This window comes from Achromobacter aegrifaciens, from assembly GCF_902859965.1.
Classification (GTDB): Bacteria; Pseudomonadota; Gammaproteobacteria; order Burkholderiales; family Burkholderiaceae_B; genus Achromobacter; species Achromobacter aegrifaciens.
The window spans coordinates 223,202-336,652 of sequence record NZ_CADIKO010000001.1; the positions used below are offsets into that span (position 1 = coordinate 223,202).

A 113,451-nucleotide genomic window follows, 5' to 3' on the forward strand; every position below is an offset into this window, starting at 1 on the left:
TGGTCAAGGGCGTCGTGGGGCTGGGACTGCCCACCATCTCCATGGCCATGCTGGCGCTGGTCATGGCTCCCGCCCAGGCCGCGGCATTGCTGATCGTGCCGTCCCTCATCACCAACCTCTGGCAGGCCCGGCCTTGGGTCACGCTGCCCCAGGTGCTGCGCCGCATTGGCGCGATGCAGGCCGGCGTCTGCGCGGGCACGATAGGCGGCGCGTTGTGGCTGGGTCCGCCTTCGGGACACTGGGCCAGCGTGTGCCTGGGGCTGGCCCTGGTGGCCTATGCCGCCTGGGGCCTGTTCGGCTCGCCGCCCAGGGCGCCGCAGCGCCATCAAGGGCTGGTGGGCGTATCGGTCGGCGCCATTACCGGGGTCATCACCGCGGCGACCGGCGTGTTCGTCATCCCCGCGGTGCCTTATCTGCAAGCCCTGAACCTGGGCAAGGACGGCTTGATCCAGGCCATGGGCATCTCGTTCACGGTGTCCACCGTGGCGTTGGCGATCGGCCTGGGCGTCACCGGCGGCTACACGCCCGAAGCCGCCGGCGCGTCCCTGCTGATGTTGCTGCCGGCGCTGGCCGGCATGGCGCTGGGCACATGGCTGCGCGGCAGGATGTCGGCGCAGGCCTTCAAGCGCTGCTTCATGGTGAGCCTGGCGCTGTTGGGCGCCTACCAGGCGGTGCAGGGCTGGACGGCCTGAGCCCGGCTCTCAGCCGGAGCGTCAGGCGGCCATCCGCCTTTCGTCCACGAAGCCGATGGACACGGACATCTCGCGCCAGCGCGCCAGTTCCTGCTGCACCGACTGGATCTTGGCGCGCGCCTGGTCGAAGGCGTCGCGCCCCAGGAACAGGTGCAGGGGCGCATATTGCGCCTGCGCCGCATTGATCAGCGTGCGCGCCATCTTGGCCGGATCGCCGTCCGCGTCGCGCGCCTGCGCATCGCGCGCCGCGAGTTCGGGCGCTTGCTCGCCGTCCGCCGTGCGCAGCGCGCCCGGGTAGACCAGCGACACCCGGATGCCGAACGGCGCCGCCTCGGCGGCCAGGGCTTCGGTCAGGCCGCTGACGGCGAACTTGGCGGCGCTATAGGCGCCCCAATCGGCCCTGCCACCATCGAAGCCCAGGATCGACGAGATGTTGAAGACGTGCCCGCTGCGCTGCGCGCGCATGCGCGGCAGGACCGCGCGGATCACGTTCAGCGTGGCAAACACATTGATGTCGAAGGTGCCTCTCAGGTCCTCGTCCGGCAGGCTATCCAGCGCGCCGCGCAGGCCATGGCCCGCGTTGTTCACCACCACGTCCAGGCCGCCGAAGGCGGCCACCGTGGCATCCACCGCGCGCTGCACCTTGCGCTCGTCGGCCAGGTCCACCGTCAGGGGCAGGAACTGCCCCTCCAGCTTGGCGCCCACCGCGTCCAGCAGCGCATCGCCGTCCTGCGAGGTCGCCGCAACCTTGTGGCCCAAGTCCAGCAGCATCTTCACCAGGACCAGGCCCAGCCCCGCGGATGCGTCCGTCACCAACCAGATTTTTTCGGTATTCATGCGATTCCCTTCCCTTGCGTGCGCTGCCGGCAATGCGCCCGGCAGCGTGGCAGAGCCAGCGCATCCGCAATGGACACGCCGTCTCGACCCTGGTAGAGATGGTAAGAATCGCGAGCCTGCGCGTACAGGCTCGTTCTTGCGTGAATCCTGCCTATTCCTGCAACGGTGTGTTCCGCTGGCGCTCAGCCCAGCGCGCTGCGGTAATGCTCGCTGTCGAATGCGGGCGCGCTTGCCGCCTGCGGCGCTGCTGACGGTTCCTGCGCCGCGCCAGGCGTCTCGACGCCGAAGAGAGAGAGTTCCGCGTTGACCAATGCCAGTATGAAATTTGCCATGATGACTCCTAGGATTTCGCGTCCGGACCGGCGCGGGCCGCGCAGGTCTTATAGAGGACATGGGTGTCATGGTGCGGGCCTGGCCGCGCGCCGTCCATTTGCTTTGTTCAATGGCGCCGATTGACGGCATGCAAGCCTGGAAGCGCCCGCAGCTGGAATGACGGATAATTCGGGTGTTTCCTGCGGCGCCGCGGGGAACGGCACAGTTTTTCCGGGCCACGTGCCCGCCCGCATTCGGAGTCAGTCATGCATCGCGGTATCGAGGCGATCGAAAAATTCATGGAATCCGTCGGCCTGGCCTGGCGCCCCGGCTCGACCGAGCGCGCCGAACTCAAAGTCAGCTACCGCATCGGCAATACCCGCCCGCTGGGCATAGACCGCACGCTGGTCGAGTTCCACTGCGATCCCAAGCGCGCCAAGGTCTGGGTGCCGGAATTCTCGCGCACCAGCTTTCACCAGTGGTTCGAGGTTCCGTACCAGGAATTCGAATTCACCCCCGGCGGCTCGATGCTGAAGATCAAGGCCCCGGCGCGCGGCAATGCCCCGCCTTACAGCGTGGGCATCAAGCCCCTGGGCTAAAGCCCTGCCGCTGCCGCCCGCGGCGGCAGCGTCCGCTACAGCTGCTTGTACATGATGGTGGTGCCGTCCAGCTTGGCGGCATCATGCGGATCGCGGCTGAATCCCGGTATCACTCCCACGGTCTGATAGCCCTGCGACGCGTACAGCGGCTCGGCGCTATCGCCCGTGCGCGTGTCCAGCGTGATCAGGCTGCGTCCCTGGCGCCGCGCCATGGCTTCCGCTTCGGCCAGCAAGGCGCGGGCCAGGCCGCGGCGGCGGAAGTCCGGATGCACCAGCAGCTTGCGCACCTCGGCGCGGTGCGGCTGATTGGGCGGCGTGTCCCAATCCAGCTGCACCGATCCCGCGACGCGTCCGTCCTGCCGCGCCACCCACAGCGCCGACTTGCCGCCGGCGACCGCCGGCAGCACCTTGGCCCGCCAGAACGCCTGCGCGTCGTCCGACGAATACGGCAGCACGAAGCTGACGCTGGCGCCGCCCTGCACGCAGGCGCGCAGCAGTTCGCCCAGCTCGGGCACGAGAGCGTCGGCGGCATCCGCTGACAGCAGGATCAATTCAGGATTCGGATGGGACATGGCAGGCTCAGACGATGAAGAGCAGATAACGGGCGCCGCAATGCGGCGGGGTTGAAAATTCGCTCGCGCCGAATAGCTGGTAGCGCAGGCAGTCGCCCTGGGAAAGGCGGTGCGCCTGCCCATCGACGGTGATGGCCAGCTCGCCGTCCAGCATCAGCAGGTGGTGTTCAAGCCCTGGCCGGGGCGACCGCTCGTAGGCGATGCGCGTACCAGGCTCCAGCTCGCACGCCAGCACCTCGCCCGCCAATTGCTGCGCGGGCGGGGACACCGAGCGGCGGCGGAATCCCGCGCTGCCGTCCACCCACACGGCCTGCGCCTGCTGCGGCACCAGCGGCACGAAGTCATCCTCGACCATCAGCATCAGGCGCGACATGGTCAGGCCATAGGCCGCGCACAACTTGCCCAGCGCGCTGGCGGTCGGGCTGACTTCGGCGTTTTCCAGGCGGGACAGGGTGGCGCGGCTGAGACCGGCGCGGGCGGCCAGCTCGTCCAGCGACCAGTTGCGCTCCTGGCGCAACGCCTTGAGCCGGGCGGCGATGCGGCCGTCCAGATCGGCCTCGGCGCTAATGTTGTTTTCCATATAAGAGAATTTCTCTCAAATACGGAAAACCGTCAAGCTTCCCAGAGAAAGGTGGCTGCCAGAACCGGCCCGCGCCGCGATTTCGGCACAATACGGGTCATGTACCTGGCCAAACCCTTGATGATGACTGCCCTTTGCCTGAGCCTGCTGAGCGGCTGCGGCTTGCCGCCGCTGGATAACCGCAGCGAATCCCATGCGCTGACGCCGGAAGCATCGCAGGACACCCCGCTGGGCCGGGCCATCGCGCCGCTTGCTGCCCAGCACCCGGGCAAGTCCGGCATCCACCCGCTGCCCGACGCCTATGACGCCTTCGCCGCCCGCATGCTGCTGGCGCGCGCCGCCGAACGCAGCCTGGATGTGCAGTACTACATCTGGCACAAGGACATGACGGGCACCATGCTGCTGGAGGCCCTGCACGAAGCCGCCGACCGCGGCGTGCGGGTGCGGCTGCTGCTGGACGACAACGGCACCTCGGGGTTGGACGAGGAGCTGTCCGCCCTGGACGCGCATCCCAACATCGAAGTGCGGCTGTACAACCCCTTCGTGCTGCGCTGGCCCAAGCCCCTGGGCTACCTGACGGACTTCAGCCGCCTGAACCGCCGCATGCACAACAAGTCCTTCACCGCCGACAACCAGGCCACCATCATCGGCGGGCGCAACGTCGGCGACGAGTACTTCGGCGCGGCCAGCGGCGTGCTCTTCACCGACCTGGACGTGCTGGCCATCGGCGCCGCGGTCAATGACGTGTCGACGGATTTCGACCGCTACTGGGCCAGCGACTCGGCCTACCCGGTCGACCGGCTGCTTAAGAAAACCGACCCCGGCGAACTGGACGAACTGGAACAGGCCGCCGCCCGGGTCGAGCGCTCTCCCGAAGCCGCCGCCTATGCCGACGCCATGCGCAAGCTGCCCTTCATCCAGCAGCTGCTGCGCGGCGAGCTGACGCTGGAATGGGCCGACACGCGCATGGTCAGCGACGATCCGCGCAAGACGCTGGGCACCGCGCCGCCCGAGGCAATGCTGCCGCATCAGCTGCATGAAATCATCGGCACCCCCACCACCGATCTCGAACTGGTGTCGCCCTATTTCGTGCCTACCGCCGTCGGCACCGAGTCCTTCGGACAAATGGCGCGCAGCGGCGTCAAGGTCAAGGTCCTCACCAATGCGCTCGAAGCCACGGACGTCGCCGTGGTGCATTCCGGCTACGCCAAGCGCCGCAAGGATCTGCTGGCCAGCGGCGTGGAACTTTACGAAATGAAGCGCATGGGCGCCGAAGTCGAGCGCAACAAGAGCATGGGCCCCTTCGGCAGCTCGGGCTCGAGCCTGCACGCCAAGACCTTCGCCGTCGACGGCAGGCGCATCTTCGTCGGCTCCTTCAACTTCGACCCGCGCTCGGCCAAGCTCAACACCGAGCTGGGCTTCGTCATAGACAGCCCCACGCTGGCGCGCCACATCGCCGACGCCTTCGACAAGGACATCCCCAAAGCCGCCTACCGCGTCTGCCTGGACGACAAGGGCCAGCTCTATTGGCTGGAACAGCGCAACGGCGACACCATCCGCCACGACACGGAGCCCGGCACGACCGTGTGGCAACGCCTGTCGGTCTGGTTCGTGTCGCTGCTGCCGCTGGAACCGCTGCTGTAGGCCGGCATGGCTACCAACCTGGACCTGTTTGGGGAGGACGGCGACGACGGCGCCGCGCAAGGCGGACGCGTCGCGCTCGGCCCGCAATCCGTGGTGCTGCGCGGTTTTGCCCTGCCGTTGGTGGACGCGCTCCTCGCGGGAGTCGATGCCGTGACCGCGCAGGCGCCCTTCCGGCACATGGAAACCCCCGGCGGCTACACCATGTCGGTGGCGCTGACCAATTGCGGACAGCTGGGCTGGACCAGCGATGCGCGCGGCTACCGCTATGCGCGCATCGATCCGCTCTCCGGCCAGCCCTGGCCCGCCATGCCCCAGGCCTTCATGCAGCTGGCGCAGGCCGCCGCGGCCGAAGCCGGCTTTCCCGGCTTCGAGCCAGACGCCTGCCTGGTCAACCGCTACGAGCCAGGCTCGCGGCTGTCGCTGCACCAGGACAGGAACGAACGCGACTACGGCGCGCCCATCGTCTCCGTATCGCTGGGCATGCCCGCCATGTTTCTCTTCGGCGGCGACCAGCGCGCGGACAAGGCCAGCCGCACGCCGCTGTTCCATGGCGACGTGGTCGTGTGGGGCGGGGTCGACCGGCTGCGCTACCACGGCATCATGCCCATCAAGGACCTGCCGCATCCGCGGCTGGGCAGCCAGCGCATCAACTTCACCATCCGCCGCGCCGGCTGAGCGCGGCATGAGGGTTCCCCGCGTCTGGCCGGGCGCAAGCGGCGGCTCTACTATTGCGCACCCCTCATGCTCCGCCTACCGGATTCCCATGCGCACACGCACCGCCCTGGCTTTGCTCTGCACCCTCGTATCGGCGCCTTCCTGGTCGGGTGAAGCGCCCACCCTGATCGAAAATTCGCTGGGCATGACCTTTGTCCGCGTGCCGGCCGGCAGCTTCCAGATGGGCAGCGACGAGACGCCCGAGGCGCTGGCGCGCGACTATCCGCTTTACCCGCCGGACCGCTACGCCCAGCTGTTCGATGAAGCGCCGGTGCATACGGTGCGCATCACCCGTCCGTTCTACCTGGAACGCACGGAAGTCACCGTGGGCCAGTTCCGCCGCTTCATCGAGGCGTCCGGCTACGTGCCGGAGTCGGAGGCCGACGGCACCGGCGGCTATGGCTACAACCCGCAGTACGACCCCGACAAATCCGAGCGCGGCGACGCTTTCGAAGGCCGCGACCGCCGCTATTCCTGGCGCAATCCAGGCTTCGCGCAAGGCGATGACCATCCCGTGGTCAACATCAGCTGGAACGACGCCACGGCGCTGGCCCGCTGGCTGACCCAGACCGAAGGCAAGGTCTACCGCCTGCCCACCGAAGCCGAATGGGAATACGCCTGCCGCGCCGGCGCGCGCACCCGCTACCAGAACGGCGACGATCCCGCCGCCATGCCCGACGTCGGCAACGGCTTCGACGCCGACGCCGCGCCGCTCTGGCCCAAATGGCAGGCGCATGCCTCCGCCCGCGCCGACGGCAACGCCTTCACCGCCCCGGTCGCCAGCTATGCGCCCAATGCCTTCGGCCTGTACGACATGCACGGCAACGCCTGGGAATGGGTCTCGGACTGGTATGGCGAGGACTACTACGCGCATTCACCCGTGGACGACCCGCAAGGCCCCGCCAGCGGCAACGTGCGCGTACGGCGCGGCGGCTCCTGGCATACCTGGGCGTTGTACACGCGCGCCTCCTACCGCAACTGGAACACGCAGGAAACGCGCTATCCTCTGGTGGGATTGAGGCTGCTGCGGGAGGCGGATTGAAACAAGACTGGATATTGCGAGCCGCGCCCTCGGGCCAGCTGGAGCGCATCGAAGCCTATTTCGGCGGTCCAGGCTACGGCATGCACCGCCACGACACCTACGCCATCGGCCGCACGCTGTCAGGCGTGCAGAGCTTCCACTACCGCCGCGGGCTGCGGCACAGCCTGCCCGGCGGCACCATCGTGCTGCATCCCGACGAAGTCCACGACGGCCAGGCCGGCACCGAAGCCGGTTTCCACTACCGCATGATCTACGTCGAGCCGGCGCTCATCCAGCAGATCCTGGGCGGACGGCCGCTGCCATTCATCCCGGGCGGCATCTCCGCCGATCCACGCCTGTACGCCGCCAGCGCCAGCCTGCTGCAGGACACGCATGATCCGATCGACCCGCTGCAGGAAGACGACGCGCTGTACGAGCTGAGCCATGCCCTGTGCGCCGCGGCTGGCGGCAAGCCCGGCCGCCGCAGCGCCGACTACGCCGCGGCCGAGCGCGCCCGCCAATACATCCACGCCTCGCTCGAACGGTCCATCACCCTGGAACAGCTGTCAGCGGCCGCGGGCAGGGACCGCTGGAGCCTGTCGCGCGACTTCCGCGCGCTGTTCGGCACCAGCCCCTACCGCTACGTAATGCTGCGCCGCCTGGACCAGGCCCGGCGCCTGATCGCCGCGGGCATGCCGCTGGCGCAAGCGGCCGCCGCGTCGGGCTTCACCGACCAGAGCCACCTGACGCGCCGCCACGTCCAGACCTACGGCATGGCGCCCGACCGCTGGCGGCGCATGCTGCGCCGCTGAACGCGGATTCGCGCAAAGCTGCTCGATCGTACAAGACGGCGTCGGCGCAGCCTTCTATGCTGGGGTTTGCTCAACCCTATGCGACAGTCCTCCCCATGCCCGAAATCCGCACCATCAACTTCGCCGACAAACTGGCGCTGATCTCCGAACACTGGATGCCCAAAGTCGTCGCCGAGATGAACGACTACCAGTTCAAGCTGGTGAAAATACAGGGCGAATTCGTGTGGCACAGCCATGCCGACACCGACGAGACCTTCATCGTCATCGAGGGCCGTCTGCGCATCCAGCTGCGCGACGGCCACATCGACCTGGGCCCTGGCGAAATGGCCGTGGTCCCCAAGGGCGTGGAGCACAAGCCCTGTGCGCCCGAGGAAGTCAAAATGCTGCTGATCGAGCCGCGCGGCGTGCGCAACACCGGCGACCAGGGCGGCGAGCGCAGCGCTCCCAACGACGTCTGGATCTGAGCCCGCCGCCATCTGCTAAGGTGTAATCCCATCAGGAGCAAGCCATGTCAAAGATCATGCTCGTCACCGGCGGCGGCCGCGGCATCGGCGCCGCCGTCGCCAGGCTGGCTGCCCGCCGCGGCTACGCGGTAGGCGTCAACTACCATTCCAATGCCGACGCCGCGCGCGCGGTGGTCGAGGAAATCGTGCGGGGCGGCGGCCGCGCCGTCGCGCTGCAGGCCGACGTCTCGCAAGAGGACCAGGTGCTGCGCATGTACGGCGAACTGGACCAGCAGCTGGGCCGCATCGACGCGCTGGTCAACAACGCCGGCATCCTGGAGCAGCAGATGCGCGTGGACCAGATGAGCGCCGACCGCCTGCTGCGCGTGCTGTCCACCAATGTGGTCGGCGCCTTCCTGTGCGCCCGCGAGGCAGTGCGCCGCATGTCGACGCGCCATGGCGGCCAGGGCGGCGCCATCGTCAACGTCTCGTCCGTGGCCGCCCGGCTGGGCTCGCCCAACGAGTATGTGGACTACGCCGCCTCCAAGGGCGCCATGGACACGATGACCATCGGCCTGTCCAAGGAAGTCGCGCCTGAAGGCATCCGCGTCAACGGCGTACGTCCCGGCACCATCTACACCGACATGCACGCCAGCGGCGGCGAACCCGGCCGCGTCGACCGCCTGAAGGGCGCGATTCCGCTGCGTCGCGGCGGCACGGCCGAAGAAGTCGCAGGCGCCGTGATGTGGCTGTTCTCGGATGAGGCCGGCTACACCAGCGGTTCGTTCATCGAGGTGTCCGGCGGCAATTGAAACGCCCTACGGCTTGGCGTCGGAAGCAATGACCTTGTGTTCGTGCCTGGCGGCGATGCGCGCCTCGACGCGCCGCAGCACTGCCAGCACGAACAGCGCCATCACGGTGCTGACCACGGCGGTGGCTTCGCGTCCCATGCCCGCCGCCACCCCGATCGCCGCTGTCATCCAGATGCCTGCCGACGTGGTCAGCCCGCGGATCTCGCGCTCGTCGCTCAGCTTGATGATGGCGCCCGCGCCCAGGAAGCCGATGCCGGCGATCACGCCCTGCAGCACGCGGCTCAGGTCGCCGACTTCCATGCCGCCTTGCAGCGGCACCAGCACGAAGATCGCCGCCCCCAGCGCCACCAGCATATGGGTGCGCAAGCCGGCGTCCTTGCCGCTGCGCTCCCGCTCATAACCCAACAGGCCGCCCAGCAGCATGGCCATGCCCAGGCGCAGCACGATGCGGGTCGCCTCGCCCACATCGGGGATGTCGGCGAATTCGCTGCGCACGGTGGACCAGATTTCCAGCCAGATTTCCGTCATCGCCGTCCCCTCATGGGAAATGGTCGGACCAGCATAGCAGGCGCCGCGCGACGGCTGCCATGCTGCGCACGCACTGGCACATGTGGGCACAACTGGTTTACAACCGACCTGGCGTCGCGCGGCATCGCGGACGGAAACGACCGGAGGGTTACATGGATTTGCAGCTAGACGGTAAACGCGTGCTCATCACGGGCGCATCCAAGGGCATAGGCCTGGCCTGCGCGCTGGCCTTCGCCCGCGAAGGCGCCGAACCGATACTGGTGGCGCGCGACGACGCGGCGCTGCGCACGGCGGCCGAGACCATACGCGATGCGACCGGGAAGCAGGCGCGGGCCGTCACGCTGGACCTGGCCCAATCCGGCGCGGCGCAACGCCTGAGCCAGGAAGCGGGCGATATCGACATCCTGGTGAACAACGCCGGCGCGGTGCCGGGCGGCGCGCTGGACCAGGTGCAGGACGAGCGCTGGCGCGCGGGCTGGGAACTGAAAGTCCACGGCTACATCGACCTGGCCCGCCACTACTACCCGCGCATGCGCGACGCCGGCGCGGGCGTCATCGCCAACATCATCGGCATGGCGGGCTCCGCGCCGCGCGCCGACTACATCTGCGGCGCGGCAGGCAATGCCTCGCTCATCGCCTTCACTCGCGCCCTGGGCGGGGATGCGCCGCGCCACGGCGTGCGCGTCTTCGGCGTGAATCCTTCGCGCACCCGCACCGACCGCGTGCTGACGCTGGCCAAGCAGCGCGCCCAGGCGCGCTGGGGCGACGAAAACCGCTGGCAGGAGACGCTGTCGGACCTGCCTTTCGGACGCCTGATGGAACCCGGTGAGGTGGCCGACATGATCGTCTTCGGCGCCTCGCCGCGCGCGGGCTACCTGAGCGGCACGGTGATAGACCTGGACGGCGGCGAGCAGTACGCGCGTTGAAGCCCGTCCCGCATGTCTGGCCCTAGGCGGCCTGGCGCCAGCCCGCCAGCAGACCGGGCAAGGCGGCCATGTCGGTGAACACGTGGGCCACGCCCACGCCGCGCAAGGCTTCGGCGCCGCTATGCCCATTGGCATCGGGGCTGTAGCCGAACACAGTAGCGCCGGCGGCCACCCCAGCCGTGGCGCCGGTCACCGTGTCTTCCACGATGGCGCAACGCCGAGGGTCCACGCCCAGCGCCTGCGCAGCGGCCAGGTACACGTCCGGATACGGCTTGCTGCGCGGCATTTCGTGGCCGCTGAAGACCCGCTCGCGAAAGCATTCGGCAATGCCGACCTTGGCCAGCTGCAGCTCCACCTTGCGGCGGTCCGCGCCCGAGGCCACGGCGATGCGGCCGTCCAAGGCCACGTGCAAGGCCCGCACCGCGTCCGGCGCGCCGGGGATCTCGACCAGGTCGCGGTCCAGCGCGGCATTGCGGCGCTGGCGGAACTGATCGAACCAATCCGGCGTGATCGTGGCGCCCGTGCGCGATTCGATCAGCGGCAGTTCGTCCCTGACGGCCTTGCCCGTGAAGATCTGCATGGTTTCCGCATGCGTGATGCCCCAGCCCAACTCATTGAGCATGTCGGTCAGCACGCGGCTGGTGATGGGTTCGGAATCGACCAGGACGCCGTCGCAGTCGAACAGCACGGCATCGAAGGGAAAATCAGTCATTGCAGCAACGTCGGGAATGTCCATGAAGCCGGTAAGCATACTGCAGGCCTCCTGCGCGACGCAGGAGGCTCGCCTGGCATCAAATTCCGACAGACCTGATCCGCAACGGCGGGCCATGATCCCGCCGGCGCCGAGCGCACTGGACGCCGTCATGCGCTGAGCCCGCGACGGACGGGCTCCAGGCGACTTCGGCGCGGACCTCGAGGCATCCGTCCCAGTTTTCTATAATTGCATTTTGACAATTCAATATGCAAAATGACGGTCATGCATATCCCTGCCGTCACGCCCCGCCACGCCGCCTTCACCCTCAATGGCGTCCTCCATACCTGCCTGGACCTGCCCGGCATGTACGGCGCCCAGTACTTCCGCCTGCCCGTAGTGCTGCGGCTGCTGCTGGAAAACGCGCTGCGCAACATGCACGACGCGGAGCGCGACGCGGCCGCCGCGGCGCTGTTTGGCTGGCTGGAGCACGGCACCAGCGAAGCCGAGATCGCCTTCCAGCCCGGGCGCGTGCTGATGCACGACACCACCAGCACCCCGGCCCTGGTCGACATCGCCGCGATGCGCGACGCGCTGGCCGAGGGCGGCGTGGATCCTTCCGCGCTGAATCCCGTGCTGCCCGTGGACGTGTCGGTAGACCATTCGCTGGCGGTGCAGTCCTATGCGCGCGCCGACGCCGCGGAATTGAATCTGGACCTGGAGCTGCGCCGCAACGCCGAGCGCTACCGCTTCCTGCGCTGGGCCTCCAAAGCCCTGTCGAATGTGCGCATCCATCCGCCAGGCACCGGCATCATGCACACCATCAACCTGGAACAGCTGGCGACCGTGGTTTGCGGGCAGGAAGATGCCGACGGCATCGCGCTGCATCCGGACATGATGATAGGTACCGACAGCCACACGCCCATGGTCAACGGCATCGGCGTGCTGGGCTGGGGCGTGGGCGGCCTGGAGGCGCAGACGGTGATGTTCGGCATGCCCACGCTGCTGCGCATTCCGGACGTGATCGGCGTGCGGCTGACCGGCGCGCTGAGCGCGGGAGTCAGCGCGACCGACCTGGCGCTGACCGTGACGCAGCGCCTGCGCGAGATCCAGGTGTCCGGCGAATTCGTGGAGTTCTTCGGACCCGGCGTGGCCACGCTGCCGGCCGGCAGCCGCTGCGTGGTGGCCAACATGGCGCCCGAGTACGGCGCCACCACGGGCTACTTTCCCATCGACAGGCAGACGCTGGCCTATCTGCGCCAGACGGGCCGGCCCGAGACGCTGATCGCGCAGGTACAGGCCTACGCCGAGCGCGCCGGCATCGCCTATGACCCCGCTGCCGCGCCGCGCTACACCCGCGTCGTCGACATCGCGCTGGACCGCGTGCAGATGCATGTGGCCGGCCCGCGTCGGCCGCAGGACCTGCATCCCTACGGACACACCAAGGCCATCCTGGCCGGCTTGGCGGACGCGCCGGCGGTCCCTGCGCGCGGCCTGCCCCGCTACGCCGTGGCGATCGCAGCCATCACCAGCTGCACCAATACCTCGGATCCACGGCTGCTGTCCGCAGCTGGCCTGCTGGCCCGCAAGGCGCGCCAGGCCGGCCTGCGCGTGCCCGCCTGGGTGAAAACCTCATTGGCTCCCGGCTCGCCCGCGGCGGCGGCGTATCTCGCGCGCGCCGGGCTGCTGGAAGATCTGGCCGCCGTGGGCTTCGACATCGTGGGCTACGGCTGCACCACCTGCATCGGCAATTCCGGCCCCCTCCCCGAGCCCGTGCGCGCGGCCATGGCGGCGGGCGCGGTCCATCCCGTGGCGGTGCTGTCCGGCAACCGCAATTTCGCTGGCCGCATCCATCCGGACCTGGACCTGGGCTTTCTCATGTCGCCGGCGCTGGTCATCGCCTACGCGTTGGCGGGCGACGCCGAACGCGACCTGAGCTGCGAACCCGTGCAGACCGCCCCCGACGGCCGCGCCATCCATCTGCGCGAGCTCTGGCCTGACGACGCGGAGATAGACGCCGCGCTGGCCGCCGGCCAGCAGCCCGCCGATTTCCGCCAGGCCTTCCGGATCGCCAGCGCCAACCCGGCATGGCATGCGCTGCAATCGCCGGACTCGGCGCGCTTTCCCTGGGACCCCGCCTCCACCGCGCTGCGCCGCCCGCCGTTCGCCAGCACCGAAGCGGCCGGCCAGCTGGGCCGCTACACCGCGCATCCCCTGCTGGTGCTGGGCGACGACGTGACCACCGATCACCTGTCGCCCGCCAGCGCCATTCCGCCGGACAGCCTGATCGCCGACTTCCTGGTCGAACGCGGCGACGACCGCAACGACCTGAACGTCTTCGCATCGCGCCGCGGCAACTGGCAGGTCATGCTGCGCGCCGCGTTCTACAGCAAGAGCCTCGTCAATCTGCTCATACCCGAAGCGCCAGTTGGCCACACCCTGCATGCGCCCAGCGGCCGGGTGGAGCCGATCTGGGAGGCCGCCGGCCGTTACGCCCGGGCCGGCCAGCCCGTGGTCCTGGTGGCAGGCGAACGCTATGGCACGGGTTCCTCGCGCGACTGGGCCGCCAAAGGACAGCGCCTGCTGGGCATCCGCTGCGTGCTGGCGGTCAGCTTCGAACGCATCCACCGCTCCAACCTGATCGGCATGGGCATCCTGCCCTTGCGCCTGCCCGCCGGCGTCACGCCGGCAACGCTGCGCATCCGGCCCGGCGACCGGATCGAGATCGATGCCCCGGCCGCCGCGCTGACGCCGCGCATGCCCGTGGCCGTGCGCCTCTTGCGCGCCGGCGGCACCGCCGAGACGCTACAGGCGACGGCGGCGGTCGAGACCCGGCTGGAAGTCAGGCTGCTGCGCATGGGCGGCGTCATTCCCGCTATCCTCTCGGACACCATCCATTCCGCCGTCCGCAACGCATGAGCGCCCAATCCAATACCGCCGCGAAAATCCTGGCGCTGATCCAGGCAGACCGCCTGCCCGCGGGCGCGCACCTGACCGCGCAGAAGATCGCCGACCGGCTGCGCCTGTCGCGCTCGCCGGTCAACGACGCGCTGGGCATCCTGGAGCAACGCGGCATCGTCTCGCGCAAGCCCAACCGCGGCTACTTCCTGGAACGGGATCACGCCGCGCTGGCGGACTTGCACGGGGACCTGGCACCGCCCTCCGTCGACGACATCGTCACGCACAGCTACTTCAAGCTGGCCGATGAACTGCTGCGCGGCGAACTGCCCATGCAATGCAGCGAAGCGCTGCTGCGCGCCCGCTATGGCCTGACGGCGGCGCAGACCCAAGCCCTGCTGGGCCGCATCGCGCAGGAAGGCTGGGCAGAGCGGCGGCCCGGCTATGGCTGGGAATTTTCATCCATGATGACCACCCCTGACAGCCTGCTGCAGTCCTACCGCCTGCGGCTGGCGCTGGAACCGGCCGCGCTGCTCGAACCGGGATTTCACATCGACAAACAGGTGCTGGCGCGTTGCCGCGCGGCCGAAAAGCACCTGCTGGACGGCGGCATCGCCACCGACACCGCCGACCAGCTGCACGAGCGCGGCGTACGCTTCCATGAATCTCTGGTGGAGGCCTCGGGCAATCCCTTCTTCATCGACGCGATCAAGCGGGTGAACCGCGTGCGCCGGCTGCTTTCGTACCGATCCATGCAAGACCGCAGCCGCTACAAGCAGCATTGCGAACAGCACCTGGCCATCCTGGACCTGCTGGAACACGAACGCAACGAAGAGGCCGCGGCGCAGCTGGCGGAGCACCTGCGCAGCACGCTGGACAACCTGGCCCGCATCAGCGGGCTGCTGGCGTCCTAGCGCCGGTCAGAAGTCCATCGACGCGGATAGCATCAACGTGCGCGGCACCCCTTGGGAGATCGTGCCATACGAGGCCACGCCCGACCAGTAAGCCTTGTTGAACACGTTCACCACGTTGGCCCGCAGCGTGAGGTCCTTGCCATAGACCTTGGTGGCATAGCGTGCGCCCAGATCGAAGGTGGTCCACGATGGCACCGACTGGGTATTGGCCTGATTGATGTATTCGCTGCCGGTGTGCATCACGCTGCCGGTCAGGGTCAGGCCCGCGACCCAAGGCGTATCCCATTCCGCGCCCAGGTTCACCGACACCTTGGGCACGCCCACCGGCCGGTTGCCGACCAAAGCACTATTGCCGGCGCGCGTCAGCTCCGCGTCCAGCCAGGTCACGCCGCCCAGCAGGCGCAGGCCGCGCCACGGTTCGCCGGCCAGGTTCAGTTCCAGGCCCCGATTGCGCTGCTCGCTGTCCGCGCCGTACACGCCGTTGGTCAACTGGCCGCTGGGCTTGGTGATCTCGAACGCGCTCAGGGTCAGCATGGCGCTGTCCAGGTCCACCTTCACGCCCACTTCCTTCTGCCGGGCCTTGTAGGGCTTGAACACCTGGCCGGCGTTGGAGGCGGTGGCCGGCGCCACGTCGCCCTTGCTCAGGCCTTCGATGTAGTTGGCATACAGCGAGACATTGCTCCAGGGCTTGATGACGATGCCCGCCAGCGGCGTGGTCGCGCTTTCGTCATAGCTGACGGTGCGCGCGCCGGTCGTGGCATTGAAATTGCGGGATTGGATGCGCTGCTGGCGCACGCCCAGCGTAAGCTGCGCGCGCTCGTCCAGGATGCTGAGCGTATCGGCCAGCGCCAGGCCGGAAAGATCGGACGAGGAAATCTTGGGCACGTTGGCCGGCGCCGGGATATCTTGCTGCGGCCGCGTGATCGGATGGTAGATGTTCGACGTGAGCGGCGTACCCGTCACGCTGGCCTGCGAATTCCGGTCGCTGTACAGGCTGCCCATGAAGCTGATGGCATGGCGCACCGGGCCTGTGTCCAGCTTGGCGCGCAGGCCTGCGTTGTAGGTGCTGCGGTTGACTTCGAACCTGAAGTTGTTCGGCGTGACCACCGTGTCCCCCGCCGCGTTGACGATGGTGGGCGTCTGGTCCGACAGGCGCGCCACGTTCGTGTCCGAGCCGCCCGCGTCGGCGAATACCGTCAAGCGGTCGCTGATGTCGTACTCGACCCGCAGCAGGGCCGATTGCCCGTCTGACTTCCACCAGCCCCAGGGCTGGGTGGCGTTGCGCCGTCCATCTGCCGCATGCGGCACGTCGATGCCGGCGGCCACCAGGAACGGCCGCGTGGGCGCGTCGATCTTTTCATTCTGCGTCAGCAGGTCCAGCGAGGCGCGCAGCCGCTCGCCCTGGTAGTCCAGCGACAGCGCGCCGATGTCGGTGCGCGAATACAGATTGTCCAGCGGCGTATCGCCCTGGCGGTGCATGCCGTTGACGCGCACGCCCCATTCCCCGTCCTTGCCGAAGCGACGGCTCAGGTCCGCGCGCGCGCCGAATTGCGAGTCGCCCACATAGTCGGCGGACACGCGGCTCAGGTCCTGCGGCAGCGCCCGCTTGGGCACCATGTTGATCACGCCGCCCACGCCGCTGTTGGGCGACATGCCGTACAGCAGCGCGGCCGGCCCTTTCAGCACTTCGACCCGCTCGATGTAGTCGGTGAAGACGTGATAGTTGGGCGCCACGCCATAAACCCCGTCAAAGGCGATTTCGCCCAAGTTGCCTTCGCCGATGGGAAAGCCCCGGATGTAGAACGAGTCGGTCACGCCGCCGATCTGTCCGGTGAAACGCACCGAGGGTTCAACGTTCAGCGCGTCGGCCAGCGTGACCGCCTGACGGTTCGCCAACAGGTCCGAGGTGTAGTTGGTGACGTTGAACGGCGTATCCATCACATCGCGGTTGCCCAGCAGGCCCAGGCGTCCGCCCCTGGCCACCTGGCCGCCCTCGTACTCCGCCGGCAGCGCGAAGGGAGCCGCAGCGGCGCCGGCGACGGTGACCGCGGGCAGCACGGTGGCCGACTCGTCGGACCCCGACGGCAGCTTGCGCAGCGAATAGGCGCCGCCGCCCTGCTCCGACAAGCCATAGCCCGACCCCGACAGCAAACGGGAAAAGCCTTCCTTCACGGTGTAGTCGCCGTCCAGTCCGTTGCTGTGCAGTCCCGCCACCATGGCCGGATCGAACGACAGCGGCACGCCCGCGACGGCGGCGAACCGGGCCAGCGCATCGCCCAGCGGGCCTGCCGGGATCGCGTAGGACTTGCGCGCCGCCGCGCTGACGGCGTCGGCGGCCAGCGCTGGCGGCGTGGTCCCCGCCCCAGCCAGCAGGGCCAAGCCCATGCCGGCGGCCCGCAGCAGCGCCGCCAGCGGCGGCAGGACAGCTGTTCCACGGGCCGGGCATGGCGGACGGGAGATTCGGGAAACCATGAAGCTATCCTTCGTAAGGGTCTGGGTGGCGCGCGATACGCGGCGGTTCACCCGGTACACCGGACGAAGCGGAAAAAAGGTTCAGCCCGACTGCGATTAATTTGTAACGCCGGCGCGGGCGGCAACCGTGGTCCAGTACGGCGTGATCCGGCTCACTCTCACGGGCAGGGTCTTTTCCAGCAACCGCAAGCTGGCATCGGTGTCGTTCAAGGGAAATGCCCCCGATACCCGCAGCCCTGCCACCGCCGGATCACAGCGCAACACGCCGCGGCGATACCGGCCCAGCTCATCCACCAGGTCCGCCAGGCGCCAGTCGCGCACGGCGAGCATGCCCTGCTCCCATGAGGCGGCCGTGGCGTCCACCGCCGCCTGGGGCCGCACCTCGCGCCCATTGAAGACGGTCTGCTGCCCGGCCGGCAGCACCGTGGCGCCGGCCCCCGCCGACTTGGGCCGGATCTCCACTGCGCCCTCGAACACCGCCACGCGCACGGCGTCGCCTTCGTCGCGCACCAGGAACCGCGTGCCCAGCGCGCGTATCGCGCCTTGCGCGGTCTGGACGACAAAGGGCCGCTGCAGCTGTGGCGAGTCGCGGCCCGTGGTCAACAGGATTTCGCCCGCCCGTAGCCACAACGTGCGCTGCCTGGCGGTGTATTCGATATCGACCGCGCTGGCCGTGTTGAGCACCAGCTGCGTGCCGTCGGTCAGGTTCATGCGGCGCTGTTCGCCCGTCGCAGTGCGCGCATCCGCGCTCCATTCGCGCCAGGGCAGCTCGCGTCCGGCCAGCCAGGCCGCCGGTCCCAGCACCAGCAGGCCAGCCAGCGCCCGCAGCGCCTGCCGGCGTCGCGGGCGATCCAGCCGCCGCAAGGTATCGGCGGCGACACGCGGCGGCACCTGGCCGAATCCGCGCAGCATTTCTTCGGCACGCTGCCAAGCCGCGGCGTGCGCGGCGCTACGGCCGCGCCAGCGGTCGAAGGACTCGCAGTCCGCCGGCGACAAGGTCTCGGATTGGAAGCGCACCAGCCAGCCGGCCGCTTCCTTCAGGATGGCGGGATCGATCACGCGTCGGCCTGGCTTGCGATCAGGCATGCGGCCAGCGCCGCCTGCACATGGCGCTTGACCGTGGACAGCGACACGCCCAGGCTTTGCGCGATCGCGTCGTAGCCCATGCCGTCGAACTGCGACATCAGGAAGATCTCGCGCGTTTTGGCGGACAGCGTCCGCAACGCCGTATCGATGGCGCGCAAGGTTTCCAAAATCAGGGCGCGCGCTTCGGGCGAAGGCGCCTGCTGCTCGGGCAATTGCGCCAGCGCGGCCAGATAGGCCTCTTCCAGCGCCCGCCGGCGCCAGTGGTCCACCACCAAGCCCTTCGCAATGTGGGTCAGCAACGCGCGCGGCTCGGCGCCCGCGTCCGTCCTGCGCCGCCCGGCCATCAGCCGCACGAAGGTATCGTGGGCCAGATCCGCCGCGTCGAAAGAATTGCCCAGCTTCCTGCGCAACCAGACCGACAGCCAGCCGTGGTGGTCACGATAGAGTTGCGCGACGGGATCGGCGGGCGGCGAGTCGGACGTAGGCAAGGCGCACCTGGCTATAGAATCTAAATAGGAACTATTTATATTCTAGCGTATCCCCGCGCCCGCCATGGACGCGCCCGCGGCTACAGCGGCATGCCAGGCGCCGCACGGGTAATGCTTGGTAGCGGACAGGCCTGCCTATCCCGTCAGTAATCCATGGGAACGTGGCTTTGCGCCTCTCGCAGTTCCTGGATGTGGCGCTCGGCTTCCTGTCTTTCGACGGCTGGCGGCAAAGGGCGCCAGCTCACCATGTTGCCGGGCGTTTTCACCGGCATCCAACCCAGCACGCTGTACAGCGTGATGGCCGTGCATCCTGTGTCGTATCGCGTTTCGTAGTACCCCTGCCGGTCCGGCTTGGTATCGCCGGACGTCCAATCCAACTGAGACATCCACGTCTCCTCTTTCTGAAGCTTGTAGTCCCGCCACCGGGCGAACGACGCTTGATCGTATAGCGTCCCCGTGTGCCTGTGCTGCCACCTTGCGCCCGCTTTGCAATTCTTGATAGAGGGGAATCCCTGACATTCTGTTAGGCGTCGATTGCTAAACCGGGAAAAGCGGGGCTAGGATGTAGCAAAATATTCTTACAAACACGGGAGCGGGGGGGTCTTCGCTTGCACGGACTATTGGGCGAACCGCCATGCCGAAACTGGCCCTGATGCGTTATCCAAAAGATCGGCTGGCTGCGCTGGCGGGCGCGAGCGCGTTGCGCGCCATACGCGAGGGCCTGCTCTGGACCCTGCCGTGCCTGCTGGTCACGGCGCTGTTCCTGGTGCTGTCCGTCGTCGCCCGGCAACTGGGCCTGCCAGCCACCGTTGTGGAACTGCTGACCGCCGTCCACGACAAGCTGACGAACCTCATGCCTATCCTGGCCGGCACATCCATCGGCTACATGCTGTCGTTCCGCCACCGGGTGCCGCATCTGCCCACCGCGTTCCTGTGCCTGTCCTACGTGATGATCGCCGACGGCCTGATGGCGCCCTACCCCCAGGCCGCCGCCACCCTGGTTCTGTTCATCGCCATCGTTTCGCCCTTGTTGACCGTGCCATTGATGGCGTGGCTGCACCGCCGCCGCTGGACCCAGCTGGCGCCCGACGGCGTTATCAGCGAAAACGTCCGCGACACGCTGAACATGGTCGTGCCGGGCCTGCTGACGGCCACCCTGGTCGTGCTGGCGTTGTCCGCCGCGCTGCAGATTCCCGCCGTGGCGCAATTCAACATCCCCTTGAGCCTGGCCTCGCTGGACAGCCCCTTCACCTCGGGCGCGCTGGTCGCCGGCCTGAATTCCCTGCTGTGGTTCTTCGGCATACACGGCTACCACGCGCTGGCTCCCCTGATGAGCGTCATGGACCAGGCGGTCATGCTGAATGCCGCCACCCAGTCCGCCGGCTACGAAGGCATGTATGCCTTGAACAGCACCCTCCTGGGCGCTTTCGTCTTCATCGGCGGATCGGGCGCGACGCTGTCGCTGGCGGTGGCCATGCTCGTGTTTGCGCGCGGCGAATCGCTGCGCCTGCTGGCGCTGGCCAGCCTGCCAGTGGCGCTGCTGAACGTGAATGAAATCCTGCTGTTCGGGCTGCCCCTGATCCTGAATCCGCGCCTGCTGGCGCCGTTCATCCTGGCGCCGGTGACCAACGCCATCCTCGCTTTGGCCGTCGTGCAGCTGGGCTGGCTGCCTTCCGCGACGACGACCCTGCCGCTGACCTCGCCGGTGCTGTTCAACGCCTACATCGCGGCCGGCGGCAGCCTGGGCGGCGTGGCGCTGCAGCTGGTGCTGGTGGCGCTGGGCGCGTGTTTGTACGCGCCCTTTGTCGTCGCGCTGGAGCGACAGCGCCAGGAAAGCGCCACCGTCTACTTCAAATCGCTGGACACGACCTTCACCCGGTTGCAAGAAGAATCGCTGCTGTACGCGCACGATCCCGTGGTGCAGACCTATGCCGACCGCGCGCGCCGCAACGCCGAAAACACCCGCATCCGCGCCATCAGCCAATACGACTTCCATCTGGAGTTCCAGCCGCAGGTGTCATTGCGCAGTGGCCTGTGCACGGGTTGCGAAGCGCTGCTGCGCGCCACCGGCCCCGACGGCGCGCGGCAAACGCCGGTGGAATTCCTGCGCTGGCTGGCGCAGGCCGACCTGATGCGGGAGGTGGACCTGTGGGTGGCCAGGCAGGCCGTGCAGCAATGCCTGCAATGGCGCAAGCGCGACTTCGCCTTGCCGATGACCATCAACGTCACGGCCGGCACGCTGACGTCCGGCGACTACCTGGAGAAACTGATCAAGGTGCTGGCGCAGGCTGGCGGCCAGGTCTCGGTCGAGCTGACCGAGGACGCGCTGGTGGAGGACACGCAGGCGCTGCACACCGCCTTCGACCGCCTGCACGCGATAGGCGCCCGTATCTACATCGATGATTTCGGCACCGGCTATTCCGCCCTGAGCTATCTGCACCAGTTCGAAATCGACGCGGTCAAGATCGACCGCAGCTTCGTCGTGGCGCAAGACAGCGCCCGCGGCGCGCTGGTCCTGAACGGCCTGCTGCGCTTTTGCGAAGCGCTGAACCTGCAGATCGTGGTGGAAGGCGTGGAAACGGACCAGCAGCTGATGGCGCTGGAATCCCCCGCCGAGATCGTCGTGCAGGGGTGGTACTACAGCAAGGCATTGTCGGGCGACAGCCTCATGGACTACGCGCGGCAGCGTCAGGCTGCACCGCCGCTGCGGGCGCAGCCTGCGCCCGCGGCGCCTACTTGATGCCGATGAACGGCAGGGCCGCGTTCGGCACCTGCGTGGTCGGCAGCACGCCGTCCCACTTCTCCACCGCGTTCAAGCTCACAAGATTGGTGTTGGCGGCCAGGGCCTCGGCCTTGGCGCGGATCGCGGCCGCTTCGGCGTCGCCGCGCATGCGGATGCCGTCGGCCTCGGCCGTGAACTGCTGGCGGCGCGCGTCGGCTTCCGCCTTGGCCTTCACCACCTGGATTTCGGCGTTGATCATCGCCGTTTCCTTCTGCTGGCGGGTCGTCTCGATCTGCACCTGCGCCAGCATGCGCTGTTCGATCGAATGCTCATAGGCCTGCGAGAAGCCGACTTCCTCGATCTGCACGCCCACCACCTGCACCGGCGCGCCTTCCATCGTCTTGAGCACGGCAGTGTTCACGTCCTGGCCCAGCTTCTGGCGTTCCTGGATGGCGCGCACCGCGGTGTACTGGCCGAACACGTTCTTCACCGAATCCGGCGTCTTGCGCTCCAGCACGCGCATCTGCAGATTGCTGATGGTGCCGTACTCCGAGTACAGCTCGGCCACGTGCTCGGGCGGCACGCGATAGGTCACCGACACGCGTAGCGTGGCCGGCTGTTGGTCATAGCTGTAGGCTTCCAGCTTTTCAAACACGAACGTGTGGTCGCGCACCGACACCGTCATCACGTTGTCGATGAACGGGGTCTTGAAGTCCAGGCCCGGCTCCGACACGCGCACCAGCTTGCCGTTGCGCAGCACCACGCCGCGCTCGCCCTGATCGACCTGGAACCAGGAATCGAAAGCCAGGAACAGGATCAGCAAAAACAACACCGCCGTGATCAACGCGATCTTGAAACTACGCGGCTTTACGGCACCAATCGTCTTGACCATCTGGATATCTGTCGGCTTCACTTCGAATCCCTTTCTGATTTTGAACGTTTACGGTCCGAGAGCACGGCGGCGATGCCGCGCGCCAGCAAATAAGCGACCACGGCCGCCCCAACCAAGATCAGGAAATACCTCATCGTGCGTTCCCCCCCGGAAAATAAGCAGGGGATTCTATCGCGAGTGGAACATCAAACGAATTGTGGCGATTGTTGCGATGGCGACGGCAACAGACAGTGGCGCGAGTCCAACGACAGCGCTACGCTAGGCACCTCTACACTGCAGGAGCCGCAACCATGCACCGCACACCCTCAATGATCATTGCCATCCTTGCCTGTGCCGCCGCGCTCGGCGCGCCAGCCCAGGCCGCGCCGCCCGAGGGCAAAGGCAAGCCGGATCACGCGGGCCAAGGCAATGGCAACGGTAACGGCAATGGCAATGGCAAGAACAAGGGCCAGCAGAGCCAGGACGGCGGGGTCAGCGTCACGCTCAGCACCGCGGGCATCACCGTTTCCACCGCGCGCGGCTATGCCGTGCAGGCCGGGGCGACGGGCTATGGCTCGCTGCCGCCGGGCATACGCAAGAACCTGGCGCGCGGCAAGCCCCTGCCTCCGGGCATCGCCAAGAAGATGGTGCCCGGCCCCATGCTGGCGCGCCTGCCCGTGCACCCGGGCTACGAATGGCGCGTCGCGGGCAGCGACCTGATCCTCGTGGCCATCGCCACCGCCGTCGTCGCGGACGTCCTCACGGGCGTGTTCAACTAGGCGCCGCGCGTCATGGACGCCGCCACGCGGCGTCCATAGTTCCTAGCATCAGGCCGCACACTGTTACGTCCCTGCCGCGGATCTATCTGCTACCGTTGAATCGCCTCGCGCCGCGGCCCTGGCCCGGCGCCCACGACGGAGACCGCGCATGCCACGTCCTTCCGAGTCCGCGCCGCTGATCGGCGTGATCCCCCCCTACATGCTCGATCGCCTGGCGCAACACGCCGACGCGCGGGTCAGCATGCCCGCGGTCAAGACGCTGATCATCGACCAGCAGCAGCGCAGCCTGCGCGAGATGGCGGTGCAGCCGCCGCGCGCCAAGCCAGCCCGCCCCAAGAAGGCGGCGCCCGCCGGCACACCCCAGCGCGCCGTGCACGACGCCGCCAACACCACCACGCTGCCTGGCAAGCTGGTGCGCGCCGAAGGCGCCCCCGCCAGCGGCGACGTGGCAGTGGACGAAGCCTATGAACATCTGGGCTCGACCTACAAGCTGTTCTGGGATGTCTACAAGCGCCACTCCATCGACGGCCTGGGCCTGCCGCTGGTGGGCACCGTGCATTACGGCGAAGACTACGACAACGCCTTCTGGAACGGCGCGCAGATGGTATTCGGCGATGGCGACGGCGAAGTGTTCAACCGCTTCACGGTGGCGGTGGACATCATCGGCCACGAGCTCACGCATGGCGTGATCGACGCCGAGGCCGCCCTGCTCTACCAGGGCCAGTCCGGCGCCCTGAACGAATCCCTGTGCGACGTCTTCGGCGCGCTGGTCAAGCAGCACACGCTGGGCCAGGACGCGCGCGACGCCGATTGGCTGGTGGGCGCCGGGCTGTTCAAGCCCAGGATCCGCGCTCGCGCGCTGCGCTCCATGGCGGAGCCCGGCAGCGCCTACGACGATCCCCTGCTGGGCAAGGATCCGCAGCCCGCGCACATGCGCGACTATGTGGACACGCCAAACGACAACGGCGGCGTGCACATCAATTCCGGCATTCCCAACCGCGCCTTCTATCTGGCGGCCACAGCGCTGGAAGGCCCCGCGTGGGCCGGCGCGGGCCGCGTCTGGTACGACGCGCTGTGCGACAAGCGCCTGCGCCACGACGCCGACTTCGTGCAGTTCGCGAAACTGACACTGGCCGTCGCGGCGGAACGCCATGAGGCCGCCGTGCGCGACGCCGTCGCCCGGGCGTGGGCCGGCGTGGGAGTCCAGACATGATCGAGCTGCCGTCCCTGGACCTTGCCATGCTGGTGCGCCTGACCCGCGAAGGCGGGCTGGCCTATGTGCCCGCATTGGCGCAGCCTCGCAGCATCGACCTCGTCACCTGCCCGCCGGACCTGCGGCAGGAGGTCTGCGACGCCCTGCAACGCGCCGCGCCGGTGGCCGTTCCGCGCTGCGCACCGGCGGGCGGCGACCAGCGCTACTTCCACGTCGAGGTCGTGTACGAAGGCGACGGCGTCGCGGACGTCAGCTTCGACGTGCCGGAGACCGACGCGCCCGAGCCGCTGGTGCGCTTGTGGAAAAGCCGGGCCGGACAGCCTTGAGCGCGGCGTCCCGGTATTGCCCGATCTGGATGGCGCGGCCCGCATAAAGACCGGTAGCCGCCATCGCCAGGCACAAGACCGCGCACAGGGCCAGCGCCAGGCTCCAGTCTCCCTGCGTGTCATGCAGCGTGCCCGCCAGCGCAGGACCGCTTGCCGCGAACAGATAGCCCACGCATTGCGCCATGCCCGACAGCGCCGCCGCCTGCTGCGCATGGCTGGCGCGCAGGCCCACGAATGCAAGGCCGAGGATGATGCCGCCGCCCGTGCCCAGTCCCATCAGGACGATCCATAGCGTCGCCCAGCCAGGCGCGACGATCAGACCGGCAAACGCGACAAACGAGGCCGCGGCCGAGCAGAACGCCGCGCCGCGCTGGTCCTTCAGGCGCCGCACCACCGGAGCCAGGAACAGGGCCGGGACGGCCGACATGAGCTGCAGCAGGCCATGCAGCGCGCCGGCGCGTTCCGCCGTGTAGCCGGCATCGCGCAAAATGGCCGGCAGCCAGCTTACGCCCACATAGAACACGAAGGAATTGATGCCCAGGAACAGCGTCACCTGCCACGCCAGCGCAGAACGCCACAGGCGGGGGCCGTGCGGCGCATGCGCCGTGGATGCCGCAGGCGCGGTGTGGTTGGCCAGTTGCGGCAGCCATAGCAAGGCGCTGAGCACGGGCACCACCAGCAGGCAGCCCGAGGAAAAGCGCCAGGTCGCGTCGGACAGGCCGGCCAGCGGGATGGCGATGGCGGACGCCAGCCCCGCGGCCAGGCTCATGGTCAGCACGTAGGCCGAGGTCAGGCCCGCGACCTGCTGCGGGAAATCGCGCTTCAAGAGGCTGGGCAACAGCACGTTGCCGATGGCGATGCCGGCGCCGATGACCACGGTGCCCAGGAACAGGCTCCAGGCCGGCCCCAGCGTGCGCACGACGATGCCCGCCGCGACCAGCAGCATGGCGGCAAACAAGCTGCGCTCCAGCCCGTGGCGGCGCGCCAGGCCCGCGGCGAACAGCGACACCACGGCAAAGGCCAGCAGGGGCAAGGTGATCAGCATGCCCGCGGCGGTGGCGCTCAGCCCCAACTGCTCGCGGATCATGCCGGTCAGCGGCGGCACGCCGGTAATGGGCGCGCGCAGCGCCATGGACATGCAAAGAATGCCGGCGATCAGCAACACGGGATGGCCGGCGGGACGTTTGGAAGTAAGGGGATGCGAATTCATGCCATCAGCTTAAGCATCGCCGCCTTCGCCGAATTTCGACATAATGACAAATTATCCCTAAATTCTGTCAAGGTGATATTCAATGCACCGCCTGGACGATCCCGCCCCGTTCTTCAACCCCGATATCGACTCGCAATGGACCTATGCCATGCGCGTGCACGCGGACGAGAACGATCAGGAATCCCCGCCGCACCGGCACGCAATGGGACAGCTGGTGCTGTCCTTGCAGGGCGGGGTGACCTGCTCCGTGCCGCAAGGCCTGTGGATGGTGCCGCCGCAATGCGGCGTCTGGATTCCTGGCGGCGTGCCGCACAGCAACCGCGTCACGCAGAACGGCCGGGTGTGTTTCCTGTTCGTACCGCCAGACGCCGCGGGCCTGCCTGGACAGTGCTGCACGTTGGCGATCTCGCCGCTGGTACGCGAACTGGTCGTCTACCTGGCCGACCTGGCTCCGCAGGACACCGCCACGCCTTCCAACCGGAAGCTGGCTGAAGTGCTGGTCGAGCAGTTGGCGCGCATGCCGGCCGAACAACTGCACCTGCCCATTTCGGAACACCCGCGCCTGCGTGAAATCGCCGATGCCCTGCACGCCGATCCCGCCGACCGCAGCACGGTGGCGCAATGGGGCAGGCGCATCGCCATGAGCGAACGCACGCTGGCGCGCCTGGTGCAGCAGGAGCTCGGCATGAGCTTCGGCCGCTGGCGCCAGCAGATGCACATCATCCAGGCCTTGCAGCGCCTGTCCGCGGGCATCTCGGTGCAGCGCACGGCGGAAGACCTGGGCTACGAGTCCGTCAGCGCCTTCATCACCATGTTCCGCAAGACGCTGGGCAAGACGCCTGCCCGCTACTTCGCGGACAAGGCCGACGGTATCAATTGACGGCGGGCGGATAGTCCAGTTCGCCCGATTTCATCTGGCCGCGCAGGCGCGCCTCGCGCAGTTCCGCGACCGTCTGGTCCCTGGTCTTGTCCGATTGCGACGGCAGCGCGGGCGGATAATCCTGTTCGCCATACGTGACCAGGCCGGCCGCGCGCGCGGCGTCGAGTTCTTCGCGCACCTGCTGGCGGGTCTTGGTGCTGACATGAGGCAGATCCACCGGGTATTGCTGTTCGCCATAAGTCACCAGGCCGGCGGCCTTGGCTTCCATCAGTTCTGCGCGCACCTGTTCACGGGTCTTGCCTTCGGCATGCGCGGCGGCGCCGACGAGCGCCATGCTCAGCGCCAGGACGGAGAGTCGAAATGTATTCATGAAATCCTCTGCGGTTAACGAGTGCTGCAATATTCGTTCGCCTGCCCGCCGGGATAAATCCCGCGCGGCGCAATCGAAGATTGCCCGCCGCGCAAGCCTCGCCGCACACCCGCGCAGCACCCCACGCACCCTTGCGTCGGGCGCAAGGGTGGGTTGATCCAGGGATGGTTTTTCCGCCCCCCGCATCTACCTAGACTGAATAGCTCCTGTTATCCAAGGACGCTATTCCATGTTGTCTTCCTCATCTCCGGGCAGGGGCGGCCCACGATCATGACGGCCGCCGCTCCCCCCACCCCGCCCGCTGCTGCGGCCTTCGGCTGGCGCATCCTGACCGGATTGCTCGGCGTGCTGCTGGCAGTGATCCTCGCTGGGCTCAACGAAAACGTGACCAAGATGGCGCTGCCCGACATCCGCGGCGCGCTGGGCATCAGCTACGACCAGGGCACCTGGTTCGTCGCCGTCTACGCGGCGGCGTCGGTATGCGCCATGGCGTTCGCGCCCTGGTGCTCGGTCACGTTTTCATTGCGCCGCTTCACGGTCACGGCGCTGGCCGCCTTCGCGCTGTTCGGCGCGCTCTGCCCGTTTGCGCCCAACCTGCCCGTGCTGCTGTTCCTGCGCACGCTGCAAGGCCTCGCGGGCGGCGCGCTGCCGCCCATGCTCATGACGGTGGCGCTGCGCTTCCTGCCGCCAGGCATCAAGCTCTACGGCTTGGGCGGCTACGCCCTCACGGCCACCTTCGCGCCCAGCCTGGGCATACCGCTGGCGGCCTTCTGCACCGAGGTGCTGGGTTGGCGCTGGGCCTTCTGGCTGATCGTCGCTCCCGCGGCGCTCGCCGCATGGGCCGTCTGGCGCGGACTGCCCCAGGATCCGCTCAAGCTCGAGCGCTTGCGCCTGTTCGACTGGCGCGGCCTGCTGCTGGGCGCCCCGGCGCTGTCCATGCTGGTCATCGGCCTGTTGCAGGGCGACCGGCTGGACTGGCTCAACTCGCCGCTGATCTCCGTGCTGCTGGGCGGCGGCGGCGTGCTGATGGTGCTGTTCATGGTCAACGAATGGTCGCATCCCCTGCCGTTCTTCAAGATCCAGCTCCTGCGCCACCGCAATCTCAGCCATGCCTTGCTGACGCTGGGCGGCGTGCTGATCGTGCTGCTGGGCGTGATCCTGATTCCCTCGTCGTTCCTAGCGCAATTGCGCGGCTACCGGCCGCTGGAAACGGCGCCGGTGCTGCTCACCATGGGCCTGCCGCAGCTGATCGCGCTGCCGCTGGTCGCGGCGCTGTGCAACCTGCGCCAGGTGGATTGCCGCTGGGTGCTGGCCTCGGGCCTCGGGCTGCTGGCCGTATCCTGCCTGCTGGGGTCGCAGCTGACGCCCGTCTGGTCGCGCGAGCAGTTCTATCTGCTCGAAGCCGTGCAGATCTTCGCCCAGCCCATGGCCGTGATCCCGCTGCTGATGCTGGCCACGGGCGGCCTGGCGCCGCAGGACGGCCCCTGGGCCTCATCGTGGTTCAACACCATCAAGGGTTTTGCCGCGGTGGCCGCCACCGGCCTGCTGGACGCGCTGACCACCTCGCGCCGCAATTACCACTCCAGCATGCTGGCCGACCAGCTGGGCAACTTTCCGCTGAGCACGGCCGGCGAAAACGCTGCGGCGCTGTCCCGCCGCATCCAGGAGCAGGCCGCCGTGCTGACCTCCGCCGACCTCTATCTGTGCATGGCCGGCGTGGCCGTGCTCCTCATCCTGCTCATCCCCTTCGTCGCGACCCGGATCTACCCTCCGCGCGCCGCGGCCTGAAATCGAGTCCATATCATGCCATTCCCTCTTTTGACTTCTCCCCTTCCCCGCGCCGGCGCCCTCGGCGCCCTGGTCCTCCTGGCCTATGCGGGCTGGTCATGGTCCGCCACCGGCGCCGCTGAATCCACCGACGACGCCACCGTCGTCGCCGATCACACCATCGTCGCGCCGCAGGTGTCCGGCTTCATCGACGCCGTGCTGGTCGAAGACAACCAGGCCGTCAAGCAGGGCCAACTGCTTGCCCGCATCGACGACCGCGACCATCAGGCCGCGCTGGCGGCCGCAAGCGCCGAGCTCGCGGTGGCGGCGGCGCGCCTCTCGGACGCGGCCGCCACCCTGGAACGCCAGCAGGCCGTGATCGAGCAGGCCGTCGCCGTCACGCGCGCCGACCTGGCGGACATCCGCTATGCCGAAAGCGAGGCCCAACGCCACCGCAGGCTGGCCAGCGAGGGCGCGGGCACCCAGCAAGCCTATGAACAGGCGCGCAGCCGGCTGGACATGGCGCAGGCTCGGCAAGCCGAACACACAGCTACCTTGCAAGCCGCTCGCAAGCAGCGCGACGTGCTGGAAGCCAACCGCGAGGCGGCACAGGCCGGGCTGCTGCGCGCGCAGGCCCTGAAGGACCGCGCGGAACTCAATCTGTCGCATACCCAGGTCGTCTCCCCTATCGATGGCATCGTCGGCCGGCGCTCGCTGCGCGTGGGCGCCTACGTCAGCCCGGGCACGCCCATCCTCGCAGTGGTGCCGCTGCAGCAAGCCTATGTGGTGGCCAACTTCCGCGAAAAGCAGTTGACCCGCATGCGTCCGGGCCAGCTCGCGACCATCACGGTCGACGCCTATCCGGATACGCCGCTGCGCGGCCGCGTCCAGAGCATCGCGCCAGCCACGGGCCTGAGCTTTTCACCGGTAGTCCCCAGCAATGCCACCGGTAACTTCACCAAGGTCGCGCAGCGCCTGCCCGTCAAGATCGTGCTGGATGCGCCGGCCGAAGGCGCGCCGCCGCTGCGCGCCGGCATGTCCGTCGAAGCCGTGGTCGATACCGGCGCCGCGGCAGAGGAGTCCACGCAATGATCCCGCGCCGCTTGCTCAATGCCATGCTGGCCTGCACACTTTCCGCCTTGGCAGGCTGCGCCGTGGGCCCCGACTTTCAGGCTCCCCAGGCGCAATTGCCCGCGCAGTGGCGAGTACCCGACGCCTCCGCCGCGGACAGCGTCCCCGTGCCGCAAGATGTGAACACGTCCTGGTGGGACAGCTTCGGCGATCCCACCCTGAGCGCCTTGATCGCCGAAGCGACCGAGGCCAACCTGGACATACGTATCGCCCACGAACGCCTGCTGCAAAGCCGCGCGGCCTTGCGCGTGACCGAAGCCGACGGCCTGCCCGCCGTCGGTGCGGGCGCAAGCTACAAGCGCGGCCAGAACAGCGAGGTCGGCCTGGCCGACCCTTCGGGCCACGGCGGCAAGTCCTCATTCAACCTGTGGCAAGCGGGCGTGGACGCCAGCTGGGAACTGGACCTGTGGGGCCGCGTGCGGCGCGAAGTCGAACAGGCCGGCGCCCAATCCCAGGCGGCGCTGGAGGCGCAGCGCGGCGTGGTCCTGGCCATCCGCGCCGAAACGGCGCGCAACTACATCCTGCTGCGCGGCACGCAGAACCAGCTGGACGTGCTGCGCCAAACGCTCGCCAATGCCGAACGCAACCTGGCGCTGACCCGCCTGCGCCAGCGCGAAGGCGTCGCCACCGAACTGGACGTTTCACAAGCCGATGCGCAGGCCGCCTCCATCGAAGCCGGCGTGCCGCCGCTCGTGCTGCGCATCGAACAGCTGATGAATGCGCTGGCGCTGCTGCTGGAGCAACCGCCCGGCGCGCTGCAACCGCGCCTGGCGGCGGTGGGCCCGATACCGGGCGGTCCGCTGCAAGTCCCCGTCGGGCTGCCGAGCGAACTGGCCGAACGCAGGCCCGACATCCGCCGCGCCCAGGCCAATCTGCATGCGGCCGTCGCAGCCATCGGCGTGGCCGAGGGCGATTTCTATCCGCGCATCACGCTATCGGGCAACCTCGGCCTGCAAGCCCTGCAGTTGCGAGACCTGGACTCCGACAATGCCGGCGTCTTCGGCGTCGGCCCCGCGTTGCAGATTCCCATTTTCCAGGGCGGCCGGCTGCGAGGCCGGCTGCGGCTGCGCGAATCGCAAGCTCAGGAAGCCGCGCTGCTGTACCAGAAGACCGTGTTGAATGCCTGGCATGAAGTCGACAACGCCATGACCGCCTACCAGGCGCAGCAACTGACCCGGGTGAGTCTGGAGCGCGCCTCCGAGAGCGCCCGCCAGGCGTTGCTCAACGCGCAACGCCAATATGCCGCGGGCGCGTCGGACTTCGTGAACGTGCTCAGCGCGCAGAACGCGGTGCTGGCCAGCGACCAGGCCCGCGTGTCGACCCAGGCCGCGGTGTCGCTGGTGCTGGTGGATCTGTACCGCTCGCTGGGCGGCGGCTGGGAACCGCCCGCTGCGGGTCTCAGCCCTGCTTCGGCCCCGCGATGATGAACAGCCGCGGGAACGGCAGCAGCACCGTGCCGTCGGCCAGCGCCGGATAGGCCTCTTCGATCAGCGACTGGTAGCGGGCCAGGAAACTGGCCTGCCCGGCGGCGTCCAACCGGTCCAGGTAGGGCCGCAGCGCCGTGCCCTTGAACCACTCCACGACCGCCGCCGCGCCTGCCAGCGGGTGATGATAAGTCGTGCGCCACACGTCCAGCAGGCCGCAATGCGGCTTGAGCAGTTCGTAGTACCAGGCCGCGCTGTGCCGCGGCGGATGCTTGAATCCGCCGATGGCGGCGGCCCAGGGCGCTTCGCCTGCCACCTGGCGCGCCAGGCGGTGGGCCGGCTCTTCCAGGTTATCCGGCGTCTGCACCGCCAGGCTGCCGCCCGGAGCCAGCTTGCCGACCAGGCGCGGATACAGCGTCGCGTGGTCCGGCACCCATTGCAGCGCGGCGTTCGCCAGGATCACGTCGTAGGTCTCGGGCGGATTCCACGTGGCGATGTCGGCCAGTTCAAATTGCAGCCCCGGCAGGCGCTTTCGCGCCGACTGCAGCATGTCCTCCGAGCTGTCCATGCCGCTGATTTCGGCGTCGGGGTAGCGGCTGGCGAGCACTTCGGTGGAGTTGCCGGGGCCGCAGCCCAGGTCCACGGCGCGCTTCACGTCCTGGTTGGGCAAGGCGGCGACCAGGTCCCGCACCGGACGGGTGCGTTCGTTTTCAAAGGCGGAATACTGTTTGGCGGACCAACTGGTCATGACGGCTCCTTGCGGCTTTTGGACTGTCCAGCACTCTACGCCCGCCGCACAGGCGCGACAAATCCCAAAAAATGCGCCCGCCATATCCGTTGGATATGGCGGGCGCTTTGCCTCTGGTCGCGGGATTATTCAGCCGCGAGTTCCTGCTTGGAGGCGTCCGAGCGGGTTTTCCACAGCGAGAACAACACGCCGCCAGCAATCAGGCCGAAGGTTACCGACAGGGACAAGGCAGCCGGCACCTTGCCGATGAAACCGACCAGGAAGATCTTGCCGCCAATGAAGACCAGGACCAGAGCCAGGGCGTACTTCAGGTAATGGAAGCGGTGGATCATCGCAGCCAGCGCAAAGTACAGCGCACGCAGGCCCAGGATGGCGAAGATGTTGCTGGTGTAGACGATGAACGGGTCTGTGGTGATGGCGAAGATTGCCGGCACGGAGTCCACCGCGAACAACAGGTCCACAAACTCGATCAACACCAGCGCCAGCAACAGCGGCGTAGCCCAACGCACCTTCTTCGACGTGGCGGGATCGGTCTCCATCACCCAGAACGCGTTGCCGCGCAGCCCTTCCGTGACGCGCATGCGGCGCTTCAGGAACTTCAGGATCGGATTGGACGCAATATCCGGCGTCTGGTCCGCAATCATCCACATCTTGATGCCGGTGAACACCAGGAAGGCGCCGAACAGATACAGCAGCCAGCCAAAATTGCTGACCAGCGCCGCGCCCAGGCCTATCATGATGGCGCGCAGCACGATCACGCCGAGGATGCCCCAGAACAGCACGCGGTGCTGGTACTGGCGCGGAATCGCGAAGAAACTGAAGATCAGCGCGATCACGAAGACGTTGTCCATCGACAGCGACTTCTCGATCATGAAGCCCGTGTAGTAGGCCATGCCGCTGGCGGAACCCATCTGCCACCAGACCCAGGCGCCGAACAGCAGCGCCGCGGTGATGTAGCCAGCCGAAAGCAACAGGCTCTCGCGCACGCCGATCTCACGGTCTTCCTTGTGCAGCACGCCCAGGTCAAAGGCCAGCAAGGCGACCACGATGCCGATGAATAGCAGCCAGCTCCAGGCCGGGGTGCCGAAGAAATCGGCGGAGAGTAAGGTGAGCAAGGTGTCCATGATGTTCCCGCTTGTGTTCGAAGGGGCTCATGATCCGGATCCGAGGCCGATGGAGAAATCAGCCTGAAAGTGAGTTAAGGTTCGAAAAAACCGAAGTGATTCCTGCCATGCTCAATTATCGACACCTGTATTACTTCTGGATGGTCGCCAAGGAAGGCGGCTTTTCCCGCGCCGCCGAAAGGCTGGACATGGCCATCCAGACCATCAGCGCGCAAGTGCGCGAACTGGAAAAAAACCTGGGCCACCAGCTGCTCAAGCCGGCCGGGCGCGGCGTGGCGCTGACCGACGCGGGCGAGGCCGCCTTCGCCCGCGCCGAAGAGATCTTCCAGATCGGCCAGATGCTGCCCCAGGAAGTCCGCGCCGCCGCCACCAAGCCCGTCATACGCCTGTCGGTGGGCCTGTCGGACGGCATTTCCAAACTGGCCGCGCAGGCCCTGCTGGGCCCGGTGCTGCACACGCCGGACCTGCGCCTGACGTGCCACGAAGGCGAGGTCGAGGAACTGCTGGGCGAACTTGCCCAGCATCACCTGGACCTGGTGCTGGCCGGCCAGGGCGCGCCCGCCAACCCCAACCTGCGCCTCACCAGCGACCGCCTGGTCTCGTCGCCAGTGGACTGGTACGGTCCCGCCAAGCTGGTGCGCAAGGCCGACACCCTGGACTTTCCACGCTGCCTGGAACGCCTGCCGGTGCTGCTGCCCACCGGCCATTCCGTGCTGCGCCAGACGCTGGACCGCTGGTTTTCCGAACAAGGCATCTATCCCAACGTGGTCGGTGAATTCGAGGACAGCGCCCTGATGTCGGTATTCGCGGCCCGCGGCCTGGGCGTGTTTCCGCTCAGCCGCCTGGGCGGCGGCGATATCGGCGTGCTGCGGGGCTTGCGTCCCCTTGCCCGCTGCGACGACGTGCACGAGGAAATCCACGCCATCCGCAACCGCCGGGGGCAGCACCATCCGCTGGTCCAGATCGTGCTCGCCAAGGCAAAAACTTCGGTTTTTTCTTAACGTTTGTCACAACCACGCTGGTTTTTCAGAAATAGAATCCGCCTTATCGTGGACCCTCTTTTGAAACATCGGAGTACCACCTCAATGAAAAAGATCATCTGGCTCGCCTTCGCCGTGCTTGCAGCACTCTGGACCGGGCTGGTTGCGCTGACGCTGCAGCTGACCAACTGGGTCCTGTCGACCATCGCCACGACCCAGGTTCCCGGCACGGCGCTGGATACCTCGCAATGGGTTCCGCCCGCCTGGGCGGCGGCCTGGGTCGACCCCGCCTGGCTGCAGACGCTGCAGGGCGGCCTGGTCTGGGCCGCACAGGGCCTGAACCAGATGCTGCCCTTCGCCGGCAGCCTCGGCACGCTGATCTCCGTACTGGCCTGGATCTTCTGGGGCTTCATCATCGTCGGCCTGCTGGTGCTGGCGCTGATCCTCCACTGGCTGGCCGGCAAGCGCGAGCAAGCCGCGGCGCCCGGCCGCCAAGTGGTGTAATAGGGCAGGCAACGCGGCAACCCGGCGCGCTGCCCCTTACAAGAGGAGCGTACCGTGCCCACCGTTCATTCCCCTGCCCCGAAGCTGTTGCTGGCGGCCCTGCTGGCCATGGCCGCCACGGCGGCGCAGGCGCACCCCGTGCGCTCCGCCTACGGCGTCGAGGTCTGCACGGTCACGGGCACTTCCGGGGAATACAGCGTGCGCGTGCGCAACACCGGCACGGCGCCCCTGGCCCGCGCCGAAGTCAACGGCGTCAGCCTGGATTCCAGCGGCCACGCGGCCGGTCCTCTCACCGTCAATCTGACCGACATCCCTGCCGGCAAGTACAAGACTGCCGTGCTGGGACGTCCCGGCAATGCCGCCGCGCTGGTCAGCATCGCCACTTATGTCACCGCCAATGGCGCGGAAACCCACCAGCAGGATCTGTTCGCCGGCAAGGTGGCGCACGTTTCGCCGGGCTCAGCCCTGCAATACACCCTGGCTCCGCTGGCCGTACGCGGCTGGACAGTGGCCTATGGCACCAAACAGGATCCCAAGCTGGAAGCCGGGAGCGCCGTGCTGCTGATCTACCCCGTCACCCTGGGCAAGAAGCGCGACGCGACGCGCCCGGATGCCGGCCGCACGCCGGCCGACGTGGTGCCGCTGGCGCCCTGCGGCGCGGCCGCCGGAGCAAAGAAATCCTGAACGCGTTCAGGTGCCGCTGAGCAGGTCGCGCTCGTTCAGGAGCGCATAGACGATCTCGGGCCGGTTATCGAAACCGCGGCGGATGGCGGCGGGAATCGCCGTGCGCGTCTTGCGGCACAACCCCAGCTGGTCCTCCAGCTGGATCGCAATGCCGCGCGAGGTGCGCACCTCGTTCTCGCTGGGCGTGATGTGGATCACGATGCCCAATTGCGCATGGATACGTCCCTGCATGGCGCGCAGGTCCTCCAGGCTGGAGATGTTCTCCAACCGCGCCACAAGGCGCTTTTCCTCTTCCTTGGTCAGCCGCAACACACGGACGTCGGCAGACGGATCGGCCAGCAGCCGGTCACGGTCACACATACAGGCGCCCGGCGGACATTCTTGGCGGATGGGAAACGGAAAATTCATGGCGGGCGGAGCGCGTCGCGGCAATCTTGCGTATCTTGGAATTCTACCCAGGATCCTGCGCCGCCCGCCGGGCGGCAAGTCCTGGTTTCCCCGCAAGCCGCTGCGGCATAATGCCTCACCGAGTTCACGGCGCGGAGGGCGCCCGCATGAAAGGATTCCTGTCGCTGGCGGCACTGGCCGCGCTCTTCATGCCCGGCCAGGATGCCGCCGCGCGCGACTACTCGTACGCTGTCCGGCCCGGCCTGCCTGCCGTGGTGACCATTACCGAGTTGCCGCAACAGCGCCTGAGCGTACGCGTGGGGGACGGGTCCGCTCAGCAAATCGCGGACATCTCCGGCGACGAGGAGGTGGACCAGTTCCAGGACGTGGACGTCGACCATGACGGCTACCTCGACTTCGTCATCGGGCAGACTGGCGGCAGTACGCAAGCGATTTCGCGCATCTTCCTGTACCGCCCCCAGGACGGGCGCTACCAAGAGATCCCGTATCCCGATGCAGTGGCCAGCCCATGCCGCGGCTTCGTCAATCCCGAATTCGACGCGGCCAAGCCCATTATTTCCGTGGCGTGCCGCTACAGCGCCGACACCTATGGCTTCGAGCAGTACCGGGTGTGCCCGGACGGCTCGGCGCGGATCATTTCCTGGACCCGGCGCGAAGGCGAATCGGAGCGCAAGATTCCGCATCCCGGCGCCAAGGGCGCCACATGCGCCGCGCGGACTGGCCGCTAAGGCGCCAATCCCCCCGAAAATCCCCCCCTGCGCAATGGCGCCGCAAACGCCGCGGCCGCTATAGTTGCGCTTCCGCCCACCAGGCTCTACGTCCGAGGACACCCCCGCCGTGCTGATTTTCCACAACCCTGTCCACGAAAAACACGCTGGCCGACAGGAAATGTTCCGCGGCAAGCTGGTGCCCTGTCACGAAACCCCGGCGCGCCTGGAGTACGTGCTGCAAGCGCTGAACCAGCGCGGCATCGGCGCATTGCGCACGCCATCGGCGGCGGACCTGGGCTTGGTCAAGCGCGTGCACGCCCCGCGCTACGTGGACTTCCTGGAAACGGCCTGGCGCGACTGGGTGGCGCTGGATCCGGCCAATGCCGGCCTCGACATCCTGCCTTCGGTCTGGCCCGTGCGCGGATTCCGCCACGACATCGAACCGACCGACTTCGCCGCGCGGGTCGGCCTGTTCTCGTTCGACAGCGGCTGCCCGCTGACCGCGGGCACCTGGGAGGCCGCCACCGCAGGCGCCGCCTGCGCCATCGACGCCGCGCGCGCCGTTTCGGCGGCGAGCGGCCCTCGCGTCGCCATGGCGCTCACGCGCCCGCCCGGCCACCACGCGGGCCCTGACTTCTTTGGCGGCTACTGCTTCCTTAACAACGCGGCGCTGGCCGCGCAAGCGCTGCGGGAAGCCGGCGCCGAACGCGTTGCCATCGTGGACGTCGACTACCACCACGGCAACGGCACGCAGAGCATCTTCTATGAACGCGCCGACGTGCTGACCGTATCGGTGCACGGCGACCCGACCACCGAGTACCCCTTCTACCTGGGCTACGCCGATGAGCGCGGCGCAGGCGCTGGCCTGGACGCCAACCTGAACCTGCCGCTGCCCGCCGGCACCGGTTTCGCCGCCTGGACGCGGGCATTGGAACAAGGGCTGTCCGCCGTGCGCGCCTTCAAGGCTGACGCAGCGGTGATCGCGCTGGGCGTGGACACCTACGAAGGCGATCCCATCTCCAAGTTCCAGCTCAAGAGCGCCGACTACCTGCACGTGGGCCGCCTGCTGGCAGGCCTGGGCCTGCCGGCGGTGTTCACGATGGAAGGCGGCTACGCCGTGGCGGACGTGGGCGTCAACGTCGCCAACGTGCTGGAAGGCTACGCAGGCTGAACGGCAGACGCTTTCAGTCGCGCGTTTCGAGCACCTTGTTGATACGCAGCGCCAGCAGCGTGCAGGCAGCCCCCGACAACAGGTAGACGCTGACCGCCACCAGCCCGAAACGCGCGGACAGGCCCAACGCGACCAGCGGCGCAAATGCCGCGCCGATCAGCCATGCCATGTCGGAGGTCAGCGCAGCGCCGGTATAGCGGAAGCGCCGCGTGAAGTTCGCGGTGACAGTGCCCGAAGCCTGGCCATAGGACAGCCCCAGCAGCACGAAGCCCACCAGGATGAACGCATCCTGCGCCTTGGGCCCGCCGCCCAGCAGCCAGGGCGTGAACAGCGCGAACACGGCAATCAGCAGGGCCAGCAGGCCCAGCGTGGTGCGCCGTCCGATGCGGTCGGCCAGCCAGCCCGAGGCAATGGTGCCCAGTATGCCCAGCACCGCGCCGACGATCTGCACGATCAACACGTCCTGGATCTGCTGGGTAGCGCTGACCGCAATCCAGGACAGGGGAAACACCGTGACCAGATGGAACAAGGCATAACTGGCCAGCGCCGCGAATGCGCCGATGAAGAGGTTGTAGCCTTGCTCGCGCACCATCTGCGCAACGCTGATCGGTTCGAGTTCGCCCTCTTCCAGCAGCTGCGTGTATTCCTCGGTGACGACCAGGCGCAGCCGCGCGAACAGCGCCACCACATTGATGGCGAACGCCACGAAGAAGGGATAGCGCCAGCCCCATTCCAGGAAATCGGCTTCGGTCAGCGTCACGTGCAGGAACAGGAACAGCGCGCTGGCCACCATGAAGCCCACGGGCGCGCCCAGCTGCCCCAGCATGGCATACCAGCCGCGGCGGTTGGGCGGCGCATTCAGCGCCAGCAGCGACGGCAAGCCGTCCCATGACCCGCCCAGCGCCAGCCCTTGCAGGCAGCGGAACACCGCCAGCAGCGTGATCGCATGCGCGCCGATGACGTTGTAGCCCGGCAGGAAGGCCATGCCCACCGTAGCCGTTCCCAGCAGGAACAGGGCGATGGTGAGCTTGGTCGCACGCCCCCAGCGCCGCTGCGCCGCCATCGAGAGCGCCGTGCCGATGGGCCGCATGATGAAGGCGAACGAGAAGATGACAAAGGACCAGAGCGTGCCTTCCAGTCGCGGTTCGAAGGGGAAGAAGACCTGCGGAAAAACCAGCACGCAGGCGATGCCGAAGACGAAGAAATCGAAGTATTCGGAAGCGCGCCCCACCACCACGCCCACCGCGATTTCCCCTGGCGCCACCTTGGCGTGGCTACCGCCGCCGGCCGCGGGGAGTGAGGGAGCATGACCGGGATATTGCGTGGTGGTCGCCATGTGAATGCTCGCTGAAAGGAGGTTCGGAACAGATCCTGAAACACACCCGCGCGCCTGCAGCCCATATCGCGCAGAGCCGCTCCGTCATTGGGATGCAGCCCTGGTCTGCGCGCGTCGCCCTGCACATTTTTGTTCTTTTTACCCTAGATTTTTCGCGGCTTCCAGCGTAGTGTTGCGTTTACTTCCCACGGTTACGTTTCGGGGTATGGTCATGCCGTCCTTCCCAAGGTTCCGCGGATTGGTCCTGGTTGCCGCGCTGCCATTGCTCGCCGGATGCAATGCAGTCCTGCTCTCGCCCTCGGGCGACATCGCCTTGCAGCAGCGCAACCTGATCATCATTTCCACCGGCTTGATGCTGTTGATCATCGTGCCGGTGATCCTCCTGACTTTCGTGTTCGCGTGGCGCTACCGGGCCAGCAACAAGGAAGCGCACTATGACCCTGACTGGAATCACTCCACCATGCTGGAGCTCCTGATCTGGGCCGCGCCGCTGCTGATCATCATCGCGCTGGGCGCGCTCACCTGGGTCAGCACGCACCAATTGGATCCTTACCGCCCGCTAGTGCGCCTGTCCGAAGGCCGCGAAGTGCCGGCCGGCACCAAGCCGCTAGTCGTGGAGGTCGTGGCGCTGGACTGGAAGTGGCTGTTCATCTATCCCGAACAAGGCATCGCCGCGGTGAACGAAATGGCGGCCCCGGTGGACCGTCCCATCCAGTTCAAGATCACGTCGTCCACCGTGATGAATTCCTTTTTCGTGCCCGCGCTCGCGGGCCAGATCTACGCCATGCCGGGCATGCAGACTACCCTGCACGCGGTGATCAACCATCCCGGCGAATACGAAGGCCTGTCCGCCAACTACAGCGGCTCGGGCTTTTCCGGCATGCGCTTCAAGTTCCACGGCGTGGATCAGCAGGGCTTTGACAAATGGGTGGCTGACGCCCGCGCCTCCAACGCCACGCTCAGCCGCGAAACCTACCTGAAGCTGGAGCAACCCAGCGAACGCAACCCGGTGCAACGCTATGCGTCCAGCGCGCCCGGCCTGTTCGAGGCGATCGTCAACCGCTGCGTGGAACCCAACCGCATGTGCATGCGCGACGCGATGGCGATCGACGCGCAAGGCGGCATGGGCATACCCGGCGCGCTCAATGTCACCACGCTGGACGCCGGAACGCGCGAGCGCCTGGGCCTGACCGGCGCGCCGCGCAAGTATGTGGGCGCGATGTGCACCGCTACCGAAGGACTGGTCCTGTAGCGGATCGCTGGCGCACGGGGCTTCGTGAAATTGCGGTCTTTTTGCTGGAATCGAGATGCCTGATCAACCAGACCTCACCAAGCTGATCTTCGGTAAGTTGACCTGGGAAGCCATTCCCTACCACGAACCGATCCTGCTCTTCACCTTCATCGCGGTCGCCATCGGCGGCATCGCGGTGGTGGGCGCCATCACCTACTTCGGCAAATGGGGCTATCTGTGGCGCGAGTGGTTCACCAGCATCGACCACAAGAAGATCGGCATCATGTACGTCATCCTGGGCATCGTGATGCTGCTGCGCGGCTTCGCCGACGCCATCATGATGCGCCTGCAACAGGCGGTGGCGTTCGGCGATTCCATGGGCTACCTGCCGCCGCACCACTACGACCAGATCTTCACCGCGCACGGCGTGATCATGATCTTCTTCGTTGCCATGCCGCTGGTCACGGGCCTGATGAACTACATCGTGCCCTTGCAGATCGGCGCGCGCGACGTGGCCTTTCCGTTCCTGAACAACTTCAGCTTCTGGATGACCACGGGCGGCGTCATCCTGGTCATGATGTCGCTGTTCGTCGGTGAATTCGCGCGTACCGGCTGGCTGGCGTATCCGCCATTATCGGGGATCCTCCAGAGCCCCGACGTGGGCGTCGATTACTACATATGGGCCCTGCAGATAGCGGGGGTAGGCACACTGCTTTCCGGCGTCAACCTGCTGGTCACCATCGTCAAGATGCGCGCGCCGGGCATGACCATGATGCGCATGCCCATCTTCACCTGGACCGCGCTGTGCACCAATGTGCTGATCGTGGCGGCTTTCCCGGTGCTGACCGCGGTGCTGGCGCTGCTGTCCATGGACCGCTACGTGGGCACCAACTTCTTCACGGCGGACTTCGGCGGCAACGCCATGATGTACGTGAACCTGATCTGGATCTGGGGCCATCCCGAGGTCTACATCCTGATCCTGCCGGCCTTCGGCATCTTCTCCGAAGTGGTCTCCACCTTCTGCCGCAAGCGCCTCTTCGGCTATGCGTCCATGGTGTACGCCACGGTCGTGATCACGGTGCTGTCGTACCTGGTGTGGCTGCACCACTTCTTCACCATGGGATCAGGGGCAAGCGTGAACTCGTTCTTCGGGATCACCACCATGATCATCTCGATCCCCACCGGCGCCAAGATCTTCAACTGGCTGTTCACGATGTACCACGGCCGCATCCGCTTCGAGGTCCCCATGCTGTGGACCCTGGGGTTCATGGTGACCTTCGTGATCGGCGGCATGACGGGCGTGCTGCTCGCCGTGCCGCCCGCCGACTTCGTCCTGCACAACAGCCTGTTCCTGATCGCGCACTTCCACAACGTGATCATCGGCGGCGTGCTGTTCGGATTGATGGCCGGCATCACGTACTGGTTTCCCAAGGCCTTTGGCTACAAGCTCGATCCGTTCTGGGGCAAGTGCTCGTTCTGGTTCTGGCTGGTGGGCTTCTACGTCGCCTTCATGCCGCTGTATGTGCTGGGGCTGATGGGCGTGACGCGGCGCGTGAATCACTTCGAGGACATGTCCCTGCAGATCTGGTTCCAGGTGGCGGCCTTCGGCGCGCTGCTGATAGCCTGCGGCATCGCCAGCTTCCTGATCCAGCTGGTGGTCAGCTATCGCCGCCGCGAGTCGCTGCGCGACGACACCGGCGACCCCTGGGACGGCCGCACGCTGGAATGGTCGACATCGTCGCCCCCGCCCAACTACAACTTCGCCTTCACGCCGCGCGTGCATGACCAGGACGCCTGGTGGCAGATGAAGCAGCACGGCTACCTGCGGCCGCAGCAGGGCTTCATTCCCATCCACATGCCCAAGAACACCTGGGCGGGCATCGTCCTGGCGGGTATCAGCGTGGTGATGGGTTTCGCCTTGATCTGGCATATGTGGCCGCTGGCCGTGCTGTCGTTCGCGGCGCTGATACTGGTGTCCATCATTCACACCTTCAACTACAAGCGCGACTACTACGTGCCGGCCGAAGAGGTCGTGCGCGCCGAAGACGCCCGCACAAGGTTGCTAGCGAAAAATGTCTGATACCCTGGCCCCCAACCTGCCCGGCGGCGCCGCGCCGCCCGCGGAGCCCATGTTCCACGTCCCGGGCGAACACCACCCCAAGAACGGGACCCTGCTCGGGTTCTGGGTCTACCTGATGAGCGATTGCCTCATCTTCGCCTGCCTGTTCGCCACCTATGGCGTGCTGGGACGCAACTATGCGGCTGGCCCTTCCGGCGCGGACCTGTTCGACCTGCCGCTGGTAGCGGTGAATACCGCGCTGCTGCTGCTGTCTTCCATCACCTACGGTTTCGCGATGCTGGAAATGCGGCGCAACCGCGTCGGCGCCACCCAGCTCTGGTTGGCCGTGACCGGCATCCTGGGGCTGGGCTTTCTGTCGCTGGAACTGTACGAATTCGCGCACCTGATCCACCAGGGCGCCGGCCCGCAGCGCAGCGCCTTCCTGTCGTCCTTCTTCACCCTGGTCGGCACCCACGGGCTGCACGTCACCTTCGGCATCGTGTGGCTGGTGACGATGATGATCCAGGTCCAGATGCACGGCTTGATCCCCGAAAACCGCCGCCGCCTGATGTGCCTGTCCATGTTCTGGCACTTCCTGGACCTGATCTGGGTGGGCGTCTTCACCTTCGTGTACCTGATGGGAGTGCTGCCATGACCGCGCACCTGGATCATCCGGCCGATCACGGCCACGGCGGCCACGACCACCACGACGACGATGACGGCGCCGCCCATGGCACCTTCAAAAGCTACATGACCGGCTTCGTGCTGGCGGCCATCCTGACCGCCATCCCGTTCTGGCTGGTCATGAACCAGGTCTTCTCTCAGTCCCGGACCACCGCGCTGGTGATCCTGGCGTTCGCCGCGGTGCAGATCGTGGTCCACATCATCTACTTCCTGCACATGGACACCAAGTCCGAAAGCGGCTGGAACATGTTGGCGTTAATATTCACGCTGGTGCTGGTCGTAATCACGCTCAGCGGATCCATCTGGATCATGTACCACCTCGACTCCAATATGATGCCCATGTCCACACACGACATGCGGAAAATGCCCTGATGGCCGCAGTAAACGACTCCACTTCCCGCGACACCTCCTCCCGTAATCCGCGCAGCAAAGTTACCCTGGTCATCCTGGGGGTGCTTGCTGTTGCCATTTTTGCGGGCCTCTGCGCCCTGGGCACCTGGCAGGTGCACCGGCTGGCCTGGAAACGCACCCTGATCGCGCAGGTCGAACAACGCGCCCATGCGGCGCCCACGCCGGCGCCGGCCCAGGCCGAATGGCCCGCGCTGACTTCCGACAACGCCGAATACCGCCGCGTCACCGCCAAGGGCACCTATCTGTACGACCGCCAGACCCTGGTGCAGGCCGCGACCGAGCTGGGCAGCGGCTACTGGGTCATGACTCCGCTGCAGTTGCCCGAAGGCGGCACGGTGCTGGTCAACCGCGGCTTCGTGCTGCCCGAATGGCGCAAAAGCAAGTCGGCCATACAACAAACGCCCGAAGAAGCCAGCGTCACCGGCCTGCTGCGCATGGGCGAGCCGGCTCATGGTTTCCTGCGCAACAACGATCCGGCGACCAACCTCTGGTACTCGCGCGATCTGCCCGCCATCGCTGCGGCGCGCGGCCTGACCGACGTGGCCCCCTACTTCATCGACGCCGATGCGACGGGCAAGGACGGCAGCGGGCGCACCGCTCCCGTCGGCGGCCTGACGGTGCTGAACTTCCCCAACAATCACCTGAGCTACGCCATCACCTGGTACGCCCTGGCAGCCATGGTGCTGGTCGGCGTTTTCATCTTCGTGCGCGAGGAAAAGCGCGCGCGCCGCAAGGGCTGAATCCGCCGGCTGCGGCCGGTGTCCTACAATGAGGGCTGGGAACAGCGCTGAGCTACATGCTCGCGTGCTGTTCCCTTTTGTTTTTTCCACCCCTCAACCAGGAGTCCCCAAGGATGAAAAAGACGCTGCTCGCCGCCGCAATGTTCACGACTTTTGCAGGCGTTGCTCAGGCAGAATCGTCGGTAACTCTCTATGGTGTCATCGACACCGGCATCGGCTACAACAAGATCAAAGGCGATGGATACGACGGTAGCAAGATAGGCATGATCAACGGCATCCAGGCCGGCTCGCGCTGGGGCCTGCGCGGCGCCGAAGATCTGGGCGACGGCCTGCGCGCCACGTTCAAGCTGGAAAGCGGATTCGACTCGGCCAACGGCCAGCGCGGACAGTCCGGCCGCCTGTTCGGCCGCCAGGCCACCATCGGCCTGGCCAACGACGCCTGGGGCTCGCTGGAGTTCGGCCGCCAGGCCACGGTGGGCTCGAACTACCTTGCCGACATCGACCCCTTCTACACCAGCTACACCCAGTCCAACATGGGCCTGGGTTTCAGCGCCGCCAACACCATGCGCTGGGACAACATGGTGATGTACAAGACGCCTTCGGTGAACGGCTTCGAACTTGGCATCGGCTACTCGTTCAATGCGGACGACACGACCGCCGACCAGACGGGTTTTCGCACCGCCGACAATACCCGCGGCATCACCGCCGGCCTGCGCTACGTGCAAGGTCCGCTGAACGTCGCGCTGACCTACGACCAGCTCAACGGCTCCAACCGCGGCTCCATCGACCATGACGCCACGCCGCGCCAGTACGCGCTGGGCGTGTCCTACGACCTGGAGGTCGTGAAGCTCGCCGCCGCCTACGGCCGCACCACCGACGGCTGGTTCGTCGGCCAGGACCTGCCGGCAGGCACGCCCTTCAGCGATGAATTCGGCACCAACCGCTTCGTGGACGGCTTCAAGGCCAACTCCTACATGCTGGGCGCCACTCTGCCCCTGGGCAGCGCAAGCAGCCTGTTCGCGTCGTGGCAACACGTGTCGCCGAACAACGACAAGCTGACCGGCGGCGACACCAACATGAACGTCTGGAGCGTGGGCTACACCTACGACCTGTCCAAGCGCACCAACCTGTACGCCTATGGTTCGTACGGCAAGGACTATGCCTTCATCGACGGCCTGAAGAGCACGGCCGCCGGCGTCGGCGTGCGCCACACGTTCTAAGCAGGTCAGCGGAGCGGCTGCGGGGCCGCTTCCGCTGTCGGCGAATCCGTCCGATTCGAAGCCCCCTGGTATCGGGCTTCTTTAATATCGCCCGAGAGCCTGACGTCATCCGCATGTACGTCCAGGAGGCTCTCATGCACAAACCGCTCCCCCATACTTCTGCTTTCCCCGCCGCGGGTACGCTCGCGGTATACGCCGCGCTGGCGCCGGATCACCGGCAACTGGTCAAGGACACCATGACCCAAGATCTCGATGCGCTGGAGCAAGCCGCCGAGAAACCCGACGCCCTTGCCACCGCCCAGATGCTGCACCGCATACAGGGCGCGCTGCTGGCCCTGCAGATGCGCGCGCCAGCCTCGCACTTCGAGGCGCTGGAAGAAGAACTGGCAGAAGGCCTGTCCGCCGCCGCAGCCGCCAGAATCCGCCGTCAGGCCACCGTCGTGCGCGGCCTGATGGACAGGCTGCATGCGTGGCAACCCGTTCCGGTGCAATCTGCAGGAAACACGCGTCCCTCATGATCGGCTATCTTTGAAACCAGATCCTGAAACGGACCATGCCCTCTACCTCTCTTCCCGCGCGTCGCGCTTTTCCCGCCCGCCGGCAACGTTTGTTGCATGCGTTGGCCGCGGCTTTGCTGCCGCTGGCCCTCGCAGCCTGCAACGGCGGCGGCGACGACCATGACGACGAACCCGTCACCGTCGCGCCGCCTCCCGTCGAAGAAACGCCCCCCGCAGAAACCCAGCCGCCGCGCAATACGGCCTATCTGCAGGCCAAGCCGGGCGACGTCATCCAGGTCCGCATCGAGGAACTGCATCCCACCCAGGCCGCCATCGGCTACGACCAGATCTACTACAAGCTCGGCCGCTGGCAAGGGGACTTCGAACGCCCGACCTGGGCGGACAAGCCGGCACTGCAGCTGGACTACCTGAACCGCACGGTCGGCAAGAAGTTCGACGACTACTGCGAAGACATGGGCGGCGCCGAGCGCGCGCAGGAATTCCAGAGCATCGCCGAGGCGCGCGCCGCCCGCCTGGACCAGCCGGCCACCTATGCCTGCAAGAACGCCCCAGGCACCAACGCGGCCAACCTCAAGACGGTGGTGGTCGGCTGGGACGGCAACCTGTATCTGACCGACGGCCACCATACCTTCTCGTCGCTGCGCGAAATCGCCGATGGCGGCCCCAAGCTGCCGGTCTGGGTCAAGGTCGACGCCAACTACAGCACCCTGCCCAATGCGGCGGCGTTCTGGCAGCGCATGGTCGACGAACGCCGCGCCTGGCTACGCGACGGCCAGAACCAACCCATCACCGTGGACCAGTTGCCCGCCCGCCTGGGGCTGGCCAGCGCCCAGGAAGCCGGCGGCATGCAAGAGGACCGCTACCGCTCGCTGGTGTACTTCACCCGCGACATCGCCTACAGCAATGGCAACCTGCCGGAGTTCGCGGAGTTCCTGTGGGGCGACTGGCTGCGCCGCCAGGCCGCGGGCGGCCAGCTGCCGGGCCTGGACCAGTACAAGATGATGGCGCCCGCCGCGCCGGCGCAGATCCTCGCTGTCAGCACGCTCGACAAGAGCCTGGCGCCTGCCGGCTCCAATGACAGCTATGCCGCCGCGGTGCGCGACGCCTCCCTGAAGATGAGCGCATTGAAGGACACCGACATCGTCTTCGATGACCGCGACGCTGCCGGCCTGGGACGTATCGCGCTGTCGCCCGACGCCGCCAGCGGCTCGCCCACCAAGAAGGCGCGCGACACCCTGGAAGAACTGCCGCGCAACGACGCCAAGAACGATGGCAGTCCGCGGGGCGCAGGCAAGCTGTGGTTCGCCGTGAACTACCGCAACTGCGGCAAGCCCGCGACCGGCACCTGCTGGGGCTGGTAAGCCGCGGCCCCCGCCCACGCGCGCTAAGCGTCGATCTGCATGGCGGGCCGGGCCTGGACCCGGTCCATCCATGCCCGCACATGCGGATGCGACGCCACCCTGGCGCCCAGATAGGCGCTGTAGCCGACCACCGAACCGACCACCAGATCGGCCAATGAGTAGGCCGCGCCCAACATCCAGGGCTGCCGCGACAGATGGCCGTCCAGCACGGCCAGCAACGCGTCCACGTCATCCAATACGCGTTCCGCCTCGACGCCGCCGGGCGCGTCAGCGCCCTGCGTGGCGAGATACAGGCGCATCACCGCCGCGCCGTAGCTGACATAGGACCAGGCGCACCACGACATCGCCAGCAGGCGTTCGGGCGTGCCGGCGGCGGGCCACAGGCCGCGCTCCACGCCGTAGCGCTCTCCCAGCCATAGCTGTATCGCCAAGGTTTCGAACAAGGGAGCGCCGTCCACTGTCAGCGTGGGGACCTTCCCGTTGGGATTGAGCGCCAGGAATTCGGGGCGATGCTGTTCCCCCGTCCTGATGTCCACCTTGATGCGTTCATGCGGCACTTGCAGTTCAGCGAGCGCGCTGGCAACCGGGGTTGCGCTGGACATGGGGTGCCAATAGAAGACGATAGACATGGGCAAATCTCCAATTCGATCAAGGGATGTGCGTCGCGGCCCCTGCCGCTGACTACGGGAGCCACTGTAGAATCCATTGAGGACAGATTCCGCCCTCGATACGCGCTATCGTGCCGCCATGCTTACTTCCAGCAACCGCCTCCTGCGCCTGCTGTCGCTGCTGCAGACCCGCCGCCATTGGGCCGGGACCGAACTGGCCGCGACGCTGGCGATCCACCCCCGCACCCTGCGGCGCGACATCGACAAGCTGCGCGAACTGGGCTACCCCGTCCATGCCAGCAGCGGCGTGGCCGGCGGCTACGCCTTTCGCGCGGGAAAGGCGCTGCCACCCCTGTTGTTGGACGACGATGAAGCGCTGGCCGTGGCGCTCACGCTGCGCACGGCGGCCACGGGCACGGTGGGCGGCATCGAGGAAACCGCGCTGCGGGCGCTGGTGAAGCTGGAGCAGGTCATGCCGCAGCGCCTGCGCCACCGGGTCGACGCGCTGCGATCGGCCATCGTGCCGATCCCGCGCGACGGCGCGGCCGTCGACGCCACCCTGCTGGCCACGCTGGCAGCCGCCTGCCGCGACCAATTGCGCGTCGGCTTCGACTATGCGGACGGCAAGGGCCGGGCAAGCACCCGGCTGGTGGAGCCGCAAGGCTTGGCGCATACCGGATACCGCTGGTACCTGGTGGCCTGGGATCCCGCGCGCGAGGACTGGCGCACCTTCCGTATCGACCGCATCGCGGGCGCCCCGGAAGTCGGCGCGCATTTCGCGCCGCGCCCTCCGCCCGAAGGCGGCGATCTGCGCGCCTATGTCTCGCGGTCGGTCAACATGGCGCCGCACCAGGAACCCGCGCGCGTGATCCTGCACGCGCCGCGCGCCGTCATGGCCACGCGCATCCCGCCGGGTGCCGGCCAGATCGAAGCGCTGGACGACGCACGTTGCGTACTGCAATGCGCCGTGCCCAGCCTGGACGCGCTGGTGTATTGGCTGATGGCGCTGGACGTCGAATTCGAGGTGCTGGCGCCTGCGGCGCTGCAGGACCGCCTGCGTCTGGCCAGCGAACGGCTGGGGCGCAGCCTGGAAAAAATGGCAGTTCCCAAAGCGCGCGGATAGCGGTCGGATTTGGCTGTTTTTCGGCCTATCCCATTCTGTGTATTTCGCCCGCGATTCGAGTATCTTGGCTGCTTTCCAAACATTTCCAGAAATCACGCCATGAGCAACGTTCCCGACGCCGACGCCTTCCTGCAATTCCTCGTCAACCTGGTGAACAACGGCAGCCAGATCGAGAGCATCGGCGTCACCCTGCAGATGGGCGGCATGCTGGTGTCGGGTTCCATCGTGTCCGGGGCAGAGTACTTCGACAGCTTCGCCGCCAGCTTCACGGGATCCCTGGACAAGGTGGACGACGCCACTCGCAAGGCCGTGCATGCCTCGCTGACGGAACTGGGCGACGTCTTCCGCGTGCCCCAACCCGCTGACCCGCTGCCGAACTACATCCATCTCGCCGACGCCCTGTTCTTCACTGCCGACGGCACCCCCATCGCCGGACAGCCCACGCTGTGGCGCGGCCGCACCAGCGCGGTCGACGGCTTCGTGCTGGGCCGCCTGCAGGAAGAAGCGGCCGGCTGAGGCCGCCGATATCCCTATTGCGCATAGGTCCCCGCCCCGGTTCTCGGGCGCGGGGCGCGCCGCTACGCAAAAACCACTACGCTATGGGTTTGCCTCCGCCCCCAACCCTGAGTCCGCCCGCCTTCTCTCCACTTGAAGCAAGGGCTCGCTTGAAGTCACTCCCCCGCATGGAAAGACTCCGCATCGTCCTGGTCGACGACCATCCCCTGGTCTTGATGGGGATGCGCGACCTGCTGGAAAAGGACCTCAACTTCGAGGTCACGGCCACCCTGCCCGGGCCGACCGCGCTGATCCAGCACCTGCAACGCGATATGCCGCACGTGGTCATCACCGACTACTCCATGCCCGGCGACGACACCTATGGCGACGGCATCCGCCTGGTCAAATACCTGACGCGGCATTATCCGGACGTCCAGATCGTGGTGCTGACCATGGTGTCGAACTCCATGATCATCTCGGCGCTCTACGACGCCGGGGTGGCCGCCGTGGTGCTCAAGCGCGACAACCTCACCGAAATCATGACCGCGCTGGAAACGCTGCATGCCGGCCGCAAGTACTATCCGCCCGGCTTCCAGCGCGACGGCGCGGCCGATGAGCGCAGCAAGTTCATCGGCGAACGCATCAACAGCCTGTCGCCCAAGGAATTCGAAGTGCTGCGCCACTTCATCCGCGGCGAATCCATGATGCAGGTGGCCGAGGCCTTGAAGCGCAGCGTCAAGACGGTCAGCGGCCAGAAGATCTCGGCCATGCGCAAGCTCAACGTCCGCACCGACCAGGAACTGATCGCCTTCTGCGTCGAAAGCGAAATCTTCCAGTAGGCTGTCCGTTTTCCGGAAATTCAGGCAGGAACGCGCAGCATGACGCAAAAAGCAATCGAGACGGTGGCGGGCCAGGAAGTGGACCGCAAGCTGATGCAGGGCTTGATCGAACAGTCGGCCGGCCGTCCGCTGTCGTTCCATGACTGCGACTTCCAGGACGCGGATTTTTCGCGCCTGGATCTGCGCGGCGCGCAATTGACCGCGTGCGCGATCGCTGGCGCTTCCTTTCAGGGCGCCACGCTGGCGGACTCTGTCTGGCTGCGCTGCCGCGGCGGCCAGGTGGATTTCGCCTCATGCGACGCCAGCGATGCCGTCTTTGAAAACTGCGACCTCAACAATGCCAACTGGCGCCGCGCCCGGCTGGCCGCCGCCCGTTTCCAGGGCTGCAAGCTCACCGGCAGCGACTTCGACGGCATCGCCTGCCTGGGCTGGTCGCTGGAGGAATGCCTGCTGGTCGGCGCGCTGCTGCGCGGCGTGTCGTTTCGCAAGACCGACGTGCGGCACCTGGACTTCTCCGATGCCGACCTGACCGGCAGCGATTTCCGCGACACCGTGTTCCATGGCGGCAGCCTGCGCAACGCCATCCTGAAGAATGTCCGCTTCGAAGGCGCCGACCTGCGCGAAGCCGACCTGGGCGGCCTGGACCTGAATTCGGCCGCGCGCCTGGCAGGCGCCACCATATCCAAGACTCAGGCGGCAGCCCTACTGGCCGAATTGCGCATCAGCGTGATCTGAAGCGCGCCGGCTGCGGCGGACAAAGCGCTGCTCGACCACCACGCTGCCCCACTGCCGGCCTTCGGACTCCTCGGCCAGCGTGAAGCCGGCAGCCTCGTAGAGATGCCTGGCTGCATCCAGCCCCTTGAAGGTCCACAAGTACGTCTCGTCGTAGTGGGCGTCGACAAACGCCATGGCCCGCTCCAGCAGGACGCGGCCCACGCCCATGCCGCGCAGCGACTCGTCGACGATGAACCAGCGCAGGTGCGCTTCACGGGCGGCAAGATCGCCATCGATGACGATGGAAGCCAGCGTCCTGCCGTTGTCCACGTACAGCCAGATGTTCTTGCCGGTGGCGGGCAGGCCTTCGGCGAACTCGGCCAGCTCGCTCGCGACCTTGCGTTCGAAGTACACGCCGAATCCCGAGGCCTGCGCGTAATAGCGCGCATGCAGGCTGGCCACGTCGCCGATGCAGCCGGGCAGGTAGCCCGCGTGGATCTGCTCTGCGATGCCGCCCGTGACGGCGGGCGCGGTGTTGGGGTTCTCGTGCGACAGGGCGTCGGCGTAAAGGGAAAGAAAGCGGATCAGCGACAGCTGGTCCTCTGGCGCCAGTTGGCGCAATGCCCGCGAAACCTGGTCGGTGGCGAACTGGTCTATCTGCGTACGCAGCCGGGTGCCGGCTTCGCTCAGGTACAGCCGCGACGAGCGCGCATCGTCACTGTCGGCCTCGCGCGTCAGCAGCCCGGCTGACTCCAGCTTGGCGACCTGACGGCTGGTATTGGACTTGTCCAGCCTGAGGATGGCCGCCAGATCGCGCGCCTGGATGCCCGGCTGCAGGCCGATCTCGATGATGGCGTGGACGGCGGACGGCGCCAGCTCGCTGCCGGCCAGCGAGCTGCGCATGAAGCCCAGCTCGCGCACCAGTTTGCGTGAGAACTCCCGCAAATCCCGGATCGTCTGATCGCGGGACTGGATGGGGGTATCGATCAGATCCATGGCGCGCCCTTAAAGTTGCGATTCGCAACCAATATACTTGCGGATCGCAACCAATTCAACATTTTTCGCGTCAGTCGCTGCCGCGGCCTATTTCGGCCGCTTGAACCCCGCGCGCGCGGCCTCGACCGTATGGCGGCAGACGCAGCCGCTCATGTGATCGTTGACCATGCCCACGGCCTGCATGAAGGCGTACATGGTTGTCGGGCCCACGAAGGTCCAGCCGCGCTTCTTCAGGTCACGCGACAGCGCCGCCGACGCCGGCGAGGTCGGATTGCCATTCCAGTAGTCCAGGTCCACGGTCGCGGGACGGTCCTGGGCCGGCGGCTCATGGCTCCAGAGCCAGGCCGACAATGAACCCGTCTCGTCGGCCAGGGCGCGTGCGCGCCTGGCATTGTTGATGGCGGACACGATCTTGCTACGGTTGCGCACGATGCCCGCGTCGCCCATCAGGCGCTCGACGTCGCGCTCCGTGTAGCGCGCCACCCGCTCGAAGTCGAAGTCATCGAAGGCCGCGCGGAACGCCTCGCGCTTGCGCAGGATCGTGATCCAGGCCATGCCGGCCTGAAAACCCTCCAGGCAGATCTTCTCGTACAGGCGACGGTCATCCGCGACCGGCCTGCCCCACTCATGGTCGTGATAGTCGGGCATGGACGGCTGCCAGAAGCAGCGCGCCACGCCCTGCTCGTCCGTGATCAGGCCCGGATCGTTCTTGTTCATCTCATCGGTCTTCATGCGGCGGCTTACTGCTTGCCCGGCACCGGGCAGCTCAGGTCGCCTTCCTCGCACTTCAGGTAGGCCTGCAGTTCCTTGGTGCGCGCCTGCGTCAGTTTGTCCAGGCACAGGCTCAGCGTCATGGGATACGCGCTGCCGCCGGACGTGCTGCTGGACGCGAAGGCGCACTCCGCATCGCGAAAGAACAGCCAGGCCTTCTGGGCGGCATGCAGCTGGGTCGTCGCGTCCCGGTCGTTCTTCAGGCGCGCGGTCACTTCCTTGTAGGCGGCGTTCAAGGCGGCGTCGGACTTGCGGTACGCCTGGTCGGCGCACAGGCTCATGTCCGTCTGCGTGGCCGCGTTGCCGCAATCCAGCGGCTGCGCCTGCGCGCTTGCGGCCAGCGCAAGCGCGGCAGCGGCGGTCATGATGGCGATACGCATGGAATTCCTCCTGTGTGGCTGGTGAACCAGGAAAGTGTCGCATGGAACAATGGCCTCCCGCAGCGGCGGCTGCGCCGCCAGTGGCCTAAGATGGCGGCTATGAAGATCCAATTGCTCTCCGACCTGCATCTTGAAACCGACCCGGATTTCCTGGCCCGGCCCGCGCCCGGCGCCGATCTGCTCGTGCTGGCCGGGGACATAGGCTCATACCGCCGCGGTTCGCTCATGACCGGCGACGACTTCGGCCTGGGCAGCTATGCGCCGAACAAGGGCTGGCCCACGCCCGTGGTGTATGTCCCCGGCAACCACGAGTACGACAACGTCGATTTCGACGAGACCCACGCACGGCTGCGCCAGCTTTGCGGCGAACTCGGCATCCACTGGCTGGAACGCGAGACGCTGGTCATCGATGGCGTGCGCTTTGTCGGCACCACGCTGTGGACGGATTTCGACGCGCTGGCCGCGCCCGGCGACACCGTCAGCGCGGCCCTGAAGAAGCGCGAAAAAGCGTTTCGCGCGGCGGACTTCTATCTGGAAAAGGCCGAAATGCGCCGCAACGGCGCGCCCTTCATGGCCGAGCAGATGCGCGAGCAGGGGCTGCTATGCCAGCAATGGCTGCAAGACGCCCTGCGCGCGCCCCACGACGGGCCGACCGTGGCCATCACCCACTTCGCCCCCACCTTGGCGAGCGCGGATCCGCGTTACGGCGTCACCCCCGGCACAGCAGGGTTCTGCAATGCGCTGGACGCCCTGCTGCCCCTGGCCGACGTCTGGATGCACGGCCATCTCCACTGTCCGCAGGACTATGTGAAGAATGGCTGCCGCATCGTGGCCAATCCGCTGGGCTACGCCAAGAAGGGCGAACAGCAGGACTTTGCGCCTGACCGCCTGTGGGACGTGACGGCGTCTAGAACTTGAGGCTGGCGCTCAAGGCGTAGGTGCGCGGGTCGCCCGCCTTCACGTAGTCCGGCGACTGGTATAGCCAGTAACGCTTGTCGGCCAGATTGTTGATGCCCGCGCGGAACGTGGTTTCGTAGCCGTAGATGCGCGTGTCGTAGGTGGCGCCGATATTGACGATGGCGTAGTCGGACACCTGGACCGCATTCGAAGCGCCCAGCATGGTGCTGCCGGTGTACTTCACGTCGGCCCTGAGCTTCAGGCCCGGCAGTTGCGGAACCGAATACGCGACCTGGGCGGCGGCGACGAACTTGGGCGCGCCCGCGACGCGGTTGCCGGTGAAGCTGGAGCCCTTCTTGTATTCCGAGTCCAGGAACATCAGGCTGCCGCCCACATTCCAGTTCGTCGCAATGCGCGTGGAGGCTCCCAGCTCCAGCCCTTGGTAGATCGACTTGCCGTCCTGCACCAGCTCATTGGCGGCGTTGGTGTATTCCGCCTTCTTCTCGATGCGGAACAGCGCCGCCGTGGCAGCCCAGCCGTCCTGGTTGGTCTTGATGCCCAGTTCGTACTGCTTGCTCTTGAGCGGGTCCAGCAGCGCGCCGAAGTTGGCGTAGGTATTGCCCACCGACGCCCCCGGCTCCAGCGACTCGATGTAGCTGGCATAGGCCATGGTCTGCGGCGTGATGTTGTACATCAGCGCCACCGTCGGCGTCAGCACGCCGTTCTTGTCGTAGCGCGAATTGCGCACGCCCGCGGCGTCGAAACCGACCTGTTCGTAGTCGGTATAGCGCAGGCCGCCCAGCACGGACCAGCCGCCGGTCAGGTCGATGGTGTCGCTTGCGAACAGCGCCTTCTGCGTGATCTCCGCGGCGCGGTACAGGTCCAGGCTGCCCTCGCTGTAATAGGTGTTGGTGTTCTGCGTGCGCAGATTGCCCGTGCCTTGCAGCTGGTACACGCCGTTGGCGCTGTAGTCGTTCTTCTGCTTTTGCCAGGACGCGCCCGCCACCACCTGGTGTTTCAGCGGGCCGGTGCTGAACCTGCCTTCGAGCATGCCCTGCCACTGGTTGTAGGCATAGGCCTCACCGTAATCCGAGCGATAGTCCTGGTAGTCGCCCGCCTGGTTCTGCAGGAACAGCACCGATTCATTGCGGCGGGTGCGAGTGGAGCTGTAGCTGTAGTCGGTGCGCACTGACCAATCGGACGACAGCTGGTACTTCAGCCCGGTCGAATAGAAGCGGAATTTATTGTCGGCATACGGGCCCTGGCCCACCAGCCTGCCGTTGTCGTTGCGCACCGGCGACGGCAGCTCCGAGCCCGCCATCTGGCCAGCGTAGATGGTCGGCTCCTGCCCGATCGCCTTGCGGTTCTGGTAGATGGACTGGAAGTCCCAGGTCAGCTTGTCGGTCAGGCGCGCGTCCAGCGCCAGCGACACCGAATCCCGATACAGCGAGCCGCCGTTATAGGTATTGCCCTCTTCATGCGTGGCGTTCAGGCGATAGCCGAAGCGGCCGTCGCCGCCCACGCGCCCGCCCAGATCGACGTGTTCACGCAGGAGGCCCTTGGACACATAGCCCAGCTCGATGCTGCGCACCGGCTCGTCGGTCGGCTTCTTGGTGACATAGTTGATCAGTCCGCCCGGCGAACCGAAGCCGTACATGAAACCGGATGCGCCCTTGAGCAGGTCGATCTGTTCGAAGTGCTCGTAAGGCAAGGTGGTGACGTAGCTAAGGAAGGGCTTGCCGTCGATGCGGTAGGAATTCTGCCAATCCAGCGGCAGGCCGCGCACGCTCAGATAACTGGCCCAGGCGCCGTAGGAGGCGCTGTTGTCGGTGACGGATGCGTCCAGGGCGAACACGTCGCCCAGCTTGCGGACCTGCCGCTCCTCGATATCCGCGGCGGTGACCACGGCCGTGGAAAACGGCGTCTCCAGCTGGCTGCGGTTGCCCAGCGCCCCGCTGTTCACCGGCGCGGACAGATGCTCCAGCGTGTCGTCCAGCGAGGTCGCGTTGACGGTCACTGCCGGCAACTGGGCCACGCCTTGCGCATCCCCCCCGACCGTCGGCGGCGGCGTGCCGGCGGCCTGGGCCTGGACGCCCCCGGAATGAACGATGCCCAGGGTCAGGGCTAGGGCATAGGGTGCAACGGCATGCCGCGCGTGCTTGCGCGCGCGGCACTTCCTGGCGGAAGCGGGACGGACCACGTTGAATTCTCCAGAGCGGGAGGGGAAGAAATGTCGATTTCTTATAAATAAGACTGATTCGCAATTATATTAACAACTGCGAACTTCCCCATGCCGCTCCGGCCCTGCGGTCACTGCTTGGACGCTTTCTCCAACTGATCGCGCAGCCGCTCCTCCTGGGCGCGCAGCTCCGCCGTGAACTCCTCGCCGAAGTCGTCGGCCTCGTACAGCGGGCGGATCTCGATGTCTGACGGGCCGGGCATCGGATTCGGACAGCGCTTGACCCATTCGATCGCCTCCTGCAGCGAGGCGCACTCCCAGAGCCAGTAGCCGGCGATCAGCTCCTTGGTTTCCGCAAAGGGGCCGTCTATCACCTGCCGGCTGCTGCCGGAAAAGTGCACCCGTGCGCCCTTGGAGCTGGGTTTCAGGCCGTCGCCCGCCAGCATCACGCCCGCCTTGACCAGTTCCTCGTTGAACCGCCCCATGTCGGCCAGCAGTTGCTGGGTGGGCATCACCCCTGCTTCGCTATCGGCGGTGGCCCTGACTTGAACCATGAATCGCATCTCGGTCTCCTTGTGTGGATGGTGGAACTTGCATGCTCCATCCACACGACGAACCGCGCCAGTCGAAATCGACAGCCGCCAGGAAAAAAAGTGTATCCGTGGCCGGGTCGGCGTCCTCCATGAAAAAACCCATGACGCCCGGAAAGCGTCATGGGTTCTTGCCGCCATGGCTGACGGGGCGATCAGCGCATCACGGCGCCGGATTCGGCTGGCGGGCGTGGATCTTGTCGATCGCCTCCAGCACCTCGGCCGACAGGGTCACGTCCACGCTGTCGATGTTCTCCTTCAGCTGTTCCAGCGTGGTCGCGCCGATCAGGTTGCTGGTGACGAAGGGGCGCTGGTTGACCCAGGCCAGGGCCAGGTGGGTGGGCGAAATGCCGTGCGTGCGCGCCAGTTCGACGTAGGCGCGGGTGGCGGCCTCGGCCTGCTCATTGCTGTAGCGGGTGAAGCGCGTGTAAAGCGTCAGGCGGGCGCCGGCCGGGCGCGCTCCGTCCAGGTACTTGCCGCAAAGCATGCCCATCGCCAGCGGCGAATAGGCCAACAGGCCCACGCCTTCGTGGTGCGAGTACTCAGACAGGCCGATCTCGTAGACGCGGTTCAGCAGGCTGTAGGCGTTCTGGATGGTTGCGATGCGCGGCAAGCCCTTGTTCTCGGCATGCCGCAGGAACTGGCCGACACCCCAGGGCGTTTCATTGGACACGCCGATGTGGCGCACCTTGCCGGCGCGCACGAAGTCCTGCAGCACCTCCAGCGTTTCCTCGATCGGCACGGTGTACTCGTCCTGGACCCAGGGATAGGACAGCTTGCCGAAGGTGGCCGTCGTGCGGTCGGGCCAATGCAGCTGATACAGGTCCAGGTAGTCCGTTTGCAGGCGCTTCAGGCTGGCATCCAGGGCCGCGGTCAGATTCTTGCGGTCCAGGTGGGTCTTGCCGTCGCGGATGTGGCCCGGACGCTTCGCGTCGCGCACGGGGCCCGCCGCCTTGCTGGCCAGCACGATATCCTGGCGGCGCTTGCTGCGCGCCAGCCAGGTGCCGATATAGGTCTCGGTGAGGCCCTGCGTTTCGGGCTTGGGCGGCACCGGATACATTTCGGCGACGTCAACCAGATTGATGCCACGCTCCAGGGCGTAGTCCAGCTGCTGGTGCGCCTCGGCTTCGGTGTTCTGCTCGCCCCAGGTCATGGTGCCCAGTCCGATCAGGCTGACATCCAGGTCGGTACGGCCGAGTTTGCGGTATTTCAATTTCTGCTCCGTGCGGTGTCGCTTACTAGGGAAGCGACACCTTACTCCAAGAAGCTTTTCAAATACCTGGCAACGATCCGCGGCTGCGGGTTATTCGCCCCTTGCCCGCCGCGCCGCACTCGGCATACGCTCTATCCCCAAATAACCACCGGAAATCAACGTGCTGCGCGAAATTGATGAAACCTACGTGTTTTTCATCTGCGTAATCGCTTGCCTGGCCATCATCGAGCTGGGCTTCCGGTTGGGGCGCAGGCACCGCCGCGCTTCCGACGACGCCGCCAAGACCCATATCGGCGCGCTCCAGACCGCCTTGCTGGGCCTGCTGGCGCTGCTGCTGGGCTTTACCTTCGCGATGTCGGTGACGCGTTTCGAAACGCGCAAGAACCTGGTGCTGGAAGAGGCCAACGCCATCGGCAACGCCTATTGGCGCTCGCAGCTGCTGCCTCCTGCGGCCCGCGATCCCATCGCGAAGCTCTTGCTGGAATACACGACGACGGCGCTGGAGTTCAGCGACGCCGACAACGACAAGGAGCGCCTGGCCGCGGCCAGCGTGACGTCGCGGCGCATCGAGCGCCAGATCCGGAGCACGGCTGCGAGCGTCCTGGAGAACCCGCCGTCGATATCCACGGTCATGTTCATCCAGGCCATCAACGAAATGGCCCAGGTCAATGAAAAGCGCCGCGTCGCGCTGGAAAACCACGTACCCGAGCCCGTCTTCTATCTGCTCTTCATCGTCACCGGCGGCGCAATGGGCTTCATCGCCTACGGCACCGGGCTGCACAAGCGCAGGCGGCTGATCTCGACCGGCCTGTTCGCCACGCTTATTTCCCTGGTGCTGACCTTCATCCTGGACATCGACCAGCCAGCCAGCGGCGTGATCATGGTCAGCCAGGAGAGCATGGTGCGGATGAAGGCGACGCTGGAGCAGGAACGCTAGGCGCGCGGCGCCTGCGCCCCCGGTCCTGGCACGCGTCAGTACTGGTAGCGCATTGTCAGCATGGCGCTGCGTCCCGCCCCCCACGCGCCCTGGCTGTAGAACCCGATCTGGCTGTAGTACTTGCGATCGAACAGGTTGTTCACATTGAGCTGGGCGCTCAGGTTGCGATTGAAGCGGTAGCGAGCCATCAGATTGGTGATCGCATAGCTGCCCTGACCGACTCGCTCTTCTCCGTTCGGGCCGCTTGCCATCGTGTACACATGGCTTTGCCAGTTGACGCCGCCGCCCACCGTCAGACGGTTCCAATCGCCAGGCAGCGTATAAGTCGTGAACACGCGCACCAGGCTGCGCGGCTGGTCGGTCTGTATGGCATTGCCATCGCCGTCGCGCGCAGTCCAGTGCGACCAGCCCGCGGCAAGGTTCCATCCCGGCATCACTTCACCCGAAACCTCCAGGTCAAAACCGCGGCTGCGCGTGCCCTGCGCAGCGGTGTAGGCCTGGTTGATGGTGCCCGGCACCATGTAGCCCGGATCGACCTGGGCCACATTGTCCTGCTCGATCTGGAACACCGCGGCGCTGGCGTTGAGCTTGCCGTCCAGGAACTCGCCCTTGATGCCCGCTTCGTAAGACTTGCCCTCGAGCGGATCGAGCCAGTTGCCGCTGCGGTCCTGATAGCTCTGCGGATTGAAGATGCCGGTGTAGCTGACGTAGGCCGTGTAGGTATCGTTGATGTCGTAGAGCAGGCCGGCATAGGGCGTGAATTCGTTCTTCTTGAAAGACTGGCGGCTGCCGCCGCCAAAGCCGACCGAATCCGTTTCCCACGTGCTGTAGCGGCCGCCCACGATGAGCTTGAGCGGATCGGCAAGATTGAAGCGCAAGGCGCCGTACCAGCCCGTTTGCTTGGTGGTGTACCGATTGGCGGTGACCGAATCGCTGCTCCATTCCGGCTCCGGATACGAGCCGTCCCAGTCGAGGAAATTGCCCACGGCCGCGCTCGACAGGGCCGAGCGGTAGTCGAAGTCGCCGTGCTGGCGGTTGAAGCTGGCGCCCACGACAGCCTCGTGGCGGCGGCCGAACAGCGTGAACGGACCGGATGCCTTGACGTCCAGGCTGTTCTGCTTGCGGTCTCCCACGTACCACGCCGGCGATGCGTTCACACCCAGGCCGGTGTCGCGGTCGGGCCAGCCATAGAGATAGAGAAGCTTGGCATCCATCTCGTTCTTTGAATGCGATCCCACCGCGTTGACAGTCCAGCCATTGTCGAAGCGGTGTTCCAGGCTGGCGAAAGCGCCCTGGGTCGTGCTACCCCACGAACTCCAGTCCGCCCCGGTGTTCAGCGAACGGCTCCAGTCCGTGCGGCCGCCGTCGGCGTACCAGAGCGGGAAGCCGCCCCAGCTGCTGCGTTTCGGGTCGTTGTCCTGGTAATTGAAACCCACGCTCAGCGTCGTGCGGGAGGTGATGTCCGCGTCCACCACGCCATAGAACACCTTCTTGCGGTTCTGGTAGCCATCCAGGTAGGAGTGATTGTCCTGATAGGCCGAGACGATGCGTCCGCGCACACTGCCGGCGGAGTTGAGCGGCGTGGACAGATCCACCGTGCCGCGATAGGTGTCCCAGTTGCCAGCGCTGACGCTCATGTCCGCCTTGAACTCGCGGCTGGTGGCATGCTTGCGTACCAGGTTGATCGACGCGGACGGATTCCCCGCGCCGGTCAGCAGGCCGGTGGCGCCCCGCACCACCTCGACCCGGTCATAGATGATGGGATCGAGCGATGACTCGCCCGCGGCATAGCCGGTGTCGAAGCTCGTCGGAATTCCGTCATACATGTAGTTGCTGACGCTGAAGCCGCGGGAATTGAACGAATACCGCTCGCTGTCATAGTTCTGCACCGAAATACCCGGCGTGCTCGCCATCACGTCAACCAGCGAAAGCATGTTCTCGTCGTCCATGCGTTGCCGCGTGACCACCGTGACCGACTGCGGCGTTTCACGCAATGTCAGCGGCAGCCCCGTACTGGCGGCGGTGGCGCGCGGCGTATACGAACCGGTGCCCTCGGTGGTGGTGCTGTCGGCGTTGCCGATCACCTGCACGGACTGCAAGGTGGCCACGCCCTCGTCCTGAGCCGTGGCAGTGCCGCAGGCCAGTGCCATCAGCACCAGGCAAGGCGTGCGCCGCAGGACGAGGCGTGGACGAACGGAACGAGTGCGGCCGGCGGGCCCGGGGTGTTGCATGTTGGCTTCCTTTCCCATGTTGAAACTTCTAATGGGAAGAAAGTGTAATGCAAACAATTCTCAGGTGCGTTATTGAATAACCAAGCATCACCTGCTGGACGTCCGTATCGTTTTGGGGACGCAACCTGGTTGCAGGCAGACCGCCCGGCCGGCCGGGTAGCTTGTCGAATGGCGCGTCAAAATGAAAACTGGCGCGGCCATCGTCGCGGCCGCGCCAGAAATTCCGGCTACCCGGTAGCGGCCAAGGCCGCTCGTGGCTGTGCCTCAGCCCGCCTTGCCCGCCGACGCCAACGCCTGCGCCGCAGGCTCGCCCGCGTCCGCACAGGCCGCCGGGCTGCGCTCGGCAAGCGCTTCCAGCAACTCGGACGACGGCACGAAGAACAGGCCGCCCGTGACCGCGTGGCTGAAGTCGAGCAGGCGGTCGTAATTGCCGGGCGGACGTCCGACGAACATGTTCTCCAGCATCAGCTCGATGGGACGCGGCGAACGCGCGTAGCCGATGAAGTACGTGCCGAATTCCCCGGATCCCGGCCGGCCGAACGGCATGTTGTCGCGCAGGATCTTCAGTTCCTGGCCGTTTTCCTCGATGGTCGTCAGGGCGCTGTGCGAGGACGAGGGCTTGATGTCGTCGTCGAGTTCCACGTTGGACCACTTGTGGCGGCCGATGACCCCTTCCTGGCCTTCGACCGTCAGCGCATTCCAGGCCTTCATGTCGTGCAGGTACTTCTGCACCAGCACGTAGCTGCCGCCGGCGAACTCGGCGTCCTCGTCGCCGATGACGGTGAAGTCGAATGCTTCCTGCCCTTCCGGATTCTCGGTCCCGTCGACGAAGCCGATGATGGCGCGGCGGTCGAAGTAGCGAAAGCCATGGACCTCATCCACGACCGTCACGGCATCGCCCAATCCGCCCAGCAACAAGGTGGCCAGTTCGAAGCAGAAATCCATCGAGTCCGCGCGGATGTGCAGCAGCAGGTCGCCCGGCGTCGCCATGGCCAGGCGCTCGCCGGAACCGAACTCGCGGAAAGGGTGCAGCGCGGCGGGACGCGGCGCGCCGAAAAGCGTGTCCCAGGCCGTGGAGCCGAAGGCGGTGACACAGGAAAGATTCTGCTCGGGCGCGCGCGTGCCCACCGTGCGGACAACGGCGGCGACATCGGCGCACCAGCCACGCACGGTTTCGGCAGCGGCGGCGCCTTCATTGAGGGTGGCCACGATGAAAATCGCGTGGCGGGTCGTCGTATTGTGGACGGCTTGGGATAGGGGCTGACGGTCAGACATCGGATCGGGGACCTCAAGAAAGCGAGCGCGGCGGCGCGAAAGGGCTAGTCCGATTCTAAGCGCGGACTGTGTACGTGCGCACCCGATTGGTTACGGCACCGCCCTCAACCACTCGCTCACCACATCCAGCACGATGCGGCTTTGTTCGCGGTGCGGCACATGCCCGCAGTTCTCCAGCAGCACAGGGCGGCCGCCGGCCAGCGCCGCGATCTTTTCCTGGTGTTTGGGGGAACCGTATTCGTCGATTTCGCCATGCAGGGCAAGCACGGGGCAACGCACCTGGCGCAATTGCTCGTCCAGGTTCCAGGCGGCAAACTCGGGCGACAGCCAGGTGTTGATCCACGCGCCCAGCACCCATTCGGCTTTCTCGCCGTGATACTTCTTCAGCCGGTCCAGCTGGCCGGGTTCTGCGAAATTCTGCTTGGCGGCCCGTATGCCTTCCAGTGTGCGGTCTTCGGCAAACATCTGTGCGGACTCGGTGATCAGCGCCCGGCAATCGTCGGCATACACGCCGGCGCAGCAGACAGCCATGCCACCGCCCACGCTATGGCCGAACCCCACGTAGGGGCCGATGCCCAGCGCTGCGCGCAGGCTGCGGAATCCGCCCTGCGCTTCTTCTTCCACAAAGCCGGGTTCGAACACGGCGGTATTGGGATCGGAGCGGCCAAAGCCCAGGCGGTCATAGGCGATGACGCTGCGCCCGGTGGCCTGCGCCAGTTGTTCAGGGAAATCGCGCCACAGCTCCACGCAACCCAGCGAATCATGGAACAGCACGATGGGCGCTGCGGCAGCGGTCTCACCGGCGGGATCCCAGCGCCGCGCGAAAAGGCGGCCCTGGCTGGTGTTCACGTAGACATCCTGGCTGGTAACGGCAAGCATGAAAAGTCCTGGGGAGAGTATGCGACGATGCGCCATCGCACCGCGCTCCGATTATAGGAAAGCCGGCGGCCTCACCGCAGTCCGGACACCACGCCTGCGGCGATGATGAGCAGGACCAGCGCGGAAATCGCCGTGTAGGCGTAGTCGCGCTCGCGCAGGAAAATGGCCAGCATCAGCGCCACCCGCGCCACTGGCAGCAGGATGAACAGGGCCACCCCGACCTTGACGAGTCCAAGGTCCCGCAGGCCGCCATGCGCGGGCAACAGGAAATCCACAGCCATGCCGGCGGCGATGAGGGCCGAGGCGAGCCAGGTTCCGTGCCACAGCAAGCCGGCGATGGCGCGGTCGCGCCGCGCCTGTTTGTCCACCGTCTGCGTCATGCCGGGCCTCCCGGGATATGCACGCCCAACGCGCTCAGCAGCATCTGCACAGCCAGCAGGGACAGCACGATCACGAAGAACAGCCGCAGCTTGTCCGCCGGCAGGCCCATCAGCAGGCGGGCGCCGAGCAAAGCGCCCGCGACCGAACCCAGCGCGACCGGTCCGGCGATGCCTATGTCGATGTCGCCGCGCACGAAATAGGCGCCGGCGCTGGCGGCGGCGGTCACGCCGATCATGAAATTGGACGTCGCCGACGAGACCTTGATGGGCAGCTTCAGCGCGGCATCCATGGCCGGAATCTTGAGCACGCCCGAGCCTATTCCGAGCAAGGCCGAAATCAGCCCCGCGCCATACATCAGCGACAAGCCCAGCGGCACGCGGTCCACCTGATAGTGCACCTCCCGGCCCAGCGCGCGGTCGGGGAAGCTTGCGTGCAGGCGCAACGCGGTGGCCCAGCTGGCGGCGCCGGGCGCAATCGCCACGGCCTCGCGCCGGCGCGCCAGCATCTGCTGCGCGGACAGCGCCAGGATCACTGCGAACAGGCCGTAGAGAAAGCCGGTCGAGACGATGCCGATGAGGAACACGCCGGTCAGCGCCCCCAACGTGGTGGCCGTCTCCAGGACGATGGCAAGCCTGACGTTGGTCAGCCGCCCTTTCAGGAAAGGCGCGGCGCTGCCGCAGGAACAGGCGATCACCGAGATGATGCTGGCCCCGATGGCGACATGGATGTCCACGCCGAACAGCAGCGTCAGGATGGGCACGATGAAGATGCCGCTGGCCATCCCCAGCACCCCGCCCAGCGCGCTGGCGCCGAAGGCGGCGGCGAACAGCCAGAAGATCGTAGAGGTCTCCATGGCCGCCGCTTCAGGCCGGCTTGCGTGGCTGGCGCGCCAGGCGGGTACTGAAGCGGATCAGGTCGCCGCGGTAGTACAGCTTTTCGTAGTCGACGGGCCGCTGTCGCTCGGTGTAGGACGTGCGCTCGATGAGGAAGATCGGGCTTCCCGTAGCGACGCCCAGCGCCTGCGCGACGCGTTCGTCCGCCGTCACCGCTTCCAGCTGGTACTCGGCCTCGATCAGAGGCAAGTCGTAGCGCAGCTCCAGCAGGTCGAAGATGGGCTCGGCCTCCAGGTCGTTGCTGGCGACTTTTTCGCCCACGTCCAGCGGCAGATAGGTTTCATCAAACGACATGGCCACGCCGTCCGCCAGCCGCACTCGCTCGATCCGATAGACCAGCGCGCCGCGCGCCACGCCCAGTTGGCGGGCGACGTCTTCCGTGGCCGGCACCGGGCGCTTGTCCAGCAGGCGCGCGGTCGCCCGGCGGCCGAGCGCGGTCATATCCTCGACGAAACCGCTCAGGGCCGTCAGCGGCTGCATCAGCTTGGGCTCCGTGACGAACGTGCCTTTGCCGCGCCGGATTTCCGCCAGCCCGCGCGCGACCAGGTTTTCCACCGCCTTGCGCACGGTGCTGCGGCTGACGGCGAAGCGCTCGATCAGTTGGTCTTCCGTCGGCAGCCGGTCGCCAGGCGACAGGCTGCCGGACGAGATTTCCGCAGCCAGGGCCATTTCCACCCGGGCATAAAGAGGAGCGCATTCGGCTTCGTTTTGCATGAAGACATCATAACATCATGATGTCATGATGTCTCAAGCAGCAATGCGCGTTACGGATGACGACGCCGGCAACTGGTAGTCTTCGCAGGCCTGCCCGGCGCCTTCCGCGCCGGCGCCACTCTCAAGCGAGACACGATATGAGCAATTTCATGCACAGCGCCTCCGTTCCCGTCCTGACGCAAATGCTGTCGGCCCTGTCCGACGTGCTGAAGAAAGCGGAAGCCCACGCCACGGAAAAGAACATCGATCCGGACGCCTACCTGGGCGCCCGCCTGTTCCCCGATATGTTCCCGCTGTCGCGCCAGGTGCAGATCGCCGCGGATTTTGCCAAGGGCATCGCCTCGCGCCTGGCTGGCGCGGAAGTGCCTTCGTGGCCGGATAGCGAAGCCACCTTCGCGGGCCTGCAAGCCTTGATCGCCAAGACGCTGGAGCACCTGGCTTCGTTCGGCCCCGAACAGTTCGCGCAGAGCGAAGCGCGCGAAATCGTGCTGCGCCCCGGCACGCCCAAGGAAAAGAAACTGAGCGGCAGCGCCTATCTGCTGCACTATGGGCTGCCGCAGTTCTTCTTCCATGTGACCACGGCCTACGACCTCCTGCGCCACAACGGCGTGGAAATCGGCAAGCGCGATTACATGGGCAAGTACTGATCCGTTTCAGCGGGCCCCAAGCCATTGGGGCCCGCGCCCGGCGGCTACTCCGCGTAGCCCGGGTTGCGGCGGTCCAGGCGGCGCAGCAGTCCCGGCCAGGCCAGCATGGCCTTGTGCGCGCGGTCGGCCTGCGATTCCACCGTGGCGTTCTTCAGGATGTCAGGCGGAATGTAGGTCAGTTCGCCACCGGCCTGGGCCCGCACCTGCACCATGCAGGCGGCCTCCAGCCGGTGCATGGCCTGGAACGCTTCGGCCATGCTCTGCCCCACGGTCAACAGGCCATGGTTGCGCAAGATGAGATAAGTGTTGCTGCCCAGGTCCCGCACCAGGCGAGGCTGTTCCTCGGGATTGAGCGCCAGGCCTTCGTAGTCGTGGTAGCTGAGCGAACGCAGCACGATGAACGCGAACTGCGACAGCGGCAGCAGGCCGGCCTTCTGCGCCGACACCGCCACGCCGTTGATGGAGTGCGTATGCAGCACGCACATCGCGTCCTTGCGGGCCGCGTGGATACAGCTATGGATGGTGAAGCCGGCTGGATTGATGTCGTACTCCGACTCCATCACCTTGCGCCCGTCCAGATCGATCTTGACCAGGCTCGATGCCGTGATTTCGTCGAACATCATGCCGTAGGGGTTGATCAGGAAATGTTCGGTCCCCGGCACCTTGGCCGTGATGTGGGTGAAGATCAGATCGTCCCAGCCGAACAGCGCCACCAAACGGTATAGCGCCGCCAGATCCTTGCGGACCTCCCATTCCGTTGCGCTGACCTGTTCGCGCACGCTGGCGCCCTTGCCTGCCGTATCCATGTTGTCTCCGTGTCTTGATGATTGCCCGCCGCGATCGGGCGGACGCTGTCTGGCACTTTATTCGTTTTGGCGGCGGCCGGCACGGGGCGCGGCCAAGGAGCGGTCACCCCGTCTCATGGAAAAAGGGCGCCCGTCGGACGCCCTGTTCATTTCCCGCCGTTTATTGCGGTTCGATCACTGCGGTTCGATCTTCGCGTCGATCGCGCGCTGGGTCCAGACCTGGCGCTGCGACTGCGCGAAGGCCTGGTGTTCAGCCACGCTGTTGGGCGAGACCTGCATGCCCAGGGATTCGAAGCGCTGCAGCACGTCCGGCTCGCGCAGGATGGCGGCGACTTCCTGGTTCAGTTTCTGCACGATGGCGTCGGGCGTCTTGGCCGGCACGGCCACGCCGACCCACACGACCAGGTCGAACTTCTGGTAGCCCAGCTCGGCCAGCGTCGGCACGCTGGGGAACTCCTTGGCGCGTTCATGGCCCGTGTAGGCCAGGCCGCGCAGCTTGCCGGCCTGCATGAACGAGGTCACGACAGAGAGGTCGGCGAACAGGTAGTCGACGTGGCCGCCCAGCAGGTCGGTCACGGCCGGCGGCTGGCTCTTGTACGGCACGCCGTTGGCCGCGGCGCCCGCCACCGTGTTGAAGGTGGCGCCGGCGATCTGGCTGGTGGGCGAGCCATACGCGTAGTTCAGGGGCTTGGCCTGCGTGGCCTTGACCAGTTCCTGCAGCGACTTGTAGGGCGCGTCCTCGCGCACCACCAGCATCATCGGAATGGTGGCGATGCGCACGACGTGGGTGAAGTCGCCGGTGGGATCGAACGGCAGCTTGCGGAACAGCGCCGGCGTGGCCGAGTGCGTCGAGCTGCTGGTGAGGATCAGCGTGTAGCCGTCGGGCTGGGCGCGCGCGACGAACGAGGCGCCGATGGTGCCAGACGCGCCGGGCTTGTTCTCGATGACGACGGGCACGTTCAGGCGTGGGCCGAGCTTCTCGGCAATGATGCGCGCGCTGGTGTCGGTGGCGCTGCCCGGAGAGAACGGCACGACGATGGTGATGGGCTTGTCAGGATAGGCGCCCTGCGCCAATGCCACGGACGGCAGTGCGCCAGCCAGCGCGGTCAGGACGGTGAGGCTGCCAGCGGCCAGCAGGCGGCGGCGGACGCCGAACGGTCGGATCATGCTTGTCTCCTGTGAGGGGCCGCGGGTCGGCCTCTTGAACTCTGACCGTATGATGCTTGCGACCCGTTTATCCCAACAAGGGACTAATTTTCATAGACTTATTCCAAACTGGGATTAATTCTCTGAAGCCTGGCGCTGCCGCAGATATTCCTCGGTCGCCTGTAGGAAGGCTGAAGCCGCCAGCGACAGCCGCGCGTTGCGGCGCTGGATGAGCCAGAGTTCGTGCCCGTGCTTGCGAGCGCCGTCTATGGCGAGGATGCGCAGGCCCAACTGCCGCGCCAGATCGCAGGCATAACCGGGCACGACCGTTATCCCCAGGCCCGCACCGACCAGCTTCAACGCCGAGGTCAGCATGCCGGCCTCGATGCGGTAGCGGAATTCCAGGTTCAGGTCGGCCGCCACGCGGTCCAGGCTGCGCCGCACGCTATACACGTTGCGTAGCATGATGTGATCATGGGCGGCCACGTCGGCCCATGACACCGAACGCTTGCGCGTCAACGCATGGCGCGGCGCGCACACCGCGTACATGGTGTCGCGATAGATGACCCGGGTGGCCAGTTCTTCCGAAGGGATCTCGACCGAGACGATGCCGAAGTCGGCGCGGCCGTTGCGCACGTGCTCGATGGTGTCGTCGGTGGAAAGTTCGAACAAATCCAGCTTCACGCTGGGATGGGCGCGGTGATAGTCGGCCACCACCTCGCCCAGCAGGCCAACCATCATCAGCGGCGAAGTGGCCACGCCCACCGTGCCGCGCTCCAGCGTGCGCAGGCCCGACATGCTGCGCTCGGCGGCGCGCACGGTGCCCAGGATTTCCTGGGCATAGGCGTAGAAATCCGCCGCGCCGTCGCAGGGCGTGACGCTGCGGGTGGAGCGCTCGAACAGCGGCTGGCCGACCTCGGCCTCAAGTTCGGCGCAGAGCTTGCTGACGGCCGATTGCGTCACGAAGGCTGCGCGCGCGGCCGCCGTGAAACTGCGCAGTTCGTATAGCGCGCAAAACACGCGCAATTGCTTGAGAGTGATGTTCATGGTCGAAGTCGCCGCCAGGCGCCGCCGGCCATGCCGGCCTCAGCGCGCAGGCTCGAGCATATCGCGATCGGCATCCTGGCGCGGCGCCTGGCGCCTGATCTCGCCCGGCGTGCGCGAGAAGCGCACCGGGATGCCGGCGGCCACCAGCGGCCCTTCGGTCGGATGTTCCACGCGCTGGAAGAAGCCCGTCGCCTTCAGGTGCGGATCCTCGAACAGGGCTTCCGGCGTGTTCACCCGCGAGTGCGGAATGTCCGCGTCCGCCAGCAGCGCCAGCCATTCCTCGGTACCACGCAAGGCGACGATGTCCGCCAGGTCCTGATAGAGCTCGTCGAAGTGCCGCGCGCGCGCGCTTGCGTCGACATAGCGCGCGTCCGCCGCCAGGTCCGCACGTTCGGCCAGGGCGAAGAAGCGCCGCCACTGCGCGTCGGTGTAGGGCAGCAGCGCCAGGTAGCCGTCGCGAGTACGGTAGGGACGCCGCTGCGGCGACAGCACGCGGCTGTAGCCCATGGGTCCCCGCGGCGGCACGAAGCTGTGGCCGCTCATGTGTTCGATCAACGTGAAGGAGACCAGGGTCTCGAACATGGGGACCTCAACCGCCTGCCCCTGACCCGAACGCTCGCGCTCGTACAGCGCCATGGGTATGGCGTAGGCCAGCGTCAGGCCCGCCACCTTGTCCGCAAGGATGGTGTTCACATAGGCCGGCGCGCCGCTGTTGCGCCCCTGCAAATCGGCCAGGCCGCTCATGGCCTGGATGATGTCATCGAAGGCCGGACGCGCCGCATAGGGGCCGTCCTGGCCGAAGCCCACGGCCGAGCAATGGATCAGGCGCGGGTTGCGCGCGCGCAGCGTGTCCGCGTCCAGGCCCAGGCGCGCCAGGGCCGCCGGACGCACGTTGGACACGAACACGTCCGCGCCATCGATCAGGCGCAGCAGGCTTTCGCGATCGGCCGGCGTCTTGGCATCCAGCGTCACGCTGTACTTGTTGCGGTTGAGGTTCAGGTAAGCCGGCCCCATGCCCGGACTCGCGGCCGGAGCCGAGGTGCGGAACACGTCGCCTTCGGGCGCCTCGACCTTGATGACATCCGCGCCCATGTCGGCGAGGATCTGCGTGCCGTACGGCCCCATGGCCACCGACGTCAGGTCGATGACGCGCACGCCCGCGAGCGGACCGGCCATTACTTGGCCTCCTGCTGCTTCTTGCGATTGACGAAGGGCGCCATGTAGCGGCGCGGCTCGTCGGTGGTGAAGGCCTCGCCGAACGCCGCCACGCTGCGATCCAGGCCGGCTTCGACAGTCGACTCGCTCCAGTAGCGCAGCAGGGCCTTCTGCGAACGCACGGCGATCGGACCGCTTTCGGCGATGGGCGCCACGGTGCGCTCGACCAGGGCGTCCAGCGCGCCGGTCTCGCTGACGAATTCCAGGAAGCCCCACTGCCGGGCCTGGGTCGCGTCCACGGTCTCGCCGGTCAGCAGCAGCCAGTTGGTGGGGCCGGGACCGATGATGGCCGGCAGCAGCACGGCGTGGATCACGGACGGAATGCCCACGCGCACCTCGGGCATGCCGAAAACCGCGTCCGCCGAGCCCAGGCGGATGTCGCAGGCCGCGGCCAGCTCCATGCCGGCGCCCAGGCAGAAGCCCGGAATGCGGGCGATGGTGGGCACCGGAATCGCGGCCACGGCGTCGCACAGGTCGCGCAGCCGGGTGATGAACTCGCGCGCGCCCTGCGGGTCGAGTTCGGCCATTTCATAGATGTTGGCGCCGCCCACGAAGGCGCGCTCGCCCGAGCCGCGGATGACGACCGCGCGGGCATCGTCCTGGGCCGCGATCCAACGGGCAGCCTCGGTCAGGCTCAACGTGACCGCCGAGGCCAGGATGTTCAAGCTCTTGGCGTCGTGGATCTGCAGGGTATAGACGCCGCGCTCGTCGCGGGTCACGAGGGCATGGGAAAAGGCGGGAACAGGCGCGGTCATGGAAACTCCAGCTAGGGTTATGGCAACGATGCTAAGGGCGAGGTTTCATCACAACAAACGAGTAATTTTCATGAAATAAGTCTGGAATGGAATAAATACCGAAGCACGGGCGGCTTGGGTACGATAGCCGCCCAACCGCAACCCGCGCGGATGCTCGAAGCCCGATGAACCACGCCCCACCCTCGCATCATTACACGCCCGGCCGCCTGACATCCTTCTACTGGAGCGGCGACGCCATGCGCAGCCGCAGCGTCAGCGGCACGGTGCTGACCGCCACGCTGGACGTACCCGTGCCGCCCGCGCGCGTGCTGTCGGATTGGGAGCGCGAGATGGCCACGCGCCTGTATCTGGAACCCGGGGACGTGGAGCAGATGCCGCTGGCGCGCACGCAGGCGCGCTGGCCCGAATACGGACTATGCCTGCAAGCCATGCGCGACTGGACGCACGACCGGGGGCTGTCCGACGTGCTGGCGAGCGCCGACATCGCCCTCATGGCCTGCCGCGGCGCCCGCTACCACCATGACGGCGGCCAATATGGCGGCGCCGCCTTCTGCAATCTGTTCCTGAGCGAAGACCGGGGCCTGGACGTGCATTTCCCGGCCGCCGGCCTGCGCATTCCGCTCGTGCGCGGCACCGCCATGATCTTCGATACCTGCCAGCCGCATGCCGTCATCCCGCGCGACGGCAAGGGTTTTCGCGAGGCCGACTTCGCGGCCGGCCTGGAACTGGCGCAATTGTTCCTGACGTGGGAACTGCCTATTGAAGACGCCCGCATCGCAAACGCGCTCGGCATCGCCTTCGATGTCGATCCGGCTACCGCCGCGCGGCTGGATGAGGAACAAGTGCGGATGGATGGAGCCCGGGCGGCGATCGATCCGGAATCCGGGCGGTGGCTCGCTGAGGACTGAAGCGGCAACGCAGCACGCCGGCGATCAAGACCCCGGCAGCGCCGCCCCCATGGCGGCAAACAAACCGCCGCACACCTTGTTGAAACGCCGGCCGGCGCGCTCCAGCCAGGGGCGCACGCGATGCGCCAGTCGCGCCAACACGTACTCGACCAGGAACTCCACCACCACGAAGGTCCCGGCCATGATCGCGAACTGCGTGTACAGGCTGCGCGCAGGATCAATGAACTGCGGCAGGAAGGCGCCGTAGAACAGCAGGGCCTTGGGATTGGAAATGGCCGACAGCAGGCCCTGGCTGAACATGCGCATGCCACGTATGCGCGGCATGTCAGGGGCCGGCTGCAACTGCACGCCCGGGGCGCGCCAAAGCTGGATGCCGAGCCAGATCAGATAGGCCCCGCCCGCCCACTTCAATACCGTCAGCGCTGGGCCCCAGGCCTTGAGCAAGGCGCTGATACCCAGCATCGACAAGGCGATGAGCGCGACAAAGCCCACTGCGCCGCCCGCGATGGTGCACAGGGCCTTGCGGTGCCCATGCAGTGCGCCATGGGTCAGCGCGAGCAGCGTGTTCGGTCCGGGGGTTACCGACAGGCCGATGACCGCGACCAGATAGATGAGCCAGCTATGCAGCGCCATGGCGGAGTGCGTGAAAGAAGGGAAAGCGGCCAGTCTAGACCGCGGCGCCAGAGCTGCGCAAATGCGGCCGGAATGGAAGCGGACCGGCAGGCGCCGCTCCCCCCTTCCGCGCCGCCTGCTCTGGCGGCCTGCCGCTCAGCGGCGGAACCCTCCACCATGGAATCCGCCGAAGCCGCCGCCCCAGCCTCCCCGGCCGCCCATGCCGCGCCCCTGCCAGCCGCCGCCTTCCGCGCCCCCCATGCCGCGGTCGCGCCAGCCGCCGCCCTGCATTCCGCGGTCCTGCCAACCGCCGCCCTCCATGCCGCCCATGCGGTCGTCGGAATAGTCGCGCGCCTGGCGCTGGCCGTTCAGGTAATTGCCGCCGGACTGCGCGCTGGGCTGCACGGGCTGCCAACCGGAACTGGTGTGCTGCTGCCAGCCGTTGTCGTTGTGCTCGTAGACGTTGCCGTTGTGGTCCGCGTACACGTTGCCGTTGTTCCATGCCATGCCGCTGTTCGTGTTGCGGTCGTACGTGGCGCCGCGCCGGTCCACGCTGCTGACGCCGTCGCCCGCCGTGCCGGTCGCCGTGGCCGACGAGATGGTGCTGCGGCCGGTGTTGGCATTGGTGCGCACGTCCTGGCGGCCGGCAGCCCATTGGCCGTCGTCGTTGGCGACCACGCCCGCCCGGCCAGCGCCCGAAGCGCCGGTCGCCGGGTTGGTATAGGCGTCGCGCCGCCCGGCAGCCGCATTGCCGGTGTACTCGTTATAGGCCGCGCCGCGCGTGCCTTCGAAGGCTGCGCCGGTCTGGGGGTTGTAGCCCTCGGCGTGGGTGCCCTGCCATTCGGTGCCGGTCCAGCCGTTCCAGCCGGCCGCGTGCGTGACCACGCCGGAGCCGCCCCAGGCGCCATAGACGTCGACCTGGTTCACGTTGACGCCGCCCCAATAAGGCGCGCCCCAGTATGGCCCCCAATAGGGCGCCGCGCCGCCCCAGGTCTCGCCAGCGACGAAGCCGAAGGCGAAACCGGTCGCGGTGGCGAAGGCCGCGTCGTAGCCATAGCTGGGCGGATAGCCCACCCAGGTGTCCTGCACGATGACCGGCGGATACGCGTAACCCGTGCCATACACCACGGTGCCGTCGGGACTGGCCACCACGCCCATGTAGCCCGGCGTGTAGCCGAACACCACGCTCTGCGGGGTGGATCCGTACACCTGCACGTAGGTGACGTAGTGCAGCGGCGAGCTGACGGGTATGGCGTAGATGATCGCCGGCACATGGTCAGCCACGCGCCACGGCCCCATGGGCGAATCCGATACGAACCAGACAGCGCGCGACAACGCGTAGTAGCGGCCTTCGGCCTGTATCACCGGCACCTGCGAATTGGCGGCGTAATACAGCGCCGTACCCTCGATGGGCCGCAGCGTCGGGGAGCCGCCGGCATATTCCACCTGCAATTTCGCCGCGCTGCGCGACACCGTGGCGGTCTGCGGAATGGTGGAGGCAATCAGCGCCTCCTTGGCCTGCGGCGTGCCCGGCACCGAAGCCAGCACGCCCGACTGCGGATCCTTTGACGGAATCTTGGCGAAATCGCGCGGCAGCTGCTTGCCCGGCACGTAGGACCAGGGGCCGTCCAGGCTGGCGCCCCGGAACCAGCGGCCGGACACCAGCACGTAGTAGCGGTTGTCGCCCGGATTCATGAACAGGGCATGATCGGCATTGGCCACCGACAGCAGCGAAGTCCCTGGCACCGGCCGCATTTCAGGCTGGCCGACGGTCACCAGCAACTCGGCCGGCGCGGTGGACACCGCGATGGCGGGCGCGCGGTGCGGCGCCTTGCCGCCATGCGGCAGCATCGGGTCCGGCTCGGCCTTGCGGCGCGCCGCAACAGCGGCGGCCAGCAGAGCCTCGGGCGGCTGCGGCAGGTCCGTCCACGGCCCGGTGGCGGTGCGCGCTTCGTACCAATGGCCAGCGGCCTGCAGGAAATAGCGGCCCGCGTTGTCCGCCAGCATCAACGCGCGCGTGTTGACGACCCGGCGCCAGCCTGCGGCATCAGGCACCTCGGCCAATACAGGTCCGCCGTCGATCAGCACCAGCACGGTCGGCACCGTGCGGTAGATGATGCGCGGCGGCGCGTTGTCCACCGGGACGGTTTTCGTGGCCGGGTTGTTCTGGGACAGCGTATAGCTCAGTTGCAGTGCATCAAGCCGCGTGACCACGCCCTTGGCCGGCAGGCGCGCTTCAAGCTGGCTGCGCAGCTTGGCGGCGGCTTCCGGCGAGGTGGGCACCTGCACGCGCTCGATCCGGATGTCCGACAGATGCACCAAACCCGCCGGCTTGTTGACCTCGGCACGGGCGGAAAAGTCTGCCACGCCGTAGGTGGGATTGCCCTTGGCGGCGCCAACCGCCACCGCCATGCGGCCCGTAATGCGGTCGGCAGTCCAGGTATCGATCTGGGGTTGATAGAGCTCCACGCGCGTGCCGTCGGCGGCCTCGAAACTGCGCGGCCATTGCAGCGAACGCGCGGCCTCTTCCTGCGCATCGGATTGGGCGGGCGCCGTTTGCGCCGGGGTCTGTCCCTGGGCTTGCGCCTGCGCCGCGCCGGTTGGCGTCAGGCCCGCGCCGGCAGCCATGCCGGCCACGGCAAGGGCGAGAGCGAGGCGAGAAAGGCGCCCGGGCGGGTTCGCGGGCGCTGACGATGTTGTCGGGAAAACATGCACGCGCCACAGTCGGGTCAGGCTACACATCTCGCGCTCCTCGTTGAGGGCCGCGGCCGCCAGTCGGGCCCCCGGCCACTCTGATTTCCCGCAGCGCCGCCGCTACGGGCCAAGCCTCGACCGGCCTGCCTGCAAGGCGTCCTGCAAGGGCCGGCTTCTGAATAAGCAACAGAACGTTAACACCGCTGAAAAGCTATTGCCCGCTTTTATCAGACCTTCTATAAAACATCTCATCAGGGCTGCTGCTTATGCCCGATTGCCTTTCCGCTGCAATCCAACTAGAAGCGCGGCGCAACGCCCGCCAGACGCCCGCGCTACGGCGTGTCGCGCCCACGCCCGGCCCTCTGTCCGCGGCGCTTCGGCCGTCCCGCGAAGACTCTCCTGCTGCAGGTTCACGCCATCAAGTCGCCGTGGAAAGGAGCAGTTCATGGTCCCTGCCCTGACTCATCCCGGGGTGTATGTCCAGGAAATTCCCGCAGGCGTGCGCACCATTGCAGGCGCGCCGACCTCGGTTGCCGCGTTCCTGGGCACGGCCATGCGCGGACCGCTCAACCATCCCGTCCACATCCAGGATTTCGCCGACTACGAACGCGAGTTCGGCGGGCTGGCCGAGGGCTGCGAACTCGGCTACGCGGTGCTTCAATTCTTCCTGAACGGCGGCGCTCAAGCCTGGGTCGTGCGCGTGGCGCAGCCTGCGCAGAACGATCCGCTGGACGCGCATGCCGCTTTCATCGGCCAGCGCGCGCAGCGCCGGGGCCTCTACGCGCTGGACGATGCCCATGCCTTCAACCTGCTATGCCTGCCCGGCATCACGCACAGCATCGTGCTGGCCGATGCCGTGTCCTACTGCAAAGAGCTGCACGCCTTCATGATCATCGATGCGCCGCCCGCGGCGGCCGATGCGGCCTCCATGGCGGCCGCAGTCATGGGTGCGGCGCTGCCCAGGTCCGATCATGCCGCGCTGTATTTCCCTTGGACCCGCGCGGCCGACCCGCTGAAGAATGGCCTGCCGCGCCTGACCGCGCCTTGCGGCACGATCGCGGGCCTGTATGCGCGCACCGACGCCGACCTCGGCGTCTGGAAAGCGCCAGCCGGCATCGACGCGGGCCTCGCTGGCGTCCTGTCCCTGGCCGCGGCGGTCAGCGACGACGAGAGCCGCAACCTGAATACCCTGGGCGTCAATTGCCTGCGCACCTTTGCCGGACGCGGCGCGGTCTGCTGGGGCGCGCGGACCCTGCAAGGCACGGACCACTTCGCCTCGGAATACAAGTACGTGCCGGTGCGCCGCCTGGCGCTGCACCTGGAACAATCGCTCTTGCGCGGAACGCAGTGGGCCGCGTTCGAGCCCAACGACGAGCCGCTTTGGGCGCAGATCAGGCTGAACGTCAGCGCCTTCATGAATGCACTGTTCCGCCAGGGCGCCTTCCAGGGCGGCACGCCCCGCGATGCCTATCTGGTCAAGTGCGATGGCGAGACCACCACGCAACAGGACAGGGATCGCGGCATGGTCAACATCCTGGTGGGATTCGCTCCGCTCAGGCCGGCCGAGTTCGTGGTCATCCGGGTCCAGCAACGCGCCGGGCAAACGGAAGGAAGTCCCCCATGAACGCACCCACGGAACCGCGCATCCTCGCGTTTTGGGACACCGGCGTCCAACATGACCCGCGCGCACGGGCGCAGGCCTTCGAGGCTGCCGAGGAACTGGCGCGCGATACGGGGCTGGCGCTGCATCGCATCGACCTGTCCAGGATCGTCAGCAAATACATCGCCGAAACCGAGGAAAACCTGAGCCGCCTGTTCGAGTCGGTCGAGCAGCGCGGCGCGGTCCTGTACTTCGACGAAGCCGACGCTCTCTTCGGCAAGCGCGCGAACGTCAAGGACAGCCATGACCGCTACGCCAATATCGAGGTCAGCTACCTGTTGCAACCCATGCAGTCCTACCGCGGCCTGGCGTCGCGGGCCGCCAGCCTGAAGTCCAACCTGGACAGCGCATTCCTGAGGCGGCTGCGCTTCGTGGTCCAGTTTCCGGCGCCCGCGCCGGATCAGCGCGCGCGCCGCTGGAGCCGCGCGCTCTTTACCGCCGACACCGGCGCCGAAGTCACCATGGCGCGCCTGCTGCAAGCCGTCCGCGCCGATGCAAGCCAACACGCCCGGCCCCTGCCTGGCCTCAAGACGAGAGAACATCCATGAAACCCGTGATCAACGAATACGTACGCGAACTCAGCCACCCCGGTTACAACGCGGCCCAACGCAATGCCTTCGTCGCCGCCATGGTGAGCAAACGGCTGATGCGGCGCACGGAGCAACAGCCCGCAGCGGACGAGGCCGCCCCCGCGCTGGCCAGCTCATTGAACGACAGCGCCGGCGCCGCTGACGCGCGCGCCGGCAACGACCCGACTTGAGCGCCGCGCCGCCGCAGAATGGCGCTGCGTGCGATGCGGGCGCGGCGCGCGCAGGAAAACCTGGCCGGCCGCCACGGTATCATCAGACCTGTTGCACCGGCTTGCCGCTTTCCCGCGGCAAGCCGGCCATGCCACTCCCGCCCACATTCTGCATGACGCGATGACCCCCTATATCTCGGCCGGCATACTGCTTCTAGGCGCTCTCGCCGCCATCGCTTACCGCCGCAGGCGGCAACACACAATGGGCACTGCCGGCCGGCGCCTGGGCAGCGATCTGGTCGCGGGCGGCGCACTCTACGGCGTGGCCGCGCCGCCCATCGGCGGCGCAGGCGTCATCATCGCGCTGACGGCCGTGACCCGGGATCCCGAGAACCTGCTCATGCTGGTCTACGCCCTGCCCTGGTTTTACATTTTCGGCTTCGTGCCCGCCCTGCTGTGCGGCATCGTGGCCGGCGCGTTGCGGCCGGCGCATCCGTCCTGGCGCGCCTATGCCGCGATGGCGCTGGTCGGCGCCGTCTATGGCTTCGTTTTCCTGACGGGTTTTATCTCCCAGGGCAGGCCCTGGCTGGAAGAGCTGGGCTTCCCCCTGACCATCGGCGCGGCGCCCGGCGCGCTCAGCGCGTTCCTGTGCGCGCGCCTGCTGTATGGCAAGCCTGGTCGCCGCGGCGAGCCGGGCGCAAAGACGCCGCAAACGGCTTGAAGCCGCAACTGCCTGGAGCAGCCGCCAGCCTCACGACTTGCGTCCGCTGACGCGCCCTGGCGGCTCGGCGTGCAGGTCGCGCGCAGCGCCGCCGCCGAACGCCGTCAAGGCGCGAGGCGTGGGTGGCGACGTGGAGATTTGCCTGGCCGTTTCCAGCATCATCGGAACGAAGCGCGACACCGCGCGCTTGACCGTCCACTTGGCCGCCGACACGGACAGCTGCAGGCCCGCCACCACACGCTGGTTCAGGTCGTAGACCGGCACCGCCAGCGCCAGATCCCCGCGGTAGTACTCCTCTTTGCAGCAGGCGTAGCCCTGCTCGCGCGACAGGCGGATCTGCGCCATCAGTTCATCCAGGCCGGTCAGCGTGTTGGCCGTGTACTTCACGCGCTCGCTGGCCTCCAGGGCCTCGCGAGCTTGCTCGTCGCTCATGCCGGCGAGGTACACGCGCCCGGTGGAGGAGCAGTACATCGGGATGCGCCGGCCCACCGGCATGTGCACCAGTAACCGCAAGGGGCTGGGAAAGCGGCCGATGTAGATCATGTCCTGCCCGGCCGGCTCCGCCAGGTTCACGGTTTCGCCGGCATTGCGATTGAGTTCCAGCAGGAAGGGATTGGCGCGGTCCAGCAGCGGATGCGATTCCAGGTAGCGGCAACCTGCGTCCAGCGTGCGGGACGACAGCGAATAGCGCTTGCTGACAGGGTCCTTGTTGAGCAGCCCCAGCGCTTCCAGCGTGAACGCGAAGCGCTGCGCCGCGCTGCGGGTGATGCCCGCGGCGGCGGCAATGTCCGGCAGGCTCATGGAGGTGTGTTCGGCATCGAAGGCATCGAGCACGGCGATGCCCGTGGCCAGCGATTGGACGTACAGCGTGGAGGTTTCCGGATTCATGGCTGGGCTGGGCGGCGCAGGCCGCCCAGTCTATTAGTGTTCGATACGCAGAGATTGCATTCCAATTCAAATGAATGCAAGGAAAAGCCGCGGTTCTTTTGATGCATTCTACCTTTTTCGCATCAGGTAATCTCGGGAAAACCCTTAAATAAAAAGCGCTTAGCTAAAACCGGAGTTGATTGACAGGCTTTCCTTGGCCGGATTATAAAATCTACATGCGATAGAAGCTTATCGCTATTCGATACGATAATGCGCACCTGACAAGGACGAAATCGGACGTCCGGTACACCGTGCAGGCGCGCGATTCCAGCTTCCAAGGGGATTCCGATGCTGCACAAAGTGTTGAAAACGTTGTTGGCGACGGCGCTGTGCGCCGCCGCCCTGTCGGGCGCGCACGCCCAGACCGTCAAGGTAGGCGCCACGCCGACCGCGGTGCCGTTCAACTTCCTGGATCCGAAGACCAATACCCTGCAGGGCGTGATGATCGACATCGCCCACGCAGTGGGCAAGCAGGCCGGCTTCACTGCAGAAGTCATGCCCATCCCGTTCGCCTCGCTGGTGCCGGCCCTGCAGACCAACAAGATCGACATCATCGCCTCGGCCTTCGCCAAGACGCCGCAGCGCGCCGAAGTGGTCGATTTCACGCAGTTGGTGGTGGAGTACGGCGAGGCCCTGATCGTGCCGGAGAAGGACAAGACCGATTACAAGAGCATTGCCGACCTGAAGGGCAAGACCGTCGGCGTGCAGATCGGCACGCTCTACGTCGAGCCGTTGAAGGCCGCGCCCGGCCTCAAGGAAATCAAGATGTACGAAACCATGTCCGACCTGGTGCGCGACGTGGCGCTCGGACGCCTGGACGCGGCCTTCGGCGACGGACCGGTGATTTCCTACCAGGTCCGCACCCAGGGCGTGCGCAACGTGCGCTACGTCGAAAGCTATCAGCCTGCCATGCCCACCAACATCGCGCTTGCCGTGCGCAAGGGAGACGCCGAACGCGTCAAGCAGCTCAACGCGGCCATCGATGTGCTGCGCCAGGACGGCACCCTTGCCGCCATCATGAAGAAGTGGGGCGTCGCGCCCTGATCCCGAGCGCCGCGGCCCGATCCGCCGCGGCGCGCCGCATAACAGGTATCCAAGATGTTCCAGTCATTTTTCAGTGACGCCGCGGAGTTCTTCCCGGTGCTGATGCAGGGGGTGCTGACGACCATCGCCATTACTGCGGCGGCGCTGGTCATCGCCACGGCGCTCGGCCTGTTCTGGGCTCTGCTGCGGGTCAGCGGCGTTGCGCCGCTATCGCACGCCAGCCGCATCCTCACCAACATCATCCGCGGCGTTCCCATCATCGTCGTGCTGTTCTACATGTACTTCGTGCTGCCCGAAATCGGTATCAGCCTGACCGCCTTCCAGGCCGGCGCGCTGGGCCTGGGCATCGCGTACTCCTCGTACATGTCGGAAGTGTTCCGCTCGGGCATCGACGCGGTCGATCCCGGCCAGTTCGAAGCTGCCCAGTCGCTGGGCATGTCGCGCGCCAAGCTGATGCGCCGCGTGGTGCTGCCGCAGGCCTTCAAGGTCGCGCTGCCGCCCTACGGCAACAACGTGGTCATGATGCTGAAGGATTCCTCGCAAACAGCGGTCATCACCGTGGTCGAGCTGTCCATGCAGAGCAAGCTGATTGCCTCTTCCACCTTCAAGAGCGCCACCATCTTCACGCTGGTAGCCCTCATGTACCTGGCCATGAGCCTGCCCATGATGTACTTCATCGGCAAACTTGAACGCCGCTTGGGGCGCCGCCAATGATCAAGATCGAAAACCTCAGCAAGTCGTTCGGCGCCCACCGCGTGCTGGAAGGCATCGACGCCGAAATCCGGCAAGGCGAAGTGGTCTGCCTGATCGGACCGTCCGGCTCCGGCAAGTCCACGCTCCTGCGCTGCATCAATGGCCTGGAGCGCTACGACGGCGGCCGCATCACGATAGACGGCATCACCGTGGACGCGCGCCGCAAGGACATCCAGAACATCCGCCAGCGCGTGGCCATGGTGTTCCAGCGTTTCAACCTGTTCCCGCACCGCACCGCGCTGGAGAACGTCATTGAAGGCCCGGTGCACGTCAAGGGCGAAAGCGTCGAGTCCGCCACCGCCCGCGGCCGCGAGATTCTGGCGTCGGTCGGCCTGGCCGAGAAGATGAACCACTATCCGCAGCAGCTCTCCGGCGGCCAGCAGCAGCGCGTGGCCATCGCCCGTGCGCTGGCGATGGAACCCGAGGCCATCCTGTTCGACGAGCCGACCTCGGCGCTGGATCCGGAACTCGTGGGCGAGGTGCTGTCCGTGATGCGCACGCTGGCCGAGAAGGGCATGACCATGGTCATCGTCACGCACGAAATGGACTTCGCGCGCAACGTCTCTGACCGCGTTCTGTTCCTGGAAAACGGCCGTATCGCCGAACAGGGCCCCTCGCGCGAAGTGCTGACCAATCCCCGCAACGAACGCATGCGTGATTTCCTCAAACGCGTCACCCACGCCCAGTAGCTCCGGCACCATGAACAACGATCTGTTTTCGCCCGCAGCCACGCTGTGGGCCGCGACCGCGCCTGCGCGCGCCGCCTCGCCGGCGTTGGCCGGTCCGCTGCATGTCGACGCCGCCGTGGTCGGCGGCGGCTTCACCGGCCTGTCGGCCGCCTTGCATCTGGCCGAAGCCGGCTTCAAGGTGGCGCTGTTCGAATCCCATGAAGTGGCCCACCGCGCCTCCGGGCGCAACGGCGGCCAGGTGGTGCCGGGATTCAAGCCCGGCCCTGCCGCGCTGATCCGCCGCTTCGGCGCGGACACGGCCACGCGCATGATGCGCTTTGCCTACGGCAATGCCGATTACCTTTTCGAACTGGCCGAACGCCTGCGCATCGATTGCTCGCCCACCCGCAATGGCTGGATCCAGGGCGCGTTCTCGGCGGCGTCGGGCAGCTATCTCAAAAGCCGCGCGCGCGAGCTGAACGCCCACGGCGGCGACGTCGAATACCTGGACGCCGACGCGATGTGCGCGGCCACCGGATCCTCGTTCTGGCCCGCGGGCCTGCGCGAAAAGCGCGCAGGCGCGGTGCAGCCGCTGGCCTTCGCCCGCGGACTGGCGCACGCGGCGCAGGTCGCAGGCGCGGCGGTGCACGACCACTCGCCGGTGTCCGCCATCGCGCCCACGCCGGACGGCGGCGCGACGCTGAGCGTGAACGGCTTTGCGGTCCAGGCACGCCACGTCGTACTGGCGACGGACGCCTACACCGACCGGCTGTGGCCGGCCGTCGCGCAGTCGTATGTCAACGTATCCAGCGCACAGATCGCCACCGATCCCCTGCCGCAAGCGCTGCAGGAGCAATTGTTGCCGCTGCGCGCCGGCATCTCCGAAACGCGCAAGATTACCTACTACTGCCGCATCGACCCGGAAGGTCGCTTCGTCATCGGCGGCCGCGGGCATTCGTCCGAGCGCCTGGATCCGTCCACCGGCGAACAGTTGCGCCGCGCCGCAGTCGCGCGCTTCCCGCAGTTGGCCGACGCCGCGTGGCGCCATGGCTGGGCTTGCCGCGTGGGCATGACCATGGACGACCTGCCTCGCGTGCATCGGCTGGCGCCGGGCATCTGGACCGCTTACGGCTATTGCGGGCGCGGCGTGGCCATGGGCACGGCGCTGGGCCGCGTGCTGACCGACGCCATCCGCGGCGTGCCGGCGGGCGAACTCGACTTCCCCGTCACGCCCATCGAGCGCATGCCCTTCTACCCGGCGCGGCAATTCGGCGCCACGCTGGCCATCAACTGGTACCGCCTGCGCGACGCGCTGGGCTACCCCGCCTGACCCCCTGCCCTGGCGCTTTCACTTTGCCATGACGACACAAACGCAATTTCCTGCCACGGTGGACGTGGCCATCATCGGCGGCGGCATCATAGGCGTGAGCACGGCGCTCGCGCTGGCGCGCGCAGGCGTGCGCTGTGCGCTGTTCGAAAAAGGCACGCTGGCCTGCGAGCAGTCCTCGCGCAACTGGGGCTGGGTACGCACCTTGGGACGCGACCTGCCCGAAGTGCCGCTGGCGCTGCGCGCCAACCAGCTCTGGCGCGAGATCCAGGCCCAGGTCGAAGTCGGCTACCGCCGCAACGGGCTGGTCTACCTGCAAGAAAACGAGACGGACGCCGCCGAGCACGAAAGCTGGCTGGCCAAGGCGCGCGCCTATGGCGTAGAGGCCGATATGCTGGGCCGCGAAGCAGCCCTGCGCCTGCTGCCCAGTTCCGGACGCGCCTGGACCGGCGCGCTCTACAGCGCCGCCGACGGCGTGGCCGAGCCGCAGATCGCCACGCAGGGCGTCGCGGCGCTGGCTCGCCAGGCCGGCGCGCTGATATACGAAAACTGCGCCGTGCGCGGCGTGGAGACCAGCGCTGGCCGCGCCGACACCGTCATCACCGAACGCGGTACGCTGCGCGCGCAGGCGGTGCTGGTGGCCGCCGGCGGCTGGTCGCGCCTGTTCTGCGGCAATCTGGGCGTGGACTTTCCGCAGTTGAAGGTGCGCGGTTCGGTGTTGCGCACCGAACCTTTCGACGCCGGCGTTTCGCTGGCAATCAACGGCAAGGACTTCACCTGCCGCAAGCGCGCCGACGGCGGCTATACCGTCTCGCAGTTCTCGGCCTCGCTGGCCGAACTGGTGCCGGACAGTTTCCGCCTGATGGGCAAGTTCCTGCGCGCCTGGATCGCCAACAACTCGCTGGTCCGGATCCGCTTCAGCAAGCGCTTCTTCGAAGAACTGGCGACGCCGCGCCGCTTTCCGGCCGACCGCGAAACGCCTTACGAGCGCTGCCGCGTGCTCGATCCCGCGCCTTACAAACGCGGGATCGACCAGGCCTGGGAGCGCCTGCTGCGCGCCTTCCCCGTGTTCCAGCAGGCCCGCATCGCGCAATCCTGGGGCGGCTACATCGACGTGACGCCGGACGCCATGCCTGTCATCGCGCCGGTCGCCGCCGTGCCGGGGCTTTACTTGGCATCCGGCTTCTCCGGACACGGATTCGGCATCGGTCCCGCGGTGGGTGAAACCTTGGCCGCCCTTATCCAGGGGAACGAAACGCCCGTCGACATCAGGGCGTTCCGGCTGGAGCGGTACGCCTGAGGCATGCGCGCTGCCCGGCCTTCCAGGACGGCGCACGCGCCGTTTACCCCCGCAGCGCCGCCGCCAGCCCCCGCACCTCGTCCAGCGCGCCCGCCACGCCCTGCTCCGCCAGCACTTGCGCAAGCCGCGAGCCGACCACCACCAGATCGGCATGCCGCGCGACGAGCCGGGCTTCATCAGGCGAACGCACGCCGAAGCCCGCAGCCACCGGCAGCCTGGTATGCGAGCGCAGCCGGTCCAGATCCTGCGCGATGCGGCGCTCGTCAGGCAAGTCCGCACCCGTCGTGCCGGCCAGCATGATGTGATAGACAAACCCGCTGGCGTCGCGCAGCAAGCCCGCCAGCCGCGCGTCCTCGGACGTGGGCGCGGACATCCGGATCAGATGCAGGCCATGCGCGCGCGCCGCGCGGCTGATCTCGTCGGCATGTTCGAGCGGCAGGTCAATGAGGATCAGGCCGTCCGCGCCCGCCGCGGCCGCGTCCTCGATGAAGCCTTCAACCCCATGCCGCAGGATGGGATTCAGATAGCCCATCAGCACCAAGGGCGTATGCGCGTCCGCCTCGCGGAAATCGCGCACCAGGGTCAGCGTGCGCTTCAGGGTCTGGCCGCCGGCCAGCGCACGCACGTTGGCCCGCTGCAGCACGGGACCGTCCGCGACCGGATCGCTGAACGGCATGCCGAGTTCGATCACGTCCGCGCCCGCCGCGCGCAAGCCGCGCAGCAGCTCCAGGCATGCGGCAGGATCGGGATCGCCCGCCGCAAAATAGGTCACCAGCCCACTGCGTCCAGATTGGCGCAGCTCCGCCAAGGTTCGATCAAGCCGGGTCATGCCGCCACCTCGCCAAATTGGGTCACCGTGTCCATGTCCTTGTCGCCGCGTCCGCTCAGGCACACGACGAGAATCTCGTGGGGCGCCATCCGCGGCGCCAGCTTGCGTACGTAGGCCAGCGCATGCGCGCTTTCCAGCGCGGGCAGGATGCCTTCCTTGCGCGTCAGCCAATGGAAGGCCGACACGGCCTCGGCATCCGTGACCGACACGTAGTCCACGCGCTTGCGGTCATGCAGCAAGGCGTGTTCGGGCCCGACGCCCGGATAGTCGAGGCCGGCCGATATCGAATGCGCGTTGACGATCTGGCCGTCTTCGTCCTGCAGGTAATAGCTGCGGCAGCCGTGCAGCACGCCCTCGTGGCCCGCGCTGATGCTGGCCGCGTGCGCCCCGCTGGCCAGGCCCAGCCCGCCGGCTTCGACGCCGTACAGACGCACGTCTGCCAGTTCCAGAAAGGGGTAGAAAAACCCCATCGCGTTGGAGCCTCCGCCTACGCAGGCCACCATGGCGTCGGGCACGCGGCCGGTCTTGGCCGCGATCTGCTGGCGCGTCTCCTCCCCGATCACCTTCTGGAACTCGCGCACCAGCCAGGGATAAGGATGCGGTCCGGCGCCGGTGCCCAGCAGGTAGTACGTGTCGGCGGGATGGGCGATCCAGTCGCGCAAGGCCTCGTTCATCGCGTCCTTCAGGGTGGCGGTGCCGGCGTGCACCGCGCGCACCTCGGCGCCCAGCATCCGCATGCGGCGCACGTTGACGGACTGGCGCTCCATGTCTTCGGCGCCCATGTAAACCACGCACTGCAGGCCGAACAGGGCGCAGACGGTGGCAGTCGCCACGCCATGCTGGCCCGCGCCGGTTTCGGCAATGATGCGGCGCTTGCCCATGCGGCGCGCCAGCAGGATCTGCCCCAGGCAGTTGTTGATCTTGTGCGCGCCGGTGTGGTTGAGGTCTTCGCGCTTGAGGTAGACCTGCGCGCCGCCCAGCTCCCCGGAAACGCCGCGCGCCAGGAACAGCGGGCTCGGCCGGCCCACATAGTCGGCCAGCAGGCCGCGGTAGGTCTGCCAGAAGTCCTCGTCCGCCAGCGCCGCCTTGAACTGGCGTTCAAGTTCGTCCAGGGCGGGGACCAGCGTTTCGGGCATGTAGCGGCCGCCGTAGGGGCCGAATTGGCCTCGGCTGTCGGGCGCGGCCGGATGGATGGCGAGTGGCATGGATAGGTTTTCCGTGACGGGATGAGTAGGATTTTCCTTATGCTATCGTCACAAAATACTTATTTGAATCAATGATTTATTTCCCATATATGTAAGCTCAGCTAACAATCATGAGACGTCTGCCATCCCTCAATGCCCTGCGATTCTTCGACAGCGCGGCCCGCCAGGCGAGTTTCACGCTGGCCGCCAAGGAACTCTGCGTGACCCATAGCGCAGTCAGCCAGCAGATCCGGCAACTGGAAGAATGGCTGGGCTGCGCCTTGTTCGAGCGGCGCGCGGGGCGCGTCCACCTGACCGCGGCGGGCCTGGACCTGCAGCGCGCGGCGCATGACGCCTTCGACCTGCTGGAGCGCCGCTGCGACGAACTCAGGCGCGGCACGCAGCCGGCCGAATTGGCGGTGGGTGCGCCCGCCAGCTTTCTTTCCAACTGGTTGATCCCGCGGCTTGAACAATTCGAAGCCCTGCATCCGGACATCCGCATCAGGCTGCAGACAGCCGCAGATGCCGCCCTGTTGAACACGCAGCGCGTGGATGCGCTGATCCTGGCCGGGCGCGCCTGGCCGCAAGAATGGGGCGTCACCCCGCTCTTCGCCGAAACCATAGGCCCGGTCTGCACCCCGACCCTGGCCGCGCATATCCGCGATGCGGCCGACGTGCTGGATACGCCGCTGCTGCACACCAGTTCGCGGCCCGACGCCTGGAAGGATTGGGCGGCGCGCCAGGGCATCGCGCTGACGCCACGGCAAGCGGGGCGCGAGTTCGACCATCTGGGCCACATGCTGGAGGCCGCCGCGGCCGGGTTGGGCGTGGCCATCGCGCCGGCGGTGCTGGTGGAGGCCGAACTGCACCGAGGCAGGCTGGCCGCGCCGCTGGGCTTCATCGAAAGCGGCGCGGCCTTCAGCCTGTGCCTGCGCAAGGATGCGGTCCGCGCCGACGCCGCGCATGAACGCCTGCGCGACTGGCTGCTGGCCAGCGCCGGCGCGAACTGACGCCCTCCACGCTGCGCGCGCAAACCGGTTACCCTTGCGCGCCGAACCACACTGCCGCAACGTATCCATGAAAAAGCTCTGCGCGATGTTGGGCCTGCTGGTCCCCACGCTGGCCAGCGCCGCCTACAGTCTTTCCGCCACCGAGGCGGCCGTGCTGGAAGCCGTGCTGCGCGACGAGCTCGGCACCTACCTGCAAGGCGGCAACAGCCTTATCGGCGCAAGGCTCGGCCTGCCCGCCGCGACCGCCGAAACCGTGTCCCGGGCTTATGCCAACGGCCCGACTGCGCGCTTTCCTGCGTCGCTGGATGTGACCATGCTGATCGCCGGCCCGGTCGATGCCGGCAAGCGCACGAACGGACGGATAGTGTCGTTCGCCACCTCGGGATCGCCGACTGTCCAGGCCCAGTTGCCGGCGGGCCTCCTGCCCGCTCCACGCCTGGCCTTGGCATGCAGCCGCATGGAATTGATCGACGAGTCACCCACCTTCATGGACTGCCGCGACGGCGCGCTTGCCGGCAAAGAGGAGACTGCCCGCCTCAAGCGCGACCTGGACGACTTCTACCTGGGCAAGCCGACCGCCGTCCAGGTGTCCCAGCTGGCCGTCAACATATCGGTGTACGCCAGCCTGCTGGCGCCCGGCCACGGCTGCCCGAAGGACATCGAAACATGCCGCCAGGCCATCCAGGCCGTCGACGGCGCAAGCCAAAGCAAGCAACTGCCGGCAATCGTGCGGCGCTTCCAGCGGGCGGGGCTGGATCTCAGCCCGTACCAGGGCGATAAGGCCGTGGCCGCGCCGAACCGCTAGCGCGGGCGGACCGGCCGCGCCATGCCGGAATGAGGGCCACGGGGCCGTCTGTACCGCCCCCATTTACCGCCATCCCACACCGCTATACTGGTCCCACCTCAATACCCCTTACGCGCCGCGCCTTTTCTGCTGCGCCCCGTTATGCACGTCTTGTTGGCCATGCTGCGCCCCCTTGGCCGGGCGCTACTCTGTACCGTCGCCACTCTGCTCTCCGCCCAAGCGTTCGCCGCTCCGCCGACGCTGGCGCAATGCCATGGCATCAAGGACATGGCTTTCGTCGCCCACCTGGACGACGACCTGCTGTTCATGAACCCGGACATCGCCTCCAACATCCAGGCAGGCGGCTGCGTGCGGCTGGTCTACCTGACCGCAAGCGATGCCGGCGAAGGCGATACCTACATGCTGGGACGCGAGCGCGGCGTGCGCTCCGCCTATGCCTATATGGCGCATCAACCGGACGAATGGAAGGAAGACGCCGGCATCGCGGGCGGACGGCACATCGCGCGCTTTACCCTCAAGGGCAATCCGCGCGTGCAGCTTTGGCACATGCGCCTGAAGGATCCCTGGCTGGGCAAGGGCTGGGGCAGCCTGACGCCGCTGAGCCGCACTGAATCCGTACCCGGCCAGAACGTCGACACGCTCGGCCCCTATGCCGAGTCCTACACGCGCGAACAGTTGATCGACACCCTGGCCGACCTGATCCGCCAGTACGCGCCGACCACGGTACGCCATCTCGACGATACGATCGCCGTGCCTTACACGCAGCTGTGCTGGCGCTGCGCCGGCCATGGCCATCCCGACCATATCGCCAGCGCGCGGCTGGCGCGCGAAGCCATGCTGCGCGCGCCCGGCAACTACGCCGAGATGGGCTACGTCGATTACCCCAGCCAGGAACGCGCCACCAACCTGACTCAGGCCGAAATCGCCAGCAAGTCGCTGACCTTCCAGCACTACGCCTGGAACGACTACCACTATTGCGCCGGCCCCACCGGCTGCAAGGAGCCCGCCGGCCCCGCGGCCGCCTGGGTGCAGCGCGCCTATTACGTGTCGCGCCAGGACATCGCGCCGCAGCTCTACCCGGACGGGCGCGGCGGCCTGGTGGTGTTCGCTGCCGGCGAAACCAATGGCGCCGTCAACCGCTGGGACGCGGACCAGCGGCGTTGGCAAAGCCTGGGCGGGCGCACCAACGGCCCGCTGGTGTCGTACACCCATACCGACGGCACGGCCGGCCTGATGGCGCGCGACCCGCTGGGCGGCGTGTGGGCCAACAAACAGCGCCACGACGGCACCTGGCAAGGCTGGCAGGCCTTGGGCGGCCTGCGCGTGACCCAGATCCCGGCGGTTGCGCCGCGCGGCGAAGCCGCCGCCGTGGCGCTGGGCTACGACGGCCTGCTGCACTGGATCACGCCCTCCGGCGTCGACGGCAGCTGGGGCGCCTGGCAGGACCTGCCGCCGCTGGAGGGCGTGACCGGCGCCCCCGCTGCGGCGCTGGGCGGCGACGGACGCTACATCATCTTCGCGCTCACCGGGACCGGCGAGCTCCACTACACCCGCCAACTGCCGGCCGCCAAAGGCCAGCTCCCCGAATGGCAGGACTGGCGCCGCGTGCCCGCGCCCCAGGCCGCCGGCGGCCTGGCGGCGATCCGCAATCACCAGGACCGCGTCGAACTCTATTTCCGCCAGCGCGGCAACAACCATCTGACCCGCCTGATGGAGACCGGCGACACCACCGATCTCGACATGGAATGGAGCGCGCCGACCGACATGGGCGTGCCCTATATCGGCCGCCCGGCCATTAGCGCCGACGCCGGCGGCAACGTCATGATTGCCGTGCTGGAACGCGCCGGCGGACAACTGTGGCTGGTGGAACACGGCAGGCCGTCCAAGCTCGACGCCCAGGCCGCCTCGCCGCCTGCGCTCAATCTGGTCAATGGCACGCTCTACATCGTCGCCCGCGCCACCGGCGCCCCGCAGCGCTACGAGGTGCTGTCGCGCCACGATGGCAACTGGACCCGCGGCGTGACCCTGGAGGGTGTGCCATCGGCCGGCGGCGGCCCCTTCGAAACCGTGGCCGCGCGCCCCATCGACCTGCCCAAGCTCGGCGCCAACGACGCCAACAAGGCGGCGGTGGTGCGCCCCTCTGCAGAGGATCCCGGCACGCTCAGCGTGGGCCGCATGCCGACGCAGGCCTCCCAGGCGGCGACGCCGACCACGGTGCGATGATGATTTCAGATCTTGTCATCCCTCGTTACCAGAGGGAAAATCCAGCCTAGCCGCGGGGCCCGGCCCGCGAGCGCGCCAAGCGCCATGTCGCCGCAGGGGGGAACCGCAAGTGAAGGATGCAGTCCAGTACCAGACTCACCCCGCCACCCTGCTTGAACCCGATCCCTCGTCGGACTGGCTCTACCACTGCGCGATGAGCCTGCTCAAGCTCCCCGCCGACGACGCGATCTCCGAACAGCTGGCCTACATGGGCGAGACCTCGGACGTGGACCGGTCATGGATGATCGAGTACCGCCCGGACATGCTGCGCCTGCGCAATACCCATGAATGGTGCCGCGGAAAGACCGAACCCTTCGTCGCCGAACTCCAGGACGTGCCGACCACGCTGATCGCCTGGCTGCACAAATTCATGGTCAAAGGCCAGGCGGTCGCCATCCACGACGTCAACGACCTGCCCCGCACCGCGCGCGCCATCCAGGTCGAATTCCAGCGCCAGGGCAACAAGAGCGTGCTGAGCGTGCCGGTTTTCCATGACGGGAAGCTCTACGGCATCATCGGCTTCGACACCACCGTGCGGCACCGGGCCTGGTCCGCCGCCGAAGTCCGCGCCCTCTACCAATGCGCCAACCTGATAGGCCAGGCCAAATACGGCAACAGCCGCGAGCGCGGCCGCGCGCCGCGCTACGACAGCGCCACATCGGTGATCTATCTCAGCATGCGCGGCGTGGTCCGCGGCGTGCAGCCTGAAACCATCGTAGGCGTGCGCTCGGCGGGCAACTACAGCGAAATCTGGCTGGAAGACGGGTCGATGGTGCTGGACTCGCGCGCGCTGGGCATATGGTCGACCCTGCTGCCGGAACAGACCTTCTTCCGGGTGCACCGCACCGCCATTGCGAACGCGTTGCATGTCATGGACGTGGACCGCCGCAGCGTGGACAAGTGGCTGATCCGGATGCGGGCCGTGGACGAGACCTGGCCGGTGTCGCGCTCCTACCGCAAGCCGCTGCGCGAACGCATGGGCATCTGAACCCGGCGCGCCTCTGAAATATGCAGTTCGTCATGCCGGCATGTTGTTTCGTCCTGCCGCAAGTGGCCGCGCAACGAGTTTTTGGGATCATCGCAGGCGAAGGAACATCCGTTCCCAAAGTCCCGCAGAGAGAACCGCATGCTGACGTCCCGCATACTGCCGCGCATCACCTCCCTAGCCTTGAGCGCCGCCTGCGCACTGGGCGCCAGCCAGGTCCGCGCGGCCGACCTGGCGCTGCAGGATGCCGTCTCCATGGCCGGCATGCAGCTGTACCTGAACTCGGGTGCGCCAGGAATGATCATCGCGGCCGTGCGCGGCGACGAGGTCGTGATTCAGGGCTATGGCGAAACCGCGCCCGGCAGCGGCGTGGAGCCGGATGGCCGCTCCATTTTCAGGATCGCTTCAGTATCCAAGGTGTTCGCTGGCGACGTGTTGGCGGCGTTGGCAGCCAAGGACAAGCTCAAGCTGACGGATCCGCTGGCCAAATATGCGCCAGAAAACGCCAAGGTCGAAACCAACGGCCGCCCGCTGACGCTGCTGGACCTGGCCACGCATTCGGCCGGCCTGCCGCGTGAACTCCCCAATCCTGACGCCAAGCCCTCCGACAATCCGTTCGCCGCGTTCGACCGCGCCTATTACTGGAAATGGATCGGCAGCCACAAGCCGGCCTATGTGCCCGGCACCACCACGCTGTACTCCAACCTGGGCTTCGGCCTGCTGGGCGATGCGCTGGCCAAGGCCGGCGGCGCGGACTATTCGACCGTGCTGGCCAACGAGGTGCTGAAGCCAGCCGGCATGACCGACACCACCAATGCGCTTAACGAAGCGCAGAAAAAGCGCCTGATGACCGGGCTGGATCCCTTCGACAAGCCCGATCCCAATGCCCCGGTGCCGGACGTGATGTACGCCAGCGCCGGCATCTACTCCACCGCCGACGACATGGCGCGCTGGATGCGCTGGCACCTGGACGGCGCCAAACAATCGAAGCAGGCGTCGTTGCTGGCGCACACGATGTGGCTGCCCTATGACGGACTGAAGTCCGTCGTAGGCACGGAAGTCACCGACGCCGACGGCATGGGCCTGGGCTGGGTCGTGACCCTGCCGCGCAATGGCGCGCCCTTGCTGCTGGGCAAGAGCGGCGGCCTGGGCGGCTTCATGTCGTATGCCGTGCTGTCGCCCAACCGCGGGCTGGGCGTGTTCGTCGTCGCCAGCCGCGTGAATTTCGCCATGTTCAACAATATCCATTCCCAGGTGCGTGAACTGGCGGCCGAGCTGGCGCGGTGAACGGACCCTGCCGGCCGCTGCGCCAGGCCGCAGCGGCCGCGCTGCTGGCCGTGGCCGCGCAAGGCGCGTGCGCGCAGGAAGCTCGGGACATCTTCAAGACGGAGATCTTCCTCACGCCCTACAGCGAGCTGGGCGAGGGCGGCGAAACCTATCCGCAGCTGAATGGCCGCTTCCTGCTGATGACCGGCTACACCGGCTTCTTCGGCGTGCAGGACGACAACGGCCAGCTTCCCCGCTCGCACTGGAGCAGCGTGCAGCCCACGGCGGAGGCGGCCCTGGTGCTGCAGCTGACGCGGCAGTTTTCGATCCGCACCAAGGCGACCTTCAACTCGTCCACCAACGACACCAAGGACAATGCGTTTTCCGACCTGGGCGTGGACCTGGACAACCTGTTCGCCGCCTATACGGCGGACAACTACGCGCTGTACGGCGGCAAGATGGACCTGGGCTTTGGCGACGCCTGGCACGTGGTCGACGGCTTGTACACGGGTTTCAACGAGAACTCGGAGTTCCGCGGCTCGATCGGGGTGGGCGGACGCTACACCCTGGATACCGCGGGCCGCGGAACGCACTCCGTGGCCGCCATGCTGTTCAAGCGCGACAACACCGCGATGAACCGACGCTTCAGCCTGGACGGCGGCCTCATCGGGCCCGATCAGCCGCCGCTCTTCAGCGACCAATTGAAGTCCTTCATTCTCTCCTACGACTTCCGCGATCTGCCCGGACTGGAAGGATGGTCGGGCGGGGTGGACGCGGGCCGGCTGCATCTGGATCCGGATCAAGGAAAAAGCGCCAATACGGTATCGGCCCGCTTGCGCTACGACGCGCCGCTGGCCAACTCGTGGAACCTGAGCTGGTTCAACGAAGCCACCTATTCCAGCGCCTTTCGCGGCGCCCCCGTGTCCAACGGCAACGGCGTGACCTCGGTCTCGTTGTCGCGCGACCGCTGGCAGCTGACCGCGACAGCAGCCGTGCGCAAGCTTTCCGGCAGCGGCCAGAAGCTGGCGCAGTACGGCCTGCTGGACGATACGGATTGGGGCATTTCAGGCGCGGTTACCTACGTCACGCCCATGGGCTTCATCGTGCAGGCCGGACTCACGCATCAGCGCGACCAGGCCCTGCGCATCAACCAGGGCGTTTTCCGCATCGCTTACCAAGCAGGATTCTGAGGCCATCATGAACCGCAAACACACGCTCGTCACCGGAGTCATCCTTCTTGCGCTGGGCGGCGCCACCGCAGCCTGGTCGCAGTCCGTGCCCATCGCCAGCGCGCCGAATCCGCCCGCGGACGCCGTCGCCATCCCTGCAGGCAGCAAGGAACGCGCGCTGCGGGAACTGCCGCAAATCATCGCGGACATCATGCAGCGCAGCCAGGTTCCGGGCATGGCCGTGGCCGTGGTCATCGACGGCAAGACCGTGCTGGCGCAGGGCTACGGCACGCGCGAGGCCGGCAAACAGGCGCCGGTGGATGCGCAGACCGTGTTCCAGATCGCATCGATCTCCAAGTCGCTGTCGGCGACGGTGGCGGCCATTGAAGTGTCCAAGGGCCGCGCAGCCTGGGACGATCCGGTCTCGCGCTACCTGCCGGACTTCAAGCTGAGCAATGCCTACGTGTCCGAACGCGCCACGATCGGCGATTTCTTCGCGCATCGCTCCGGCCTGCCGGGCACGGCGGGCGACGATCTCGAAGACCTGGGTTTCAGCCGCGACGACGTGATCGCCCGCCTGCGCCTGCTGCCGCTGGACGCCTTCCGCACGTCCTACCACTATGCCAACTTCAGCACCACCATCGGCGCCCAGGCTGTGGCCAAGGCGGCCGGACGCCCTTGGGAGCAGTTGGCCGACGAACAGCTTTTCAAACCATTGGGCATGAAGTCGACCAGCTACCGCTACGGCGACTTCGAGGCGCGCGGCAATCGCGCCGTGCTGCACGCCTACCAGAACGGCCGCTTCGTTCCCACGGGCCAGCGCGACGCCGACCAGCAGGCGCCCGCGGGCGGCGTGTCCTCCACCGTCGTCGACCTGGCGGAGTGGCTGAAGCTGCTGCTCGCCGATGGGCAATACCAGGGCAAGACCCTGATCGCCCCAGGCGCCCTGCTGCCGGCCCTGTCGCCCCAGGCATACAGCGCCCGTGCGCATGACCTGGACTCGCGCTCCGGCTTCTACGGTTATGGTTTCAACGTCAACACCGAACTGGGCGGACGTCCTTCGATGGGACATTCCGGCGCCTTCCTGATGGGAACGGGAACAACCTTCCGCATCGTCCCTTCCGCCGGCATCGGCATCGTGGTGCTGACCAATGGCGCGCCAGTGGGCGCGGCCGAATCCGTCGCGGCATCGTTCACAGACACTGCGTTGTACGGCAAGCCCACGCGCGACTGGTTCGCGGCCTACAACGGCGCCATGAAGGCGTTCTTCGAACCCCAGGCCGATCTGTCCGGACAGGCCGATCCCGCCAAGCCGGCGGCGTCGAAAGCGCTGTCGCAATACGCCGGCAGGTTCGACAATCCCTACTACGGCCCGGCCGAGATCCAGGAGGCCAACGGCGCGCTGACCCTGGTGCTGGGGCCCAAGGGCATGCGCTTCCCCTTGCGGCACTGGGACGGCGATACCTACGCCTTCTCGCCCGCGGGCGAAGCCGAACTGGTCGCCTCGCTGGCGTCCATCGTCTTCAAGATGGACCAGGGGCGGGCCCAGGGCTTCGACATCAAGTTCTACGACGACAACGGCCTGGGCCGCTGGGTCCGCAAGTAGCCTTCCACCCTGCCGCGCCGCTTGCTTAGAAGCGGTAGGCGGCGCGCAGGGTCAGGGACTGGTCGCGGTATTCCCCGTTGCCGCGCAAGGCGTATTCCGTCTTCAATTCCACGCCCTTGGGCGTGACGTATTCCAGGCCGGCTGACAGGTTGCCGTAGGTTCTGGGCATGCCCGACCGCAACGTGAAGGGCGTCGCGCCCGGTCCATTGAGCTGCATCGTCGTGACCACGTCGCCGCCGCTCAGAAAGCTCATCCCGCCGGCCACGTATGAGCGCAAGGTCGCGCCGTTGGCCAGGTCCTTGCGCCCGCCCAGCTCGATCATGGGCGAAGCCATGAACGAGGTCGTGTCGTTGCCGCGCACTTTCAGGTTCAAGGCGCCCGCGCCCTGTTCGCTATAGCCGTCCTGCCGGATATGATTCACGTCCAGATCCACATAGGGCCGCAAGTACCAGGACGGCTGGCTGAACTCGTAGGCGGTGCGCAGCCTGGCCGCAAGAAAGGACGACTCCGGCTTGCTCCTGGCCGTGCCGTCCAGCGTGCCGCGCGACATCCTGCTCTTCTCCACGCCGCCGTGCACGGCAAGCGAGACCTGCCACGGCGCATTGTTGTACTTCAAGGCCAGGCCGCCCGCGTAGGTATCGCTGTTGCCAGAGAAGTCGGCGGCCGACGTGGTCTTGCCATAGGCATAGCTCAGCGAACCGCCCAGGAACCAATTGGTGGCGAACTCGCGTTGCGCGCCCAGCGTGAGCGTGCTCTGGCGAACGCGGTACCCCTCGTCGTCCGAGGTGGCCTTGCGCTCGGTCCAGTTCGTGTCCAGGCGGGTCCAGACGCAATCGCCCTCGCGCAGGATCGTGCTTTCGCCGACGAAAGTCGGGCAGCTCATCATCCGGTTCATCGACGCGTAGGAGGCATGCATCTGGTTGGCGGCGCGGGCGAACTGGCCGTCGTGGGCGATGCGGTTCAGGGCGTCGCGGTACTGGTCCGCGTTCTGGACGCCCGTGAACTTGTCGAAGGTGGACGCATCGCTCGCTTTCCCCTGGTCCCACAGCATCTGCAGGGAATTCGCGATCCGCGCGCGATCCGCGGAAAGCGGCAACGCCGCGGGCGTGAAGTTGGCATCCACGGAAACGAGCGGGTCGCGCAGGGAGCCCGCGCCATTGTTCTTCAGCGCGTAGCTGAACAAGGGACTGTCGCTGGCGGTCGCGGGCATGCTGGTTTGCGCGGCGGCGAAATGGCCTATTCCCAGCCATACATTCTTCACGGGATTGTGCAGCACCGGCTTGACGGTGCCTGCGAAGGTCGATGCGCCCGTCACCGAAATGAAGTCGCTGTTATGGCCGCCGAAATTCAGATCGGGCCGGTAGGTTCCCGTATGGTTCAGCGCGCCCGTGATGCGCGTGGTCGTGTACACGCCCGGTCCGCCCGGATTCAGGAGGCCGGCGCTGTCCAGGTTGCCCTGGAAGCGGGCGCCGCTGTACAAGGCGCCGCCCGCGTTGTTGTGGAAGAGGCTGCCGCCGCCCATGAGCACGTCGCCCGCCACGGTTCCGTTGTTGTTGACGACGGCTGCGCCGGCCACGTCTATGGCGGTCTGCGCCTGGATGACGCCGGCGTTGGTGATGGTGGCGCTGGCCAGCGGCGTGATCGCCAGGATGCCCGTGCCGGATGTGCTGCTGGCGCTGACCAGGGCGTTCTGACCCAGGTTGATCGAGATGGCCCGGCCTCCGCCATAGGCGCCATTGCTGATGGCGACCACGGCCGGCGAATTGGCGCCGGTGGCGACCACCTGCGCCGCGTAGCCGATGTCCACGCTTACCGGCCCGCCATAGGCCGGTTCGTTGCCGGGAGTGCTGTACTGATAGAGGCTGCCGTCCTTGAACACGCCGCCCCCGCCCACGCTCATCGCCAGGATCGCAGGCGCGTTCGCGCCCGAGGTCTGGACCGTGCCTCCCGTGCCGATGGCCACGTTGACGGCCCCGCCATTGCCCATGCCGCCAGTGAGGCCGGCGTTCTGTATGAGACCGGTCGTGTAGTGCGCGGCTGACTGGTCGCCCGCCAGCCCGCCGCCGCCGCCCACGCTCTGCGCCAGTATCCCGGCGGCGCCGCTGCCCGAGGTGACGATCCGGCCCGCGATCGACAAGCTGACGACGTTCCCGTCACCGCCTTGCGCGGGAGACGAGACGGGCTTCAAGGTCACCAGCCCGGGCCGCGTTGCCAGGCCGGCGATGCCGCCCCCGCCGCCTATGCTTTGCGCGACGATGCCGTGCGAATTTACGCCAGCGGTGACGATGCTTCCGCCCACGTCCTGCGTCACGCTGACCGTTCCCCCCGGGCCGGCCATCGGCGCGCTGGAACCGAACGTGATGTTCGCCACGCTCGAGGCGGGCCCCGAGCCGTTGTCCATCGTCACCAGGCCGCCGCCGCCGCCCACGCTCTGCGCCAGCACGCCGAAGGAAAGCGCGCCGTGGGTCGCGATGCTGCCGCCCAGGTTCGACACGGCAACCGTGCCGCCCGCGCCGTTCACGCTGCTCGAAAAAGGGCCACCCGTATCGGTCGCCGCGCTTCCCACCCGGATATCGACGCCGCTAAGCGCCGCGCTGGACGACACCGCCGCCATGCCGCCCCCGCCGCCCACGCTTTGCGCCAGAATTCCCGGCGCAAACCACCCTTGCGTGGCGATGCGGCCGATGTTGTTGGCGACGCTGACCGTACCGCCGGCAACTTGGGCCAGGCCGAATCCGCTGCTGTTGTTCGACGGATAATCGCCGCCCAAGGTGATCGACAGGGACGCGTTCTGCTGGATCGCGGCCAGGCTGGCGTTGCGCAAGGCGAGCGTGCTGACGCCGCCCCCTCCCCCCACGCTCTGCGCCATGATCCCGGCGGAGCCGCCCGCGCCAGTCGCCAGCGTCCCGCCATGGCTGACGTTGACCGCGCCGCCCATACTCGTCGTCATGCTCTGCCACGAGTCGCCCGTGGCCCCCAATGCGACGGTGGCGGCGGTCTGGCTCCACAGGAACAAGGGCCGGTCGACCATCGATATGCCGCCGCCTCCGCCCACGCTCTGGGCCAGGATGCCGGGCGCCTGATAGCCCTGCGTGCTGATCCGGCTGGCCGAGGCGCCGGCGTCGACCGTGACCGCGCCGCCCGCGCCGCTGGCCCCGGCCACGCCGCCGTTGCGCACATTGATCAGGGATCCCAGCAGCAATCCGCCCTTGGTTCCCAGGATGCCGACGATGCGGGTGATCTTGTCGATGATCTCGGGCGCCTGGCTGCCGGCGCCCGCGGCCACGACAGCCTGCAGGTCCTGTCCGCTGGCCGCGCTTCTGCCGCCGCCACCGCCGATGCTCTGGGCGACAATGCCTGCCGAGCCGCTGCCTTGCGTGGCGATCGTTCCCGTGTTGGTGACGATGGCCGGATTGGACGCGCTGCCTCCGCCCACTCCCGCCGCGCCGCCGTTGCCGCCGGTCTGGTGGGTGATGCTGGTCTGCGGCAACGCGACCGTGAACAGGTCCTGCGCGCCGGACTCGGCGGCCTTGATCAGCGCATCGATGCTGGACAGCAGCGTGGACGCCCCAGCCGAATCTATCGCCCCGGCATTGCCGCCACCACCGCCGATGCTCTGCGCCAGGATGCCCGGCGCCTGGTCTCCCGCCGTCGCGATGGCGCCATCGTTGCGCACGTCGAATGCGCTGGCAGCGCTACCCGCGCCGCCGTTGCCGCCGGTCGTGACCCCGACGGACAGGCTGACGGCCTTGCTGAACGCCAACTGCGGCCCTTTTTCCAGCCAGTCCGCCGCCTTCTCCAACAGGCCGGCGAGACTACCCGGCGCGCCCAGGATGTCGTTGAAACTGGCAGCGTCGTGCATCTGGACGATGCCGCCATTGCCCCCGCCCCCGCCTATGCTTTGCGCGACGATGCCCGCCGACCCGGCCCCCGCCGTGGCAATGGCGCCGGTGCCGGCGTTCGCTGCCTGCACCCGGCCGCCGCTGCCGCCTTGCCCACCCTGCCCGCCATGCCGCACGGACAGTTGCAGATCGATCAGCGAATTGCCGATGACCGGCGTCTTGACCGGCGCCAGGACCCCGCCGCCATTGCCCCCGCCCCCGCCTATGCTCTGGGCCACCACGCCATTGCTTTGCGCGGCCGAGGTACGGATGCCTCCTTCATTCGTGACCAGCGCCGTGCCGCCGTCGCCGCCCCCTTGTCCCACGCCGCCGTTGGACACTGCCAGCGTGACCGCGCCGCTCGGGTTGTCGCCCAGCTGCGGCGCGATCGTGACGACGCGGGAATTCGCCAGCCCGCCGCTGCCGCCGCCCCCGCCTATGCTTTGCGCCAGCACGCCATTGCTGTGCGCGCCCATGGTCGTGATCGTGCCCTGGCGGGCTTGCGTGAATGACACGGTGCTGCCGGAGCCGCCGCTGCCGCCCTTGCCGCCCGTCGCCACCGTCACGTTCAGCCCCACGCCCACGCCGACCGCATTGGCCGAACCGCCGCTGCCGCCTCCGCCGCCTATGCTCTGGAGGATCACGCCCGAAGCATTGCCCGCGCGGGTCAGAATCCTGCCTTGCGAGGAAAACTGGATCAGGCCGCCGTTGCCCGCCGCGCCGCCCGCGCCGCCAATGGCGACCGACGCGATCACGCCGGTGCTGTTGGCGTCGCCGCCCACGCCGCCGCCTCCGCCTATGCTTTGCAACAGCGCCGCCGCGCTGTTGTCGCCCGAGGTGTCGATGCCGCCGCTGTTGGCCATGGCGATGCCGCCTCCCGCGCCACCCGTGCCGCCATGCCCGCCGCCCACGGCGATGATGCCGTTGCTGGACGAAGCCAGCCCGCCGCCGCCCCCCGCGCTGTTGGCGAAGACGGCGGCCGCATCGTTGCCGTAGGTGCTGATGACGCCCGCATTGGTGATGGAGATCGCCTGGCCCGCAACCGCGCCCGCGCCGCCGTCCCCGCCCCGTCCAAAAGCGCCGCTGGCGCCCCCGGGGCCGCCTTCTCCGCCCAGCACGCTGGCCACGATGCCTTTCGCGCCGACGCTGCCGTTGCTGCCAGCCGTGATCTTCCCCGTATTGACGATCGAGATGGCGCCAGGCGATCCGCCCGCGCCGCCGTCGTGTCCGCCGGACCACGAACCGTTGCCGCCGTTGCCGCCATTGCCCCCCTGGGTCAGCGCATAGACGCCGATCCCCCGGTTGCCGTCGGTCCTGATGGCGCCGCCGTTGGTCACGCTGACCTGGCCGGCATTGCCGCCCGCCGCGGCCTTGGTGTCAACGCCATTGGACGTCGACGCATTGCCGCCGATGGAACGGGCGATCACGCCGTACACGCCGTCGCCGTGGCCGCTGACTGACGTTCCGGCCGAGGACGTGAATATGACCGTCGAGGCATCGCCGCCCCGGCCCGCATCGCTATGCCCGCCGAAATCGCCCGTGTGCTCGGCCGCGCCCGCGGGCCCGCCCGACGAGATCAGACCCACCGCGGCACTGACATCACCCGGCCCCGGTCCGCGCGCCGTCACCGAACTCGTCCCTTGCAGTATCACGGACGCGAGTCCGGCGCTGCCGCCGTGGCCGGACGTGTAAGCGCCGCTGAAACCGTCGGCGATGGCGCTGTCAGTCCCCGCGCCGCCCCAGGATTGGACCGCGACGCCGAACCCCGTGCCCATTACCGTAGCGTTGTCGAGCGTGATGCGCGCCTGATGCCCGTCGCCGCCGATGCCGTAACCGCCATTGGGTCCGTCCGCATTGCCCCACAGGCCGCCATTGCCGCCCGCGGAATACAAGTCTATTCCGCGGCCAGCAGCGTTGACCGTGCTGGCCGACAAGATGTAGTCGATGATCCGCCCGCCGCCGCCATTGCCCCCCCAGTGATTTTGGTTGGCATCCCTGCCGTTGCCGCCATGGCCGCCGCTGACGTCGATCAGGATGCCGGTCTGGCCGGCCCCATTGGCGCTGATGCGCTGGTTGCGGTCCGTCTGCACGAAGTCGCGCTGGCCCCATTGGCCGTCATGGCCATTGTTGGGATGATTGCCGCTGGAACAACAGGCGCCGTCGGCGCCGCGCAGTTGATAGGACAGCGGCGCGGTCTGGGAGAACGCCGGCCGCCCGAAGACGTAGAGGGCGGAGATTCCCGCATGCAAAAGCAATGCCAGCCTGGAAAGCCGCAGGCCGTTGCGGCCGGGCTTTGGAATATCTTGCGGGGAGATCATGGCTGCAGCGGCGGAATTGGGCAAATTGAGAAATTCGCCGTTCACCGCGCGCCGTACAAGTCCAAGATGACGAATCAACCATCCCGGCTGACGAGTCGCCGCTTCCGGCCCCCCTATTTCGAATCGCGCACCGCCGCGACCACCTTGATCTCCACCGCCAGACCGGGTCGCGCCAGCGCGGCGACGCCGAGTATGGTCCAGGCCGGGAAGTCGGACCGTATGTACTTTTCCTTCACCGCGCGGAACCCGGCAAGGTCCGCGCCGATGTCGACGTGATACGAGACCATTTCGACCACGTCGGTAAAATCGAGGCCCAGATGGCCGAGCACCGCGGCGATGCGCCGGAACGCCACGTCGGCTTGCTCCGCAGCCGATTCGGGCACGGAACCGTCAGCGCGCAATCCGATCTGCCCGGCGATGAAAACCAGCCCGTTGGCCGTGACCGCAGGCGAGTACTGGAACAGGTCGAAGATCCGGTTGCCGCCAAAGGCGGGATCGTCATCGGGAAGGCGCAGGCGCTCGATCTTGCTCATGGAAGTCCTTGTGCAACGCGGGCGTTGCTCGCTTATCGGGATTTGCAACTCTACTAGGGAACGCCGCGATGTCCACCTCCCCCGCCGACAACGTGATCACGCTGTATCGCGAACATGCCGACGCCTTCGAGAAACTGCGCGGCACGCAGCTGGCCGAACGCGCCTGGCTGGACGCGTTCCTGGATCTGCTGCCCGGCCCCGCTCCCCAGGTGCTGGACATAGGCTGCGGCAACGGCGTCCCCATCGCCCGCCATCTGATCGAACGCGGCTGCAGGCTGACCGGCGTGGATGCCTCGGACGCGATGCTGGCGAGGGCAAGAGCCTCGTTCCCAGGACACAGCTGGATTGAAGCGGACATGCGCAGCCTGCCGCCCTTGCGGCCCTTCCAGGGGCTGATCGCCTGGCACAGCTTCTTTCACCTGCGGCCTGAAGACCAGCGGCCCATGTTCCAGACCTTCGCACGCTTTGCCGCGCCGGGCGCGGCGCTGATGTACACCAGTGGGACACATCTGGGGGAAGCCATCGGCCGGTTCGAAGGCCAACCGCTCTATCACGGCAGCCTGGACAGCGCGGAGTACCGCGAACTGCTGCGCCAGGCCGGCTTCGAAGTGGTGCGCCACGTGGAAGGCGATACGACCTGCGGCGGCGCCAACATCTGGCTGGCGCGGCGGCATACATAAAACCTTTGAGTTACATCAAGGTTTGACCGGCCGACAACGCCGGCAAACGCCGCCCCTGCGCCATAATCAGAATGCCGCGGCCCCATTGGGGCCGCGCGGGGCCTACCCGGCCCCTTCGGTTTCCCCAACCTCAATCAGGCGGACCCGGCATTCATGCAAAGACTTATCCTCCCGCTACCCGGCAACGAAGGATTCGCCAAGCGCCTTGCCGCCCTGTGCCAAGGTGAACTCGGCGCCGTCGAAACCCGCCGTTTTCCCGACGGCGAAAGCTATGTGCGGCTGCATGGCGACCCGCGGGGACGCGCCGTCGACATCGTCTGCACGCTGGCCCGGCCGGATCCCGGTTTCCTGCGCCTGATCTACGCGGCCGACACTGCGCGCGACCTGGGCGCCACAGAGGTCAACCTGATCGCGCCCTATCTGGCCTATATGCGCCAGGACAAACGCTTCCAGGACGGAGAAAGCGTCAGTTCGCTGTCGTTCGCGCGCCTTGTGTCGTCGACCTTCGACCGCCTGCTGACGGTCGATCCGCATCTGCACCGGCATCCGTCGCTGGCCGCGCTGTACACCATCCCGACCACCACGCTGCATGCCGCGCCGCGGCTGGCCAGCTGGATCGCCGGCAATGTGCAAGCGCCGCTGATCGTCGGCCCCGACGAGGAAAGCGAGCAATGGGCCGGCTCCATCGCTGCGCGCATCGGCGCGCCGCACGTGGTGCTGCGCAAGACCCGCCACGGCGACCGGCAGGTCGACATCGAGACGCCCGATCTCTCCGCCTGGCGCGACTGCACGCCCGTGCTGGTGGACGACATCGCCTCGTCCGGCCGTACCCTGGTGACGGCCGCCGGCAAGCTGACGGGCATGCGGCCGCCGCAATGCGTGGTGGTGCATGCGCTCTTCGCCGAGGACGCCTGGTCCCAGATATCCGCCTGTTTTGAACGCGTCGTATCCACCGACGCCGTGCCCCACCCCAGCAACCGCATCGAACTCGCGCCCCTGCTGGCCAATGCGCTGCTGCGCAATCTGCGCGATTGATCACCCGATTTGAAAGGAACCCGCGATGACGCTACGCGAGCATTGGCTATCCGGCCACGGCCCCATCCAGCACCGCGCTGACACCGTAGAACGCATCGACGCGCTGGTGCAGCGCCTGACGGCCAGCGGCCGCGTCGCCAACGCGGACGATGCCTACGCCATGCTGGCCGCGGCCGACCGCCTCAGCTGTGCCGCCATGAACGTGGTGGCGCACATGACCTACGCGCGCCGCATCGACCTGAACGGCGCGCCGCTGGCCGCCGACGACTTCAAGCCCAACCCCGAGGGCCACACCGGCGGGTCGCTCAACATGGCGCCCGCCTTCGTCGCCTACCTGCTGGCCAATGCGTTAAGCGGCAAGACCCGCGGCTGGCTGATGGGCCAGGGCCACTGCGTCGCCGCGATCGAGGCCGTCAACGCCCTGACCGGCGACGTGTCGCCGGCGCAGCGCGGCCGCTATGACCGCAGCGAAGCCGGGCTGGGACGCCTGATCACGGACTTCTATTCCTACGCCATCGACGCCCGCGGATTGCCTGCCGTGCCGCTGGGCAGCCACGCCGGCCCCAACACGGCGGGCGCCGTGTCGGAAGGCGGCTACCTGGGCTTTGCCGGCCTGCAATACGTGCACATGCCGCTGCCGGGCGAAAGCCTGGTGGCCTTCCTGAGCGACGGCGCGTTCGAAGAACAGCGCGGCTCCGACTGGGCCACGCGCTGGTGGCGCGCCGAGGATTGCGGCCAGGCCGTGCCGGTCATGATCCTCAATGGCCGCCGCATCGAGCAGCGCACGCAGATCGTGCAGGAAGGCGGCGCGCATTGGCTGGCCGAGGACCTGCGCCACAACGGCTTCGATCCGCTCATCGTCGACGGCCGTGATCCGGCGGCCATCGCCTGGGCCATCCTGGCGGCGGAAGACGCGCTGGCCGCAAGCCTCGCGGCGCCAGGCTTCCAGTACCCCGCCCGGCTACCCTACGTCATCGCCGAAACCGAAAAGGGATTCGGCTTTCCCGGCGCCGGCACCAACGCCGCGCACAACCTGCCGCTGGGCGGCAACCCTCATACTGACAGCGGGGCCCGCGACGCTTTCAACGCCAGCGCGGCCCGATTGTTCGTCCCGGGGCCGGAACTGGACGCGGCGCTGGCGGCGCTGGCCAATCACGGAGCGCAGCAACGCCCGCTGGAAAGCGGACACCCCATGGCGCACCGGCATCCCGATGCGCCTGCCCTGCCCGAACCCGCCTGGGAAACCGCAGGCGCCCAAGGCAGCGCCATGGCGGCGCTGGACCGCTGGTTCGTCGAACTGGTGCGGGCCAATCCGCGCCTGCGCGTGCGCATCGGCAATCCGGATGAACTGGCCAGCAACAAGATGGGCGGCACGCTGGCCTTGCTGAAGCACCGCGTCGACCATCCGGAGGCCGGCGTGGCCGAAGACCAGCACGGCGCCGTCATCACCGCCCTGAACGAGGAAGCGGTGGCCGCCGCCGCGCTGGCGAACAAGGGCGGCCTGAACCTCATCGTCAGCTACGAGGCCTTCGCGGTGAAGATGCTGGGCCTGCTGCGCCAGGAAATCATCTTCGCGCGCCGCCAGAAGGAACTGGGACAATCCCCGGGCTGGCTGTCAGTGCCGCTGGTGGTCACCTCCCATACGTGGGAGAACGCCAAGAACGAGCAATCGCACCAGGATCCCACCATAGGCGAAGCCCTGCTGGGTGAAATGTCCGATACCTCCCGCGTGCTCTTCCCGGTGGACGGCAACAGCGCCGCGGCGGCGCTGCGCGCGGTCTACGCGCAGCGCGCGCAGGTGGCCTGCATGGTCGTGTCCAAGCGCGAGGGCACGCAGCGCTTCGACGCCCAGGCCGCGCAGACGCTGATCGAACAGGGCGCCGCGCACGTCGCCGGCGACCCGAAGACCAGCGTGCTGCAGTTCGTCGCCATCGGCGCGTACCAGCTCGAAGAGGCGTTGAAAGCCCGCACCCATCTGGCGCGGCAGGGACGCGAGTGCTGCGTATCCGTGGTGCTGGAACCTGGCCGACTGCGCACACCGCGCGACGAGCTCGAATCCGCTTTTGTCCTGTCCGACGAAGCCGTCCACGCGCTTTTCCCGCCCGGCCTGCCGCGCGTGCTGCTGTGCCATACGCGCCCCGAACCCATGCTGGGCGTGCTGCGCCGGCTGGACGGCGGCCCGGCCCGCACCCGGGCGCTGGGCTACATCAGCCGCGGCGGCACGCTGGACGTGGCCGGCATGCTGTACGCCAACCGCTGCACCTGGGCGCATGCAGTAGATGCGGCCGCTGCCGTCGCGGGCTGGCGCCGCGTAGACGTGCTGGACGCGCCGCGCCTGCAAGCCCTGGACGGCAAGGGCAATCCCGCCGACCTCGCCTGATCATTCTGATGCTGCACAAGGAAACCATGCTCACACTGACCTGCCTGGGTGGAGCCGGCACCGTTACCGGCTCCAAGCACCTCCTGAGCCACGCCGACACGCACCTGCTGATCGACTGCGGCCTGTTCCAGGGCCTGAAGAACCTGCGCGAACTCAATTGGCAGCGACTGCCGCTGTCGCCCGCCGACATCGATGCGGTGGTGCTTACGCACGCGCATCTGGATCATTGCGGCTATCTGCCGCGGCTGGTGGCCGAAGGCTTCAAAGGCAAGATCCACGCCACGCCCGCAACCCGCGACGTCGCCGAGCTGATCCTGCTGGACAGCGCCAATCTGCAGGAAAAGGACGCGGACTTCGCCAACCGCAAGGGCTTTTCCAAACACAAACCCGCGCTGCCGCTCTATCGCGTGGTCGACGCCGAACGCGCGCTGACGCATTTTTCCGATGTAGCGCTGCACCAGGAAACCGCCTTGCCCGGCGGCGCGAAGCTGACCTTGCGCCGCGCCGGCCACATCCTGGGCGCAACGACCGCGCAGATCGATATCGGCGGCATGCGCGTGGTGTTCTCGGGCGACCTGGGCCGCTACAACGATCCGGTGATGCACGATCCCGAGCCCGTGCCACGGGCCGACTACATCGTCATCGAGTCCACCTACGGCAATCGGCGTCACGACCCGGCCGATCCCGTCGAAGCCCTGGGCGCCGTGATCGAACGCACGGTGCAGCGCGGCGGCACGGTCGTCATTCCAGCCTTCGCCGTCGGGCGGGCGCAGACCCTGATCCATGCGCTGTGGAAGCTGCGCCAGGCCGGCCGGCTGCAGAACATCCCGGTCTACCTGGACAGCCCCATGGCTACCAGCGCCACCGAACTGCTGGACCGCCATGCCGGCGAGCACAAGCTCTCCCCACGCGAATACGAGGCCGCCTGCTCGGCCGTGACCTATGTGCGCGACGTCGAAGAATCCAAGGCGCTGTCGGCCAACCGCTATCCCAAGGTCATCATCTCGGCCAGCGGCATGGCCACCGGCGGCCGGGTGCTGCACCATATCGCCGCCTTCGGCAGCGACCATCGCAATACCCTGCTTTTCTCCGGCTTCCAGGCCGCCGGCACGCGCGGCCGCAAGCTGCTCAATGGCGCGACTGAAACCAAGATCTACGGCCAGTGGACGCCCATCAATGCCGAGATCGCCGAACTGCCCATGCTGTCGGCGCATGCCGACAGCGACGAACTGATGCGCTGGCTGTCCGGCTTCCAGGAAGCGCCGCGCCGGGTCTTCATCGTCCATGGCGAACCCGAGGCCTCCGAAGCGCTGCGCGAACGCATCGAGCGCGAACTCAGCTGGCATGTCACCGTCCCGCTGCAAGACCAGAGGTACGAGCTGTGAGCAGCGTGCCGGAACTGAAGCCGCCCGCGCTGCGCGCCACGCGCATGCGCCTGCACGCGCAGCATCAGCCGATAGCGCTGATGCGCGCGGACTGCCACGTCTGCCGTTCCGAAGGCCTGGCGTCGCGTTCGCAAGTGCTGATCATCTCGAACGGCCACGAAGTACAGGCCCAGCTCTACCAGATCGACAGCGACCTGCTCGCGCTCGACGAGGTGGCGCTGTCCGAGGAAGCCTGGGACGCGCTGGACATACGCGACGGCGACAGCGTGCAGGTCCGCCACCCGCCGGTGCTGGAGTCCCTGGCCGGCGTGCGCCAGCGCATCTATGGCCGCCGCCTGGGCGAAGAGGATCTTGCCGCCATTGTCCGCGACGTGGTGCGCGGCCGCTACACCGACGTGCACCTGTCGGCCTTTCTCACCGCCACGGCCACGCTGCCGCTGAGCGTCGACGAGACCATCTTCCTGACCAAAGCCATGGTCGAAGTCGGCGACCGCCTGAGCTGGCAGGCGCCGATCGTGGTGGACAAGCATTGCGTGGGCGGCCTGCCCGGCAACCGCACCACCCCGCTGGTGGTCGCCATCGCCGCGGCCAACGGCTTGGTCATGCCCAAGACCTCGTCGCGCGCGATCACTTCGCCGGCGGGCACGGCCGACACCATGGAAATGCTGGCGCCGGTGGACCTGGGCATCGAGCAGCTGCAACGGGTGGTCCAGGCCGAGGGCGGCTGCATCGCCTGGGGCGGCGCCATGCACCTGAGCCCGGCCGACGACATCTTCGTGCGGGTGGAACGCGAACTGGACATCGACACCGAGGGCCAGCTGATCGCCTCGGTGCTATCCAAGAAGATCGCCGCCGGGGCGACGCATGTGGTGATCGACATCCCCGTCGGGCCCACCGCCAAAGTCCGCAGCCGCGAGGCTGCGGAACGCCTTGCCGGCCACCTGATAGAAACCGCCGCGCATTTCGGCCTGACCCTGCGCTGCCTGTATACCGACGGCAGCCAGCCCGTCGGCCGCGGCATCGGCCCCGCGCTGGAAGCCCGCGACGTGCTGGCCGTGCTGCGCAACGACGCCGATCAGCCGCAGGACCTGCGCGAACGCGCCGCTCTGGTCGCGGGCGCCGTGCTCGAAATCGGCGGCGCGGCGCCGCCCGGGCAAGGCATTGCGCTGGCACTACGGACCCTGGACAGCGGCCAGGCCTGGGAGAAGTTCGCCCGCATCTGCGCCGCCCAGGGCGGCCTGCGCGAACCGCCGCAGGCCGCGCACGTCGAACCTCTGGTCGCGTTGCAAGCCGGCCGCGTGACCCATATCGACAACCGCAAGCTGTCGCGCCTGGCCAAGCTGGCCGGCGCGCCGGAACGGCCTGCAGCCGGCGTGTCGCTGCACGCGCGGTTGGGCGATGAAGTCGCGCGCGGGCAGCCCTGGCTCTATCTCCATGCGCAGACCCGCAGCGAAATGGCCTATGCGCTGGAGTATGCGCGGCACGCCGGGGATATCGTGACCATCGAAGCCTGAAGCGGGCGGCAGCGCCGCCCGCCATTCAGCCGCCCGCCTAGAACTCCATCGAGGCAGACAGCATGAAGGTGCGCGGCGCGCCCAGCGCCAGGCTCGACAACTGCGGCATGCCCCAATAGGCCTTGTTCGTCAGATTGTTGATGGCGGCTCGCAGCACGATCGGGCGCTCAGCCACCTTGGTGGCGTAGCGCGCGCCTACGTCGTAGGTGGTGCGTCCCGCCACCGATAGCGAATTGTCGGCGCTGATGTACTGTTTGGACACGGCGGTTGCATTGGCCGTCAACGTCAGTCCCTGCACCGCCGGCACATCCCATTCCACGCCCAGCTTGCCCTGGAGCTTGGGAACACCGGTCGCCTGCTTGCCCTCGTTGGCGGCGATGGCGGTCTTCGTGACCTTGGGGTCGATGTACGCCACACCGCCCATCAGGCGCACACCACGCATCGGTTCGCCGAAAAAGCCCCACTCCACGCCCTGGTTGCGCTGTTCGCCGCCGAACGAGAAGACGTTGGTGACGGGGTCCGTATAGCTGCTGGGCCGCTTTATCTCGAACAGGCTCACGGTATGGGTGAAATCCCCCAGATCGACCTTGACGCCGACTTCCGTCTGCTTGGTCTTGTAGGGCGGGAACACCTGTCCCGCGTTGGCGGCGGTGACCGGCGCGGTCTGGCCCTTGCTCAAGCCTTCGATGTAGTTGGCGTACACCGAAACGTTGTCGGTCGCCCTGATCAGCAGCGCGGCGGCGGGCGTCGTGGCGCTGGCGTCATAGCGGCTGGTCCGCGCCCCGGTCGTGACGCTGTAGCTGTCGGTGCGCACTTCCTGCCGCCGCGCGCCCAGCGTCAGCTGCACCCGGTCCTCTGCGAAGGACAAGGTATCCGCCAGGCCGTAGCTCACCAGACGCGTCTTGCTGTGCAGGATCGGCGGCCAACTGGTATCGGGGGCCGGCCCCCACACAGGGTGGTAGATGTTGGTGACCCAGTCCGCCCCCGGCACCGTTCTGCGGCCGTAGTCCCGCTGGTTGTCCGAGTAGTACGTGGCATTCAACACCCACTGGTGCTTGATGCCGCCGGTCTGCAATTTGCCGCGCAAACCGGCTTCTCCGGACGTCTTTTTCACGTTCATGTTCAATTGGCCCATCGAGGTGCGATAGTCCCCCGCCTCATTGAACACCTGCGCCACCATGGCGCCGTTGTAGGTGTATTCGGACCGGCTGGTGCCGATGGCGGCGTAGGCCATCAGGTTATCGCTGACATCGAATTCGCCGCGGATCATGGCTGCCTTGTCCTGGTTCTTCACATAGGCCCAGTCCGGATTCAACAGGGTTTCAGGCTTGGGCGGCTTGGGCACGCCTATGCCAGGCGCCAGATTGATCCCTCGGGTCACGCCGTCCACACGCTCATCGCTGTCATACATGTCTATGGAAACGCGCGCGCGTTCGCCGCGCCAATCCAGGCCCAGCGCGGCCAGCTGCGCCTTTTTCTTCTGGTTGTCGACTGGGCCGTCGCCGTCCCTATACACACCATTGAAGCGCAGGCCGAACTGCTGGTTCTCGCCGAAGCGCCGTCCCAGGTCTATGTGCCCGCCGAACTGCGAGTCCGACATGTAGGTCGCCGTCAGGCGCGTCAGGGGATCCGCGCCCGCGCGCTTGGGCACCAGGTTGACGGTACCGCCGACGGAACCGCCTGGCGGCATGCCGTTGAGCAAGGCGGACGGACCTTTCAGGACTTCGATGCGCTCGAACATTTCCGGCGTGGTCCGGTAGTACGGCGCCATGCCGAACAGTCCGCCAAACGAAATATCGGTAGTGCTGGAGCTGAAGCCGCGGATCGAGTAGTTTTCGCTCCAGGCGCCGGTCACGCCGTTGCTGAACACCGAAGGATCGGTCCGGGCGATTACGTCGGTGATGTCCTGCGCCTGCAAGTCCTCGATGTACTTTTCCGTGTAGCTGATGACGGAAAATGGCGTCTCCATCGAATCCTTGTCGCCTAGAAAGCCCACGCGGCCGCCGTAGGTCACCTGTCCGCCGGCATAGGGCGCGGCGGGCGCTTCGGCCTGGCCCGTGACAGTCACTGCCGGCAGTGTTTTCACTCCTGCCTCGGCCGCCTGCTGGGCCCACGCCGGCGATGCCGCGCCGACGCTCAGTCCGAGCAGCGCCGCGGCGAGATAGTTGAGGGAAAAGCCAGAATGCGCGTGCCGCACCCGCGATGGCAGGCGTGCGGCGCGGCCGCTATGGCGACGTTTGCTCATGAAGTGCTCCGTTCGGTTGAGCTTGGGGCCGCCTGCGAAATAAGGCGACTGGGAATCATTTACATATGGACCGGCAATTTCCCCCGATCCCCGGACTGCATCAGTTCTGATAGGCCTTGAGAACGTCGTCGATCATGAGCGCCAGCGACTGTGCGCTGGCAGCCATGACGTACCAGGCTTGCGCATCGGCGAAGACCACGCGGCCGTTCTGCCAGGCGGCGGTCTGGCGCAAGAGCGGATTGCTCAAGCTCTCGGCGTTCAGCGTTGGCCGGCGCTCCATCACGGCAGTGCGATCCACCACGTAGATGATGTCGGGGTTGGCCTGCTGGATGAATTCGCTGGATATCGGCTGGCCATGCAGGCCGGCCTCCGCGTCGGGACTCGCAGGCTTCACGCCCAGCGCCCTGAAGATGAAGCCGTAGCGCGACTGGACGCCGAAGGAACTGAAGGCGCCGTTGTTGTGCAGCACAATGAGCGCTCTTTCGGGGCGGTCCTGGATGAGGCGCTTCGCCTCCTGAACCTTGACGTCCAGCGCGGCGGCCTTGTCGCGTGCCAGGCTTTCCTTCTCGAAGATCCGTCCCAGCGTGATGAGGTGATCCTTGATGATCTCGATGTGATTGGCTTCGCTGTCGCGGTAGTCCACGTCGAAGTGGATCGTCGGCGCGATCTCGCTCAGCTCCTTGTAGTGGTTCGCCTGCAGCGAGGTGATCAGGATCAGGTCAGGCTTGGCCGCGTGCACCCGTTCCAGATTGGGCTGGACGATCGCGCCCGTGTCCTGCACATCCGCGGCGTTCTTGTACTTCTCCAGAAAGTGAGGCACGAAGTCCTTCGGCATGCCGGCGACCGGAACGCCCAGCTGATCCAGGAAATCCACCTCGTTCATGTCCAGCGCGACCACGCGCTGCGGCAGCTTGCCGATCACCGTGGTTCCCAGCTTGTGCTGCACAGAGACGGGTTGGTATGCCCCTTGCGCCGCGGGGCTGGTGGCGGCCGGCCGCGCCGCCTTGGACGATTCCGCCGCCTCCTGCCCGCAGCCCTGCATCACGGCCGTCGTGGCGGCCAGCAGGGCAAGCGCCCATGCCCTGCGCCCGTGCTTGAGGATCATTTCAGTTCTCCTGATGGATTGAAGTAGTTGCACAGGCGTCCGCGTGCGCCTTGCGTGATCTCGAAGTCCAGCCCATAAAGTTCCCGCAACCGGTCCTCGGTCACGACTTCGGGCACGCTGCCGGCGCAATGCACCGCCCCGGCCTTCATTGCAACGATGTGGTCGGAATAGCTGGCCGCAAAGTTGATGTCGTGCACCACCAGGATCACGGTGCGGCCGTGCTCGTCGCACAGGCGGCGCAACGCGCGCATGATCTGGACCGCATGCTTGATGTCGAGGTTGTTGAGCGGTTCATCCAGCAGCAGGCAGTCCGTCTGCTGGGCGATCGTCATGGCCAGGAACGCCATCTGGCGCTGCCCGCCGCTGAGTTCGTCGAGATAGGCCGCGCGTAGCGGTTCCAGCGAGAGGAACGCAATCGCCTCGTCGATCACGCGGTGGTCTTCCTGCGTCAACGCGCCGCGGCTATATGGGAACCGCCCGAAGGCGACGAGATCCTCCACCGTCAGGCGCAGATTGAAATCGGGCGATTGACGCAACGTGGCCACGCGCTTG

The 113,451-nt window shown here is 67.1% G+C and carries 106 protein-coding genes (2 of these 106 only partly in view); 61 read left to right on the forward strand and 45 right to left on the reverse strand.

Annotated features, from left to right (window positions below; genetic code table 11):
* On the forward strand, positions 1-692 hold the 3' portion of the coding sequence (locus HV793_RS01140) for a sulfite exporter TauE/SafE family protein (protein WP_119451079.1). It extends 79 nt beyond the left edge of the window; the window shows 692 of its 771 coding nt (coding positions 80-771); its start codon lies off the left edge, out of view; it ends in the stop codon at positions 690-692.
* 21 nt (positions 693-713) lie between these two features.
* Here HV793_RS01140 and HV793_RS01145 read toward each other — a convergent pair whose 3' ends face one another.
* Together HV793_RS01145 and HV793_RS01150 are read right to left on the reverse strand one after the other, a co-directional pair.
* Positions 714-1,529 (reverse strand): SDR family NAD(P)-dependent oxidoreductase, encoded by an 816-nt coding sequence (locus HV793_RS01145; protein ID WP_175212504.1) that lies wholly within the window; start codon positions 1,527-1,529, stop codon positions 714-716.
* A gap of 182 nt (positions 1,530-1,711) precedes the next feature.
* Positions 1,712-1,861 carry a hypothetical protein gene (locus HV793_RS01150; RefSeq protein ID WP_165867857.1) on the reverse strand — a complete coding sequence of 50 codons (150 nt, stop codon included), beginning with the start codon at positions 1,859-1,861 and terminating at the stop codon, positions 1,712-1,714.
* A 246-nt stretch (positions 1,862-2,107) separates the two neighbouring features.
* Between HV793_RS01150 and HV793_RS01155 the strand changes: the two genes are divergently transcribed.
* Positions 2,108-2,440, forward strand: coding sequence for a hypothetical protein (locus tag HV793_RS01155; RefSeq protein WP_054451676.1), 333 nt, complete (start codon positions 2,108-2,110; stop codon positions 2,438-2,440).
* Between the two features lie 35 nt (positions 2,441-2,475).
* On the opposite strand, the gene HV793_RS01160 is transcribed toward HV793_RS01155, so the two are convergent.
* Together HV793_RS01160 and HV793_RS01165 are read right to left on the reverse strand one after the other, a co-directional pair.
* A complete protein-coding gene (locus HV793_RS01160) occupies positions 2,476-3,012 on the reverse strand; it encodes a GNAT family N-acetyltransferase (RefSeq protein WP_054451677.1) in 537 nt (178 codons plus the stop codon).
* A gap of 7 nt (positions 3,013-3,019) precedes the next feature.
* Complete coding sequence (locus tag HV793_RS01165; RefSeq protein WP_175212505.1) at positions 3,020-3,592, reverse strand: helix-turn-helix domain-containing protein; 573 nt, start codon at positions 3,590-3,592, stop codon at positions 3,020-3,022.
* A 99-nt stretch (positions 3,593-3,691) separates the two neighbouring features.
* Here HV793_RS01165 and HV793_RS01170 point away from each other — a divergent pair, with 99 nt between their 5' ends.
* The 6 genes from HV793_RS01170 (at position 3,692) to HV793_RS01195 (ending at position 9,038) form a co-directional block, all read left to right on the forward strand.
* Positions 3,692-5,236: a phospholipase D family protein gene (locus tag HV793_RS01170; protein WP_244958622.1), complete on the forward strand. Its 1,545-nt coding sequence runs from the start codon at positions 3,692-3,694 to the stop codon at positions 5,234-5,236.
* A 6-nt stretch (positions 5,237-5,242) separates the two neighbouring features.
* A complete protein-coding gene (gene alkB, locus HV793_RS01175) occupies positions 5,243-5,911 on the forward strand; it encodes a DNA oxidative demethylase AlkB (protein ID WP_054451679.1) in 669 nt (222 codons plus the stop codon).
* An 88-nt stretch (positions 5,912-5,999) separates the two neighbouring features.
* The gene (locus HV793_RS01180) at positions 6,000-6,992 is read left to right on the forward strand and encodes a formylglycine-generating enzyme family protein (protein ID WP_175212506.1); all 993 of its coding nucleotides are present in this window, start codon (positions 6,000-6,002) and stop codon (positions 6,990-6,992) included.
* Entirely contained in the window at positions 6,989-7,783 is a 795-nt protein-coding gene (locus HV793_RS01185) for an AraC family transcriptional regulator (protein ID WP_175212507.1), read from the forward strand. The genes HV793_RS01180 and HV793_RS01185 overlap by 4 nt, the downstream gene beginning before the upstream one ends.
* A 95-nt stretch (positions 7,784-7,878) precedes the next feature.
* Positions 7,879-8,247 carry a cupin domain-containing protein gene (locus tag HV793_RS01190; RefSeq protein WP_054451681.1) on the forward strand — a complete coding sequence of 123 codons (369 nt, stop codon included), beginning with the start codon at positions 7,879-7,881 and terminating at the stop codon, positions 8,245-8,247.
* A gap of 44 nt (positions 8,248-8,291) precedes the next feature.
* Entirely contained in the window at positions 8,292-9,038 is a 747-nt protein-coding gene (locus tag HV793_RS01195) for an SDR family oxidoreductase (protein ID WP_175212508.1), read from the forward strand.
* A 6-nt stretch (positions 9,039-9,044) separates the two neighbouring features.
* Here HV793_RS01195 and HV793_RS01200 read toward each other — a convergent pair whose 3' ends face one another.
* Positions 9,045-9,566 (reverse strand): MgtC/SapB family protein, encoded by a 522-nt coding sequence (locus HV793_RS01200; protein WP_054451683.1) that lies wholly within the window; start codon positions 9,564-9,566, stop codon positions 9,045-9,047.
* 152 nt (positions 9,567-9,718) lie between these two features.
* Between HV793_RS01200 and HV793_RS01205 the strand changes: the two genes are divergently transcribed.
* Entirely contained in the window at positions 9,719-10,492 is a 774-nt protein-coding gene (locus tag HV793_RS01205; RefSeq protein WP_054451684.1) for an SDR family oxidoreductase, read from the forward strand.
* A 22-nt stretch (positions 10,493-10,514) separates the two neighbouring features.
* Here the strand turns inward: HV793_RS01205 and HV793_RS01210 are convergent, their stop codons facing one another.
* On the reverse strand, positions 10,515-11,204 hold the full coding sequence (locus HV793_RS01210) for an HAD family hydrolase (protein WP_175212509.1): 690 nt from the start codon (positions 11,202-11,204) through the stop codon (positions 10,515-10,517).
* A gap of 264 nt (positions 11,205-11,468) precedes the next feature.
* On the opposite strand from HV793_RS01210, the gene acnA reads away from it, so the two are divergent.
* Together acnA and HV793_RS01220 are read left to right on the forward strand one after the other, a co-directional pair.
* Positions 11,469-14,102: an aconitate hydratase AcnA gene (gene acnA / locus HV793_RS01215; RefSeq protein WP_175212510.1), complete on the forward strand. Its 2,634-nt coding sequence runs from the start codon at positions 11,469-11,471 to the stop codon at positions 14,100-14,102.
* Positions 14,099-14,995: a GntR family transcriptional regulator gene (locus HV793_RS01220; RefSeq protein WP_175160187.1), complete on the forward strand. Its 897-nt coding sequence runs from the start codon at positions 14,099-14,101 to the stop codon at positions 14,993-14,995. The genes acnA and HV793_RS01220 overlap by 4 nt, the downstream gene beginning before the upstream one ends.
* A gap of 6 nt (positions 14,996-15,001) precedes the next feature.
* Here HV793_RS01220 and HV793_RS01225 read toward each other — a convergent pair whose 3' ends face one another.
* The 4 genes from HV793_RS01225 to HV793_RS01240 form a co-directional block, all read right to left on the reverse strand.
* Positions 15,002-17,467 carry a TonB-dependent receptor gene (locus HV793_RS01225; protein WP_175160189.1) on the reverse strand — a complete coding sequence of 822 codons (2,466 nt, stop codon included), beginning with the start codon at positions 17,465-17,467 and terminating at the stop codon, positions 15,002-15,004.
* Positions 17,468-17,563: 96 nt separating this feature from the next.
* Positions 17,564-18,553: a FecR domain-containing protein gene (locus tag HV793_RS01230; protein ID WP_175180710.1), complete on the reverse strand. Its 990-nt coding sequence runs from the start codon at positions 18,551-18,553 to the stop codon at positions 17,564-17,566.
* On the reverse strand, positions 18,523-19,041 hold the full coding sequence (locus HV793_RS01235) for a sigma-70 family RNA polymerase sigma factor (RefSeq protein WP_175212511.1): 519 nt from the start codon (positions 19,039-19,041) through the stop codon (positions 18,523-18,525). Before HV793_RS01235 ends, HV793_RS01230 begins: the two co-directional genes overlap by 31 nt.
* A gap of 143 nt (positions 19,042-19,184) precedes the next feature.
* Complete coding sequence (locus tag HV793_RS01240) at positions 19,185-19,427, reverse strand: hypothetical protein (RefSeq protein WP_054451693.1); 243 nt, start codon at positions 19,425-19,427, stop codon at positions 19,185-19,187.
* A gap of 248 nt (positions 19,428-19,675) precedes the next feature.
* Here HV793_RS01240 and HV793_RS01245 point away from each other — a divergent pair, with 248 nt between their 5' ends.
* Complete coding sequence (locus tag HV793_RS01245) at positions 19,676-21,781, forward strand: PTS sugar transporter subunit IIC/EAL domain-containing protein (RefSeq protein ID WP_054451694.1); 2,106 nt, start codon at positions 19,676-19,678, stop codon at positions 21,779-21,781.
* Here HV793_RS01245 and HV793_RS01250 read toward each other — a convergent pair.
* Positions 21,774-22,655, reverse strand: coding sequence for a prohibitin family protein (locus tag HV793_RS01250; protein ID WP_119449450.1), 882 nt, complete (start codon positions 22,653-22,655; stop codon positions 21,774-21,776). The genes HV793_RS01245 and HV793_RS01250 overlap by 8 nt on opposite strands.
* A gap of 290 nt (positions 22,656-22,945) precedes the next feature.
* Here HV793_RS01250 and HV793_RS01255 point away from each other — a divergent pair, with 290 nt between their 5' ends.
* The 3 genes from HV793_RS01255 to HV793_RS01265 all read left to right on the forward strand — a co-directional run bounded on the left by HV793_RS01255 (position 22,946) and on the right by HV793_RS01265 (position 24,952).
* Positions 22,946-23,413 carry an anti-virulence regulator CigR family protein gene (locus HV793_RS01255; protein ID WP_175160193.1) on the forward strand — a complete coding sequence of 156 codons (468 nt, stop codon included), beginning with the start codon at positions 22,946-22,948 and terminating at the stop codon, positions 23,411-23,413.
* Positions 23,414-23,561: 148 nt separating this feature from the next.
* Entirely contained in the window at positions 23,562-24,626 is a 1,065-nt protein-coding gene (locus HV793_RS01260) for a M4 family metallopeptidase (protein WP_054451697.1), read from the forward strand.
* Entirely contained in the window at positions 24,623-24,952 is a 330-nt protein-coding gene (locus HV793_RS01265; protein WP_175180708.1) for a protealysin inhibitor emfourin, read from the forward strand. Before HV793_RS01260 ends, HV793_RS01265 begins: the two co-directional genes overlap by 4 nt.
* Here the strand turns inward: HV793_RS01265 and HV793_RS01270 are convergent.
* On the reverse strand, positions 24,876-26,162 hold the full coding sequence (locus HV793_RS01270; protein WP_125473155.1) for an MFS transporter: 1,287 nt from the start codon (positions 26,160-26,162) through the stop codon (positions 24,876-24,878). The genes HV793_RS01265 and HV793_RS01270 overlap by 77 nt on opposite strands.
* Positions 26,163-26,244: 82 nt before the next feature.
* Between HV793_RS01270 and HV793_RS01275 the strand changes: the two genes are divergently transcribed.
* Positions 26,245-27,042 carry an AraC family transcriptional regulator gene (locus HV793_RS01275; protein ID WP_175212512.1) on the forward strand — a complete coding sequence of 266 codons (798 nt, stop codon included), beginning with the start codon at positions 26,245-26,247 and terminating at the stop codon, positions 27,040-27,042.
* On the opposite strand, the gene HV793_RS01280 is transcribed toward HV793_RS01275, so the two are convergent.
* The gene (locus tag HV793_RS01280) at positions 27,035-27,412 is read right to left on the reverse strand and encodes a DUF4148 domain-containing protein (RefSeq protein WP_054451701.1); all 378 of its coding nucleotides are present in this window, start codon (positions 27,410-27,412) and stop codon (positions 27,035-27,037) included. The two genes, HV793_RS01275 and HV793_RS01280, sit on opposite strands and share 8 nt — an antisense overlap.
* 270 nt (positions 27,413-27,682) lie before the next feature.
* Here HV793_RS01280 and HV793_RS01285 point away from each other — a divergent pair, with 270 nt between their 5' ends.
* The 3 genes from HV793_RS01285 to HV793_RS01295 are packed head-to-tail and all read left to right on the forward strand — an operon-like array spanning position 27,683 to position 31,734.
* Entirely contained in the window at positions 27,683-29,200 is a 1,518-nt protein-coding gene (locus HV793_RS01285) for an MFS transporter (RefSeq protein ID WP_054451702.1), read from the forward strand.
* Positions 29,201-29,215: 15 nt separating this feature from the next.
* Complete coding sequence (locus HV793_RS01290) at positions 29,216-30,271, forward strand: HlyD family secretion protein (protein ID WP_082400784.1); 1,056 nt, start codon at positions 29,216-29,218, stop codon at positions 30,269-30,271.
* A complete protein-coding gene (locus HV793_RS01295) occupies positions 30,268-31,734 on the forward strand; it encodes an efflux transporter outer membrane subunit (protein WP_054451704.1) in 1,467 nt (488 codons plus the stop codon). The genes HV793_RS01290 and HV793_RS01295 overlap by 4 nt, the downstream gene beginning before the upstream one ends.
* Here the strand turns inward: HV793_RS01295 and tam are convergent.
* Positions 31,709-32,482 (reverse strand): trans-aconitate 2-methyltransferase, encoded by a 774-nt coding sequence (tam, locus tag HV793_RS01300; protein ID WP_054451705.1) that lies wholly within the window; start codon positions 32,480-32,482, stop codon positions 31,709-31,711. The genes HV793_RS01295 and tam overlap by 26 nt on opposite strands.
* Positions 32,483-32,607: 125 nt before the next feature.
* Positions 32,608-33,606, reverse strand: coding sequence for a TerC family protein (locus HV793_RS01305; RefSeq protein WP_119449458.1), 999 nt, complete (start codon positions 33,604-33,606; stop codon positions 32,608-32,610).
* 107 nt (positions 33,607-33,713) lie between these two features.
* Between HV793_RS01305 and HV793_RS01310 the strand changes: the two genes are divergently transcribed.
* The 3 genes from HV793_RS01310 (at position 33,714) to HV793_RS01320 (ending at position 35,774) form a co-directional block, all read left to right on the forward strand.
* Complete coding sequence (locus HV793_RS01310; protein ID WP_054452273.1) at positions 33,714-34,607, forward strand: LysR family transcriptional regulator; 894 nt, start codon at positions 33,714-33,716, stop codon at positions 34,605-34,607.
* 84 nt (positions 34,608-34,691) lie between these two features.
* Positions 34,692-35,090, forward strand: coding sequence for a hypothetical protein (locus tag HV793_RS01315; RefSeq protein WP_054451706.1), 399 nt, complete (start codon positions 34,692-34,694; stop codon positions 35,088-35,090).
* A gap of 54 nt (positions 35,091-35,144) precedes the next feature.
* Positions 35,145-35,774: a hypothetical protein gene (locus tag HV793_RS01320; protein ID WP_175160205.1), complete on the forward strand. Its 630-nt coding sequence runs from the start codon at positions 35,145-35,147 to the stop codon at positions 35,772-35,774.
* Between the two features lie 6 nt (positions 35,775-35,780).
* Here HV793_RS01320 and HV793_RS01325 read toward each other — a convergent pair whose 3' ends face one another.
* Positions 35,781-36,182 carry a hypothetical protein gene (locus HV793_RS01325; RefSeq protein WP_054451707.1) on the reverse strand — a complete coding sequence of 134 codons (402 nt, stop codon included), beginning with the start codon at positions 36,180-36,182 and terminating at the stop codon, positions 35,781-35,783.
* Positions 36,183-36,328: 146 nt separating this feature from the next.
* Here HV793_RS01325 and HV793_RS01330 point away from each other — a divergent pair, with 146 nt between their 5' ends.
* Both HV793_RS01330 and HV793_RS01335 read left to right on the forward strand, forming a co-directional pair.
* Complete coding sequence (locus HV793_RS01330; protein ID WP_054451708.1) at positions 36,329-36,910, forward strand: XAC2610-related protein; 582 nt, start codon at positions 36,329-36,331, stop codon at positions 36,908-36,910.
* A 109-nt stretch (positions 36,911-37,019) separates the two neighbouring features.
* Positions 37,020-38,063, forward strand: coding sequence for a histone deacetylase family protein (locus HV793_RS01335; protein ID WP_175212513.1), 1,044 nt, complete (start codon positions 37,020-37,022; stop codon positions 38,061-38,063).
* Between the two features lie 13 nt (positions 38,064-38,076).
* Here HV793_RS01335 and HV793_RS01340 read toward each other — a convergent pair whose 3' ends face one another.
* Complete coding sequence (locus HV793_RS01340; protein WP_054451710.1) at positions 38,077-39,399, reverse strand: MFS transporter; 1,323 nt, start codon at positions 39,397-39,399, stop codon at positions 38,077-38,079.
* Between the two features lie 211 nt (positions 39,400-39,610).
* Here HV793_RS01340 and cyoA point away from each other — a divergent pair, with 211 nt between their 5' ends.
* From cyoA to HV793_RS01380, 8 genes are all read left to right on the forward strand, one after another.
* Complete coding sequence (cyoA, locus tag HV793_RS01345) at positions 39,611-40,651, forward strand: ubiquinol oxidase subunit II (protein ID WP_054452277.1); 1,041 nt, start codon at positions 39,611-39,613, stop codon at positions 40,649-40,651.
* A gap of 55 nt (positions 40,652-40,706) precedes the next feature.
* Entirely contained in the window at positions 40,707-42,710 is a 2,004-nt protein-coding gene (cyoB, locus tag HV793_RS01350; protein ID WP_054451711.1) for a cytochrome o ubiquinol oxidase subunit I, read from the forward strand.
* Positions 42,703-43,344, forward strand: coding sequence for a cytochrome o ubiquinol oxidase subunit III (gene cyoC / locus HV793_RS01355; RefSeq protein WP_054451712.1), 642 nt, complete (start codon positions 42,703-42,705; stop codon positions 43,342-43,344). The genes cyoB and cyoC overlap by 8 nt, the downstream gene beginning before the upstream one ends.
* On the forward strand, positions 43,341-43,745 hold the full coding sequence (gene cyoD / locus HV793_RS01360; protein WP_054451713.1) for a cytochrome o ubiquinol oxidase subunit IV: 405 nt from the start codon (positions 43,341-43,343) through the stop codon (positions 43,743-43,745). Before cyoC ends, cyoD begins: the two co-directional genes overlap by 4 nt.
* Complete coding sequence (locus HV793_RS01365) at positions 43,745-44,524, forward strand: SURF1 family protein (RefSeq protein ID WP_125473163.1); 780 nt, start codon at positions 43,745-43,747, stop codon at positions 44,522-44,524. Before cyoD ends, HV793_RS01365 begins: the two co-directional genes overlap by 1 nt.
* 113 nt (positions 44,525-44,637) lie before the next feature.
* Positions 44,638-45,744 carry a porin gene (locus HV793_RS01370; RefSeq protein WP_119449463.1) on the forward strand — a complete coding sequence of 369 codons (1,107 nt, stop codon included), beginning with the start codon at positions 44,638-44,640 and terminating at the stop codon, positions 45,742-45,744.
* Positions 45,745-45,878: 134 nt separating this feature from the next.
* Positions 45,879-46,262 (forward strand): hypothetical protein, encoded by a 384-nt coding sequence (locus HV793_RS01375; protein ID WP_054451716.1) that lies wholly within the window; start codon positions 45,879-45,881, stop codon positions 46,260-46,262.
* 35 nt (positions 46,263-46,297) lie between these two features.
* On the forward strand, positions 46,298-47,623 hold the full coding sequence (locus tag HV793_RS01380) for a ParB/Srx family N-terminal domain-containing protein (protein ID WP_175160211.1): 1,326 nt from the start codon (positions 46,298-46,300) through the stop codon (positions 47,621-47,623).
* A gap of 23 nt (positions 47,624-47,646) precedes the next feature.
* Here the strand turns inward: HV793_RS01380 and HV793_RS01385 are convergent, their stop codons facing one another.
* Positions 47,647-48,252 carry a glutathione S-transferase family protein gene (locus tag HV793_RS01385; RefSeq protein ID WP_054451718.1) on the reverse strand — a complete coding sequence of 202 codons (606 nt, stop codon included), beginning with the start codon at positions 48,250-48,252 and terminating at the stop codon, positions 47,647-47,649.
* A gap of 118 nt (positions 48,253-48,370) precedes the next feature.
* Between HV793_RS01385 and HV793_RS01390 the strand changes: the two genes are divergently transcribed.
* The 4 genes from HV793_RS01390 (at position 48,371) to HV793_RS01405 (ending at position 51,423) form a co-directional block, all read left to right on the forward strand.
* Positions 48,371-49,354: a helix-turn-helix transcriptional regulator gene (locus HV793_RS01390; RefSeq protein ID WP_175212514.1), complete on the forward strand. Its 984-nt coding sequence runs from the start codon at positions 48,371-48,373 to the stop codon at positions 49,352-49,354.
* Positions 49,355-49,453: 99 nt separating this feature from the next.
* Positions 49,454-49,870, forward strand: a complete 417-nt coding sequence (gene gvpU / locus HV793_RS01395; protein ID WP_175160217.1) for a gas vesicle accessory protein GvpU — start codon at positions 49,454-49,456, stop codon at positions 49,868-49,870.
* A 167-nt stretch (positions 49,871-50,037) separates the two neighbouring features.
* Complete coding sequence (locus HV793_RS01400; protein ID WP_054451720.1) at positions 50,038-50,688, forward strand: response regulator; 651 nt, start codon at positions 50,038-50,040, stop codon at positions 50,686-50,688.
* Positions 50,689-50,727: 39 nt separating this feature from the next.
* Positions 50,728-51,423, forward strand: a complete 696-nt coding sequence (locus tag HV793_RS01405; RefSeq protein ID WP_119449467.1) for a pentapeptide repeat-containing protein — start codon at positions 50,728-50,730, stop codon at positions 51,421-51,423.
* On the opposite strand, the gene HV793_RS01410 is transcribed toward HV793_RS01405, so the two are convergent.
* The 3 genes from HV793_RS01410 to HV793_RS01420 all read right to left on the reverse strand — a co-directional run bounded on the left by HV793_RS01410 (position 51,391) and on the right by HV793_RS01420 (position 53,549).
* Positions 51,391-52,398, reverse strand: coding sequence for a bifunctional helix-turn-helix transcriptional regulator/GNAT family N-acetyltransferase (locus tag HV793_RS01410; RefSeq protein WP_175212515.1), 1,008 nt, complete (start codon positions 52,396-52,398; stop codon positions 51,391-51,393). The genes HV793_RS01405 and HV793_RS01410 overlap by 33 nt on opposite strands.
* A gap of 87 nt (positions 52,399-52,485) precedes the next feature.
* Complete coding sequence (locus tag HV793_RS01415) at positions 52,486-53,130, reverse strand: DNA-3-methyladenine glycosylase I (protein ID WP_175212516.1); 645 nt, start codon at positions 53,128-53,130, stop codon at positions 52,486-52,488.
* A gap of 8 nt (positions 53,131-53,138) precedes the next feature.
* Positions 53,139-53,549, reverse strand: coding sequence for a lysozyme inhibitor LprI family protein (locus HV793_RS01420; protein WP_119449469.1), 411 nt, complete (start codon positions 53,547-53,549; stop codon positions 53,139-53,141).
* 99 nt (positions 53,550-53,648) lie between these two features.
* Here HV793_RS01420 and HV793_RS01425 point away from each other — a divergent pair, with 99 nt between their 5' ends.
* The gene (locus HV793_RS01425; RefSeq protein ID WP_175212517.1) at positions 53,649-54,467 is read left to right on the forward strand and encodes a metallophosphoesterase; all 819 of its coding nucleotides are present in this window, start codon (positions 53,649-53,651) and stop codon (positions 54,465-54,467) included.
* Here HV793_RS01425 and HV793_RS01430 read toward each other — a convergent pair.
* From HV793_RS01430 to HV793_RS01440, 3 genes are all read right to left on the reverse strand, one after another.
* On the reverse strand, positions 54,457-56,646 hold the full coding sequence (locus tag HV793_RS01430) for a TonB-dependent siderophore receptor (protein WP_175212518.1): 2,190 nt from the start codon (positions 56,644-56,646) through the stop codon (positions 54,457-54,459). The two genes, HV793_RS01425 and HV793_RS01430, sit on opposite strands and share 11 nt — an antisense overlap.
* A gap of 110 nt (positions 56,647-56,756) precedes the next feature.
* Entirely contained in the window at positions 56,757-57,188 is a 432-nt protein-coding gene (locus HV793_RS01435; RefSeq protein ID WP_054451730.1) for a YciI family protein, read from the reverse strand.
* Positions 57,189-57,378: 190 nt separating this feature from the next.
* On the reverse strand, positions 57,379-58,428 hold the full coding sequence (locus HV793_RS01440; protein WP_125471222.1) for an NADP(H)-dependent aldo-keto reductase: 1,050 nt from the start codon (positions 58,426-58,428) through the stop codon (positions 57,379-57,381).
* Positions 58,429-58,588: 160 nt separating this feature from the next.
* Between HV793_RS01440 and HV793_RS01445 the strand changes: the two genes are divergently transcribed.
* Entirely contained in the window at positions 58,589-59,365 is a 777-nt protein-coding gene (locus tag HV793_RS01445; protein WP_054451734.1) for a bestrophin-like domain, read from the forward strand.
* A 35-nt stretch (positions 59,366-59,400) separates the two neighbouring features.
* Here the strand turns inward: HV793_RS01445 and fhuE are convergent, their stop codons facing one another.
* From fhuE to HV793_RS01475, 6 genes are all read right to left on the reverse strand, one after another.
* The gene (gene fhuE, locus HV793_RS01450; RefSeq protein WP_175212519.1) at positions 59,401-61,596 is read right to left on the reverse strand and encodes a ferric-rhodotorulic acid/ferric-coprogen receptor FhuE; all 2,196 of its coding nucleotides are present in this window, start codon (positions 61,594-61,596) and stop codon (positions 59,401-59,403) included.
* A 264-nt stretch (positions 61,597-61,860) separates the two neighbouring features.
* Entirely contained in the window at positions 61,861-62,871 is a 1,011-nt protein-coding gene (locus HV793_RS01455) for a Dyp-type peroxidase (protein ID WP_054451736.1), read from the reverse strand.
* A 90-nt stretch (positions 62,872-62,961) separates the two neighbouring features.
* Positions 62,962-63,750, reverse strand: coding sequence for an alpha/beta fold hydrolase (locus HV793_RS01460; RefSeq protein ID WP_054451738.1), 789 nt, complete (start codon positions 63,748-63,750; stop codon positions 62,962-62,964).
* A 71-nt stretch (positions 63,751-63,821) separates the two neighbouring features.
* Complete coding sequence (locus tag HV793_RS01465; RefSeq protein ID WP_175212520.1) at positions 63,822-64,130, reverse strand: DUF1634 domain-containing protein; 309 nt, start codon at positions 64,128-64,130, stop codon at positions 63,822-63,824.
* Positions 64,127-64,984, reverse strand: coding sequence for a sulfite exporter TauE/SafE family protein (locus HV793_RS01470; protein ID WP_054451742.1), 858 nt, complete (start codon positions 64,982-64,984; stop codon positions 64,127-64,129). The genes HV793_RS01465 and HV793_RS01470 overlap by 4 nt, the downstream gene beginning before the upstream one ends.
* Before the next feature lie 10 nt (positions 64,985-64,994).
* On the reverse strand, positions 64,995-65,738 hold the full coding sequence (locus HV793_RS01475; RefSeq protein ID WP_175212521.1) for a GntR family transcriptional regulator: 744 nt from the start codon (positions 65,736-65,738) through the stop codon (positions 64,995-64,997).
* Between the two features lie 137 nt (positions 65,739-65,875).
* Between HV793_RS01475 and HV793_RS01480 the strand changes: the two genes are divergently transcribed.
* Positions 65,876-66,385: a DUF1993 domain-containing protein gene (locus tag HV793_RS01480; RefSeq protein ID WP_054451745.1), complete on the forward strand. Its 510-nt coding sequence runs from the start codon at positions 65,876-65,878 to the stop codon at positions 66,383-66,385.
* A gap of 44 nt (positions 66,386-66,429) precedes the next feature.
* Here HV793_RS01480 and HV793_RS01485 read toward each other — a convergent pair whose 3' ends face one another.
* The 5 genes from HV793_RS01485 to HV793_RS01505 all read right to left on the reverse strand — a co-directional run bounded on the left by HV793_RS01485 (position 66,430) and on the right by HV793_RS01505 (position 71,354).
* Entirely contained in the window at positions 66,430-67,191 is a 762-nt protein-coding gene (locus tag HV793_RS01485) for a class II aldolase/adducin family protein (protein WP_119449472.1), read from the reverse strand.
* A 174-nt stretch (positions 67,192-67,365) separates the two neighbouring features.
* Positions 67,366-68,358, reverse strand: coding sequence for a Bug family tripartite tricarboxylate transporter substrate binding protein (locus HV793_RS01490; protein ID WP_054451748.1), 993 nt, complete (start codon positions 68,356-68,358; stop codon positions 67,366-67,368).
* Between the two features lie 114 nt (positions 68,359-68,472).
* A complete protein-coding gene (locus tag HV793_RS01495) occupies positions 68,473-69,384 on the reverse strand; it encodes a LysR family transcriptional regulator (RefSeq protein ID WP_054451750.1) in 912 nt (303 codons plus the stop codon).
* 39 nt (positions 69,385-69,423) lie between these two features.
* A complete protein-coding gene (locus tag HV793_RS01500) occupies positions 69,424-70,560 on the reverse strand; it encodes a CaiB/BaiF CoA transferase family protein (RefSeq protein WP_175212522.1) in 1,137 nt (378 codons plus the stop codon).
* Complete coding sequence (locus tag HV793_RS01505) at positions 70,560-71,354, reverse strand: enoyl-CoA hydratase (protein WP_175212523.1); 795 nt, start codon at positions 71,352-71,354, stop codon at positions 70,560-70,562. Before HV793_RS01505 ends, HV793_RS01500 begins: the two co-directional genes overlap by 1 nt.
* 164 nt (positions 71,355-71,518) lie before the next feature.
* On the opposite strand from HV793_RS01505, the gene HV793_RS01510 reads away from it, so the two are divergent.
* Positions 71,519-72,262 carry a hypothetical protein gene (locus tag HV793_RS01510; protein ID WP_175212524.1) on the forward strand — a complete coding sequence of 248 codons (744 nt, stop codon included), beginning with the start codon at positions 71,519-71,521 and terminating at the stop codon, positions 72,260-72,262.
* Between the two features lie 24 nt (positions 72,263-72,286).
* Here HV793_RS01510 and HV793_RS01515 read toward each other — a convergent pair whose 3' ends face one another.
* Positions 72,287-72,895, reverse strand: a complete 609-nt coding sequence (locus HV793_RS01515; RefSeq protein WP_119449475.1) for a LysE family translocator — start codon at positions 72,893-72,895, stop codon at positions 72,287-72,289.
* A 135-nt stretch (positions 72,896-73,030) separates the two neighbouring features.
* Positions 73,031-75,502: a carbohydrate-binding family V/XII gene (locus tag HV793_RS01520; protein WP_244958562.1), complete on the reverse strand. Its 2,472-nt coding sequence runs from the start codon at positions 75,500-75,502 to the stop codon at positions 73,031-73,033.
* A gap of 511 nt (positions 75,503-76,013) precedes the next feature.
* On the opposite strand from HV793_RS01520, the gene HV793_RS01525 reads away from it, so the two are divergent.
* The 4 genes from HV793_RS01525 (at position 76,014) to HV793_RS01540 (ending at position 78,688) form a co-directional block, all read left to right on the forward strand.
* A complete protein-coding gene (locus HV793_RS01525) occupies positions 76,014-77,192 on the forward strand; it encodes a phage tail sheath family protein (protein ID WP_175212526.1) in 1,179 nt (392 codons plus the stop codon).
* Positions 77,189-77,776: an AAA family ATPase gene (locus HV793_RS01530; RefSeq protein WP_054451764.1), complete on the forward strand. Its 588-nt coding sequence runs from the start codon at positions 77,189-77,191 to the stop codon at positions 77,774-77,776. Before HV793_RS01525 ends, HV793_RS01530 begins: the two co-directional genes overlap by 4 nt.
* A complete protein-coding gene (locus HV793_RS01535) occupies positions 77,773-77,988 on the forward strand; it encodes a hypothetical protein (protein WP_147400236.1) in 216 nt (71 codons plus the stop codon). Before HV793_RS01530 ends, HV793_RS01535 begins: the two co-directional genes overlap by 4 nt.
* Before the next feature lie 241 nt (positions 77,989-78,229).
* On the forward strand, positions 78,230-78,688 hold the full coding sequence (locus tag HV793_RS01540; RefSeq protein ID WP_244958572.1) for a hypothetical protein: 459 nt from the start codon (positions 78,230-78,232) through the stop codon (positions 78,686-78,688).
* Positions 78,689-78,718: 30 nt separating this feature from the next.
* On the opposite strand, the gene HV793_RS01545 is transcribed toward HV793_RS01540, so the two are convergent.
* Positions 78,719-79,576 (reverse strand): IclR family transcriptional regulator, encoded by an 858-nt coding sequence (locus tag HV793_RS01545; RefSeq protein ID WP_175212528.1) that lies wholly within the window; start codon positions 79,574-79,576, stop codon positions 78,719-78,721.
* 327 nt (positions 79,577-79,903) lie between these two features.
* Here HV793_RS01545 and HV793_RS01550 point away from each other — a divergent pair, with 327 nt between their 5' ends.
* From HV793_RS01550 to HV793_RS01570, 5 genes are read left to right on the forward strand one after another with little or no spacing between them, the layout of a single operon-like run.
* Entirely contained in the window at positions 79,904-80,659 is a 756-nt protein-coding gene (locus tag HV793_RS01550; protein WP_125471231.1) for a substrate-binding periplasmic protein, read from the forward strand.
* 54 nt (positions 80,660-80,713) lie between these two features.
* Positions 80,714-81,373: an amino acid ABC transporter permease gene (locus HV793_RS01555; protein ID WP_054451769.1), complete on the forward strand. Its 660-nt coding sequence runs from the start codon at positions 80,714-80,716 to the stop codon at positions 81,371-81,373.
* Positions 81,370-82,101: an amino acid ABC transporter ATP-binding protein gene (locus HV793_RS01560; RefSeq protein ID WP_175160240.1), complete on the forward strand. Its 732-nt coding sequence runs from the start codon at positions 81,370-81,372 to the stop codon at positions 82,099-82,101. The genes HV793_RS01555 and HV793_RS01560 overlap by 4 nt, the downstream gene beginning before the upstream one ends.
* Positions 82,102-82,111: 10 nt before the next feature.
* Positions 82,112-83,410: an NAD(P)/FAD-dependent oxidoreductase gene (locus HV793_RS01565; RefSeq protein WP_175212529.1), complete on the forward strand. Its 1,299-nt coding sequence runs from the start codon at positions 82,112-82,114 to the stop codon at positions 83,408-83,410.
* A gap of 28 nt (positions 83,411-83,438) precedes the next feature.
* Positions 83,439-84,707 carry an NAD(P)/FAD-dependent oxidoreductase gene (locus HV793_RS01570; protein WP_054451776.1) on the forward strand — a complete coding sequence of 423 codons (1,269 nt, stop codon included), beginning with the start codon at positions 83,439-83,441 and terminating at the stop codon, positions 84,705-84,707.
* Between the two features lie 43 nt (positions 84,708-84,750).
* Here the strand turns inward: HV793_RS01570 and trpA are convergent, their stop codons facing one another.
* Positions 84,751-85,536 (reverse strand): tryptophan synthase subunit alpha, encoded by a 786-nt coding sequence (gene trpA, locus HV793_RS01575; RefSeq protein ID WP_175212530.1) that lies wholly within the window; start codon positions 85,534-85,536, stop codon positions 84,751-84,753.
* Entirely contained in the window at positions 85,533-86,741 is a 1,209-nt protein-coding gene (gene trpB / locus HV793_RS01580; protein WP_054451780.1) for a tryptophan synthase subunit beta, read from the reverse strand. Before trpB ends, trpA begins: the two co-directional genes overlap by 4 nt.
* A 110-nt stretch (positions 86,742-86,851) precedes the next feature.
* On the opposite strand from trpB, the gene HV793_RS01585 reads away from it, so the two are divergent.
* The 7 genes from HV793_RS01585 to HV793_RS01615 all read left to right on the forward strand — a co-directional run bounded on the left by HV793_RS01585 (position 86,852) and on the right by HV793_RS01615 (position 95,823).
* A complete protein-coding gene (locus HV793_RS01585; RefSeq protein ID WP_119450118.1) occupies positions 86,852-87,730 on the forward strand; it encodes a LysR substrate-binding domain-containing protein in 879 nt (292 codons plus the stop codon).
* 67 nt (positions 87,731-87,797) lie between these two features.
* Positions 87,798-88,535 (forward strand): hypothetical protein, encoded by a 738-nt coding sequence (locus tag HV793_RS01590; protein ID WP_175212531.1) that lies wholly within the window; start codon positions 87,798-87,800, stop codon positions 88,533-88,535.
* 141 nt (positions 88,536-88,676) lie between these two features.
* On the forward strand, positions 88,677-90,758 hold the full coding sequence (locus HV793_RS01595; protein WP_054451785.1) for a DUF8189 domain-containing protein: 2,082 nt from the start codon (positions 88,677-88,679) through the stop codon (positions 90,756-90,758).
* A 109-nt stretch (positions 90,759-90,867) separates the two neighbouring features.
* Positions 90,868-91,785 (forward strand): GAF domain-containing DNA-binding protein, encoded by a 918-nt coding sequence (locus HV793_RS01600; protein WP_233564540.1) that lies wholly within the window; start codon positions 90,868-90,870, stop codon positions 91,783-91,785.
* 138 nt (positions 91,786-91,923) lie between these two features.
* Complete coding sequence (gene ampH / locus HV793_RS01605) at positions 91,924-93,069, forward strand: D-alanyl-D-alanine-carboxypeptidase/endopeptidase AmpH (protein ID WP_119450120.1); 1,146 nt, start codon at positions 91,924-91,926, stop codon at positions 93,067-93,069.
* Positions 93,066-94,238 (forward strand): hypothetical protein, encoded by a 1,173-nt coding sequence (locus HV793_RS01610; RefSeq protein WP_233564541.1) that lies wholly within the window; start codon positions 93,066-93,068, stop codon positions 94,236-94,238. Before ampH ends, HV793_RS01610 begins: the two co-directional genes overlap by 4 nt.
* A gap of 7 nt (positions 94,239-94,245) precedes the next feature.
* Positions 94,246-95,823 (forward strand): serine hydrolase, encoded by a 1,578-nt coding sequence (locus HV793_RS01615; protein ID WP_054451789.1) that lies wholly within the window; start codon positions 94,246-94,248, stop codon positions 95,821-95,823.
* Positions 95,824-95,848: 25 nt separating this feature from the next.
* Here the strand turns inward: HV793_RS01615 and HV793_RS01620 are convergent, their stop codons facing one another.
* Both HV793_RS01620 and HV793_RS01625 read right to left on the reverse strand, forming a co-directional pair.
* Positions 95,849-102,022 (reverse strand): autotransporter outer membrane beta-barrel domain-containing protein, encoded by a 6,174-nt coding sequence (locus HV793_RS01620; protein WP_175212532.1) that lies wholly within the window; start codon positions 102,020-102,022, stop codon positions 95,849-95,851.
* 113 nt (positions 102,023-102,135) lie between these two features.
* Entirely contained in the window at positions 102,136-102,555 is a 420-nt protein-coding gene (locus HV793_RS01625; RefSeq protein ID WP_175212533.1) for a RidA family protein, read from the reverse strand.
* Positions 102,556-102,623: 68 nt separating this feature from the next.
* On the opposite strand from HV793_RS01625, the gene HV793_RS01630 reads away from it, so the two are divergent.
* The 5 genes from HV793_RS01630 to HV793_RS01650 all read left to right on the forward strand — a co-directional run bounded on the left by HV793_RS01630 (position 102,624) and on the right by HV793_RS01650 (position 109,549).
* Entirely contained in the window at positions 102,624-103,235 is a 612-nt protein-coding gene (locus tag HV793_RS01630; RefSeq protein WP_175212534.1) for a class I SAM-dependent DNA methyltransferase, read from the forward strand.
* A gap of 153 nt (positions 103,236-103,388) precedes the next feature.
* Positions 103,389-104,270 (forward strand): ribose-phosphate pyrophosphokinase, encoded by an 882-nt coding sequence (locus HV793_RS01635; RefSeq protein ID WP_175212535.1) that lies wholly within the window; start codon positions 103,389-103,391, stop codon positions 104,268-104,270.
* 25 nt (positions 104,271-104,295) lie between these two features.
* Entirely contained in the window at positions 104,296-106,650 is a 2,355-nt protein-coding gene (locus HV793_RS01640) for a phosphoketolase family protein (RefSeq protein ID WP_175212536.1), read from the forward strand.
* 26 nt (positions 106,651-106,676) lie between these two features.
* Positions 106,677-108,035: an MBL fold metallo-hydrolase RNA specificity domain-containing protein gene (locus HV793_RS01645; protein ID WP_054452288.1), complete on the forward strand. Its 1,359-nt coding sequence runs from the start codon at positions 106,677-106,679 to the stop codon at positions 108,033-108,035.
* A complete protein-coding gene (locus HV793_RS01650) occupies positions 108,032-109,549 on the forward strand; it encodes a thymidine phosphorylase family protein (RefSeq protein WP_233564629.1) in 1,518 nt (505 codons plus the stop codon). The genes HV793_RS01645 and HV793_RS01650 overlap by 4 nt, the downstream gene beginning before the upstream one ends.
* A gap of 37 nt (positions 109,550-109,586) precedes the next feature.
* On the opposite strand, the gene HV793_RS01655 is transcribed toward HV793_RS01650, so the two are convergent.
* The 3 genes from HV793_RS01655 to HV793_RS01665 all read right to left on the reverse strand — a co-directional run.
* Complete coding sequence (locus HV793_RS01655; protein WP_175212537.1) at positions 109,587-111,794, reverse strand: TonB-dependent receptor; 2,208 nt, start codon at positions 111,792-111,794, stop codon at positions 109,587-109,589.
* 100 nt (positions 111,795-111,894) lie between these two features.
* Positions 111,895-112,899, reverse strand: a complete 1,005-nt coding sequence (locus HV793_RS01660; RefSeq protein WP_175212538.1) for a siderophore ABC transporter substrate-binding protein — start codon at positions 112,897-112,899, stop codon at positions 111,895-111,897.
* On the reverse strand, positions 112,896-113,451 hold the 3' portion of the coding sequence (locus tag HV793_RS01665; RefSeq protein ID WP_175180678.1) for an iron ABC transporter ATP-binding protein. The gene runs 221 nt beyond the window's last position; only the last 556 of its 777 coding nucleotides appear in the window; its start codon lies beyond the right edge, outside the window; the stop codon is at positions 112,896-112,898. Before HV793_RS01665 ends, HV793_RS01660 begins: the two co-directional genes overlap by 4 nt.

Coding starts and splice junctions, on each gene's coding strand:
- HV793_RS01145 (WP_175212504.1), bottom strand. CDS start 1,529: ATGAATACCGAAAAAATCTGGTTGGTGACGGACGCATCCGCGGGGCTG.
- HV793_RS01150 (WP_165867857.1), bottom strand. CDS start 1,861: ATGGCAAATTTCATACTGGCATTGGTCAACGCGGAACTCTCTCTCTTC.
- HV793_RS01155 (WP_054451676.1), top strand. CDS start 2,108: ATGCATCGCGGTATCGAGGCGATCGAAAAATTCATGGAATCCGTCGGC.
- HV793_RS01160 (WP_054451677.1), bottom strand. CDS start 3,012: ATGTCCCATCCGAATCCTGAATTGATCCTGCTGTCAGCGGATGCCGCC.
- HV793_RS01165 (WP_175212505.1), bottom strand. CDS start 3,592: ATGGAAAACAACATTAGCGCCGAGGCCGATCTGGACGGCCGCATCGCC.
- HV793_RS01170 (WP_244958622.1), top strand. CDS start 3,692: ATGTACCTGGCCAAACCCTTGATGATGACTGCCCTTTGCCTGAGCCTG.
- alkB (WP_054451679.1), top strand. CDS start 5,243: ATGGCTACCAACCTGGACCTGTTTGGGGAGGACGGCGACGACGGCGCC.
- HV793_RS01180 (WP_175212506.1), top strand. CDS start 6,000: ATGCGCACACGCACCGCCCTGGCTTTGCTCTGCACCCTCGTATCGGCG.
- HV793_RS01190 (WP_054451681.1), top strand. CDS start 7,879: ATGCCCGAAATCCGCACCATCAACTTCGCCGACAAACTGGCGCTGATC.
- HV793_RS01195 (WP_175212508.1), top strand. CDS start 8,292: ATGTCAAAGATCATGCTCGTCACCGGCGGCGGCCGCGGCATCGGCGCC.
- HV793_RS01200 (WP_054451683.1), bottom strand. CDS start 9,566: ATGACGGAAATCTGGCTGGAAATCTGGTCCACCGTGCGCAGCGAATTC.
- HV793_RS01205 (WP_054451684.1), top strand. CDS start 9,719: ATGGATTTGCAGCTAGACGGTAAACGCGTGCTCATCACGGGCGCATCC.
- HV793_RS01210 (WP_175212509.1), bottom strand. CDS start 11,204: ATGACTGATTTTCCCTTCGATGCCGTGCTGTTCGACTGCGACGGCGTC.
- acnA (WP_175212510.1), top strand. CDS start 11,469: ATGCATATCCCTGCCGTCACGCCCCGCCACGCCGCCTTCACCCTCAAT.
- HV793_RS01220 (WP_175160187.1), top strand. CDS start 14,099: ATGAGCGCCCAATCCAATACCGCCGCGAAAATCCTGGCGCTGATCCAG.
- HV793_RS01225 (WP_175160189.1), bottom strand. CDS start 17,467: ATGGTTTCCCGAATCTCCCGTCCGCCATGCCCGGCCCGTGGAACAGCT.
- HV793_RS01230 (WP_175180710.1), bottom strand. CDS start 18,553: ATGCCTGATCGCAAGCCAGGCCGACGCGTGATCGATCCCGCCATCCTG.
- HV793_RS01240 (WP_054451693.1), bottom strand. CDS start 19,427: ATGTCTCAGTTGGATTGGACGTCCGGCGATACCAAGCCGGACCGGCAG.
- HV793_RS01245 (WP_054451694.1), top strand. CDS start 19,676: ATGCCGAAACTGGCCCTGATGCGTTATCCAAAAGATCGGCTGGCTGCG.
- HV793_RS01250 (WP_119449450.1), bottom strand. CDS start 22,655: ATGGTCAAGACGATTGGTGCCGTAAAGCCGCGTAGTTTCAAGATCGCG.
- HV793_RS01255 (WP_175160193.1), top strand. CDS start 22,946: ATGCACCGCACACCCTCAATGATCATTGCCATCCTTGCCTGTGCCGCC.
- HV793_RS01260 (WP_054451697.1), top strand. CDS start 23,562: ATGCCACGTCCTTCCGAGTCCGCGCCGCTGATCGGCGTGATCCCCCCC.
- HV793_RS01265 (WP_175180708.1), top strand. CDS start 24,623: ATGATCGAGCTGCCGTCCCTGGACCTTGCCATGCTGGTGCGCCTGACC.
- HV793_RS01270 (WP_125473155.1), bottom strand. CDS start 26,162: ATGAATTCGCATCCCCTTACTTCCAAACGTCCCGCCGGCCATCCCGTG.
- HV793_RS01275 (WP_175212512.1), top strand. CDS start 26,245: ATGCACCGCCTGGACGATCCCGCCCCGTTCTTCAACCCCGATATCGAC.
- HV793_RS01280 (WP_054451701.1), bottom strand. CDS start 27,412: ATGAATACATTTCGACTCTCCGTCCTGGCGCTGAGCATGGCGCTCGTC.
- HV793_RS01285 (WP_054451702.1), top strand. CDS start 27,683: ATGACGGCCGCCGCTCCCCCCACCCCGCCCGCTGCTGCGGCCTTCGGC.
- HV793_RS01290 (WP_082400784.1), top strand. CDS start 29,216: ATGCCATTCCCTCTTTTGACTTCTCCCCTTCCCCGCGCCGGCGCCCTC.
- HV793_RS01295 (WP_054451704.1), top strand. CDS start 30,268: ATGATCCCGCGCCGCTTGCTCAATGCCATGCTGGCCTGCACACTTTCC.
- tam (WP_054451705.1), bottom strand. CDS start 32,482: ATGACCAGTTGGTCCGCCAAACAGTATTCCGCCTTTGAAAACGAACGC.
- HV793_RS01305 (WP_119449458.1), bottom strand. CDS start 33,606: ATGGACACCTTGCTCACCTTACTCTCCGCCGATTTCTTCGGCACCCCG.
- HV793_RS01310 (WP_054452273.1), top strand. CDS start 33,714: ATGCTCAATTATCGACACCTGTATTACTTCTGGATGGTCGCCAAGGAA.
- HV793_RS01315 (WP_054451706.1), top strand. CDS start 34,692: ATGAAAAAGATCATCTGGCTCGCCTTCGCCGTGCTTGCAGCACTCTGG.
- HV793_RS01325 (WP_054451707.1), bottom strand. CDS start 36,182: ATGAATTTTCCGTTTCCCATCCGCCAAGAATGTCCGCCGGGCGCCTGT.
- HV793_RS01330 (WP_054451708.1), top strand. CDS start 36,329: ATGAAAGGATTCCTGTCGCTGGCGGCACTGGCCGCGCTCTTCATGCCC.
- HV793_RS01340 (WP_054451710.1), bottom strand. CDS start 39,399: ATGGCGACCACCACGCAATATCCCGGTCATGCTCCCTCACTCCCCGCG.
- cyoA (WP_054452277.1), top strand. CDS start 39,611: ATGCCGTCCTTCCCAAGGTTCCGCGGATTGGTCCTGGTTGCCGCGCTG.
- cyoB (WP_054451711.1), top strand. CDS start 40,707: ATGCCTGATCAACCAGACCTCACCAAGCTGATCTTCGGTAAGTTGACC.
- cyoC (WP_054451712.1), top strand. CDS start 42,703: ATGTCTGATACCCTGGCCCCCAACCTGCCCGGCGGCGCCGCGCCGCCC.
- cyoD (WP_054451713.1), top strand. CDS start 43,341: ATGACCGCGCACCTGGATCATCCGGCCGATCACGGCCACGGCGGCCAC.
- HV793_RS01365 (WP_125473163.1), top strand. CDS start 43,745: ATGGCCGCAGTAAACGACTCCACTTCCCGCGACACCTCCTCCCGTAAT.
- HV793_RS01370 (WP_119449463.1), top strand. CDS start 44,638: ATGAAAAAGACGCTGCTCGCCGCCGCAATGTTCACGACTTTTGCAGGC.
- HV793_RS01375 (WP_054451716.1), top strand. CDS start 45,879: ATGCACAAACCGCTCCCCCATACTTCTGCTTTCCCCGCCGCGGGTACG.
- HV793_RS01380 (WP_175160211.1), top strand. CDS start 46,298: ATGCCCTCTACCTCTCTTCCCGCGCGTCGCGCTTTTCCCGCCCGCCGG.
- HV793_RS01385 (WP_054451718.1), bottom strand. CDS start 48,252: ATGTCTATCGTCTTCTATTGGCACCCCATGTCCAGCGCAACCCCGGTT.
- HV793_RS01390 (WP_175212514.1), top strand. CDS start 48,371: ATGCTTACTTCCAGCAACCGCCTCCTGCGCCTGCTGTCGCTGCTGCAG.
- gvpU (WP_175160217.1), top strand. CDS start 49,454: ATGAGCAACGTTCCCGACGCCGACGCCTTCCTGCAATTCCTCGTCAAC.
- HV793_RS01400 (WP_054451720.1), top strand. CDS start 50,038: ATGGAAAGACTCCGCATCGTCCTGGTCGACGACCATCCCCTGGTCTTG.
- HV793_RS01405 (WP_119449467.1), top strand. CDS start 50,728: ATGACGCAAAAAGCAATCGAGACGGTGGCGGGCCAGGAAGTGGACCGC.
- HV793_RS01410 (WP_175212515.1), bottom strand. CDS start 52,398: ATGGATCTGATCGATACCCCCATCCAGTCCCGCGATCAGACGATCCGG.
- HV793_RS01415 (WP_175212516.1), bottom strand. CDS start 53,130: ATGAAGACCGATGAGATGAACAAGAACGATCCGGGCCTGATCACGGAC.
- HV793_RS01420 (WP_119449469.1), bottom strand. CDS start 53,549: ATGCGTATCGCCATCATGACCGCCGCTGCCGCGCTTGCGCTGGCCGCA.
- HV793_RS01425 (WP_175212517.1), top strand. CDS start 53,649: ATGAAGATCCAATTGCTCTCCGACCTGCATCTTGAAACCGACCCGGAT.
- HV793_RS01435 (WP_054451730.1), bottom strand. CDS start 57,188: ATGCGATTCATGGTTCAAGTCAGGGCCACCGCCGATAGCGAAGCAGGG.
- fhuE (WP_175212519.1), bottom strand. CDS start 61,596: ATGCAACACCCCGGGCCCGCCGGCCGCACTCGTTCCGTTCGTCCACGC.
- HV793_RS01455 (WP_054451736.1), bottom strand. CDS start 62,871: ATGTCTGACCGTCAGCCCCTATCCCAAGCCGTCCACAATACGACGACC.
- HV793_RS01460 (WP_054451738.1), bottom strand. CDS start 63,750: ATGCTTGCCGTTACCAGCCAGGATGTCTACGTGAACACCAGCCAGGGC.
- HV793_RS01465 (WP_175212520.1), bottom strand. CDS start 64,130: ATGACGCAGACGGTGGACAAACAGGCGCGGCGCGACCGCGCCATCGCC.
- HV793_RS01470 (WP_054451742.1), bottom strand. CDS start 64,984: ATGGAGACCTCTACGATCTTCTGGCTGTTCGCCGCCGCCTTCGGCGCC.
- HV793_RS01475 (WP_175212521.1), bottom strand. CDS start 65,738: ATGCAAAACGAAGCCGAATGCGCTCCTCTTTATGCCCGGGTGGAAATG.
- HV793_RS01480 (WP_054451745.1), top strand. CDS start 65,876: ATGAGCAATTTCATGCACAGCGCCTCCGTTCCCGTCCTGACGCAAATG.
- HV793_RS01485 (WP_119449472.1), bottom strand. CDS start 67,191: ATGGATACGGCAGGCAAGGGCGCCAGCGTGCGCGAACAGGTCAGCGCA.
- HV793_RS01490 (WP_054451748.1), bottom strand. CDS start 68,358: ATGATCCGACCGTTCGGCGTCCGCCGCCGCCTGCTGGCCGCTGGCAGC.
- HV793_RS01495 (WP_054451750.1), bottom strand. CDS start 69,384: ATGAACATCACTCTCAAGCAATTGCGCGTGTTTTGCGCGCTATACGAA.
- HV793_RS01500 (WP_175212522.1), bottom strand. CDS start 70,560: ATGGCCGGTCCGCTCGCGGGCGTGCGCGTCATCGACCTGACGTCGGTG.
- HV793_RS01505 (WP_175212523.1), bottom strand. CDS start 71,354: ATGACCGCGCCTGTTCCCGCCTTTTCCCATGCCCTCGTGACCCGCGAC.
- HV793_RS01510 (WP_175212524.1), top strand. CDS start 71,519: ATGAACCACGCCCCACCCTCGCATCATTACACGCCCGGCCGCCTGACA.
- HV793_RS01515 (WP_119449475.1), bottom strand. CDS start 72,895: ATGGCGCTGCATAGCTGGCTCATCTATCTGGTCGCGGTCATCGGCCTG.
- HV793_RS01520 (WP_244958562.1), bottom strand. CDS start 75,502: ATGGCTGCCGGCGCGGGCCTGACGCCAACCGGCGCGGCGCAGGCGCAA.
- HV793_RS01525 (WP_175212526.1), top strand. CDS start 76,014: ATGGTCCCTGCCCTGACTCATCCCGGGGTGTATGTCCAGGAAATTCCC.
- HV793_RS01530 (WP_054451764.1), top strand. CDS start 77,189: ATGAACGCACCCACGGAACCGCGCATCCTCGCGTTTTGGGACACCGGC.
- HV793_RS01535 (WP_147400236.1), top strand. CDS start 77,773: ATGAAACCCGTGATCAACGAATACGTACGCGAACTCAGCCACCCCGGT.
- HV793_RS01540 (WP_244958572.1), top strand. CDS start 78,230: ATGGGCACTGCCGGCCGGCGCCTGGGCAGCGATCTGGTCGCGGGCGGC.
- HV793_RS01545 (WP_175212528.1), bottom strand. CDS start 79,576: ATGAATCCGGAAACCTCCACGCTGTACGTCCAATCGCTGGCCACGGGC.
- HV793_RS01550 (WP_125471231.1), top strand. CDS start 79,904: ATGCTGCACAAAGTGTTGAAAACGTTGTTGGCGACGGCGCTGTGCGCC.
- HV793_RS01555 (WP_054451769.1), top strand. CDS start 80,714: ATGTTCCAGTCATTTTTCAGTGACGCCGCGGAGTTCTTCCCGGTGCTG.
- HV793_RS01560 (WP_175160240.1), top strand. CDS start 81,370: ATGATCAAGATCGAAAACCTCAGCAAGTCGTTCGGCGCCCACCGCGTG.
- HV793_RS01565 (WP_175212529.1), top strand. CDS start 82,112: ATGAACAACGATCTGTTTTCGCCCGCAGCCACGCTGTGGGCCGCGACC.
- HV793_RS01570 (WP_054451776.1), top strand. CDS start 83,439: ATGACGACACAAACGCAATTTCCTGCCACGGTGGACGTGGCCATCATC.
- trpA (WP_175212530.1), bottom strand. CDS start 85,536: ATGACCCGGCTTGATCGAACCTTGGCGGAGCTGCGCCAATCTGGACGC.
- trpB (WP_054451780.1), bottom strand. CDS start 86,741: ATGCCACTCGCCATCCATCCGGCCGCGCCCGACAGCCGAGGCCAATTC.
- HV793_RS01585 (WP_119450118.1), top strand. CDS start 86,852: ATGAGACGTCTGCCATCCCTCAATGCCCTGCGATTCTTCGACAGCGCG.
- HV793_RS01590 (WP_175212531.1), top strand. CDS start 87,798: ATGAAAAAGCTCTGCGCGATGTTGGGCCTGCTGGTCCCCACGCTGGCC.
- HV793_RS01595 (WP_054451785.1), top strand. CDS start 88,677: ATGCACGTCTTGTTGGCCATGCTGCGCCCCCTTGGCCGGGCGCTACTC.
- ampH (WP_119450120.1), top strand. CDS start 91,924: ATGCTGACGTCCCGCATACTGCCGCGCATCACCTCCCTAGCCTTGAGC.
- HV793_RS01615 (WP_054451789.1), top strand. CDS start 94,246: ATGAACCGCAAACACACGCTCGTCACCGGAGTCATCCTTCTTGCGCTG.
- HV793_RS01620 (WP_175212532.1), bottom strand. CDS start 102,022: ATGATCTCCCCGCAAGATATTCCAAAGCCCGGCCGCAACGGCCTGCGG.
- HV793_RS01625 (WP_175212533.1), bottom strand. CDS start 102,555: ATGAGCAAGATCGAGCGCCTGCGCCTTCCCGATGACGATCCCGCCTTT.
- HV793_RS01630 (WP_175212534.1), top strand. CDS start 102,624: ATGTCCACCTCCCCCGCCGACAACGTGATCACGCTGTATCGCGAACAT.
- HV793_RS01635 (WP_175212535.1), top strand. CDS start 103,389: ATGCAAAGACTTATCCTCCCGCTACCCGGCAACGAAGGATTCGCCAAG.
- HV793_RS01640 (WP_175212536.1), top strand. CDS start 104,296: ATGACGCTACGCGAGCATTGGCTATCCGGCCACGGCCCCATCCAGCAC.
- HV793_RS01645 (WP_054452288.1), top strand. CDS start 106,677: ATGCTCACACTGACCTGCCTGGGTGGAGCCGGCACCGTTACCGGCTCC.
- HV793_RS01655 (WP_175212537.1), bottom strand. CDS start 111,794: ATGAGCAAACGTCGCCATAGCGGCCGCGCCGCACGCCTGCCATCGCGG.
- HV793_RS01660 (WP_175212538.1), bottom strand. CDS start 112,899: ATGATCCTCAAGCACGGGCGCAGGGCATGGGCGCTTGCCCTGCTGGCC.